We start from the raw sequence: 112,477 nt of genomic DNA on the forward strand, positions 1-112,477 counted from the left end.
GGAGTTCAGGGGTGGCCGGGGAGATCACCGGCTGGGCGATGTGGGTGAGGAGGTCGGCGTCGTAGGTCCAGCCGTCCTTGGTCCAGCGGACGGTGGCGTGCACGCGCGGGCGCGGTACGGCGTCCGGGATGTGTTCCGCGCCGGGGATGCCCTCGTGGGGTAAGCGCGTGCTGGCCCGGTCGTCGCGGGTGGCTTCGACGCGGAGCCAGTGGTCGATGCCGCGCGGGAGCTGATGGTGCGGCCGTTCCAGCCCCATGCGTACGGAGGTCCGGTCGTGACGGCGAGACGGTTGGCCGCTTCGCCGTGCGCGGCCTGCATCCGCTGTTGGGTGGTGTCATCGGGGGGCGAGTACATCGAGGACCCTCCTGAGTTCCGTGTCGGTCAGCGGGTCGTCCAGGGCCGATACGGCGGTGTTCCAGTGCTCCGGGGTGCTGGCCGAGACCAGCAGGACGTCCAGGCTCGGGCAGGAGCCGGCGGCGAGCAGGCAGGCCGCCGCCGGGGGTGCGCCGGGCCGGATCAACTCAACCAGTTCGGGCGTGATCAGGTGCAGGAGATCGCCGCCGTGCAGGGGTGCGGACCCGAAGGCGAGCAGTCCGGCCGAGCGGGCCTGAACCAGGGGCCCTCGGCCGTCGAGTGCGTGGGTGATGGGCTGGGCCATGACGAGGCTGACCGGCTGCTGCACTGCGGTCAGATGATGGCCGGGGCCGCCCGCTTCGCGGGCGAGGGCGAGGAGTTCCGGGACGGTGAAGGCGTCGTCGGTGAACCCGGACCAGGTCGCGACCCCGTACCCGCCGATCACGCCCGATCCGGCCATGCCTCGAGGACTTCGAAGGCGGCCCGGAGTTCGGCGTGCAGGAGGTCACGGTCGCCGTGACCGGCAGTTTCGGGGTTGTGGACGAAGACGATGTCGGCGTGGCCAAGTGCGGCGGCGGAGCGGCGGGTCTGCCAGTCGATGAAGTCCGGGGCGAGGCTATGCCGGCCATCGGCCTGCCCGGTGCGGAGCACTCCGGCCTCGACGGCGGCCTGGCCCTGGGCGCGGGTGTAGAAGCCGGTCTTCGTCGCCACCCGCACCGCGGGGAAGTCGTCGAGCACCGGGCGGAGCTGCGTATGGACGGTGCCGGCGCCGTAGTTCGGGGCGGTGTCGATCCACCCGGTCCCGCCCTCGCACGCGGTCCGCGCCGCCGTGGCGGCGGCGCGGACCCGGGGGGTGCCCAGGGCGGCTTCGGCCGTCACCGGCCGGCCCCGGACACTGCGGCGGCTTGGCCCTGTACGAGGACGGTGAGCAGGGCCGCGGTGTCGGCGACGGGCAGGCCCGCCTGTTGGGCGAGTTCGCCGAGCGTGGCCGGCTGGCCGGTCGCGAGCCGTGTGAGGAGGGGGCCAGCCGGGGCGGCGAAGTCCCACGCGGTCCCGGCCGCCGAGAGCGTCCACTCGCCCGTCTCGGGGTGTTGGTCGAGTCGGGCACGGGGGCAGGTCAGCCGGACGGTCAGGTCGGGGTCGGCGGGGACCTGGTCCAGGTGGGGCAGGGAGGCGTACGGCCGGCCGTGGTGGGTGGAGTCGAGCGAGCGGGCCCACCGGTCGGTGACGACCGGATCGTCCAGCACGGTCACGACGGCTTCGCGGAGCGCGGTTGCGTATGTGCTCTGGGCGGCCGGGGTGTCGAAGCGGGGGACGTCGGTGCGGAAGCGGACGTCGTCCCGGAGCTGGTCGATGACCCAGGTCATGAAGTCGGCGCCGGTCTGGGTGGTGAGGCCGAAGGTCAGGTGGAGGGAGGGGGCGCCCTGGTCGGCGGTGACCGCGTGCCACCAGCCGCGCGGCAGGTAGAGGGTGTCTCCCGGATTCAGGACGATGTCGGCGAGCGGCTCCCCGTCGGGGACCTGCGGGGTGTCGGTGTCGCGCCAGGTGGGGGCTGGGCGGGTGGGGCCGTAGATTCGCCACCGCTTCGCCCCCTCAGCCTGGCAGACCACGACGTCGTGGTCGTCCCAATGGGTCCCGAAGCCCTCGGTCGCGGTCCACGACGCGTACGCGTTCGCCTGCACCGGGGTCCGCAGGAACCGTTCCAGGCCTTCGGCTGCGGCCGTGGTCGGGCCATGGATTTCGTCGATCGAGTCGACGACCAGGGAGGCGCCCTCGCGGATCCGCGCGTGGAGTTCGGCGGGCTGGATGCGGTGCCAGACCGTGGCCCGGCGGGTGGTGACGGGGACCGCGTACCGGCACAGCGGCACCATCTCGCCGCCCTGCGAGAGGCGTAGCCGCGGCGGCTCCAGCCGGTGGGTGGCGATCACCTGGTTGAGGGTGGTCCATGAGATGAGGTCGGCGAAGTCGTCGGGCTTGCCTCGGACGACGAGGTGGGAGCGGAAATACGACTGGGCGAGGAAGGTGTCCCCGCCCAGCCCTTCCGCCCACGAAGGGGCGTCGAACATCAGATGGTCAGCTCCTGTCGGTTAGGTTCTGTCTCTCCGATCACGACCGGAGAGACAGACCGTCGACGTGGCGTGTGCTCAGTTCTTATGTGCGGTTACCAGAGCGAAGGAGAGGAATTCTCCACGGTCTGTGGTGAGCATGTCGATAACGGGCTGGTTCGCGCTCTGGCCGTCGGGATGGTGCTCAGCGCCGGCCCGGGCCCACAGCAGCCAGTCCTGCCAGGCGTCCTGCTGCAGCCGCGCGGATGTGACCTTCACCAACTCGGTGATGTCCCACTGGAAGCGCCACCATTCCGCCGTGTGCCAGGCGATCGCTTCCCAGCCGACCACTTCCTTGATGTGGGGCGGGATCATCCCGAGTTCACGGATCTCCCGTGTCATGGCGGGAGTCGCCATACCCAGCTGTCCCCCGGGCCGGAGGAAGCGCAGCAGATAGGGCAGGAAGTTATCCGCCGTACCGAAGTACTCGAAGGCGTCCACGCTGACGATCGCGTCGAAGCTCTGCTCCTCGAACGGCAGGGCGTGCGCCTCCGCTCGCACAGCCTCCACCTGGTCTCCGACACCCGCCTTGGCGAAGACCTGTGCCGCCTGTTCGGGGGCGATCCACAGGTCGGCCGCGACGACGTCGACTCCATACTCGCGGGCCAGGAATACCGACGTGGCACCCTTGCCGGAGCCGAGGTCGAGAACCCGCATGCCCGGGCGCAGGTCGAGATCGTGGGCGAGGTCTTCCAGCAGCCACAGCGGGTTCGGCCCCATGTCGAGGTCGAGCAACCAGGCGGGGTCGTACCGAGAGGAGCGTGGATAGCGGTCCGGACGTACGAGATCGTTCAAGGCAGTCACGAGCACGCACCCAAGCTGATCATGTGCCCGGCCGCAACCCGTTTTGGCCCTACTACGTCGGCTCTTGGTCCACATGGGAGGGTGCGGGCGGCAGTCGGATATGCCTCTGGTCACGAGCGTAGCCAGATCAGGAGTACTGCGGCGGTGACGGTGCCGAGGAAGACGTATCCGCGCTTGTCGTAGCGGGTCGCAACAGCTCTGAACTGCTTCAGCTTGTTGATCGCGCGCTCGACGGTGTTGCGCTTCTTGTAGCGGCCCCTGTCGAGCCCGGGAGGCCGTCCGCCGCGGGATCCTCTGCGCAGGCGGCCGGCTGCCTGGTCCCGCTTCTCAGGGATCACGTGTCGGATACCGCGCTCGCGCAGATAGGTGCGGGTTCTGCGGTTGCTGTATGCCTTGTCGGCGCCCACGCTGTCGGGCCTTCGGCGAGGCCGACCCGGGCCCAGCCGAGGGACCCGAATCTTGTCCATGACCGCTTCGAACTGAGTGCAGTCGGCCCGCTGCCCTGGTGTCACGACCAGCGACAGCGGCCGGCACTTGCCGTCCGCGCTCAGGTGCAGCTTCGTCGTCAGCCCGCCGCGCGAGCGACCGAGAGCCTCGCCTGCCGCACCGCCTCCTCCGAGAACGGCCGCAGATGCAAGTGCGCGCGCAGGTGAGCTGATCTTTCCGCGGCCCCCTTTGATGTGGCCGACAGGGTGGGCGGCGGTGCCGTTGGCGCTCCGGCGGCGTGCAGGTGGGCGCGGATCGAGGTGGAGTCGATGTTGATGTCCCAGTCGATGTCGCCCTTGGAGTCGGCAACGGCCTGGACGTGTCGGAGCAGCGTCTCCCAGGTGCCATCGGCCGACCAGAGCATGTGCCGTTTGTGGATGGTCTGCCAGGGACCGAAGCGTGCAGGCAACTCGCGCCACTGGCAGCCGGTACTGACCCGGTAGATGATCCCGTTGATCACCTGCCGATGGTCTCGCCACCTGCCGCATCGGTTGTTGCTCTTCGGTAGCAGCGGCTCCAAGACCGCCCACTCGCCGTCAGTCAGATCCCCCCTGCTGAGCATGACCAGAACAACGAGCGGCTGATCGAAGAGACACGACCTAGTCGTTGCTGTCGGATCGGCCGGTGCCGCCGCCGTCGGACTCCTGCTCGGCGCGCGAGCGGGCGGCGTTGATGCGGCGGGACGCGAGGAGCAGGCCGCTTCCCGGCTTCGGGTCGGGCGTGGTGCTCTCGGGCATGGAATTCCTCCTGCTGCCATGAGGCGGGCGGTGTTGCCTGCCTCGGGTGTGCGCCGGGGAAAGCCCCGGTGCGGTTACGCCCCGGAAGGGACGGACGTGGTGATCGCCGGCGCGAGCGTCGCGGGGCGGAAGTCGGGTGGGCCGGGCCGGTGCTCCGAAGGGGGGTGGGGCACCGGCCCGGCACGGGCCGCAGCAGCCAGGTGCGGCCCGTGGCTGCGCGGTGGATCAGTCCGCCCCGGGCGGGGGCAGGCTCACGGGGCGCGCCGCTCGGCCGGGGGGATCAGGGTGGAGCCCCTTATGGCGAGGCGGCGTTCGGTACGGTCCGCAAGGCGGATCCAGAGGTAGGCGTGATCGGCGTCGACGCCGTTCCAGCCGCTGCCGACCTGGACGACTTCGCCCTCGTAGGTGGCGGGGGTGCGGTCGTCGCCCGGGGAAGGGCTTCGGGGCCGCGCACCACGTCGCCCACCTGGTACGGCGCGGACACGGGGCCGGGGCGGCGTCCGGTGCGGCCTGCCACCGCGGTCATCCTTGTGCGCGGGCGGCGAGGGACAGCTTGAGGACCTGGGCCAGGTGCGGCCTTACGGCCTGGGCGGGAGGCAGGGGGAGTTCGTCGTCGGGGGCGGTGTCCCAGCGGATGCCGTACGAAGGGGGCATGGCCACCCAGCTGTCCGGTCCGGAGCGGACGTCGACCTGGGAGCAGTCGGCGAGGAGGCTGCCGGTGCCGGGTTCCACGAGCAGGGTCGCCGTGGTGTGTCCGGCGGTCAGGCACGGGATGTGGAGGTTCGTCGCGTCGGCGCGGAGCATGACGCCCATGCCGATGGCGTGCGCGACGACCAGGGCGTCGAAGCGGGTGCACGGCACGATGACTCCGGCGCCGGGGGCGGCTTCGAACGCTCCGGTGAGGTCACCGTGCTCCAGCGGCACGACGGTGTCCCCGACCGGGTGGGCCCCGGGGGTGATGCAGAGCGGCGCCGCGGGGTCGGTCTGGCAGGTGCAGCCGGAGCCGGTGCGCTGGCGGTGGCCGATCGCGACGGGCCAGCCGAGCCGCCGGTAGGCGGCGGCGCTCTCGATGGTGTCGCGGCCGTGCAGGACGTGCAGGATGTCGCCCATGTCGCCTCCCGTGCCCGGTTGGGAACCGTAGGTGATGGTCACGGCATGAGGGTCCCGCTGAAGACGAAGGGCGACCCACAGGATTTCTGTAGGCCGCCCAACTGGCATATGCGCCTTGATGTCAGGACACGAGTTCCATTCCGCGCACCAGCCCCGACAGGGCGACGGCCTGCGACGGAACGCCCCGTCGGACCATGTCCCCGACCGGCTCACGCGCCATCGGGTGCGCGTGGACGTAGTGCGGGGCGCGCTGCGCCGCCGATCGCAGGGTGACCACGGCGTCGCCGGAGCGGCCCATGCGGTGCATGGCCCGCGCCTCGTCGATCCGGTAGTGGGTGATGCGCTCCCGGCTCGGCATCGCGGCCACGTCGACGTCGTCGACGAACGACAGCCCGGTGTCGGGGGCATCGACTTCGACGCCGGCCTCGGTCGTGTGGACCAGGACGTTCGCCCGGGAGAACACGGTCTGCCACCGCAGATCGTGATGGCCTTCCGGAAGGCGCCCGGAGACCTCCAGCGCGCGGGCGGCCTGGCTCCAGGCCCCGTCGGCGTCGCCGGCGCGGGCGCAAGCGACGACCTGACGCAGCACCAGAGCGCCCTCCAGCACGAGGGCGTCGGTGTCCCCCGTCGCCGAGATCGTTCCGCGGTGCGGGTGCTGACGCCGTAGCGGGCGGCGATCGAGTCCGCGGTGACCGGCGGTGTCTGCCCGTTTCGCGCGGCGGCGAGGGCGGCGGCGATCTCGGGGAGGCGGGTGTCGGGCGGGGTCTGGCGCGGCGTGCGGTCCTTCGCGCCCAGGGTGCGGCCCTTGTACTGGGCGGGCCGGGTGGTACGGGCTTCGGCGGCGGCGCGGGTCCACCAGCGGCGGCCGTGCCGTTCGATGCCGGGATCCAGGTGTCCTCGGAAGGCGTCGGCGCGGACGGTGGAGGCGGTCAGGCCGGTGAGTTCGGACCCGAGGGCGATCGCCGCTCGGCCCCGGACCCACACCCTCATGCTCGAGGGGCACATGCCGGTCGAGCAGCACCGGCAGGTCCCGGCGGCGCGCGAAAGCGGCGACCTGGTCCGGGTGGGCATCGGGGAACTCGGGGTCACCGCCGAGGTAGACCAGCAGACTACGAAGGCGCCTGTCTCGGCGTCGCGGACGTCGTCGCGGACCAGGCGCTGGCCCTTTCCGGCGACCGGCCGTCGCTGGGGCTGCTGAACGCCGTCTACGGCAAGGCCCACGCGGCCGCGCTGCGCGGCGACCGGGCCGCCGCCCTGGCCTTGGACGAGCGCGGCCGGCGCATCTTCGATACGGTCGGCTCGTATGAGCAGACGTCCGACTACGCCGTCCCCTGGTGGCGGCTGAACGTCTTCCGCTCCCTGCTCCTGGCCCGCCTCGGTGACGAAAAGGCCGCGACCGAGGCGCAGGACCAGGCCCTGGCCGAACTCCCCGCAGCTCTGCCTCGCTTCGCCACCCACCTGGAACTCCACCGCGCGCTGATGCTCGCCCGCTCCGGCGACAAGGCGGGCGGCATCGCGCACGCCACCGCCGCGATGGACGCCCTGCCGCCGGAGAAGCACAGCCTGACCCTGCGGATGCTGGTCAACGAGATCCGGGCTGACCGGCCCCCGGCGCATCCGAGGGTGCGCCGGGACCGCCCGCGGCCGACCCGCGCAGCGGACCGGTCGCGGTGTCGCGGCGGTGCTCGTACTCCTGGCAGCGGGCCGGCGGATGCGGCCGGAAGACCCCGCCCAGGTTTGGAGGATCTTGTCGCATCGCGGGCGAGTCGCATACGTTGACCTGCATGTACAGGGGGATGGAGCTAGCGGGCCGCTACCGGCTCGAGAGCCGGTTGGGGCACGGCGGCATGGGCGAGGTGTGGGCGGCGTCCGATCTGAGGCTGCGCCGTACCGTCGCGATCAAGATGGTGCTCACCTCCCATCTGCGTGACGACCGGCTCGCTGCCCAGGTCCTGGCCCGTTTCCGCCGTGAGGGCGAAGCAGCCGCCCGGCTGAACCACCGCAACATCGCCGTCGTCCACGACCTGGGCGAGCACCAGGAGACGAGCGCCGACGGGCACGTGGAAGTCGCTCCGTTCCTCGTCATGGAGTTCCTGGAAGGGCGTGATCTCGCGACGGTCCTGCGCGAGGACCACCCCGGTGGGCTCCCCCTGGAGCAGGTAGTGGAGTACGGCGCCCAGGTGTGCGACGGGCTGGCCGCCGCCCACACGCGGAACATCGTCCACCGCGACATCAAGCCGGCCAACCTCATGCTGCTCGACGACGGCACCGTCAAGATCTGCGACTTCGGGATCGCCCAGGTCCAGGACGGCACGATCGGCCTGACCATGACCGGAGCGCTGCTCGGCAGCCCTCACTACATGGCTCCCGAGCAGCTCAGCGGACAGACACCGACGCACTCGTCCGACCTGTACGCCCTGGGCGTCAGCCTCTACGAGCTCCTCACCGGGCGCCCCCTGTTCACCGCGGACTCCGCGTACGCAGTCATCGCCATGCATCTGTCCACCACTCCCGAACCGCCCAGCACCCACCAGCCCGCAATCCCGCCCGACATCGACAACCTCATCACCTCCCTTATTGCCAAAGACCCCGCCGGCCGTCCCCTCACCGCCAAGGACGTCGCCGCACGTCTGCGCACCGCCCATCTCGCTCCCGGACCCACCCCCGTGCCGGCAGCGGAGGCATCGGAAACCGACGAGCAGCACCTCCAACGGGCCGCCGAAGCCGGAGACTTTGACGCCATGTTCAGCCTCGCGCGGCTGCTGGAGGACGCCGGCCTCATCGACGAGGCGGAAACCTGGTACCGGAAGGCCATCGACGCCGGAGACACCGGCGCCATGTACAACCTCGGACTGCTGCTGGCCAACACCGGCCGCACCAACGAGGCAGAAACCTGGTACCGAAAAGCCATCGACGCCGGAAACACCGGCGCCATGTACAACCTCGGACTGCTGCTGGCCGACACCGGCCGCACCAACGAGGCAGAAACCTGGTACCGAAAAGCCGCCGACACCGGACAGATCAACGCCATGCACGGCCTCGGACTGCTGCTGGCCGACACCGGCCGCACCAACGAGGCAGAAACCTGGTACCGAAAGGCCACCGACGGCGGAAGCAGCGGAGCCATGAACAACCTCGCCCTGCTCCTGCAAGACACTGGCCGCGAGAGCGAGGCAGAAGCCTGGTTCCAGCGCGCCGCCGACGCCGGACACACCGAAGCCATGGACAACCTCGCACTCCTGCTGCAGAACACTGGCCGCGAGACCGAGGCAGAAACCTGGTACCGAAAAGCCATCGACGCCGGAAACACCGGCGCCATGTACAGCCTCGGACTGCTGCTGGCCGACACCGGCCGCACCAACGAGGCAGAAACCTGGTACCGAAAAGCCGCCGACACCGGACAGATCAACGCCATGCACGGCCTCGGACTGCTGCTGGCCGACACCGGCCGCACCAACGAGGCAGAAACCTGGTACCGAAAGGCCACCGACGGCGGAAGCAGCGGAGCCATGAACAACCTCGCACTGCTCCTGCAAGACACTGGCCGCGAGAGCGAGGCAGAAGCCTGGTTCCAGCGCGCCGCCGACGCCGGACGCACCGAAGCCATGGACAACCTCGCACTCCTGCTGCAGAACACTGGCCGCGAGACCGAGGCAGAACCCTGGTACGAACGCGCCGCCAACGCCGGACACACCGAAGCCATGAACAGCCTCGCACTCCTGCTGCAGAACACTGGCCGCGAGACCGAGGCAGAACCCTGGTACGAACGCGCCGCCAACGCCGGACACACCAACGCCATGAACGACCTCGGAGCGCTGCTGCATAACACTGGCCGCGAGACCGAGGCGCAACCCTGGTTCCAGCGCGCCGCCCACGCCGGACACACCGAAGCCATGAACAACCTCGCACTCATGCTGCAGAACACTGGCCGCGAGACCGAGGCGCAACCCTGGTACGAACGCGCCGCCGCCGCCGGAAACACCGAAGCCATGAACAACCTCGGGGTGCTGCTGGTAGACACTGGCCGCGAGACCGAGGCGGAACCCTGGTACCAGCGCGCCGCCGACGCCGGAAACACCAAAGCCATGAACAACCTCGGGGTGCTGCTGGTAGACACTGGCCGCGAGACCGAGGCGGAACCCTGGTACCAGGGCGCCGCCGCCGCCGGACACAGCGAAGCCATGAACAACCTCGCACTGCTGCTGGTAGGCACTGGCCGCGAGACCGAGGCGGAACCCTGGTTCCAGCGCGCCGCCGACGCCGGAAACACCGACGCCATGAACAACCTCGCAGTGCTGCTGCGGAACACTGGCCGCGAGACTGAGGCAGAAGCCTGGTACCAGCGCGCCGCCAGCGCCCCGGACGGTGATATCCGGGCCTGACCGGCCCCCGGCGCATCCGAGGGTGTGCCGGGACCACCCGCAGCCGACGAGCCCCTACGCGCTTGCAGCCCTGCCGCGCGCGAGCTGCCCGCAGCGCAGGCCGCCGCCCGCGTGCCACTCCAGCACCGGGGGCGCCTCGCCGCCGTGTTCGTCGCACCACAGGACCGGGTCCAGGCCGCCGCAGCCATGCCGCGCGCACACCCGGCGGGTCCGGCCGGCTCCAGCCCGGACTGCTCGCCCGTCGACTCCCCAGCCGTCTCTGACGTGCTCATGCCAGACAACTCCTCACGTGAAAGTGCGGATCACGCCTCCGGCCGGAAACGTGATCCGCACTGTGGAACAGCGAGGGGTTAGCCCCGCAAGTCCCAGATCACGTTCACCCGGCGCCCAAGCCCGCCCCGTAGCGCGTGAGAGCGGTCAATCTCCGGCTGGCGCCGAACCCACCCCGAAACCGGGAACATCCACGGGCGTCACGTCCAGGCGCAGCCGCTTGAAGCGGAGCGGGTGGCGGAACACCCCGCCGCGGTCGACGGCGCGGTCCGCGCTGATCTCGGCGACCAGGTCGGGGCGGACCAGGGTCACGTCCAAGACGTCGCGGGAGCCCCAGGAAGCTGCGAACTGGACGCCTTCCCAGGGGTGTCCGGGCGCGGCCACGGTCAGGTGCTCGGCGACGTGGCGGCCCTGTTCCGGTCGGAGGGTGACCGTGCGGCCGACCGTGCGCAGCCGGCCTTCGTGGTCGTAGCATCCGAGCACGAGGAACTGCGGGCGGGCGAGAGTGCCGGAGATGGCGCCCACGACGGCTTCGGCGGTGTCACGTCGTTTGATCTTGGTCCAGGCGCGGCGGCCGCTCTGGTACGGCGCACCCATGGGCTTGGCCACCACGCCTTCGAGACCGGCGACGTCGGTCCAGGAGTCGAGCCAGTCCGCCGCCATCGCCACGTCTGTGGTCATCGGGCACAAGGTCCACGGGGAGGTCAGCGCGCGGGCGGCGAACAGTACTTCCAGGCGCCGCCTGCGCTCCGCGTACGGGAGTGCGGTCAGGTCGGTGCCATCGGCCTGAAGGACGTCGAAGGCGACGTACAGGGCCGGCCAGCGTGCCACCAGGGCCGGCGCGCTGCGGGCGCGGGCGGCGGCCCTGCGTTGCAGACCCTCGAAGGACAGGTGCCGGCCTCCACGTCCCAGGCAAGCACTTCGCCATCGAAGACCAGGCCGGCGGGCAGCTGGCCGGCGGCGGCCACCAGGTCGGGGAACGCCTCCTGGACCAGGGCGCCGCGGCGGGTCTGGAGCAGCACCCGCCCGCCCGGCTCGGAGGGGGTGAAGACGAGCAGCCGGTGACCGTCGTACTTCAGCTCATAGGCCAAGCCCGGGCCAGAACGGGGCGGGGCCGGGATCGTCTCGGCGGCCTGCGCCAGCATCGGCACGACCGGCGGCCGTAGCACCACGTCCCCGCACCTCCACACCATCCGCCAGCCCCCACCCCCAACCCTGGGGCGCGCCGGGCCGCACGGCCCGGCGGCGGGCGCCGTACGGCCGAGTGCAGCGGGTGACCGGGCAGCGTGGTGCAGGCGATCACTTGGCCAAGAAATCGAACGCGCTCTACTGGGAATGTGGGCTTCCGCACCATCCCAAGAGCACCCCGGGACCACCCCCGCGCCCGCGCCCGGCGGACCCCAGCCTGTGACCTGGGCGCCCAGCCAGACCGCCCCTGTTCGCGCTGCCACTGACGCCGGCGGCACGGCCGGCCTCCGCAGACCAGTGAAGTCACCAGGACACGAGGGCGTCGCGGCCCAACGGGCAGAACTCCCCGCAGGTCCGCCTTCTCGGGTCCTCATGGATTCGGCCATAGATGGTTGCTTCTCTGGCCTACGGCGGACGGTGCGGCGATGTTGTGGGGGATGCAATCTTGCGCTCGGTGCGCGAGGGCGGAGACAGGAGGGGGAACTCCAGTGAACGCGAGGAACTTCGTCCAGGTGGTGGGGCGCCGAGCCGCGTTGCGGTACGCGCTCGCTGGCTTCGCTGCCGCAGCCATGGCTGCCTGCTCGGGCAATGGTTCCACCAGCGTCAGGTTCCACACGCTGGGGGCTTTCATGAAGGGCAGCTGGAATTTCGAGGCAGAGAACGGCAAGGGGGCCCGGCTCGACGTGTACGAGGACGGGCGATACCTGGTGAGCGGCGGGGGCGCGGGTTCTGCGTGGTCGCAGGAAGGCAGTTGGTCCTTTGAGGGAGGTCAGCTCTCCGTGGTACTCAAGCGGCGCGCGCCGTACGTGGTCCACGACGTTCCCGAGGACGTGGAGGAGGCGCTCGGGGGCAGGTACACCCTGTCTGGGGGGCTCATCAGCGGTCAGGACTCCGGCTACTCGAAGATGCAGGTCAGCGGCGGGAAGGACAAAGTGGTGCTGACGTTCCCCGAGTACGAAGACGACGGGCCCCGCGTCGTTACCTGCACCCGGCTGGAGGCCCCAGAAGCACCATGAACTCAGCCGGACATGCGGGTCAGGGAGCCCACCCCCCTCACCAGGGTGGCCCCGCACCCCTCTGCTCCCAGGTGGGCATGACCCAGTCGGAATCGGAACAGGAACTGACCGGCCTACCACCGGGCCCGGAGGTCCGGCTGCGGCTACGGGTCGTCGCCCCGTCATACGAACCGGCCGATATCCCCGGAGCCGGCCGGCTCAGCCGGTACGTACTCCAAGCGTTCCGCCGGCCCAAAGTGACCGTGCTCCGACATCATCAGCGCCATGTCCACGACCTCCTACGGGGGCCACCCCCGTCACGTCCAGCGGCCGTCCAGGGGGCCTCCGACCAGTTCTACGTAGTCGCGGCCCGGCCTCGGGCCAGGCTCCGGGGCATCCGGCTCCGACCCGCACACCTGCCGGTCCCACCATGCAGCGGGCCTGCGGGCCTGCGGGCCTGCGGGCCAGGCCAGCGTCATCCGCAGACCACCCGATCCCGAACGGAACCGCTCGACCACCCGCACCCGGCTCAGCACCGCCAACGGCACCGTGCCCGGTGCCGTCAGCCGGCGGATCGCTGCCCCGAACTCCCCCTCGGTCAGGGCGGCGAGTTCGTCGGCGTCCTCGTCGGCGGACCAGCCGGACAGCTCGTCTTCCCCCTCGGCGTCGTCGGCGAGCACAGGGTGCGGGCCATCGAGCCGGAACCGGACCGTACGGCGCCCCGGGCAGACCACGGTCAGCGAAGCCGACGGCGGCATGCCGATGGGCACCTCGATCTTGTCGTGGGCGAGCAGCCACGCCACCACCGCCGGCCGGTCGAACTGCGGGTGCACCTCCGTGCCGCCGGCCGCGGCGTGGAAGTCGGGGTGCCTGCGGCGCCAGTTCACCACCGCGGCCCGACCCACCCGGGCCATCCGCGCCACATCCCCGAGCTGCACCCGGTCCCGACCCGCGATCACCGGGGCGAGGCCGGCAAGCAGGGAGCGGGCGCCCGCCGGGGCGGCGTACACCGCCCGCCAGTCCACCGAGGGCCGCACGACTTGGAATACCAGATCGGTGGATTCCTCCTACCGGTCCGAGCTGGGCACCCCGCTGCTGATCGAGGGTGGCGGCGGCCCGCGAACGGGGAGATACTGCCCGGTGGGGAGGGCGGTATGAGCTGGGTGGGACCCGATACGGCTGACGAGGTGAGCGTTCCTGACCTCGTCGGGTTGATCGTGACGGACGCGCGGAAAGTCGCGTGGGAGGCGGGTCTGGTCATCGCGGCCGCTGATCCGGACGGGCCGCCGGTGGGTGCCCTCACCTGGCCTGGTGTCTGGAGGGTCACCGCCCAGAGCCCCGCCCCCGGCTCGCGGATGCGCCGTATGGGCTCGTTGGTGATCGAGTTCTGCAAGGTGCCCGGAACCGACGACTGGGAATCACCTCCCTTGGCCTGAAGTCCGACCGGTCCCACATCTCGTCCCGGACGACTCCCGTCAGGTGGTGTCGAGCGGGCAGCTGCTGCGGCCGGCGCGCGGCCGTGCTGGTCGTCAGCAAAGAGCCCTGGCGGGGACCTTCACGACGACCCCTGGGCGAGGTGGTCCGTGACGCGCTGGAGTACGGACACCGCGCTCGCATACTCCTCCTCCGTGATGTCGCCGAGGAGCTCCGCGCGTACCCGGTCCATGTGTTCCTTCGCCGTCGCCAGGCCCTCGTGACCCTGCTCCGTGAGGGTCAGCCGGCCGTCCGTGCCGATGCCGAGCCAACCCCGGTGTACGAGGGCGTCGGAGGCGTGGACCATCACCTGGTTGCCCATGCCGTAGGGCACGGCCAAGGCGCGGATGTCCTCCCTGGTGAGGCCGTACTCGGCCCGGACGATGTTGTTGAGCGCCCACCACTGGGGCTGGGTCATGTCGATGCGCGCCAGGGTGGCCTGCGAGTGCCGCAGGATCGCCTCGGTGGCGCCCCAGGCGACCAGGGCGATGGGCCGGTGGCCGTGCGGGGTGGTGCCGTTCTGCGGGGTGCTTGTGGTCGTCATGATCGCCAAGCTAGGACCTCATGTGTGGTTGAGGTCAAGGCTGGTTCAATCCTGCATTCCGTGATTGTCTTCCGTTCAGCCGCGGGTGATTCGCAGGTGGGAGGAACTCGCCGTCCATCAAGGCGGGGCGGCACCAGGATGATGGTCAGGGCTTGAGCGGGAGCCAGGTGCCGTGGTCGCCGAGGTGCAGGACGGAGGTCAGGCCGGCGTCGTCGAAGGCCTGCTCAAGGTCTTGGCGGCCTTCGGTGAAGTGGGCCCAGCCGGTGTAGTGGGCGGGGATGTTGACGGGGGCGCCCAGAATCGCGGCGGCCGCAGCGGTGCGGACGCTGTCGAGGCTGAGAGCACGTTCGCGGAACCTCCCGGGGACGCGGGCCGCGCCGGCGTGCAGGACGGCGGCGTCGACTGCGGGGAAGCGGCGGGCTGTCCGGGTGAGCGCCCGTATGGAGGCGTTGTCGCCGCTGATGTAGACGGTGGGCAGGCCGTCTCCGGTGAGGACGAAGCCGATGACCTGGCAGTTGACCTCGCCGTCCGGGTCGCGTTCGCCGTCCTCGGGGCCGTGGACGGCCGGCACGGCGGTGACGGTCAGTTCGCCGCCGTCCGGGCGCCTGAGGGTGTGGCTGTCCCAGACTGCCAGACCCCGCGCGGGCGAGCCGAGGCGCTCGGCGCCGCTGGTCGTGGTGAGCAGCAGCGGGGCGGCGAGGGCGAAAGCGCGGCCACGGTCGTCGAGGTTGTCGGCGTGGTTGTCGTGGCTGACCAGGACCAGGTCCACGTCCGCGATCCGGTCCTCGCTGACGGCGGGGCCTTCGGTCTTGGTGAGGTGGCCGTGCCGGCCCGGGTCGTCGAAAGTCGGGTCGGTGACGATACGCAGCCCGCCGAGGTCGAGGACGGTCGTGGGGCCGCCGACCACCATGGCGGAGCCGTCGTGACGGGGCAGGAGAAACGGACGCGATTCCATGGTGCAGGGGCTCCTTGGCCGGTGCGGTTGAAAGAGGGGGCACCGTAGGGAACAGGGCGGCCCCGGCCTTTGATTCCCTCTCTGCTGGCGGCCGTTGGAAGAACGGTACGCGGGCCGGAGGCATTGCGGGGTTGGTGACGTGACGCGGCGTTCGGTGATGTCGGGACGTGCGACAGCGACCAAGCCTCGCCGCTTTTGAAGCCGGTCGGCGTCGGCGGCCGGGCACCGGCGGAGCTTGGTCGCGGGACCTGTTCGACCGGGCGGTGACCGCGATCAGCGACGAGGCCCGGCCCTCGTCGTCGGCATGGGCCCCGGGCCGGGCCGCCGTCCAGGTGGTGGCAGTCGATGTCGAGGGCGCTCGCCGGGGTGACGGTCGGCTCGTGCTAGTAGGGCCACCTGGTGCCGTCGGCGGTCGCTCAGCGCGCGGCGACCGCCGGGGCACCGGCCGCTTCGGCGAGGACTCGGCGGGGTGCTGCCCAACGCGTCGTGGGGGCGGGGGGAGGGGTGCGGGCAGGCGTCCGGGCCGTGCCGGGCGGGCAGGCGTCGGAGCAGCGTCGGCTGGACTTGGTCGTTCCCGTACGCTCACGCTCGCCAAGTCCCGTGTTCCACACCATCGCTGTAGCCCGCAGCAGACGGCGCACGTCCCCACGGGCATGCACCGCGGCCGGCAGCCGGGGGCACGCGCAGGGCTCGGTCAGGGCGCCGCCCACGTACCCGAAGACGGTGTGTTGGCGCATCGCCGCGTATTCCGCCGAGCCCCCGCTCCGCCCGGCCGTCGTTCCCTGCAGGCGTTCCGGCGGGGCCTGGCGGCGCTCGCGCAGTGTGTGGAGCGGGCAGCGGAGGTGGAGACGCGGGGGCCGTCAGGGACCGGGATGCCGGGCGGGGTGCCCTGTCCCTGCTCGCCGCGGGGATCGCGCCGTACGCGGCGACCCGGAGCAGGCGCAGCGTCGTGTCCGCGCGGCGCCGACGCCCGGCAGGGGCTGAAGGGACCGGCCACCCGACGTTGCACGTATCGCCCCGGCGGGCCGGTGACCTTCGGCCCGGCCTATCGCGTTGTCTCCGGCATGGATGGCGGTGTGCTGGACCTTTTGGATTCGCTGCTCGATGGGGTGCCCGAGCCGCGTCTGCAGCCGCTGGCCGAGGATGAGGCACGCGCGCTGATGGTTCTGCTCGGGGTGCTGGAGGTGGAGGCCCTGTCGGAGGACGTCCGTCGGGCTGCCGGAGACATGCGGCTTCGAATCGGGTCCCGGCTGGCCTGACAGCCCAGGCCTCCTGACCGTACGGCGGTTGTACTGCGACAACGAGATGTCCGGACGCCGTACGTTCGGCGAGCAGGTCGCGGGGCTGACGTCCAGGTACGGGGGACGGACTCCTGCTTCGCGACGGGTCCTGGCAGTCGTTGCGGTTGCGCTCGCCGGCCGCGCTGGTGCCCGTCTGGCAGCCGCCCTGCACATGAGGGTGAGCCGGACAACGCTCCTGCGGGCGATCATGGCCCTGCCCGATCCCACCTGGGCCGTCCCGAAAATCCTGGGGGTCGACGACTTCGCCACCCGCCGCGGGCATCACTACGGGACACTGCTCATTGACTGCGAGACTGGCCGGCCTCTCGACCTGCTGACCGGCCGGGACGCCGCCACCCTGGCGGGCCGGCTGCGCGAGCATCCCGGCGCCGAGATCATCAGCCGTTACCGGGCCGGTTCTTACCCCGATGGCGCCCGCACCAGTGCCCCGAACGCGGTTCAGGTGGCCGACCGGTTCCACCTCTGGCAAAACCTCGGCACCGCCGTCGAAGCCGGCATCCGGCTCCACGGCACATGCCTCAAGACAGCCGCCGCCAGCCCTGACGGCCCGACGAATGATGGCGACAGCGTGGATGCTACGAAAGCGATGTCGCCGATCGAGGCCCGCATCCGAGAGCGGCATGCGACCATCCGCGCCCTGCCGGCCCAAGAACACGGCATCCGCGAGATCGCCAGAGAACCGCACATCGGCGGACACCGTCCGCCGCAGTGCCCGCGCGGCAGTCCCCGGACAGCTGCTGACCGGTCGGCACCAGCCCCGGCCGAGCCAGCTCGACCTCTACAAGCCCTACCTGGACAAACGCTGGGCCGAAGGACACACCAACGCGATCCGGCTGCATGCCCAACTCCAAGCCCTCGGCTGTCGCGGGAGCTACCAGATCATCAGTGACCACCTGCGACCGAAACGCCGGCGCCGCATCCGCGTCGTCCCACCCCCGCCACCAGGAATCCGCCGGGGCACCGGCTGGATGATGCGACACCCCGAGCGCCTGGGCGAAGAGGAACATGAGCAGTACGCCGCTGTCCTCGCTCACTGCCCTGAGTTGAAGGCCCTTCACGCGCACGTCCGCGGTTTCGCGGAGATCCTTCAAAGCCGCTCCGGCCAGCACCTCAAAGACTGGATCACCGCCACCCGCACCACCGGTCTGGAGAAGGACTGGGACGCCGTCGCCCAGGGTCTGAGCACTCACAATTCGAGCAGCGATGACCAGATCGTGCAGGTCGAGTACCACTTCGGAGTCCGTTTTCCCCAGGACTACCGGGACTTCCTGAGCACTACAGGAAGTCTGAGCCGGTTCGTTCCTCCCGCTGACGACTCCCTGGTGATCGACGCGCTGGATGAGCTCATCGGCATCAACGAGGCCGGTGAATTCCAGAAGCGCTTCCCCGGCGCCGTCGTCATCGGGGGAGACGGAAGTCGCGAGCTGCTTGCCTACGACTTCCGCCAGGACACCCCGTCTCTGGTGACACTCGACGTCTCCGCGGAAGACTGGCCATCGGCCATCCACCAGGCAGCGTCCCTCTCCGCATTGCTGGATCAGTTCCCTGAAACCGGGTGGAAATGGGACGACACCAATCCCACGAACTCCTGACCACTGCCCTTACGGAATATATGCCAGAACACTTTGCACATGTTGATGGGTTCCGGCATCACTCTTCGTCCGTAGAGCGCAGGGGTATAGGCGAGAAGTATGAGCACGTGAAGCGGCGCGGGCTCGCGGTGATCGCGTGCGGGAGTAGTGCGGACCGTGGCAGGATGACGGCATGCTGATCCGAAAGGCCGATGTCATGAGATCGGACTCATCGCCACAATCGCAGAAGCCGTAAATTGATTCTGAAATGATCAGTAAGTGCAATATGCGAAACCCTGCGTCGTGGCACCCTCGAAACGTACGTCGACGGGTGCCTGTCGACCGATCGTATGGGGCGTGATACACCCTCTGCCAAGGACTGGCCCGATGTGAGGTCTTGGCCTTCAGGGAGGGGGGAAATATGCCGGGTGCTGTGAGCAGGAGTGTGGTCGACGGAGTCGGGATGACTCGGGTGGGTGACCGGTGGCGGGTGACGCGGCCTTGGCCCGCCGGGCTGCAGCCGTATCTGCACAGCTATGCCGGCTATTGGGAAGCCGTGGCCTCGCCGTTTCGGGTCCGCCTCGTGCCCACCGGCCGAGCCGTCCTGGTGATCAACCTGGGGCAGCCGTTCACCCAGGTCCGTCGACTCCGGGAAGCGAGCCCGTCAGGCGGAGCGATCGGTTCGCTGGTCGTGGGCCTCGATGACGGGCCCCGGCTGTGTGACCACCCCGGCGGCCAGGAGGCGATACGGCTGGAGCTGACGCCGCTCGGCGCCTATCGGCTACTCGGCGTACCGATGCGCGAGTTGACGAACCGGGCGGTCGAACTGCGTGACGTGCTCGGTCCCGAGGCCGACGAGCTGGCGGAGCGCATGGCGGCCACCGATGACTGGGCGACCCGCTTCGACCTTCTCGACTTCGTGTTACTGACCCGACTCGAGCGGGGCCCGGAGCCCGCGCCGGAGGTGAGCCACGCCTGGCGGCTGCTCGCCCGCGCGGACGGGGCGATCCCGGTCGCGCGGATCGCCGCCGAAGTGGGCTGGAGCCAGAGCTACTTGGTACGCCGCTTCACCGAACAGATCGGCCTGACACCCAAGGTGTCCGCCCGGATTTTGCGCTTCCATCACGCCGTACACCTCCTCGGGCACAAGGGTGCGAGTCCCTCCGAGGTGACGGCCTCCTGCGGCTTTTACGACCAGGCCCACCTCAATCGAGAGTTCCGTGCCCTGGCCGGGACCACCCCGGGCCAGGTGGCGGCGGCTCGCATCGCGGAGGGTGCCCTCGCCCAGTGAGTGGCGAGGTCATTTTTGTCCAAGCCAGGCCGTCCGCACGTCGTTAGGATCCCCGGCAGTGATCTTCGTCCCCGAAGGCAGTCCGCCAAGTTCGGAGGTATCCGGAATGACGTATCCGAACTCGCCGTATCCGAATGCGCCGGCGGGCCCCGAGTGGCGGCCCAGGCGCGGTATGCGATGGCAGCGCTACAAGGTGTCGCGCCCGGCCTCCCCGAAGGACCTGCTCGGGCTGTGGGGGGCGATCGCGGCCGTGGTGGGCCTCGCTGTGTTCCTCGGGTGGGCGCTCGACATGAAGGGCGGTGCGGTGATCGTCTTCGCGATCCCGCTCATATCGTCCTGGTACGACTCCCGGCGCATCCTGTTCTACTTCAGCCCGGCCAGAGTGCAGATCGGGAACGTGATCCTGCCGTGGCGCGATGTCACCCAGTTCGTCACGGCAACGCCCCCGAACGGTGAGCACGCCTTGATCGGGGTGCGGTTGCGGCAGGGCATGACCCTGCCGCCCGGATCGAACGTACCGCCGCCGCACCCGGCCATGCCGGCCCCGATGTATGTATCCGTTCCACGGGACAAGGTCGATGTGGCCAAGATGGTCTCCAAGGCCCGCAAATACGGCCCGCCGCACATCCAGATCGTGGTCGCCGATCCGTCCGGCGAACGCATCGCCTCCTGAGGCCCACTCCGCGCAGCCAACCCTGTGGGACCGGACCGGCTTGGATGGTTCACACCGGCGGCGGGGCCGCCTCGCACTCGCCTCTCGCCCGCCCGATGAGCACCTGGTCCGCCCTGAGTGAGGCCCTCGCCGACCTCCCACAGATGCGGCCCACCATCCTCCTGGCTCTGCAGCGCGCCGGACTCCTCCCGCCAACCCGGCCGCGCATCGTGCCCCGCTGGATGTCACGGACGACGGGCAGTTGCGCCGACTGCCTGCCTGGCCTGGACGAACGACGAACTACCTCCGCGGCACCGGCCTCCTCGTCCCGGACGCGAAATCCAACGCGCACCTCGTCGGCCCCCGCCGACTCGCCGACTCGCCGACCAGGCGCCGGCCCCGTTTCAGAATGCTGTCCACCGTTGGATCGACGTGCTCTGTGGCACGGGTCCCGGCCGAGTCGGCCCTTGGCCCCCTCCACCGTCCGCAGCTACGTCCGCAAGGCCGCCCCCTGCCTGCAGGCCTGGACGCCGCCGGCATCGACGACCTTCTCGCCCAGGCTGTAGTGCTCCGGCTCGACGAGCGCGACCAGGGTGAGCCAGCCGGCCACGTGCGGCAGGGCGATGAAGCCCGCCATCCCCGCGATCCGCCCCCACTCCGCCCGGCTCAGGGACCCTGCCAGGCGCCGCCACCGCGTCGGCGGCCGGTCGCCGTGGGCAGGGCAAGGCCTTACGGGCTCGTGGGCCGGACGTTGCCCCAGGCCAGGGCCTGCGGCCAGTTCGTCCGACTCGGTGGCCGTTCCCTCAGGCGGAGCGAGGGCCGCTCTTCAGCAGGCGATGACGGCGCGGGCCGGATGCGCGGGGCTGAGGAAGACTGCGTGTCCGGCGCCTTCCGGCGCGGGGTGAGTGGCCTGGGCCCAGCCCTGGCGCCGGTAGAACCGGATGGCCCGATGGGCGCGGACGGAGGTCAGCAGCCGGCACCGTCCCTCCGGCGCGACTTCGGTCATTGCCGGGAGCAGTCCGGTGCCCACGCCGCGGCCGCCCGCCGGCTCCGCCACGGCGAGCTCGGCGACCCCCGGCCCCCGCACAGTCAGGCGGCCGTGCGCTGCGGGCCCAGCGCGGCGGCGGCCTGCGGGTAGCAGCGCCCGGAAGGAACGGCTCGGGCGTCGTCCAGCCGACCGCCAGCCCCGCCACCTCCGGCCCGTCGAAGGCCAGAGCGGCCACGAAGCCGGGCCGGGCACAGCCGGGCCGGGCACAGTCGCCGGCGAGCCGGTCGAGGTAGGCCTCCGCCGCGGAGGGGGCCTGGTTCCATGGCGGGCCGGCGAACGCCTCCCCGTACACCCGCCGCACGTCCTGGCCCTGGGCCGGCAGCTCGGCGGCGTCCACCCGGCGAACCGCTATCACGCCAGGACCGCGGCGGGGCGCGCCGCGGGATGCAGGGCGGCGTACTCGAGCGGTGCGGAGGGGTCGATGGAGATGTCCAACTGGGCCGGGTCGGCTCCGGCTTGTACGAGGAGGTCACCGACGGCGGCGATCATCGCGCCGTTGTCGGTGCACAGGGTCAGCGGCGGCACCCGCAGCTCGACCCCGGCGGCCGCACACCGCTCCTCCGCCAGCGCCCGCACCCGCGAGTTCGCCGCGACCCCGCCCACGACCACGAGGGTGCCCACCTCGTACGCCCGGCAGGCGGCCAGCGCCTTGCGGGTCAGGACATCGGCGACGGCCTCCTGGAGGGACGCGGCGCCGTCGGCGACCGGGATCTCGTGGCCGTCGGCGCGGTGCCGCTCCGCCCAGCGGGCGGCGGCGCTCTTCAGGCCGGAGAAGGAGAAGGCGTACGGGTCGTCCTTCGGGCCCGCCAGAGGGCGGGGGAAGGCGACCGCGCACGGGTTGCCGGTGGCTGCGGCGCGGTCGATGGCCGGCCCGCCGGGGTAGGGCAGGCCGAAGACGCGGGCTACCTTGTCGAAGCACTCGCCGGCCGCGTCGTCCACGGTGTCGCCCAGGTGCCAGATCGGATCGCGCACCAGGTCCCGCACCAGGAGCAGCGAGGTGTGTCCGCCGGAGACGATCAAGACCATGCACGGGTTGGGCAGCGGACCGTGCTCCAGGGTGGCCGCGGCGACGTGTCCGGCCAGGTGGTGCACCCCGTACAACGGGACCCCCGCCGCGTACGCCAGCGTCTTCGCCCCCGCCAGCCCCACCTGCAGGGCGCCCGAGAGCCCGGGCCCGGTGGTGACCGCGACCGCATCGATCTGGGACAGCTTGAGGCCTGCCTGATCGAGCGCCTCGCGTACGACGGGATCGAACGCCTGCAGATGAGCGCGGGCGGCGATCTCCGGCACCACGCCGCCGAAGCGGGCGTGCTCGTCCATGCTCGACGCCACGACGTGCGCGAGCAGCCGACCGCCGGAGACGATCCCCGCTCCGGTCTCATCGCACGACGACTCGATCCCCAGTACCACCGGAGCACCCACGTCCGGCCCCTCTCGCACATAAGCTGCTGTTGCAATATCTGTGCAATAAGGTACTCGCTCGGCAGGGCTCGCCTTCCAGCGGAAGCACCCGAGCCGCCCAGAGGCCTACGAGGTGTGCCTGCTGCGGCTGGACTGGCCGCAGCCGGTGCCGGCTGTGGCCCGCTTCTTTGCCTCGTTCTTCTTCTGCCCGCGCGCGGCCCGGGCGGTGCTGGTCGCCTCTCGCCGGTGTCCTTGGGGTGCGGGCGCGCTCCACGCTCGCCCGCAGGGCTTCCATCAGGTCCACGACGCCGGTCGGGGCGGCTGGGGGCTCAGCCTTCTCGATGCTCTCGCCGGCGGCCTATGCCGCGATCCATTCCGAGGACGTCATCAACCACCACCGGTCCTTCATCGCCCGCCGCCGGGCGCTGCGACCCGGGGAGGAGTACCGCGAGCCCACCGCACAGGAGTGGGACTTCCTCGTCCACTTCGAGCTGCGGAAGGTCGCCCTCGGTGTCTGCGCACGCGACTTCGTCGGCACCCCTGCGTCCATGAACACACGCCTGCATCCGCTGCCCTGTCCTGCGGCCGATCCTGAGCAGATGGCCCGCTTGGAGGAGATCCATGCGAACCTGCTCGGCCGGCTCCAGGAGGCCAAGGAACAGGGGTGGCTCGGCGAGGTCGCCGCAATCGGGGCCAGCCTCGGCGCCGCCGAGCAGAAGCTCACCGCCATGCGCGACCTCCCGGTCCGGCACACCACCGCCCACCTGGGCATGCCCGATCTCCGTGGCGTCGTCGCGCGCATCGACTCCGAGCAGCGAAACGAGGATGCGAAGGGATAGTCCTGAGTACTACAACGAGGGGATGACCGTCTTCCTCTGTTCCGAGTGCGGCACCGCGATCACGCCGGAGCTGGCCGAGCTTGCCGCCGTCCCTGACGTCTCGGACGACGAGCGCGACCGGGACAAGGAGACACGCCGGGCATCTGCCACTGTTCCGCGGGGCCACTACGCGATCGATCCCGAGCCCTGGGGGCCTCCCTACGTCGTGCAGGACGATCAGGAGGTCTCGAAGCCGGCTCAGTCGCGCGGACCCGTGGTCTGTCGTGAAGAAGGCTTCGTCATCTCGGCCGGCAGCCGACGCACAGTGCTGGTGCACCCTGATGATGCCGCCGGCCTTCAGCCACTGCCCAACTGGGAGAACAGCAGTGGGTGCTGCGGACCGACAGGTGACGAGGGACTCAACCGGGCCTGCCCCTGCGGCGCTCCGGTCGCGACCCTCGCGGCCGACTGTTTCGGGCCCTTCGAGCTGCGCCTCGACCCCGTCCGGGCCTACGCGTTCTCTCAGTAGGACCGCGAAGCGTGCGCGGACGACGTGCACGACACGCCCGACGGAACCCGCCCACCCAATTCTTCACGACTACTTTCCGTGGTGAACGACGGCTCGCAGGCGGACCGGCCGCCGAGCTGGGCTAGTTCGGATAAGACCAGCTCGGCGAGCTTGGCCTGGCCTGGGCGACGCGTTCAGCGGCATGGCACGCACCGGTTCGTGCCGCCGAGGCCGATGGGACCCTCCCGTGTGCGGCTCCCCGTGCCGGTATCGGAGCGCGATGACACACCGACCCGTTTCCCCAACCGGCGTTCCCTGCTGTCGGCCCGGGGCCCTCGGCTCCCGCACGGTCCGGAGGCTGCCCGGCGGGAGCCGCACCACAACCGCTCCGCGCCGGCCAGGTCGACCGAGCGGGAGACGGTCCATCAGCTCGTAGGACATCGTCGACGGGCCTCCCTCGGGCTCGGATCGGTGCACGACCCCGAGCTACCAGGAGGCCCCGTCGCTCCAGACGGCTAACTCATCAGGGGCGAGCCCGTGAGCTGCCAGGTGATGGGGCCCTTGCCGTCGCCTTCGATGTCGTACACGGCAGTCGCGTCGCCGGACCACTGCCTCTTCGGGTCAAGCGTGGCCGACGGGGTCAGACAGACCAGGTCGCCGGTAGGTGCCGTGTTGATGTCGGTCGTGACGTCGCAGGTCTTGCTTGTGACCACGATGTCAGTGCCGCCCGGTACGCGGCTCTCCAGACGGGCCGTCACCTTGAATGAGGTGAAGCGCTTGCCGGTGAGGTCGGACTGGCCGTCGTTGATGAAATCCCAGTGGAGGCCGGCCCTTCCTCGGACCTTGTTGTCCGGGAGCGCCTCGATGCAGGTCGGTATGGACAGCTGAGCCTCTGGGATGGCGCCGGGCATCGCCTGGATCCGGCCGTTCGCGACTGTCGTGCAGGTCTGTGCCGCGCTTGCGGACTGCGAAACAGAGATGACTCCGGATAAGGCGACTACGGCCGCGCCGACCGCAGAGGCTCGAAAGAGGTTGTGGTTCATGACTGGGTCTCCCCCCGGGAAAGTGTGAAACGACGGCTGCACGGCCCACGAAGAGGCGGAATGCGTCCTTGCTGCTCCCCCGTCCGAAAAACGGCGGCATGAGTGGGTGGTCCGCAGCCCGTCAGGAAAGTTGATCTTAGGTCGTGGCGCTGCTCCTCGACAAACAAAAATCTCCCGGTGCCGCGGGCGACCTGGCCCTTGGCCGCCGCGTCGTCCCGCTCCCGGGGACCGCCGCGTTCCAAGTGAGGACGTCGTGCCGGCGCCCGGGCTACCGGCGGCGGCGGGGGAGGCGGGGGGTGCGGGTGGGTGGGGGTGGGGTGGCCAGGGCGAAGGTCACGGTGATGCGGGCGCCGCCCAGGGGGCCGGTGCCGATGTGCATCGAGCCGCCCGTGGCGCTCGCCGCCCGCTGTGCGATGTCCAGCCCCAGCCCCGTGGACCCGGTGCTGCTGCCGCGCGAGAGGGCCAGGTCCGGCTCGGGGATGCCCGGTCCGCCGTCCTCCACGACCAGCTCGACGGCCTGGGCCGTGCGCAGGACCTGGACGCCGAGCGGGGTCCCGGGCGCCGTGTGCCGGAAGACGTTGCCGATGAGCGCGTCCACCACGGCGGCGATGTCGTCGTCGGAGAGGCCGACGGCCGTGGGCTCCTGGGTGAGGTCCAGGGCGCAGGAGCGGTTCTGCTGCTCCGCCAGCACCGACCAGAAGGCGGTGCGGCGGCGCACGACCTCGGCGGCCTCGCAGCGCGGGGCGGAGGGCGGGCGGCCCGGGGCGGTTTCCGTCCCGAGCATGCCCTGGCCCATCGGGCCCACGGCGAGCGGGGTGCGTGCCGCCGCGATGATGGCCCGCAGCTCCGCCTCCAGTTCGGCGACGGCCGCCTCGACCCTGGCCGACTCCGGCGTACCGGCCATGCGTTCGGAGGCCAGGTGCAGGGCGGTCAGCGGGGTGCGCAGCCGGTGGGACAGGTCCGCGACCAGTTCCCGCTCGACGGCGAGCAGCTGCGTCATGCGGTGGGCCATCGCGTTGAAGGCGACGCCCGCGTCCCGTAGCTCCCTGGGGCCCATGGGGTCGACGCGGGTCTCCAGGTCACCCTGGCCGAGGGCGTGCGAGGCCTGCGCCAGCCGCCTGGAGGACCGTACGACCTTCGCGCCGAGGCGGTCGGCGACCAGCACCGAACCGGCGATCAGTCCCACGGCGAGGAAGGCCATGACCGCCCACGACTGTGCGACGCCGCGGGTCAGTTCCGCCTCGGGGACGAAGTTCTCGATCACCGCGACCCGGTCGTCGGCGAGCACCACCGGCTGCAGGCAGATCCAGCCGTCCGGGATCTCCTGGGAGATGGACTCCCGGCCCCGCTGGGCCCGTTCGAGCAGGGCCGCGGGCGCCCGGGACGGGCCGAGGGCGCCGTCGTACGGGAGATGGACGACCAGGCGCTCCTCGGCGTCCAGGCTCGCCGCCGACTCCCGCAGGGCGGCCGGATCCGTGGTGAGCGTGAGCACCGGCGCCAGGGCGGCCGCCTGCTGCTCGGCCGCGGTCACGCCCTGCTCCTTGACCAGCGACATCACGAGGGCGGCCAGGGGTATGAGGAAGGAGAGGGCGACCATGGAGGTCACGGCGAGCGCCACTCCGGCCAGCGAGCGCCTCACCTGGGGGCCACCAGCTTGATGCCGACGCCGCGCACCGTCAGCAGGTAGCGCGGAGCCGCCGCGCGCTCACCGAGTTTGCGGCGCAGGGACGACAGGTGCACGTCGACGGTCTGGTCGTCCACGTACGGCTCCCGCCACACCTCGGTCAGCAGCCGGCGCTTGGAGACGACCTGGCCGGTGTGGTGCGCCAGGAACGCCAGCAGGTCGAACTCCCGGCGCGTCAGCCGCAGCTCCCGGCCCGCCAGGTACGCGGTGCGCGCCCCCGGGTCCACCGCCAGCTCGCCGACGGTCGTGGGGCGCAGCGGGTCGGCCGCCGGCGCGGCCGGGGCCCCGGCCGCGGCGCCGGCTGCGGGCGGCACGTGGCTGGTGCGCCGCAGGACCGCCGAGAGGCGCGCGATGAGCTGTCCCCCGGAGAACGGCTTGACCAGGTAGTCGTCGGCGCCCGCGTTGAGCAGTTTGATGATCTCCGCCTCGTCGTCGCGGGCGGTGGCCACCAGCACGGGCACGGACGATATGCCCCGGATCATGCGCAGTGCGTCCCCGCCGTCCAGATCGGGCAGCCCCAGGTCGAGGACCACCGCGTCGACGGGTGTCTGGGTGACCTCGCGCAGCGCGCCGAACCCGTCGCCCACGCTGCGCACGGCGTACCCGTGCTCCGCCAGGACCTCGATCAGTGACTGGCGGATGCTGGGGTCGTCTTCCACGACCAGGACGCTCGGCATGCGGACACTCTAGGGGGCGTCGAACACCGGGCCGTCGCCGGTGATGCGCAGGCGTACGGGACGGTCGGCGACGGGGATGGTGCAGCCTTCCCGGGTGCTGCAGCTGGCGTAGCCGAGCAGGACCGTCGCCTCGCCGGTGCCATCGGCGCGGACGGGCAGGGTGGTGGTGACCGGGCCGTCGGGGTAGACGGGGACGGGGGCGTCGACGCCGGGCAGGCGGATCGGGTGCACCGCGGCGGTGGCGGCGAGCTCGCCCGCCGGCTTCAGGGATCCGGCGACGGCCACGGCGGTCGGCCGGCCCACGCCCTCGACGCCGGTGGCCGGCAGATCGGTGCTGTAGAGGTGGAAGCCCGGTTTCTCGGGGGTGAAGACGGCGGTCAGTGTGCCCTTGGAGGCCCGCCAGTCGGAGACCGACAGGGTGACGGTGACGCCGTTCTCGGAGAACCGGGTGGTGGGGACGGCGTCTGCGCTCCGGTCGGGTTGCTGTCCGCATCCGGCGAGCGCGGTCACGGCGGCGATGGCGGCCGCTGTGGCCGTGGTGGCCACTGCGGCCGTCATCCGGACCGTCCGGGGGTGCCGTACGTTTCGCGGGAAGGCGGAACCGTTCATGCGTGCCTCGTCATCTCTCTCGTCCATCTGTGCACGTACGTGCCGAGCGACGCGGTGACCGTGGCGGCGAGTACCCCCGGGGCCGGCCGTCACGGCGCCGGCTCCGGCCCGCGGTCCTGCGGCTGCGCCGGCTCCGGTGGCTGGTCCTGCGGTCGCTCCGGCTCCGACGCCACGCGGGCGAGCAGGGGCCGCAGTTCCTCGGCGGTGACCGCGCCCCCGATCCCGGCGGCGATGCGGCCGTGCCGGTCGATCACGAGGGTCGAGGGGATCGCCTGCGGGTCGAGCAGTCCGGGCGGGAAGCGGAGCAGCAGGTCGCCCTCCGGATCGTGGAGGCTGGAGAAGCCGAGGCCGTGCGTACGGACGAACGACTGCGCGGCCGCCCGGTCCCGGTCCCGGGTGTTGATCCCGAGGAACGCCACCCCCTGGCCCTTGGTCTGCCGGCTCAGGCGCTCCAGGTCGTCGGCCTCCGCCCGGCAGGGCCCGCACCGGGAACGCCATACGTTGACCACGACGACCTGGCCCCGGAACCCGGCGAGGCTGACCGGCTTCCCGTCCAGGTCGGCGCCGGCCAGCGTCGGCGCGTCCTGCCGGGTGCCGGGGGCCACGACGCCCGCCGCGGCGGCCGTGCGTACCCCGCCGGGGGCCGCCCGCCCCGCCGTACCGGGCGCGTCCGCGCGGCCGCCGTCGGCGTCGGCGTCGCCGTCCGTGGTGAGCCCGGCGAGGACGAGCGAGGCCGCCACCGCGAGTCCGGCCAGGGCCGGTACGGCGGCGGAGCGCAGGCGCGGTCGTCTCATGACGCCCATGTGCGCAGGAAGGAGTTGATGCCGTCCGAGGTCAGCGAGGGGTTGCCGGTGACGTGGGTGTCGGTGAGCACCTTGCCGGAGGAGGAGACCGCCACCAGGACGGGCATGGTGTAGGTCCCGCCGGAGGGGCTGTACGTGCGCAGCAGTGCCGAGTTGGCGGGGCTGCCGCCGCCGATGTCGATCTTGACGAGGTGGTAGTCGGCGCCCAGGATCGACGCCGTGGCCGGCTGGGCGAACACCTTGTCGGCGGCCTTGCAGTTGCCGCACCAGTTGGCGCCGAAGTCCAGCAGCACCGTCCGCCCGTCGGCCTTGGCCGCGCGCAGCGCCGCCTCGATCTGCTGCCGGGCGTCGGCGGAAGCGTCGTATCCGGGGCCGGGTATGCGCGCCGACGCGGGGGCGGTGGAGGCCTCGGGCTTGCCGCCGGCGGTGGACCCGCTCGGCGCGCGCGAGGGGGTGCGTGAGGGGGTGGGCGAGGACGCGGGCCGGGTGGCGGCGCTCGCGGAGGGGAAGGCCGTCGGGGACGGTGGGGCCGACGCGGTCGGGGACGCCCCGGCGGAGGCGGTCGCGGACGCCGTCTCCGACGGGAGGGACCGCGCGGACTGTCCGGCCGGTGCGGGCGCGGCGGATCCGGCGGGCGGGGACGACGGCCCGCAGGCGGTGGTCAGCCCCGCCGCGACCAGGGCCGCGGCGACGAGCGGGAGGCGCATCTTCAGGGGGGCGGCGCAGCGGACGGGTCGGAGCATGCGAGAACTCATGGCGAAGACACCCCAAGTCACGGTTCGGGTCGCGGGAAGGCCGAGAACGCCTTCCGGCGCGGTGAATCCGGCGGCCCGACGCCGCGCCGGGCGTCGCGTCCGGCACGTTCCGGCGCCGAGGGCCGCTCGGCTGACGCGAGCATAGGTCGGCTCGGCGCAGCCGGAACCCCCTCGGAGCGATCTTGAGGTTGCCCTAAGGAAGAGCTCACGTTCCGCTTCGCCGGAACCCGGAGGGAACGGACGTATCCTCCGGCGGTGGTGAGGGGGGATCCGGTCAGAAGGAGGTCTCGCGGACGCTGGCCTTCGCCGACGGGGTGATCGTGGCCGTGACGACCGACTGGTGGCCGTCGCCGCTGAACGTGACCGTGAGGGTGTCGTCCGCCGTCTGCGAGGTGGTGGCCTTGAAGCCGCGGCCGGGGATCGCGGAGATCAGGCACACGCCCCGACTGCCGTACCGCACGGTGACCTTGCCCCCCTGTGCGGGGATGCTGTGCAGGCCGGCGCCGCCCTGCCCGCAGTCGACGGTGTCCTTCGTGTCCGTGTTCCGCGGGGCCGCCGACGTGGCCTTGACGGGGGTCGGGGCCGCGGAGGACGGCTTCGGCGACGTGCTCGGGGAGGCGCTGACGGAGGGGCTCGGGGACGGCGCGGCCGGGGAGGAGCTCTCCGCCGTCCAGGCCGGGGGCGTGTCGATGACGGTCGGGGCAGACCGCGCGACCGGGGGCGTGTGCCGGGTCGTGCCGACCACGAACTGGACCGTGGCGAGCACGGCAGTCACGCTGGCGGCCGTGCACGACAGCCATATGAGCAGGTAACGCGGAATACGAGGCACCGCCCCATAGTGGCCGACGCGCGGGCGGCTCCGTCACCGCCTCCCCCTTCGTTCCGGTTCCGGTTCCGAGGGCCCGTTCCGGGTCCCGTTCCTCCGGCCGGTTCCGGGAACGCCGACGTCCTCCGTACCCCTTGACGGGGCGGAGGACGTGGCCGTTGGGGGGTGTGCGTACGGGGGCGTACGCGGAAGGAGGACCGGCTACCTCGGGCTGCCGAAGTTCTGCGTCCACCAGGGGCCGCCGTCGCCCTGGTGGACGCCTATGCCGATCTCCTTGAAGGAGCAGTTGAGGATGTTCGCCCGGTGGCCGGAGCTGTTCATCCACGCCTTCATGACCGCGGCGGCGTCGGCCTGGCCGCGGGCTATGTTCTCGCCGAGGCCGGACCAGGCGTAGCCGGCCGCCTCCACGCGGCTGGTCATGGTGGACCCGTCGGGACCGGTGTGCGACATGACGCCGCTGCGGGCCATCGTGTCGCTGTACGCGCGGGCGGCGTTGCTCAGCTTGGCGTTCGCGGTCAGCGGGCCGCACCCGGCGGCCGCCCGCTCCTTGTTGACCAGGGAGAGGACCGCGGACTCGGCGCCGGCGTCGACGGTCCCGCCGCCGGAGCCCGAGCCGCCGGAGCCTCCCGAGCCGCCCGAGCCGCCGTTCGAGCCGCCGGAGCCACGCGATCCGCCGGAGCCGCCGCTCGAGCCGCCGGAGCCGGAGCCCGAGCCGCCGCCCGTGGCCGCGGCGGGCTTGCCCGCGGGCTTGTCGGCCTGGGTCGGCGCCGAGCCGTCGCCGCCCGTGTCGCCTCCCGCCGCCGGCTTCGCAGGAGTGGGGGATCCCGAGGAGCCGGCGGCGGGCGCACCGGACGGGCTCGTGCTCGCCGAGGCCGAGGCCGAGGCGCTCGCGGTGGGCGCGGGGGCGTCGGTGGTGGCGGAGGCGGTGCCGACGCCGCCGGCCGCGCCCGAGGTCCCCGACCCGGTCTTCGTACCGGCCGTGTCGGCCCGCCGGTCCGTACGGGTGTCACCGCTGGAGTCGGCCACCGCCACCCCGACCGCAACCGCCGCGGCCGCCGCGGTGACCCCGAGCACGATGCGGGTGCGCACCGCCTTCCGCCGCCGCGCCTCGGTACGGGGCGACGTTTCGGGAGTTCGGTTGCGGCTCATGCCGGTAACACCTCACAAGAGAAGGGGACGAGGGGACTCCGCCGAGCTTAGGTCGGTGATCAGCCGAAATGGCAGCCGGGAAGGCCACTTCACGTTCCCTTAAGGAAGCCCGCAGGGAGGTCACAGGGAACTCATCGGTGAGACCTGGACAATCCCCGCAACCCGCCCCGGAAGCCTGACGGCCGCGTCGCCCTGCTCCCTCCCCAACGGGTATGTCCCACTGGGGGATCCGCGCCCGGTCACATCGAGGCCGTCGCACCTGAGCGGCGTTGTGGTCCCCTGCACCGGGGATGTCAGTGCCCTTTGGCAGCATGGCCCCATGAGCAAGGTTGTGAACTACAGCATGGCGAACCGCGGCGAGGTCATGCGCTTCGTGCCCGCACGGGACCTGACCGCCGACGAAGCACGACGCCTGGGTTCCATGCGGGACAGGGCACAGGCGCGTCAGGACAGTCTCGATCGCCAGGGCGTGGACTGGGGGCTGTCGGTCCCGGACGCGCTGGAGGAGCTGATCGCCGGTCGGGCCGACTCCTCCGCCGACTACGCCGGGTGCGCCTACTACGCGGCCCTCCAGATCATCATCGACCACAACGCCAGCGACAGCGCCACCCTGGCGAGTTACCGGAGTCCGGTCACCTTCTTCTCGGCTCTGGACGACGCGCTGCGCGCGGAAGGCGTCCCGGCAGACCTGCTGCCGTACCAGTACGTCTTCAGCGGCCCGCCCTCGGAGATCGCCTTCCACATTCCCCACCCCCTGGACGGCTCACCGGAAATCGGGTGCTGGCCGCTGGTGAAGGCAGGGCCCGCGGTGGATGCGTACCGGGCGGTGCTGGACCGAATAGACGCCGACCTCCGGTACGACCTGGAGGAGCTCATCAAGGCCCTTGACGGCTGGGCCTCGGAGTGGAAGGAGGGCCAGGGCGCCTGGTGGTGGGCCGAGGACGGCTCGATCTTCTTCTCGATCACCGGCTGACCGACTGAACCGGCTGACCGACGGAGCCAGCGCCCCCGGGCGGCCCGCATTCGGTGCCGGCCCGCGGGCCGACGGAGGGTGAGGGGCTGTGGTGTCGCAAGGTCAGGCTGCGGACGAGGACCGTTGGGCCAACTGGCCGGAGGCGTGGGCGGGCGCGGACTGCGACGTGCGCGCGGTCCTGGGCGCGATCCCGCGGGGGGCCAAGGACGGGTTCCGGTACGACGGGATCCCGTGGAAGCGGTTCCCGCACTTCTACGGGCCGGGCGATGAAGTCCCAGGTCTCCTCAGGATGCTTGCCCACGACGACGCCGAGAGCGCAGGCCGGGCGCTGCGGCGCCTGTGGACGACCGTGCACCACCAAGGCAGCACGATCGAGGTGGCAGCGCTGGCAGTGCCGTTCCTGCTCCGGATCGCCGCGACCGGGCACCCGGGCTCCGAGCGGAAACGTTGACCCTGGTCGCGGTGAGCGGACGCTGCCAGCACCTCGGCGACGGTACGCGTGAGGGCCTCCTCCGGGTCGCCGAGGACCCGCTCGTGATCGGCCCTGTGGACTGCCCGGTGGACTGGACGATCCAGGCCGCCCGCGACGCCATCACGAGCGACCTGCACCTGCCGCTGTCGCTGCTCCCCGACCCCGATCCGGACGTCCGCTCAGCGGCCGCCTTCGTCCTCGCACTGGCGACCGGTGGGGTGCCGCGCATCTCTTCCGCCCTGCACGACCGGCTGGTCGTCGAGGACGACCCGGCGGTCCAGGTCAGCCTGGTCCTGGCGATCGCGCAACTCGCCCGCGAACACCAGGACGGACCTGCTCGCGACTGGGTGCGGGACCTGTGGTCGGATCCCGGCCGGCCGCCCCATGTCCGCATCGGCGCCGGCCTGGCCTGGCTGTGCCTGGTCGACAGCCCCGCCCCCGACGAGCTCCACGCCCTCCTCACCGACCCCGGCAACCGCCGGCACCGTGACCTGTTCCAGCAGGTGCCCTGGATCGCGCCGGTCGACCGCGACGACGGGCTGCGCCGCTGCATCCACGACATGCTCACGCCGTAGATCCCCTGATGCGGTCCAGAAGGACCGGTTCGCCTTCGGGCGGCGGCATGGTGGCGAACCCGAGGGGCCGGGAAGCGGCGAGCGCCCCTCCGGGGAGGAGGGGCGCTCTGGGTACAGCCGGGTCGGGCAGGTGCGTCAGGTGCGCTGCACCAGGTGGTCGACCGAGAAGAGGAGGTGGTCCTCGCTGTACTGGAAACGGCCGGCGAGGGTCTCGTAGCGGGCGTACTGCTCCTCGGTGAGCGGCAGCCGCAGGAGTTCCACCGTGCGCAGGAGCAGGCGGAACCCGAGGTCGGGGTCGACCCGGGTGACGACCTGTTCCAGTGCCTCCATCACCGTGGCGCCTTCCAGGGGGCGGAAGGCGGGGCTGATCACCGTTCCCGCGGCGAGGGGCGTCAGCTCCCTGACCTCGCTCAGGACCACGTCGACCGCGTCACCCGCGTGGGTACCGGTGGCCGGAACCGCCGGCACGTAGGCGGGTGCGACCGCGGTGAGGTGCTCCTCGCACACGTCCGCGACCTGCTCCAGCCACTCCCGGCCGCCGACGCCGTGCGCGTCGATGCTGTGGCCGCGGTCGGTCGCCGCCAGCCACAGCACGGTGACGGTGTCGTCGGACAGGCCGGAGTCGAGCATCCGGCGGGTGTCCTCCAGGAGGACGGCCGCCTCGGAGCCCGGGGGCCGCTCGTAGCCGTCGCCCGTCACGGCATGCGCGACGGCCTCGTGCGGGGTGCGGTGGTGCCACCCCGCCGTGAACAGCCCGGCGAGCCGGGAGAGTCCGAAGTCCCCGTCGACACCCTGCCGGGAGCTGGTGCTGACCGGCGGCCAGGTGATGGCGAGGCCGTCGTGGACGACGGCCGGCGGGAAGCCGAACCGTGCGCCCAGTGCCTGCAGGCGGCGGTACCGCTCGTACGGAACGGGCACGGAGTGCGCCTTGAGCGCCCGCAGGGCCAGGCGCATGCCCACGTCGCCGTCGGCGCCGGTCACCACCTGCTCCAAGGCGTCGACGAGCTCCGGGGCCGTGGCCGTGGCGCGCAGTTCCGCCACGACCGCCTGGCACAGGTGCGCGTCCCGCACCGGCCGCACCGGCGGTGGAGCGTACGGGGGCTTGTCCCGCCGGAGCCGCGCCGCGGCCACCTCCGAGATCCGCTCCAGCCAGCCGCGGCAGGTCATGCCGTGGTCGGCCGGGTCGAAGGCATGGCCGGTGGAGGCCAGCCACACCGTGCGGAGGACTCGATCCGGGAGCTCGGACGCCAGCAGCCGGCGGGCGTCCTCCTCCAGTTCGACGGCTTCCCCACCCTCGGACCGGTCGGCCAGCTCCTCCGCGTACCCGAGGGCGGCGGCCGGGCCGGTACCGGAGCCCGCACGGGTGATGCGTTCGGTCAGGGCGGTCAGACCGAAGTCCCCGCCGTAGCCGAGTTCGTCGTACGCAGGACGTCCCCGGGTCATGGAGCCACCCCCGTGGGGAACGCGGTCATGATGGCGAATCCGCCGCGTCCGTTGTTGTGACCCTCCACCTTCATCAGCTTCAGCCTGACTTCGTTGCCGGCGTCGGTGATCGTCACGCCGTCCGGGTGGTACGTCTTGCCCAGGGACGGATATTGGGTCCAGCGCCCCGTGATGTCCAGGACCACATCGCCTTCCCTCGCCCTGGCGACCTTCTGTTCGAACTTCTTCCACTTCACCTTGTCGAAGACCCGCTGGCCGTTCTTCACGGTCATGAAGTAATCCGCAAGGACGCGGTCGATGGCCTGCTGGGCGATCTCCTGGCTGGTCCACACCGAGTTCGGCATGCCCTTCTTCCGGGCCAGGTCGAACGCCTCGGCCGGAGTCGGGTTCACGTGCTCCTTGAGCGCGTGCATCTCGCCCGAGTCCTTGTACTTCTTGAGGCTCGGCAGGAGCTCGTCGCCGAGGTTGATGCAGTTGTGCACGAGCACGTCCGACGCCCGTGCGCCTTCGGCGCGGACGTAGAAGGTGTGCAGGCCGCTGACCGTGAGGTCGTAGACCTGCCGGGACGCCGCGTCGGTGCCGCCGCGTACCCCGGCCACGACGATCCGCTCCCCGTTCGGGCGGAGCAGCCGGTCGCCCGGGCGCAGCTCGGAGGCCACGATCCATCCGCGCTTCTCGGCGTAGACCTTGTGGCCGGGGGTGGTGTCCAGGCTGCTGCCGTCGGCCAGGCCGATGGTGACCAGCCCGTCGGCCGCGTGCTGGAAGGTGTCGGTGACGGGCTCGGAGCGGACGGCACCGGTGACCGGGTCGCCGGCCAGTACCGCGTCACCCACGCGCAGGGAGCTGATCGGGCGGTGTGATCCGTCGGCCATGAGCACGGGTGTGGCGGCCGGGAAGCTGTTCGTCTTGCACGAGGTCAAGACGGATTCGGCCATGTTGGCCTCGTACTCGATGGCCGCCAGCGCCTGCGGGTTGATCCTCAGCGACCGCAGCCCCCGCAGGGCGTCGGCGATGCCGATTCCGGTGCGCATGGCGGCGTCGACGGCGGTGATGCCCTCGGCGATGGGCCTGAGTATCTTCCCCGAGAACAACAGGGCGACGTCCACGGCCGCCCAGGCGCATCCGCCCCAGCTGCCGCTCTCACCGCCGGGCCACTTCTGCGCGCACTTGATCCAGTGCCCGAAGAGGATGTCGATCGGGTCGACGCCCGACTGGTACTCGCCGATCGAGATGGTGTGCGTGATCTCCTGGGACAGCTCGTCCGTCGGATACTCGCCCAGGTACATGGTCTCCTCGGAAGGACACCTGCCGGTCGACGGGTCCGGGGCATCCGCGGTGCACAGGTACAGGTCGAGGAAGGCCTTGTACCTGATCTTGATGGTCATCGTGCAGTCGCCCTTGTAGAAGAGCGCGTCGATCCAGCCCTCGCAGCCGGCCGTCTTCTTCAGGGTCTGGGTGTCGCCGATCTGCTCGGTGCGGCTGATCAGGTAGAACATGCTGCCGATGGACGCACCGGTTCCGTCGAGGACCGTGCCGGTGTCGATCTGCTTCGCCTTGGCGGCCTTCTCCGCCCGGTCGGCGGCTTCCTGGGCTTCCCTGGCGTACTTGTCGGCGTCCTTCGCGGCCTGTTCGGCCTCGGCAGCGGCGACGCCGGCGCGGTCGGCGGCCTCGCGGGCGGCCTTCGCGTCCTGTTCGGCCCGGGTCGCCGCGGCGCGGGCCGCCGACGCGTCGAGGGCCGCCTGGTCGGCGGATGCGCGGGCCGCCTTGGCGTGGCCCTCGGAGCGTCCGGCTGCCTGGTCCGCGGCCACGGCGTCCGCTGCGGCCTGGCCGGCGAACTCGGTGCTGCGGGCCAGCGACGCGGTGGCCAGGGCTGCCGACTTCGCGGCGTCCGCCGAGTAGCCGAGGGCCTCCTTGGCGTAGGTACGGGCGTCCGAGGCGTGCTTGGCGGCGTTCGCGGCGTGCTGGTACGCGGCCTTCGTGTCGCCCTCTGCCTGGTCTGCGATGACCTTGGCCGAAGCGGCCTCCTCCTGCGCGTTCTTGGCGTGGGCGTCGGCGATGGCCTTCTGCTGTTCCGCGATGCTCTTCGACGCCTGCCCGCTCAGCACGACCAGCCCGGCGGCCGAGTCGGTGCTGACGTACGGCGAGCCGAGCTGGACGGCGTCGTTCGCCGGCTTGGCGACCTGGGCGGCCGACTTGCCCGCGTCCACCGCGGCCTGGGCGGTCACGTACGCGTAACCCGCCGCCTTGGCGGCCGCGGCCCGGGCCTTGCCGGCCTCCACGCTCGCCTTGCCCGCCTCGGTCTTGGCCGTCTTGGCCTGCGCGTCCGCCTCGTTGGCCTGGGACACGGCCGCCCGCGCGTCGAACGCGGCCCGCTCGGAGGCGGCGATCGCGTCGGCGGCCGCGCTGGTCGCGGTCCTCACCGCGGCGTCCGCCTTCAGCTTCGCCGCCTGGGCGGCGTCGGCGTCGGCGCGCGAGCGCTTGGCCGCCGCCTCGGCGCGGGTCGCGGCCGCATCGGCCTCGGAGGCGGCCTTCGTCGCCGCGTCGGCCTCGCCGCGCGCCTTGCCGGCCGCCGTCTCCGCCGCGGTCGCGTACGTGTCCGCCTGGTCGGCGGCCGCGCGTGCGGCGGTGGCCTCCGTGCCCGCGTCGAGCGAAGCGGCGTAGGCGGCCTTGGCGTCGGCCTTGGCACGTGCGGCGTCGGCCTTCTGCTCCGCTTCCCAGGCGTCGTCGCGCTTGGCCTTGGCGGTGTCGCGGGCCTTGACGGCGCCGTTCTTCCGCTCGACCGCGGTCGCCTCGGCGGCTTCGGCCTTGGTCCTGGCGTTGGCGGCCTTGGTCGCCTCCGCTTCCGCGTTCTTCTTGTGCTGGGCGGCCTCGCCCTGCTTGGCGGCCGCGGTCTCCTTCTCCTTCTTCGCCGTGGCCTCCTCGGCCTCGGCCGCGAGCCGCTTGGCGTGGGCGGCGGCGGCCGCCGCCTTGGCGTCGGCCTCCGCCTTCAGCGCGTCGCCGAGCTTCGCCTTCGCGGTGTCCGCTTCCTTCTTGGCGTTGTCCCGGTGGGACTTGGCCGAGTCGGCGGCGGCCTTCGCCTGGAGCTCGGCCGTGTGCGCGGCCTCCCGGCGGAACTCCGCCTTCGACTGCGCGGCCTGGGCCAGAGCGCGCTGCGCGATGGTGTCGCTGTCCGCGCCGGAGGCACGGGTGGCCGCCTCGGCGGTCTCGCCCGCCTTCACCATCGCGTCGAGCGCCGCCACCGAACCCTTGGTGACCTGCGCCTTCTGCTGTCCGACCAGCAGGCCGCGGCCCCGCGGCGCACCGGCGGCGTCAGCGACGGCGTAGGCGGCCTGCTCGGCCGTGTCACTGGCGGTGGCGGCCTTCTTCGCCGCGGCGGCCTGGGCCTTCAGGACGTCGAGCTGCTTCTTGGCGCCCGTCTGGGCGTCCGTGACGGCCTTCTTCGCCTTGTCGAACTGCGCCTTCGGCGGGACGGGACCGGTGTTGCCGGACGGCTTCACGTCGAACTGCTGCGGGCCCGACGCGTTGCAGTCCCACAGCCGCGCGTCCACGCTGTTGTCGAACTTCGGCAGGTCCACGCACTTGCCGGTGCCGACGCTCTTCAGGGCGGTGGTGGCGCGCAGGTTGTACTCCCAGGTCTGTGCCGGAGAGCTGTTGCACGTCGCGATCTGGATCCTGGTGCCGTTGGCGTTCTTGTTCGCCGCCACCTCGAGGCACTTGAACGACTTGGTGTTCCGCAGGTGCAGTCCGTGGTCGTCGCCGAAGAGCTGCCAGGTCTGCGCCGCGCCGCCGTTGCAGGTGTACACCTGTACGGGTGTGCCGTCGGCGGTGCCGCCGCCCTGTACGTCGAGGCACTTGCCGCTCGCGGCGTGCGCCTGGATCGTCGTCGGGCTCTCGCCGACGGCACCGACGCCGCCGGGGGACCAGTAGTCCTGGAAGCGGGTGGCGTGGTCGGCGACCCACGAGTGGCCCAGGAGTTCGCCCAGGGCCTTGGCCCCCGCGGTCAGGGACTGGGTGGCGTTCTTGTTCGCGGCCAGGATCTGGTTCCGCTGCGTCTGCTGGGAGGCGACCTCCTGCTGCCACTCGGCGGCGGCCGTCTCGGTGATCGCGCCCAGCACCTTGTCCGGATCCATCGGGTCACGCCAGGCGCAGGAGGCGAAGCGGGTCTTCATGTCCTCGACCGCGATGCGGTGCTCCGCCGTCCCCGCCTTGGGGGCCGTACGGGCGAACCCGCCGGACGCGAGGAACATGCGGGCGTTGTCCGCGCCCGTGGGCTCCGGCGACCAGTCGGTGAGGTACTTGTACGCGTCGCGTTCCGCGATCGCCCGGGTCCAGGCGTCCCCGGTGACCTGCTGGGGGTCGGGGTCCTTGCCGTAGAGGGGTCCGCCCAGGTTCTTCACGGCCGTGACGGCGGGCCCGGACGCCTTGGGCGTGGGGTCGTCGTAGAAGTCGCTCTCGGACGTCCAGAACCGGTCGGCGGTCCACTTGCTGAGCCCGGTCTGGGCGTAGAAGTCCTGCTTGCCGTCACCCGGAGAGCCGGGCGGCCAGTGGAAGTCGGCGTCGTTGATGCCGCCCGGGGTGGTCAGCCCCTCCAGGGGCTTCTTCCAGGTGTCCCGGAGGGAGTTGAGCGCCGTCAGGGCGCTGTCCGCCGCGTCCCGGTCCTTCTGGTAGGCGGTCGCGAGCGGGGTCTGCTGCCAGTGCTTGCGGTCGGCCAGGACGTGGAGCTTGTCCTGCGGCTGGTTGAGGCCGTCCTGGGCGACCTGCGCCATGGCCGGCCCGCCCAGGCGCAGGACGTCGGCCATCAGGCACTGGTCCTGCCGCCACTGCTCGGCGGCGGTGTCGTCGAGCCAGTCCTCGGAGCTGCCGGCCGCGGCGGCGCGCAGTGCGTTGGCGCGGTCGAGCACGTCGGGCTGGACGGCCGCGCTGCCGAGGAGGGCGAGGGCGACGAGAGTCGCTGCGGCGGGCGCCAGCAGTGCGGACGAGCTTCGGGGTCTGCGCCTTTGGGGGAACAACCCTGGTCTGGGGCTCAAGAGAGCATTCCTTCGTGTTCATGACGTACGAAGGCGGTGAGGGCGTTCCCGTCCGAGGAGGCGAAGGCAGAGCAGCATGAATCGGCCACCACCGTCCCGGTGCGGGGACGGTGGGAAGCGGGCACGGCGGACCTGTGCGGCGTGTCCGGTTGGCCGATGTTGCGGCATGACGAAACCACCCCTCCCCCCGTGGGCGGCACTGTTCCCCCGACCGCCGGCTGGTGGTGCGCGGCATGGCGAGGTGGTCAGCTCCGCCGGGCGCGCGGCGCTCACTATAGGCACACGTCAAGGCACGGGAGCAAGGGAGTTGGGGATCCGGCTCGGCGAGGGGCGGCGGTCGCCCGCCAGGCGGAGGCCGGGGCGCGCCGCCGGTCCTGGCGCCTGGCCGGGGCACGGCGGTGCGATGGGCGCGTTCGCGCCACCGGCCGGACCGGAGGTGCGGCGAGGCCGTCGTGGCGTCTGCGAGGCGCCAGGGGCTGTATTCGGCCAGGGGGAGCTTCTCGCCGACAGCCCGGCACCCTGGTGCGGGGACCGCGGTGGCGGCCCTCCGGCTCTGGGAGCCCGAGGGCTCGCCGAGGAGACCGCGGTGCCCCTTCTCTCGGTCCGGTCCCGGGCGTCGGCGGGGGTACGCTCGCCGTCGACCCGGTGCCGAAGGAAGTGGTGGTGCTCGTGACCCGGCCGCGTGTGGGTGTCGCCGTGCTGACCATGGGCGACCGGATGCCCGAGCTGCTGGCCCTGCTGGCTTCGGTGGCCGCGCAGGACGAAGGCGCCACCCGGGTCGTGGTCGTCGGCAACGGCACGCCGCTGCCCGGTCTCCCCGAGGGCGTGACCGGGGTGGAGCTGGCGGAGAACCTCGGAGTGTCCGGCGGCCGGAACGTCGCCTGGCACCGGCTGCGGGAGTTCGGGGACGTCGACGTCCTGGTGGACCTGGACGACGACGGCCTGCTCGTCGAGGCGGACGTGTTCCGGCGGATCGCCGACCTGTACGAGGCCGAGGCCCGGCTGGGCATCGTCTCCTTCCGGGTCTCGGACGAGACCGGCGCCACCCAGCGCCGCCACGTGCCCCGGCTGCGCGTCGGCGACCCGATGCGGCGGGGCCCGGTGACGACCTTCCTGGGCGGCGGCCACGCCCTGTCGATGCCGATGCTGGAGGAGACCGGGGGCTGGCCGGACGCCTTCTTCTTCACCCACGAGGAGACCGACCTGGCCTGGCGGGCGATCGACCGGGGCTGGGACGTCCTGTACGAGCCGCAGCTGGTCCTCCAGCACCCGAGGACGTCCCCGGCCCGGCACGCGGTCTATCACCGGATGACGGCCCGCAACCGGGTCTGGCTGGCCAAGCGACACCTGCCCGCCCCCCTCGTACCGGTCTACCTGGGTGTGTGGGTGGCCCTGACGGTGGCCCGTACGCGGTCCCTGGCCGGGCTGCGGGCCTGGTTCGGCGGGTTCGCCGAGGGCATTCGCACCTCCGGCGGCCCCCGGCGCCCCATGCGGTGGCGGACGGTGTGGCGCATGACCCGGCTGGGCCGGCCCCCGGTCGTCTAGACGACGGGGGTCTTCGGAAGCCAGTCCGGTGCGTACGAGGTGCCGACCTGGCTGTTGCCTCGGACGGCCTCCGGTCGCGCGCGGGCGGACTCGGGCGCGACTCCGGCTCGTCAGCGCAATAGCCTCAGCCTGTGCCCCACAGCCGCAGACAGACCGAGCAGCCTCACCCCGCCGAGCTCCCTCGCGCCCAAGCACTGCTGGACCGTACGAACTGGGCGTCGCTGGCCACAGCCTGCGGGACCGGCGAGGCCCTGCCGGCGGCGCTGGCCCTCCTCACCGACCCCGACCCGGTCATCAGGAGGTCCGCTCTCCAGGATGCGCTGGAACCCGTGACTCATCAGAACAGCATCTACGGGGCCACAGTCCCCGTGGCGCTCTACGTCGCGGCGATCCTCGGCCATCCGGCCATCTCGGCGGGCGACGGCAACCCCGGCGTCGAGACGCAGAACCGCCCGATGCTCGTGCAGTTGCTCGGCTGGCTCGGCGACACCGCCTACGACGCCGACGATCGGTGCGTGGCCGCCGCCGGACGCTTCTGCGATGAGGAGGACGAGGAGATGCGTGCGTTCCGGGACGCACGTCCGGCGATCTTCTCCGCCGTTCAGGCCTTCCTCGATCATGACGACGCCGACGTGCGCCACACCGCTCTGGTCGCTGCCATCCCCCTCACGGAGCACCCCCTCCTCACCCGCCACCAGGCAGATCTGGCCGGCCACGCCCGCCGCCTCCTGGACACCAGCACCGACCGGCGCCACCGAGACCGTGTCCTGGACGCGCTGAAGACCTGGGGCCACGACACCACCGGGCTGGAAAACGCATCCGACACCGCGGCCCGCGAGCACCACGCCCGTCTCAGAGCCGCCCGCGCTTCCTGGAACGGCAGCTGGACAGGCGGCGGATACAGCGACGACCCGCCGTTCTGACTGGTCCGTGCCCGCAGAGCCACGCAGCCGGCGCTTCGACGGCGAGCACGGTCATCGGACCACCGCCGCGAGAAGGGCCACTGGCCCGGTCTGCTCAAGCCGGGCGCGGTGCGCCCGGCGGCGCGCGGCGTGCACGCTCCTGCGGGCCAGGCAGAGCTCGCCGGCCGGGACGTGGCACGTGGGGCAGGCCTCGGCGAACGGGCCGTGCCTGAACCGCCGGTGCGTCTCGTACGCGGCGTCGAGCATGGCGTCGAAGCCGGTGAGCGGGCGGGCGACGTTGGCTATCGGGCCCGTGAGGGTGGCAGTCATGGTGGGGCATCTCCTACGTCGAAACGGCTGATCCTCTTACGGTTCCCCGGTTCCCGCAGCTCAGACGAGGCGCTCGGCGTTCCCCAGTCCCCGGTCCCCGGGTACGGACGCGGGCGGCCGAGGACACGGCAGTTGCGTGTGGTGCTCGCACTGCAAGGCCCCAGTGCCCGGGGAGGGCTGTGTCAACCGTGACAAGTGTCATCGGTCTCCGGTGAATCCCGAACGGGGATCCGTCACTTCTGTCACTGAGCCCGGCGCGTACGGCCCCGGAGACTGGGAGCCGGCCCGTGTCGGGGTCCGCGTCGTAAGGAGGAGTCCCCGTGGCCCATGGTGAGGTCTGTCCCGCTGCGCAGCTGGAACTCGTGCCCCGCAGGACGGTACGGGGATGGCTGCGGGACATGCTGCGCGACCTGTTCGGGTGGGTCGCCCGCAGGCCGCTGAGGCTGCCGGAGGGGCATGAGGCGGTTCCGCATTCCGCCGACGTGCGGATGGCGGTCTGGGCCGTCACCGTGGTCGACCTCATCAGTGGTGTCGTGGTCGATGCGATGGTCCCGCCCGCCTACCGGCTGCTGCACCTGGTGTGGGTCGTGGCCGTTCTGGTGCTCTCGCTCGGGTCCTGCGCGATGACGGTCCGCGCCCCGCACGTCATCGACGGGACGGTCCTGCGCCTGCGCACCGGGCCGCTGCGGGAACTGGTCGTCCCCCTGCACGCGGTGGCGGCGGTGCGCAGCGCGCACGGCGCCCATACCGGCCACGGGCTCCGCCGGGTACTGGACGACGGTGAGGCGGTGGCCTGCTCCGTGAGCAGTGCCACCACCCTGGTGCTGGACCTCGTACATCCCCTTCCGGTGCCGTTCCGCAGGGGCGGCGCCGTGCCGGCCCGGCGCGTCTACTTCGCGGCCGATCAACCGTCGGCGGCGGCCCGGCTCATCACCCGGGCTGCCGCCGCGGCGAAACCCTGACTCGCTGGCGGCGCCCGCGCGTCTGGGGGCGGTGAGCCGCCCGGTCGCCGCTTGTTTGCCTAGGGCCCCTAGGTTATAACTAGGAGCCCTAGGAACGGTGGAGGGCGCATGGGGCGGGCAGGGTTGACGGTTGAGCGGGTGACGGTCGCGGGGGCCGAACTGGCCGACGAGGTCGGGTTCGAGCAGGTGACCATGTCGCAGGTGGCGCGGCGGCTCGGTGTGAAGGACGCGAGCCTCTACGGCCACGTCCGCAGCCTGGAGGATCTGCGCGGGCGGATCGCGCTGCTCGCGGCGGACGAGAAGACCATCCTGATCGCGGAGGCCACCGCCGGGCGGGCGGGCAGGGACGCCCTGGTCGCGTTCGCCGACGCCTGGCGCGAGTACGCCCACCGCCATCCGGGCCGTTACGCGGCGACCCAGGCACCGGTCCGGATCGACCCGGTGCTGGCCGCGCAGGCGCCCGGGCCACGGCGCGCGGTCGAGCTGACGTACGGCGTGCTGCGCGGCTACGGGCTCACCGAGCCCGACCTGACCGACGCGGTCCGGTTGTTGCGCAGCACGTTCCACGGGTTCGTGGCCCTGGAGGCCGCGGGCGGGTTCGGGCACGAGCGTTCGCCGCAGCACTCCTGGGTCCGCGCCCTCGACGCCCTGCACGCCCTCCTGGAGCACTGGCCCCCGTCCCGAGAAGGAGACTCCGCATGACCGCCCCGAGCACCGGCAGCCTGCGCGTGAACGGCGCCACCCTGCACTACGAAGTCCGCGGCCGCGGCCCGCTCCTGCTGCTGGTCCCCGGAGGGGCGGGCGGCGCGGCCTCCTTCGACGGCATCGCCGACGGCCTCGCCGCCGACCACACCGTAGCGACCTACGACCCGCGCGGCATGTCCGGCAGCACCCTGGACGACCCCGCGGCCGAGCAGCGCGTGGCCGAGCACGCGGACGACGCGCTGCGGCTCCTGGACCTGCTGTCGCCCGATGCGCCCGCCCGGGTGTTCGGCGCCAGCTCCGGCGCGATCACGGCCCTGCACCTGCTCACCACCTCTCCCCACCGCGTGGAACGGCTCGTGGCCCACGAACCGCCGCTGGTGGAGGTCCTTCCGGACGCCCCCGAACACCGTGCGCTCCTCGCCCGGGTGCAGGAGACGTTCCAGACCGAGGGGCTCATGCCGGCGATGGCCGTGTTCGCCGCTGGCCTGAGGGGGGACGGCGACACCGCCGGGCCGGAGGCCGGGGTCGAACTTCCGCCCCAGGCGGCCGCCCGGGCCGAGCGGACGATGGCCAACCTGCCGTACTTCCTCGGCCGCATCGTGCCCGGCTTCATGTCGTACGCCCCGGACGTCCGCCGCCTGGAGGCGCTGTCGGACCGGCTCGTGCTCGCCGGCGGCCGGGACTCGGTCGGCGAACTGCCGTACCGGCCGGCCGCCCTCCTGGCCGAGCGCCTCGGTACGGAACTCCTTCACTTCCCCGGCGGGCACACGGGATCGACCACGCACCCCGCCGGGTTCGGCGAACTCCTGCGGAAGGCGTTCCGCCCGTAGACCGGATCCGGGGCCCCTCCCCCGGGCTCAGGCCTCCGCCTCCCCCACCGGCTCCCCCGGGCCGGCCGACATGACCAGCTGGGTGATGTCGAAGCCGTCCGGGGTCCGGACGTCGATGCGGTAGAGGCCGGGGGCCGGGGCGGTCGCCGTCGCCGTGGCGGTGCCGTCCTCCCAGGCCAGGGTGAGGGGGGTGGGGCGGGCGGGGGCTTCGAGGTCGGTGAGGTGGCAGGTCAGGCCGCTCAGGGTGTCGACGTCGGTCAGGCGGAGCTTCCACGGCCGGCCCGCCTCGACCAGGTCGGGGGCGCTCAGACCGCAGCCGGCTTCGCCCTGCGGCGGGCCGGGGTTGATGTCGTCGCGGACGATCTCGGTGACGGCCTCCAGCGCGGTCTGCGCCTTCGCGACGTCGCCGTGCTGGAGCGGGAGGTGGGTGACGACGTCGGTGAGGACCGCCGACTCCTTGTAGACGGTTCCGTCGCCGTGGACCCGGAAGTACCGGACGCGGTCGTGCCGGTCGCGGATGAACGTGCCGTCGGAGTTCTGCCGCGCGCCGTCGAGGTGCGCCTCCACCGTGCCGCCGCTGATGGTGAGGCTCTGCCAGGTCGGCTGGTTGACGCCGACGACCGAACGGTGCCCGGGCAGGGTGATGTTCCGCTGGCCGTGGTGGAAGCGGGCCGCGTCCCGTGCCAGTTCCGCGCTGCCGCCGATGGCGGCGACGTCGCCCGGGGTGAGGTGGCGTACGTCGTCCCCCGCGCGCAGGCTGCGGTACTGCGGCAGCAGGTCGTGCAGACCGGGCATGGTGGCGCAGATCGCCCGGAGCTTGCGGTGCGGCAGCGGTACGGGGGCGCCCCGGCCGGTGGCGAGGATGACGGCGGCCTTGACCGAGCCCTGGAAGGGCGTGCCGAGGGTGATGACGCCCCGGGTGTCGGCCTGGAGGTCGCTGTCGTAGCCGGGGTCGAGCGCGGCCCGGGTGACGAGCCCGCCCATGGAGTGGGCGACGAAGACGAGCCGTCCCTCCCGCTGGTCGGTGCGGTGGCGGCGGGCCCGGGCGTGGGCCGGGTGGCGGCGCCACGCGGTCAGGTGGAGGCGGGCGGCGTCGGCCAGGAGGCGGCCGTTGGCGGCGACGGGCAGGCGCCAGTCGTAGGGGAACTCCAGGATCGCGGCGTCGTCGGCGACGCTGGTGCGGATCGTGTCGACCAGGTCGGTGTACGGCTCGCTGCCGGCGAGGTAGGGGGTCCAGGCGGAGTGCTTCAGCAGGCCCGTCGCCTCGATCCGGCCGGTCTTGCCCGCCAGCTCGTCCTCGGTCATGGCCAGGGACTTCAGGCCCGAGGGCGTGGTCCAGGCCTTCAGCAGCCAGGAGACGCCGCCGATGCCCCAGAGGTGCCTGCCGGTGGCCGTGTCGCGCAGGGTGCTGCCCATGATGCCCGGTACGACGACCACCGCGTCCTGGGTGACGTGGTCGGGTAACTCGTCGGCGGGGAGGGGGTGCTGGGGCTGGTGCCGGTGCCGGTGCTCGTTCATGGGAGTGAAGAATAGGGAGCGTGGACGGGCATCGGGGCGAGATCGGCTTAGCGGACGCGGTGGAGGCGGCCGCACCGCCGGCGGTGGCGCAAGCCGCGCCGGTGGCGGAGGCGGCTGCGCCGGTGGCGGAGGCGGCTGCGCCGGTGGCGGTGCCAGCGCCGCCTGTGGTGGCGGAGGTGGCGGAGGCGGCCGCGCCGCCTGGTGTGCTCGCGCCGCCCGTGGTGACCGCGCCACCCGTCGGCAGCCTGTTCGTGCTGCCGATGGAGGACGGGACGGAGGCGCTGCGCCAGGTCCTCGGTGCCCAGTTGGAGGCGGTGTCCCTGTGGTGGGAGCGGCCGCCCCCGCACGGGCCCGGCTTCGTCAGGATCGCGCCCGGCGAGCCGGTGGCCGGCCGTCATGACGTCGAGCGCTTCCTCGCGGCGTCGGGGATCAGGGACGCGGAGCCGGACGTACCGCTGGTGCTGTACGTGACGGGGCACGGCCTCACCTCGGCCGCAGCCAAGCACTTCGCGGTGCTGCGGGACACCGACACCCACCGGCTCCTGGCCACGGGGCTGCGTACGACGGAGATCGTGATCGCCGCGCTCGACTCGCACGCCCGGGACGTCCTGGTGATCGTGAACATGTGCGAGTCCGCCGACATGGCCGGGGAGCTGCTGGAACTCACCCGGGACCTGGACACCGCGCGCACCACGCACGCCACGCTGAACGTGCTGACCACCGCGGCGCCCAAGATGCAGGTGAGGGGCGGGGAGTTCGCGCTCGTCCTGCGCCGGGCGCACGAGTGGCTGCGTACGGCCGGCGGGATCACCCGCCGCTACCTGACGATGGACGAGTTCAGCCGCGCCCTCTACCAGGCGGCGCAGGCGGTCGGCGCGGAACTCGGCCGGAGCCTGTCCCTCGACTGCCGTCCGCTGATGGGCGGCAAGCTGCACGTTCCGACCCCGGCCCTGCCGAACCCGGGCTTCCGGCCGGAGCGGGCAGCCGTGGAGGAGAGCCGGCAGGAGGTGGCGGCGTCCCTGGAGGACCTGGGGTACTGGCTGGAGAAGGCCAGCGGCCGCACCGGCGCCGAGGACACCGGCTGGTACTTCTCGGGCCGCAGGCGCCTGAACGCCTCGGTGGTCTCCTTCCTGACGGGCCCGCCGGGGATCCTGGTCGTCACCGGCATCACCGCGAGCGGCAAGTCGGCGATCCTGGGCCGCGCGGTGACCTTGAGCGACGCGACGTTCAGGGCGTCGGCCCTGTTCGCGGCCGCCGTCGGCCACTGCCCGCCGGAGACCGTCCCGGACCGGGGCGCCGTGACCATCGCGGTCACCGCGCACCACCGGGAGCCGCTCGGGCTGCTGAAGGCCGTCGCGCAGAAGCTGGGCGTGGCCCCGGACCCGTCGGGCCGGGACCAGCTGAGCCGCTGGCAGCTGGGGCTGCGCCGGTACCTCGGCTCGCCCGGCCCCATGGTGACGGTCGTCGTCGACTCCCTGGACGAGGCGACCGACCCGGCGGCGGCGCTGCACCAGGTGCTGGTGCCGCTGGCGGGGCACCTGTCGGGCGCCGTGCCGTCCGCCGTGCGGTCTCCTGTGCGGCGCGGGGTACGGCTGGTCGTCGCCGTCCGCAGCAGCGACGGCGCCGGCGAGGGACAGGACCTGCTGGGGCAGCTGCGGGAGGCGCTGCCCGGCGCGGCCGTGCTGCGTACCGACGACGAGGACATGGGTGCGGACGTCGAGGGGTACGTACGGGCCCTCCTGGACGGGGAGTCCGCCTGGGCGGGGCACGACCTGGCCGGGGTGTCGCGGGCGGTGGCCGGGGCGGTGGGGCGGTCCTTCCTCGACGCCCGCGTGGCGGCCGGGCAGCTGCGCGCCGCGGGGCCGCGGCTGGCGGCGGACGCCGACTGGCTCGCGCGGCTGGGGGCGGAGGGTACGGCGGGACTGCTGAAGGACGACCTGGCGAGGTCGGCGGAGGACGGCCTGGGGGCGGACGAGGCGCTGGCGCTGCTGCGCGCGACGGCGTTCGCGCAGGGGCGCGGCATCGCCTGGGGCGAGGTGTGGCCGGCTGTGGCGTCCGCGGTCCGGGGGTCCCCCGTCGAGGACGCCGACGCGAAGATCCGGGTGCTGCTGGAAGGGCGCCTGGCTGGGTATCTCACCCGTGACGTGGAAGAGGACCAGCGGGTGTACCGGCCGGCGCACGAGCGGCTGGCCGCTGTCCTGCGCGCCTGGCCTGGGGGCGGGGCGGAGGCCTGGTGGGGGGACGGAAATGACGGATGGTCAGGATGAGCCTGCCGATGGTGGTCCTGGGGCTGGAGGAACCAGCGGGACCGGCCCTACGGACGCGGCCCGCGCACCGGGGCACGACGGCGGGGAAGACTCCGCACACGGCTACGCCGACGGCCGCGGGCGCGGCAACGCGGACGGCAGCGCGGACGGCGCCGACGGCTGCGGGGACCGCTGGGCGGACAGCCGCAGGGACGGCACCGCAGACAGCCGCGCGGACAGCGGCGCGGGTAGCCGGAGGGACGGCTACGCCGACGGCCACACCAACAGCTGTGGGGACAGCTGGACCGACAGCCGCGCGGACCGCAGCCGTAACAGTTGCGCGCGGGGCCGCAGGGACAGCTACGGGGACGGCAGCGCCAACAGCCGCGGTGGCGGCTGCGGGGAAAGCACTGGTGACAACCGCGCGGACGGCGGCGCGAACGGCAGCGCGGGCAGCCGCGGGGACGGCTACGCCGAAGGCTGCGGGGACAGCCGCGGGGACACCTGCGGGGGCGGCTGCGGGAACGGCTGCGGGAACGGCTGCGGGGGCGGCTTCACCGACGGCAGCGGGGACGGCCGCACCGACGACCACGAGGACGGCAGCACCGACGACCACGGGGACAGCTACGCGGACAGCCGCGGGGACGGCCCCGTCGGCGGCGCCGGCGATGGGGATGTCGCCGTGCATGCCCGGATCGCTCGGGCGTTGGCCGAGTTGGCGGCGCCGCACACCGGCGGTGCTGACGGGAGTTCCGGTGTCACCGCGCCGCACCCCTACGTGCGCCGGTACCTCGCGCGCCACGCCCGCCTGGGCGGCGTGCTGGACGACGCGCACGTGCCGCCCGGTGTCCTGCCGTGGCTGACCGGCAGCCCGGTCCGCGGCCTGCTGGGCCCCGGCCGGGGCCGGGAGGGCCGGCTCTGGCTGGAGGCGTGGGCGGCGGTGGAGCCGTACCTGCACCGGGCGGACCACCCCTCGCGCCTGGCCAGCCTGCAGCTGGCGTACACGGCGCTGCGCCACCCCGGCCTGCCGCGCCCGCGCACCCCCGAGGACGGGGCGGGACCGCTGGCCGTGCTGTGGTCCCGGTGGGCCCCGCCCGTCAACGTCCTGGCCGCCCTCGACACCGCGGTGCGCTCCCTGACCGCGGTGCCGGGGCCCGACGGACGTCCCGCCCTCGCCGCGGGCGACGACGACGGCGGCATCGAACTGGTCGACGCGCTCGACGGCACGGCCGTCCGCGAGCGGATCGGCGCCCATGCGGGATCCGTACGCCACCTGCTCCTCGCGCCGCGCCCCGCCCAGTCCCCGCTGCTCGTGTCCGGCAGCACGGACGGCACCCTGCGCCTGTGGGACCCCGCGACCGGCCGCCTCGTCGACCAGGTGTACCGGCCCGGCGGGAGGTGGATCGCCGACGTGTGCGCGTACCGCGAAAGCGGGCACGAGCTCGCGGTGGTCTGCGTCAACGGGGACGGGAAGGTGGTGTGGTGGAACGAGCGGATGGGCCCGCAGGACCTGCTGACCCTGCCGGGGGACACGCCGCGTACGGCGACCACCGCGCTGGCGGCGTTGGAGGACCCGCCCGGACGGCCGCTGCTGGCGATCGCCGACGGGGCGTCGCTGGTGTTCCGGGATCCCGCGGCCGCGGCGGAGGTGGCGCGCTTCGAATTCCCGGGCGACGTACGGGCGCTGGCGGCGACCACGCGGCCCGGGACGGTCGCGGCCGGCCACGCGGACGGCTGCGTCACCGTCTGGGGCCCGGCCGGACAGCGCGCCACCCTCACCGGCGCCGGCGGCCCGGTGGGCAGCCTGGCCGCCCTCGCCCTCGGGGAACGCCACCTCCTCGCGGCCGGGGCGGGCAGCCGGATCGCCGTATGGGACGTCTCCCGGTGGGACACCGCCGCGAAGGAGCCGCCGGCGCTGCTCGGCGGGCACACCGCCGCCGTGACGGCGCTGGCCTCCCCCGAGGCGGGGCTCCTCGCCTCCGCTTCCACCGACGGCACGCTGCGCCTGTGGAACCGGGAGGTTCTGGAGCGGGCCCTGGCCACCGCCCGGACGCCCGCCGAGCCGGCGCCGACGGGCGGGGCGCTACTCCTGCCGGAGCCGGGTCAGCCGCACGGCCCGTCCTGGTTCGCGCTCAGCGGCGGCCGCGGCGACGTCGAGGTCCGGGACATCGCCACGGGGGCGGCGGTCGCCCGGCTCGACACCGGCCGGCCGGTGTCCGCGTTGGCCTGGGCCCACCGCAGGGAGGGCGGCGTCCTGGTGTCGGCCGGCTGTGACGACCACGGCATCCGGCTGTGGGACGCGGCCACCCGGCAGGCGTTGCCGGACGTCCTGGAGGGGCATTTCCTGCCCGTGCGCGCCCTGGCCGCCTGCACCACGGCGGACGGCCGGCACCTGCTGCTGAGCGGCGGGGACGACGAGACGGTCCGGCTGTGGGATCTGGACCGCCCGGGTCCGCTGCGGGAGTGGACCGGTCACGGCCTGCGCGTCCTGGCGGTGGCGGCCGCCTCGTGCGAAGGCGGCGGGGAGTGGTTCGCCTCGGCCGGCTCCGACGGGACCGTACGGCTGTGGGACGCGGAACGCGGTGCCGCGCTGGGCGCGCCCCTGCGCTGCGACCAGGGCCTGCTGCACGCCGTCGCCCTCAACCCCCGCCCGCTGGGCGGTGTTCCGCCGCATCTGGCCAGCGGCGGCGACACGGGCACGGTGCGGCTGTGGGACCTGCGCGAGCGCCGCCCGCTGGGCGAGCCGCTGACCGGGCACACGGCGGCGGTGCACGCCCTGGCGCTGTGGAACGCGGAGGGCCACGGCAGCTTCGTCGCCTCCGGCGCGGCCGACGGGACCATCCGGGTCTGGGACGCCGCGACCGGGCGGTGCCGGCTGCTGCTCGCGGCGGGCAGCCCCGTACGCGCCCTCGCCGCGCACCCGGCTTCGGCCGGCGGGCGCGTCGTGCTCTCCTTCGCCGGGGACGCGGGGGCCGCCGCGGTGGAGATCGACCTCGGCCGGTGCGGGGCGGGCGGAGCCTGATCACCTCCGCATGCGCCCCCCGCGTTCCCTCGTGCGCCCCCGGTGGCCACCGCAACCCGGTCGCTTCGGTCGTGGCCGAGCATGAAAATGATCGTTCGGCATGTGTCACGGATCAGTAGTACGCCGCACGGCGCGCGCCGACCGCTCATGAACGCCCCTCATGGGCACCACCGTCACGAGACCGGCTCTCCCCGCGGCCGGGCCGCCCCGCCGGCCCGGCCGCCGCACGAGCCACGAGCATCACCGGCCCGAGCCCCGCGCGGGGGCGGCCGGAGCAAGGAGAGCGGCCGCATGAACCGGGACACCGCACAGCTGGACGTCGTCCTCGTCCCCGCACCGGAGCAGGGCGTCTGGCGCCTGGGAAAGGCCAAGAACCCGGTCACGTACGAACAGATCAGCCAGGAGGACGCGTCCCGCACGGGCGGAAACCGCTGGAGCCTGGTCAGCTACGGAACCCTGTACTGCGCCTCCGAACACGACGGGTGTTTCGCGGAGGCGTTAGCCCCCTTCCGCGTGCACCCCCGGATGCGGGAGGTCATCGGGGACGACTGGAAGGAGCCGTACTACATCACCCCCGGCAAGATCCCGCGCGACTGGACCACGCGCCACATCCTGGTCCGCCTGCGGCCTCCCCGGGAGGCCCGCTTCCTCGACGTGGACGACGAGCGGACCCTCGAGACCCTCTCCCGCGAACTCAAGGACGAACTGGCGGAGCAGGGGGTGGACAGGCTCACCACGGAGCACGTCCAGGGCTTCAACCGCCGGATCACCCGGCTGGTTTCGGCGTGGGCCATCACCCGGCGCACCGGCCCGACGGAGCAGGAGCGCCTCATCCACGGGATCGCCTACCGGTCCCGCTTCGGGATGCGCCAGTGCTGGGCCGTCTTCAACGACGTGGAGCTGAAGCAGGAGGAGAACAGCCTGATCTTCCCCGAGTCGGAGGCGCTGCGGCGGGTGGCCGAGGAGTACGGCCTGACGATGCTGTGAGCGGTTGGGCTGGGTCCCGATTCCGCCCGGACCGGAAACCCCCTGGAAGCCCACCTGGAAACCCCCCGGAAAATCACCCCTCCCGCGTGGTCCGAAAGGACGAAAACAACTCGTCCCCTGCCCGCCCCGAGCCACCGGCCGTTCCCCCCAGCCGGTGGTGTCTGGGCAGGTCAGGGGGTAAGTAGCAGTTGAAACAGGTCAGTTGACACTCCGTCGACAACGCGGCGGATTCTGCCTAAGCGGTGGAGTTGGGAGGTGATAATGGGTAACCTAACCACTACATCGACCAACTTGGAGCATGTGGGGGATCTCATGACCAACACCGGTTGCGCCGTCCGGGCGTTCTTACCCGTCGGCCTCGGGCCGTGCGTCATCGCGCCGTGCGTCGTCGCGCCACCGCCGCCCGTCCCAGGCGCCGCGCTCCCAGGTCTCCCCCGCCATCCCCGTGCCGGATCCCCGCGGACCGGAATACGTCGATGCTGAGCGGTGTCCGCTAGCCGGCACGCCCCATCCCCGCCCGCCCCGGTGACACGCTTCCCGGCGGGACGGGAACGCACCACGAAGCGTTCGCAGCTCGCCGAGACCGAGCGTCCCCTTCCGTCTGCCCTCGCGGCAGTGCGCGACAGCCGGGTCCGGCGGGCACACACCTACACCCGTCGCCTGAACACGTGACCCGCCACCGGACGGGCGCGCAGTCCAGGGCAACGAGGGAGACCCGACCATGCCTTCTGACACCTCCATGCCCCCTGTCGCCCTCGCGAAGAGCGCCGCCAGCGCCGAGCGGGCGCACGTCACCACCGTGCGCATGCACATCAGCGAGATCGCCCGCTTCCTCCAGGACAACCTGGGGCAGCGCCTGACCGCGCGGATCGCCAACATCAGCGATGCGAAGCAGGTCGGCAAATGGGCGTCGGGCGACACCACGCCCCGGCACGAGTCCGAGGAGCGGCTGCGCGCGGCCCTGCAGGTCTTCCAGCTCATCCAGGACGCCGAAAGCCTCTACACGGCGCGTGCGTGGATGATCGGAATGAACCCGCAGCTGGAGGACGAGGCTCCGGCGCAGTGCATCGCCGACGGCCGGATGCGCGACGTCATGGTGGCGGCCCGCGCCTACGTCGACGGCGGCTGAAGGACGGGAACGGCGTTGCGGCCGCGCGGCCGTCCTCGTACTCCTCCCCCACTCGTCAAGGGATTGACCCGTGGCGCATGTTCGAGGGCACTACCGCAAGGACGGCACCTACGTACGTCCCCATCGCCGGCGCATCGGAATCCCAACGGCTGCGACCGCTGGCGGCGGGGGCTTGCTGCTGCTGTTCCCCATCCTGGCCGTGCTCGGCGGCGGGGGTGGCGGTGCCACCCAGGCGCCGAACCCCTCGGCCCCGGCCACCACTGCGGCCACACCGGGCGGGCTGCCCCGATAGCCAGTACGCATGCACGGCGCCCGGCCGACGGTCGGGCCCCCGGCTGCGGGGCGCGGGGCCGTGCGTCCGGGAGCAGAGGACTCTGAAACCGGCCAACCCACAATATTGACGCCATTTCCCCCCAGTTCGGCCACGCGCTCGCCGCCTTCGGGCTACACAAGGGCAAGGGGCCGGACACTTCGCTCTGCTGCCCCGGGAGCGCTGGGACGGGGGGCTGGGCACGTGCTCACGATCAACGTGGCGGTACTGCTGGCGGTCATCGTTGTCTTTCGGCTGCGCCGCCGCACCGAAGCGCGGAGCCGGCGCGACGAGAAGATGACCGTGGTCATCGTTCTGGCCCTGGGCATCATCCTGGCCCCCACCGACCTCGGCCAGGGCATCGCGCGTGTCCTCGGCCAGCTCGTCACCACCGCCTCCCAGGCCGGCCAGTGACCGGCTCCGGCCGTCTGCGGGAAGCCGGTCCGGGCAGGGGCCGATGAGCGGCCGCCGCCGGCCCGTCCGGCGGGCCGTTCGCCGGTCCGTGCGCCGGTCCGTTCGCCGGTCCCGGCGACGCGGGAACCGGGGCCTGGAGCAGCCGGCTCTCCTCGTCCTCTCTGCCGTGGTCCTGCTCGGCCTGGCGAGCGCCGTTCTGCGGTGGCTGGCAGCCCATCCCGGGACCGTCACCGCCTTCCTCCTGGCCGCCACCGCTGCGGCCGCGGCCTGGGCCTGGCGCCGCAAGGAGGCCGCGCGGTGGGAGCGGGTCCGGGCCCGCGGTCTGCGTTACGCCCTCGGGCAGCTCGACGGCCTGCACCACCGGGCGTTCGAGTTCGCGGTACGGGACCTGATGCGCCGCGACGGCTGTGCGGACGCGCGGCAGGTCGGCGGTCGCGGCGACAACGGTGCCGACGTCAAGGCCACGGACCCGTTCGGGCGCCGCTGGGTCATCCAGTGCAAGCACCGCAAGGACGGCTGGTCGGGAAGGCCCGTCGGCACCACTGACCTCCACGTCCTCAACGGCACCGGCAGGCAGGTCCACCGGGGCGACGTCCTGGTCATGCTCACCAACGGACGCATCACCGCCGACGCCGCCCACTTCGCGAAGTCCCAGCGGCTCCACCTGGTGGACCGCCACCTCCTGGCCGAATGGGCCGCCGGCTCCCGCCCCTTGTGGGACCTCTTACGGGCCCTCCCCTCCGGCGACGGGAAACCTACGCCATCACCGCGCGAGTAGACGGCCGGCAGCTGAAACCCCGGCGGTGGCGCCGGCTGTGCCGAGGCCGTACGGCTCATGGCGTCGGGAGGGCTCCTGCTCCCCGGAGAACTTCGGCGGTGGCGGGGTGGGGTCCGTCATCCGCCCACTCCAACGGGGTCCTGCCGGTGCCGTGGTCCTCACGGAGGTTGGGGTCGGCGCCATGTGCCAACAGCTGTCGGACCGTTTCGGTGTACCCCCAGCACGAGGCCGCGCACAGGGGTGTGCCCTCCGAGCCGGGGCCGGCGCTTTCCGTGTCGGGGGAAGCGCCGGCCGCCATCAGCAGGCGGGCTATCGAGGCCTCGCCCTGCACGGATGCCAGGTACAGCGGTGTCGTGCCGTCGCTGTTCCTTCTCTCCGGGCACGCTCCGCTGCGCAACAGCGCCTTCGTGGTCCTGGCGTCACCCGCCAGGACGGCCTGGAAGAGACGGCGGGAGAGCTTCTTCTGCTGGCGCCTTTTCACAACCGGCGAGGCTAGCGATCACGGACGTGCCCGTGCCACTCATATCCGTCAGGCCACAGTAGGTTCGGCGTGCCGTCGTCGTTCATGTGCGCCCGCTGCCGGATTTCGTTCCAGCTGAACGGGATCTGCGGCACGACCCGGTGCCGCCGCCCGCACGGACAGGGCGCCAGCACCCACGCGCACCCACCGCACAGCTCGATCCAGCCGTGCCCGGTCGAGCTCAGCACCCGCGGTCCCTCATCCCCGCAAGCCGGGCAGCCGGGCAGCTCGACACCGTCCAGAAGCGCGTTCTGCCGGCGGACGTACTCGGACAGCCGCAGCGACGGATGGCGAATCGGGTCGTAGTACCAGAAGCGGTCCGGGTCCTGGCCGTCCCACCCGCGCCACACCCACCACGGCCGCGGGTCCGGTGCGGCCCGCCGCCCAGCCCGCTTCTCCGCTCGGCGTTGCGCGGTGTACTCCTCCGCCCTCGCGAGCCACAGCACCCGCGCTTCGTGGAGTTCCTCCACCGCCCGCACCAGCGCGTCCGGGTCCGCCTCCAGCCGCCGGGGGATCGCGGCGCTGAGCGTGAGGTGGTGGTACGTCGCCCGGAAGCCGTACGGCGCGAAGTGGGTGATGCAGATCCGCAGCGCGTTGTGCCGGCGGAGCAGAGGGAGGCGGCCATCGTGCACACGCGCTCGGTGGGTCAGGAAACTGGTCACGCCCGTGCCCGTGGGGACGGAGCGTGGCCGAAGGAAGCGCAGCCGGTGGCGGTGGCGGCGGCGTCTTCGGTCACCCGGAAGCCGCCGGCGGTGAACAGGTCAGGCATGGTGAGCAGCCCCTGCCGGGATCAGGCGCCGAGCGGCCACTGCGCCGGTTCGGCGTTGAAGCCCTGGAAGACCTCGACCGCGGCCGGCTTCTGCCCGGCCGGGATGAGGAACGCGGTGCAGATCTTCTCCGACTGGCCCGGGCCGAGGGTCTTGGTGCTCTGCGTCGGCGGGCAGTTGGGCCACTTCGCGGTGCCCATCATGACGATCAGGGCACGGGTCCTCAGACCCGCCTCCGTCCTGATCATCAGGCCGCCGTCCATGTCGCCGAGCTCCATGGGCGTGCCGCTCTTGTGGGTGAGCGTCGACCAGACGAAGACGGGGATCTGCGGGCCGTCCTTCTCGTCCTTCTCCAGGCCGGAGTTCTCCATGTCCGCCTCGGTGCCGGTGTGCACCTCCAGCGGTGTCACGGTGTACTTGGCGTCCTTCGACGTCGTCTTCTGGCTCTCCTGCACCGGGCCGGCCTCGCCCAGGCGGTACGCCTTCTTGGCTGCCGCTCCGGCGCGCTGCGACGGCGAGGTGCTGCCCTTCGCCGGCCCCAGACCATTGCACCCGGTCAGAAGGGCGGCCACGGTCACAGCCCCCATCGACGCCGAAGCAGCGCGCGTCCACGTACGCATTCCCAACTCGCCTTTCCCCGGGCCGGGGCGACACCCGCCACGACCCGCACCTCTACGTTCGAGCGATCATCCTCTCAGAGGTGTGCATGCCAACCCACGGCCGCACCCCCTGGCAGGGTGCGGTTCCTGGATGAGCAGGCGCCCCTGGACACGGTGCGGGTGGCGACCGACGGGCGTGCTGTGGTCGACATAGCGCGCGAGGTCGTGGGCGCTACCGGATGGCTGGGCAGCGTCTCGGGGTAGGTTCTCGCCGCTCAGGGGCGATTCGGGACGAGGATGGACGTCGGTACCGGGCCGAGACGTGTCGGCGGCTCACCCCGCGTGGACGTCCTCGCAGCCCGTGGTCTCCGCGTCCTCGGCGTCGCCGGCCAGGGCCTGCTGCCAGTGGTCCCGTTCTCCGGCGATGCCCCGCTGCGCCGGCTGGGCGTACCAGGCCCACGCCTCGGTGCCCGCGGAGCCCGTCGTCGAGCCCGACTGGACCGCGACGACGTACCGGCGACCGGGTTCGAGGACGGCGTACCGGTCGGGGTCCTCCGTGGCGTAGCGGCCCGGGGTGCCGCCGTTCTTCACGCCCTGGGTGATGTGCAGGACGTCGCCGAACCGTCCTTTGAAGGCCTCCAGGGTCTTCACGCGGGTGGTCAGGTAGGCGCTTCCGCCGTCCTCCCGGTAGCGGGTGTTCTCGACGGCCTCGACCACGGCCACGCCCTTGGACTTCGCCGCGACGACGTCGTCGCGGCTCAGGTCCGGGCCGCACACGGAGTGCACGGGCCGGGTTTCGTGGGCGCCGAGGGTGGACCAGGCCGCCGCGGCGGCGAGGGCGCCGGCCGCGAGGCATCCGCCGACCCATGCTTTGACGATCACATCAGCCCCACAGCTTCTTGTAGTTGGCCTTGTCGACGGCGGTCGGCACGTCGGGGTACGGGGCGGCTTCGGGCCACATCACGGACTGCACGGCGCTCTTGCCGCTGTCCGACTTGTGGCAGAGCCCGAGCGCGTGTCCGAGCTCGTGGGCGGCGACCATCCGGCGGGTGGCGGCGTCGTAGGTGTCCATGCGGGCCTTGTTGAAGCGGATCACGTCCGTCGCCGCGGGGCCGGGGTGGCGGGCCCACTGTCCGGCCGCGGGGTTCCGGCCGTCGGAGAAGTCCTCGTAGTGCAGGTCGTTGACGGTGGTCGCGGAGTCCGGCGCGATCTTGATCTTGGCGCCGGAGTACGACCAGGCCCGGTTCGCGTGCTGGTACTCCGCCTTGTACTTCGTCCCGGCGGTCCACCGGATCTCGCCCTCGTCGACCGAGCTGTCCCCCCGGGTCTCGGTCGCGTCGTGGCCGGACTTCGCGAGGCACGGCGCCGCGGTGGCGGCGCGTGCCGGCACCGGGGCGACGAGCAGCACGGTGGCGCAGGCCGCGAGGCCCGCTGCGAGGTTGCGCATCCCATCAACGGTAGAGCAGCCGGAGCCGAGGACGATCGTTTCAGCGCGGCGGAGCCGGCCGGACCGGGAGCCTGGGCGGACGGGACGTAGGAGGGAGGGCCTACGGGCCGGCCGGGGCGGGGTCGGACTCGTTCAGCTCGGCGATCAGGGCGTTGCGGCCGGCCAGCATCTCCGTGAGGATCCTGCGCGCGGCGCGCAGCAGGTCGGCGACGTCACCACCGGCGAGGGCGTAGGTGACGGTCGAGCCCTCCCGGGTGGAGACGACGATGCCCGAGCGACGCAGGACACCGAGCTGTTGCGAGAGGTTGGACGCCTCGACGTCGATCTGAGCCAGCAGGTCCCGTACGGGCATCGGGCCGTCCTGGAGGAGCTCCAGCACGCGGATGCGGACCGGGTGACCGAGCATCCGGAAGAACTCCGCCTTGACCTGGTACAGCGGGACCTGCATTCCCACGACGCTCCTGCTCCTCCTCGGACGGACTCCGGGCCGGGTGGGGATCACCACCTCGCCCATCGTCGCGTCCCGCCGGCCCACGCGGAACCGAAGTTGACCAGATTTACATGTTCCGAGTTGAAGAACCCTTCAACTCATGGGCATGCGCGGGCCCGGCGGACACCGCGACTAGACCTCCAGATCGCCTTCGATCCGGCTGAGCTGGTGGCGGGCCATCGCCAGGTTCGACCTGCCGCGGTCCAGGACCAGGTAGAGGAAGAGACCGCCGCCGGAGCGGCTGCGCCGGATCCGGATCAGGTGGTACTGGCTGCCGAGCGTGATCAGGACGTCCTCGATCTCGTCCTGGATCCCGAGCATCTCCATCGTGCGCAGCTTGGCCCGGATGACGTCGGTGTTCCCGGCGGCCGCCACCATCAGGTCCAGGTCCTTGCCCCCGCCGAGCGTGCCCAGGGCCATCCCGCTTGAGTAGTCCACCAGAGCTACGCCCAGGGCCCCTTCGATCGAGGTCATCGCTTCCTTGAGCGACACTTCCACGTTCGCCATGGCTGTCCTCCGTCGGTGTCATGTGCCGTACCCGGCACGGATCTTCCGCATCGGACGCTACCGATCGCGCGACGCCGTACGGCGGGTTCGCCGGATTTGGCGCGATCCCGACCCGACCCGTCCCTCGGCTCCGCCGATCCGCCGTGCCTGCTCCTGCTGCACGTCGGCGTCCACGTCGGCGTCCGTGGTGGGCCTCCTCAGGCGCGTGAGGCGTCCGCGGTCGGCGTCCCGACTTTTGTCCGCGGACAAAGGTCGGGGCGCCGACCGGCCCCGTGCCCGGTCAGACCGTGCTGCGTTCCGAGCGGGTGGAGAGGCGTCCGGCTGCTTCCCGTCGGGCCAGCCGCTTGTGCTCCCGGGCCGCCCACCGCCGGACCCGTTCGGGCTCCAGCGGGGTGCCGTGGCCGACGTGGAGGCGGGAGGGGTTGAGGGCCAGCATCGTGCGCAGGCTGGCCAGGTTGCCCAGCGGGTCGTCGTGGAACGGAGGGTTGGCCGGTCTTCCCGGGAGGAGGCCGAAGAAGGAGTTGGCGACCAGATCGCCGGCGACGAGGTCTCCTTGGTCGGTGAGGACGGAGATCGAGCCGGGCGTGTGTCCGGGAGTGGGCATGATCCGCGCCGCGATCCCGAAGTCCTCCAGGTCCGTCTCGCCCCGTACGAGTACGTCGGGCTCGAAGGCCTCGACCTTCATGTGCAGGTTCCTGTTCCTGGCCATGAGCCGGCCCATCGGGCCGGTGGGCAGGTACGGTTCGCGGGCCCGGCCGCTGCGGAAGGGCTCGAGGTCGGCGCTGTGTCCCGCCAGCGGTGCCCCCGTCAGGCGGTGCAGTTCGGCCGCCGATCCGAAGTGGTCGATGTGGCCGTGGGTGATGACGATCAGCGATATGTCCGCCGGGTCCACACCGTGCGCCGCGACCTGCTCGTAGATCCGTCGGCCGCTGCCGGGGGTACCCGCGTCGACGATGACGGGGCGGCGGCCCAGCAGCAGGTACGCGTTGATGTTGTGCCGGCCCATGACCGGGATCGGGATGACTTTGGTGGGGGACACTGCTTTCTCCCTGGTGTGCGTCGTGGTGTGCCGTGCGGGCATGACCGGGTTCCGCCGGGCGGCTGTGCGCGGGCGGTACGGGAAGGCGGGGTCGGCCGGGCCGTCCCGCCAGGTGGGGTCCGAAGAGGTACGGCCTAGCGGAAGCGGCGCCGGTAGGCGGCGGGGGTGGTCCCCAGGCGGCGCCGGAAGGAACGGTGCAGGCTCTCGACGGAGCCGAGTCCGCTGAGGGCGGCGATGTCCGGCAGGCCGAGTTCGCTGTCCTGGAGCAGCTGGCGGGCGGACTCCAGCCGGGCGGACTCGACGTACGCGGCGGGGGTGGTGCCGGTGCGCCGGCGGAACAGCCGGGAGAAGTGGCGCACGCTCAGGTGCAGCCGTGCGGCGAGCGCGTCCGCGGACAGGTCTTCGGTGAGGTGCTCCCCCATCCACACGCGCAGCTCGTCGATCCGGTCGCCGCTTTCGGCCGGCACCGCCAGCGGGACGCTGAACTGGCTCTGGCCGCCCGCGCGCTTCACGTACATGACCATGACGCGGGCGGTGGCCAGGGCGAGCTCGCTGCCGTGGTCCTCGGTGACCATCGCCAGCGCCATGTCCATCCCCGACGTGATACCCGCACAGGTCCACAGCCGGCCGGCCCGGATGAAGATCGGGTCGGGATCGACGGTGACGCGGGGGTGGTCGGCGGCCAGCCGCGCGGCCGTGAGCCAGTGGGTCGTGGCGGTCAGGCCGTCCAGCAGACCCGCCGCGGCGAGCAGGTGCGCGCCCGCGCAGATGGAGCCGGTCCGGGGGATCCCCGGCACGGCTTCTCGGAGCCAGTCGATGATCCGCTTGTCGAGCACCGGCTCGACACCGTGGCCGTCCACGTGGATGGCACCCGACACGAGCAAGGTGTCCACCTTGCCGTCCACCTCGTCCAGCGTCAGGTCGGCGGTCAGCCGGACTCCGCTGGAGGTGGTGACCGGGCCGCCGTCGGCGGTCGCGATCTGGACGGCGTAGCCGGGCCTGCCGGTGCCGGTGCCGGTGCCGGCGACGCGCGTGGCGACCGAGAACACCTCGGCGGGGCCCGTGATGTCGAGCAGTTCGACGCCGGGGAAGGCGGCGATGACGACCCTGTGCGGTGGGAGCATGTGCCGATCCTCTCGGCCCGTCGTGGTGGCCGCAATGACCAGGTTCTGTCAGATCCGGCCATGCGGCGGGGGCACGGCACGGCGCCCGACTTTTGTCCGCGGACAAAAGTCGGCCTACGGACGCCGGCTCCTGTCCGTGAACACGGGGTCCGCCCGCGGCAGCAACCTTTGTCCGCGGACAAGGTTTCCGGCCCGACGCCCACGGCCCTCGACCTTTGTCCGCGGACAAAGGTCCGCCCACGGTCCCCGACTCTTGCTCGCGGACAAGGGCCGCTCGCGGCCTACGGCGCCTCGACCTTTGTCCGCGGACAAAGGTCCGCCCACGGTCCCCGACTCTTGCTCGCGGACAAGGGCCGCTCGCGGCCTACGGCGCCTCGACTTTTGTCCGCGGACAAAGGTCCGCCCCCGACGGCACACGGCCCCCGACTTTTGTCCGCGGACAAAGGTCCGCCCGCGGGCCCGACTTTTGTCCGCGGACAAAAGTCCGTCACCGCGCGGTATCCGGCGTGGCATGTTCCGGCGGATGAGGAGCCGTCACTACGCTCGGCTCATGGAAGACAGGTTCGATCACACTCCTGCGGTGTGGACCGCACGGCAGCTGCGCTCCGCCCTCGCCGATGTCCCTGACGACACCCCCATCAGCATCGGCGTAGCCGGCGCTCCGGGGGACTTCGACGAGTACGACGAGTTCGTCCTCGTGGGCGCCGAGCCCGTCGAAGTCGACCCCGGCGACGGCGAGGCGTCCGGCGTGCCGCAGGTCGAGTTCACCCTCTTCGCCGACGCCAAGGCCGGGCTCTACTACCTGGACATGGAATGACCTCAAGCCGGTCCGCGAGCACCGCCACGGCCTTCGCATCACCCTGAGGCCCCGGCCGTCCTGCCGGGTCAGGCGGGCTCGGCGGTCCACGGCCAGGCGGCCTCGCGGCCGGCCTCGATGAGGCCGACCATCCGGAACGCGGCGTCCGTGAGGCCGCCGAAGGTGTGGCGGTGGGGGCCCGCGGGCCCGTGGGCGGGTCGGTAGCCCGCGAGGTTCCAGGTGTAGACCGGGATGCCGGCCGGGACCGGTTCGGCCGGCTGGCGGGGGCCGAACGGGGCGGCCTGCTCGTCGGTGACGATCAGCACCCGGTCGTGCTGCCGGTAGTGCGCCCGCACTGCCTCCGTGGTGCGCGTGCCTCCAAGACACTGGAACCGCTTCAGCACCTCCAGCACCGACTCCCCCGGCTCGAACCGCACCCGTCGGCTGCTCCAGCCGAACTCCACCAGGTCCGCCTGTTCGGCGCGCATGGCCAGCGCCGTGCCGAAGACGGCCGCCGCGTCCGCCCGGGTCAGCCGGGACCGTTCGGAGACGGTGTCCCAGAACATGGAGTCGGACCGGTCCACCAGGATCAGGGTGCGGCCGGACAGGGCCGGTACGTTGGCCAGGGAGTGGCCGAGGGCCCGTTCCAGCGGCGTCGCCCAGCGCGGTGACGGCGCGTGCTGGTGGGCCGCGAGGTAGCGGAAGGGGAACTGCCGGGACCGGCGGACCTCGGCGGCGTCCGAAAGGCGTGCCGCGACCCGGGCCGCAGCCTCGTCCGAGACTCCCGCCTCGTCGAAGTTCCGCAGGTTCCGCAGGAGCGCCATCGGTCCCATCGCGGGAATCACGGCTTCCCAGACGGCGGCGTCCATCGGGCCGTGGAGCCAGCCCGCCACGGCTTCCCAGGTCATGCCGGCCGCGGCCAGCCGCTCGGAGCCGCCCGGCCCCGTCACCACCGCCCGCCGGTCGTCCGCAGCCGTCTCCATCAGCGCCCGGTGCGCGGTCAGGAGCGGGTCGGACGCCGGCGGTACCGCCTGCTCCGGGTGGTGGCGGCGGTCCAAGGCGTGCCGGAAGAGCGCGCCCTGCCAGGGCTTCTCCGGGTCGGGGGAGGCGTGTACCAGGTTGAGCACGTCGCCGAAACGGAAGCCCCGGGACGCGGTGTCGTACTTGAGCAGGGACCGGGACGTGTACAGCCGGCGTACGCCGTCGGCGATGCCGCGCTTCACGGGCTGCGGCACGTTGCGCCCGTACGCCGAGATCCAGTGGGCGAGCAGCTCGCCCGGTTCGTCAGCGCGCTGGAGCACCGAGTCGATCACGGAGCGGTTGGAGGGGCCTGCGGACACCCCGGCCTTCCGTCGCGCCCGTACGTACGCGGCGGCGCCCACGAGGGACGCCGTACGCATGTTGCCCTCGCCGCGGAGCCACTGCAGGAGCCCGGCCGTCCACACGGGGTCCTGGACGGCGAGTTCGCCGACGAGCCGGGCGTAGCGGCCGTCCCGCTCCTCACCGCTCTCGTAGAAGGTCCGCTGGGAGACGAAGTTGCCGACGGCGAGGAGGTAGAGCTCCTCGCGGGGCTCCCGGACGAAGGCCGGGCCGCCTTCGAAGGTGCGGAAGCCGGGCGGGGCGGTGCCGTGGCGGAGCGGGGGAGGGGAGAGGGAGCGGGCGGCCGCCGAGACGTGCGGGGCCACGAGCATCTCGGACCAGACCTTGGAGACGCGTGGGGTGTGACGAGGCAGCGAATCCCCCCGGATTCAATGGATGGGGCGGCCCCGGTCGGGAGATCCCTCCGGGCCGAACGCCCGCGCCTGCCGAGATCAAGAGAGGCGGCGGCGTCACTTGGTTGTCAGAGGAAGTAGCCGCAGCCGAGCGCATCGGAGGCGCGGTCGCCCTGCCAACGTACAAGGGGCCCCGGGCCGCAGGCCAACGATTAACGCGGGCTCGCGACGGCCCGACTTTTGTCCGCGGACAAAAGTCGGGGCCCCGCTCCGGTGGATCGGAGGCCTCTGGAGGCAGCGGCCCGGACGGTGCCGGGCGGAAACACTCCGCGGGAGCCGGCGGCGCGGGGTGAGACGCCGCGGGCGTGGCCCGCCGAGCTGCGGGAGACGGTCGGTGACATCGACGCCTGGCGGCGGCGCGTCCACGCCTCGGTCCGCAACGAGCGGGCTCGCGACGAACGCGGCCCTGAAGACGGGCGGCTGCCCCGGCATCAGCACCGTCCGAGGTCGCGGTGCGCCTGCGCCTCATCGACCACGCCGACGCGGTCGCACGCTGGGCGACCGCTGCTTTCCGGGCGGTGGAGGCAGGCCGCACGCCTGACCCGTACGACACGGCCCGGCCGAAAGCTTCGGCGGTCGGCCCGGCGCGGGGGTACCTATGGCGACGGCCCCGACTTTTGTCCGCGGACAAAAGTCGGGGCCGTCGCCGTGGGGGAGCAGTGGTCAGCGGTTGCCCGTTCTGCCGTTGCTGTCGATCAGGAGCATGGTGAGCTCCGCGCGCTGCTTCGGCGGCATGTTCTGACGGATCGCCTCGAAGACGGCTTGGGGGTCGCTCCATGCGAGCGGGCTCGTCTCCGTGCTCTTCGCCTGCTCCGGGATCGCCCTCTCCGGCTCGGGCTCCGGCATCCTCGGTGCCTCCTGCGGCGGGGGAGCGGGGCTCACTTCGGCCGGTTCGGCGGCGGCCGGAGCGGGGGGTTCCGCGGCGGCCGTCGGCGGGGACTCCGGGGCCCGACTTTTGTCCGCGGACAAAAGTCGGGGCTGCGGATCGGCGTGCTCCGCGCCGCCGACGGCGACGGCCGTGCGGGGCGCCTCCGCCGGAACCGGTACCGGCACCGGCACCGGGGGCTGCTCCTGCGCCTCGCGCAGGATCTCCCGCTGCACCGCCTTGACCTGGGCCTCCTGCGCCTTGTTCTCCTTGAGGAGGTCCAGCAGGGAAGCCGCATCCGCGCCCGGCCGGTCCTTCGCCGCCCGCGCCAGCAGCCGGCCGTCCCGCTCGGGCAGCTCCCCGGCGCTCAGCATGCTCTGGATCTCGTCCGGCAGTTCCAGCAGCACCAGCTGGTTGGTGACCCAGGACGGCGATTTGCCCAGCCGCTCCGCCGCGCGCGACTTCGCCCCGTGCTCCCGGCCCTGCTCCGCGCAGATCTCGACGAGCTGCTGCACCCCGCGCGCCCGCTCGATGACGTCGAAGTCCTCGCGCTCGAGGTTCTCCGCCAGAAGGTGGTCGATGAAGTCGGTGCGGGAGGCCGCGAGGTCGTCGCGTACGACGAAGTCGAGGGACTCCAGCCCCACGTGCAGGGCGCTGCGGAAGCGGCGCTCGCCGTTGATGAGGACGTACGAGGCCGCACCGATCCGGCTCTCGTGGTCGGGCCACAGCGCCAGGTACGCGCTCCGGCTGACGACGACACAGGCGGAGAGCTGGGCTTGGCGCAGCTCCTCACCGAAGCGGGTCTTGTCCTCGTCCGTGCCGAAGTTGCGGCGCGGGTTGAGGGGGGTGGGGGAGACCTGGTCGAGGGGGACGCGGATGAGCTCGTACTCGGGCACGTCGCCCTGCGCGATGGCCTTGGCCCGCCCGCGCTCGCTGCGGCCGCCGGTGCGGCGGGCGTTGCTGAAGGCCGCGCCGGTGCCGAGGAGGTCGCTCTTGCTCATGCCGCGATCCTCCGGGCGATCTCGCGCATGGCCTCGGACTGCTCGCAGTCGGGCGCGTAGTGCAGCAGGGGCAGCTTGACCCGGACGGCTTCGCGCTGCTCCTTGAGGTCGGCGATGACGGTGATGACCGGCGGGTCGCCGAACTCCTTCCAGCTGTTGAGGGAGGAGGTGACGACGTAGCCCTTGCGGCTGTCGTAGAGGTTCACGACGAAGCCGAGCTGCGCGATGTCGATGTCGAGGTCGTCGATGAGGTCCTCGAGCTGCTCGCTGAGCATGTCGTAGGCGTCGGCGGACGTGTCCTCGGCCTGGACCGGGACGATGAGGCCGGAGGTCTTCGGGGCCTCGCCCTCGCGGGTGCGGGCGTAGTAGAGAGCGGTGTCCATGGTGTAGCCGAGGCTGGGAGGGCAGTCGACGACGATGTAGTCGAACTCCTTCTCCAGCTCCTCCAGCGCCTTTTCCAGTGCCGTTTCCTTGGTGCGCACGTGGCGGGTGGTGGCCAGGCGGGCGTCGAGGAGGAACGCGTCCTTGCAGGACGGCAGGAGGAAGAGACGGCCGGCGAAGACGCCGTGCTCGATGGGTACGAGGAGGTCGCGGATGCGGCCTTCGATCTCTCCCAGCATGTGCTTGGCGAGGCTCGGTTCCTTGATGCCGAGCATGTCGGCGCCGAGGTGGCGGGTGAGGTGGCCCTGGGGGTCGAAGTCGATGACGCAGACCCGGGCACCGGTCTCGGCGAGGGCCTGGGAGAGGCCGTTGCTGATGGCGCTCTTGCCGACGCCGCCCTTCTGGTTGCAGACCACGATCCGGCGGGCACCCTCGTGGGACGGCCGGCGGCGGCCCGTGGGGGAGGGGTGGGTGTCGAGCCAGAGGCGGATCGACTGGGCGACACCCTGGTTGTACGGGATCTCCCGCGTGCGGCAGTCGTCCTTGAACTCCCCGTACAGGCCGGTGGGGAGGTAGGTGGAGAAGGAGGAGGCGCCGGAGGTGTCCACGGGGGTCGCGGCCGAAGCGTCGGCGCGCCAGGCGTGGATGCCCTCGGTGACGGCGTCCTGGATGTCCACGCCCAACTGGGCGGCACGGACCTTGAGTTCCTGCCTCAGGGACGCCGGCAGTTTGGCAACTACCTTTTCCCTGACTTCCGGATCGTATGGGGCGGTCATGCGGGTACCTTACTAACCTTCTTGCGGGAAGGCGAAGAGGCACACCGAACGATGTCGCCCGTATGTGTGACCTGTCGCGTTGGAGCCGCACCTGGGACTGGTCGGCGAAGACGGAGTTCCGGTTGTACGTGGACGCCCCGGGTGGGCCGTGCCGTCGGCCAGGTCGCCGAAGCCCTGCTGCACGGCGCTGGTGAGGAATGGGATGGCGGCGGAAGGAGGCATGGACCTAGCGTCCCGTGCATGACATCTCCCGACCACGACACCGTGGACAAGCCCGGCGTGGCCATCCGCTGCCAGGACAACCCCTCCGTGGGTGTGACGTTCTGCGACCGGTTCAGCTTCGACGCGGACTCCGTGCACTATGCCGTCGAGCTACGGGCCCCCGGCCTGACAGCTCGTGCCGACGAGGTGGTCGCCTGGCTGTGGGACAGCGATCTCAGGGTGTTCCTCGAAGAGCTCGCTGCCGACTACCAAGGGTGGGACGGTGAGCGAAGCTGGCAGACCAACGACCGGGACCTGGCGGTGTCGGCTGTCTTCCGGTCCGGCGGCTACGTCGGGCTGACCTGGGCCTTGCGGCCGTGGCCGCAAGCGGCCGGCGGCTGGGGCGCTTCTGTGACCACCTGGCTGGAGGCCGGAGAACAGATGGCTTCCCTGTCGGCCGACATCCGGGAGTTCCTCACCACGGACCAACCGTGACATCCGGCATGCGCCTCGCCCGGATGCCGTCGCGATCCGGGTGGCTGGGCGTCGGAGGCCGGTCCTCTGCGGGCCCGCGGGCACGGCGATGCGGGGGCGGCCGGGCCCAGATCCTGCCGACCGCTTGCGGGGCGAGCCGGCCGCTGGAGGGCAGCCGCTTCGTGTACGCATCCGCCCTCACCCTGACGGCGACCCGACCTCACACCTGCGACGCCGGCCGACGCCCTAAGGCAGGCCCACCAGCCCCCAGCCGCGGCGCGCTGCCTCGGTGGTCACGTCGCCCCATTCACGCAGGAGCGCTGTGAAGTCCTCGAAGGTGTCCGGGCGTCCTGCCCAGCCCTCGCATTCGGCGGCGAACGGTCCGCGCAGCTCCTCGAGGCGGGTTTCCACCTGCGTCCAGGCGCGAGCCTTGTCAGGCAGGGTCTCAGGAGGGCATACCAAGAGGAGTGAGGGGTGCCAGCGGTCGGTGGCGGGCGGGAAGAATCCTCTGCCGCCGGTCAGCGCGGGGTCGTCGGCCGGGTCCGCGTCCCAGATCAGACCGCCGAGGAAGGTGTCCGTCGCCTGACGCAAGGACGTGTCGAGGAGGGGCCGGATGTCGGCCCACGCATCCCCCGCGCGGGAGTGCGGACGATAGGCGCCCGTCGTGGTGAAGAAGTCGTACGTGGCGCACCATGCGGACTCGCGGTCCGGGAGCCACGTCCAGCCGCCGCGCGGCCTGCCGAGGTAGTCCTCGTCGTCAAGCTCCGGTGGCCAAACGGCATCGTGCAGCGCCTCGACCCGCTTCTCGACGGGTATGGCACTCAGATGTTTCCAGTCCGCCATGAACAGCATGAGATCCAAACCCATGGCGGCAGCATAGGCAGGGCAGCACTGCATGCCGACTGGATTCTCACGTCGCCCTCGCGCCCCAGCGCCAGGCCACCGGTCGTGCTCAGCCGCCAGCTGGCGTACTCAAGTGCCGTGGGACGCCTGCACCCTCTGCCGAAAAGCCCTGTACGGCTCGCTGACAGCCTCCCGTTGCCGAGAAGGTCGCGGGACACCGGGGGAGTGGAGATCGGCCCTCTGGGGGGCCGTTCTGGCGGTCGGTTTTTGTCCGGATCGCCGGAAATCACAGGGGCCGCCCCGGGGCCGTGGGTGGCGGAGAGGGCAGGATTCGAACCTGCGTGGATTCCGTGGAACCCGAACGACCAGTGGCCGGTCCCCGATCAACCGCTCCGGGCACCTCTCCCTCGTGACCGGCCAACCACCCGCCCGGTCACGACATCCAGACTCCGCCACACCCCCTGACCCCGCGCTGACGAGCTGTCGGGGCAAGGGGTTCTTGTCCGTGGCCGGCTGCGGGCCGTGAATCCCAGGGGCCAGCCCCTGGACCCCGCCAGCGCCTGGGCCGCGCTGGACCGGCCGTGGCATGGGGGGCTACTCGCCCCCCAGACCCCCTCGCCAGGCGCTCGGGCGCCCTGGACCCGCTCCCCCTCACGCCCTGCCCCCGCTCCCTGACGGTCGCGGGGGCACCCCTCGGGCGCTGGGCGCCCTCACTGGGCATGAGGGCCGGGCGGGCAAGAGGGCCATGCCGGACGGGGCAGAGGTGGGGGGCTGCCGGTCGGTTTGCCGCCTGCGCGCCGCCGTGGTGACGGTGTGTCGGCTGAGGTGGTGGTCGGTGCAGTCCAGGGTGCGCCGAGTCGGCAGTGCGAGAACCCCCGACAGGGCGACAGGGACCGGAGCCGAAAAAGAGGGGTCCCGGGGTGATGTGCTCCGCCGTCGGCCGCCGCTCTTTTAGTAAGAGGGCGCCGCGCAAACAAGCCTCTGACCTGCGGTTTTGGGAAAGTCAATGTGCTCCCCAGGACACATTGGAGGCGTCGTTGTGTGTACCTGGCGGACACATAACGCCGGAAAATCAAGCAGGTGTTGACTTTTGAGCGGAGACGGCACGGCTCGGAACACCGCAGGTCAGCGCGTCGTGATAGCCGACTCCTTCGACGCGTCCCCGTCGATGGCCCCTACATGAATGTGCCGCCATGCCGACAACAAGAATCAAGCCGCCGTGGAGTTCCGGGGCCTGTGTGCGGAAAAACTCCACGCCCCGTTGAGTTTCGGCGCAGTGTTCGAACAGGAGGGGCGGAGGAGGCGGCCTCCGGCGCGTCGAGGCGTCAAAAGACAAGCACACGTTGATTTTTGGATAGTCTCGGACCGCCTGAGTAACGAGGAGGTCCTGTGACATCTGATCCGCCCGCCCGTCGACGGCGCGGGCCCCGGCCGGTACCCGCTCCCAGCGCCGCGGGCAACGAAGCCGAGTACGGGGACATCCTCGCGGTCCTCGGGCGGCAGCTCGGAGAGAAGGTCGCCGAGACGGCCGACCCCGCAGGCCGCCGTCGCCTCACGGGAGTCCACTTCGAGTACGCCGCCGACCCGCGAGCCGTGCACGACATGGCCGGGGGTTCCGGGTACAGCCTGGCCAGCAACTGGTTCACGCAGCTGCTGGCCCAGTTGGCCGTCGCGAACAGCATCACCAAGTCCCAGCTCTGCGTGTTCCTCTTCGTGGCCGGCGGGCAGGTGCCGGGGACCGGCGTCACCCCGTACACGCAGCAGGAGATCACCGACGGACTGAACAAGATCGCCGCCCAGAAGGGCGGCAAGATGATCACGCGCTCCACGGTCAACCGCGCCGTCCAGGCTCTGTGCGGCTACAACTGGGTGGAGAAGGCCGGCAGGGGCCGGATCCAGCTCAACGTGCGGCTGTGGTTCCACGGCAACAGCACGGCCCAGCACGACGTACTCGCCGAGATCGCCGACCGGCACGAGCACGACGTCGAGGCGTTCCCCTACGCTGTGGGCCCGCAAGGTGCGCATCAGGAGGAACTCGACCTCGACTTCGGGTCGGCAGCCGACTACCGCGGAAGGAAACGCACCGGGTGATAGTGCTGCCAGGCCCGTCCTCCATCACGGCCCACCGCCACCGCTCACGAGGAAGGCTGTCCCATGGCTAACGTCATGTCTCCGATCGTCGCGGAGCGCATCTGGGCGCTGCCGCTGTCCGGGTCCGCCGTCAAGTTCCTCCAGTACCTGGTCGCCCGGAGCGACTTCGGGGGAGCGCTGGCGGTCCGGCAGAAGGACATGGCGGCCGAGTACGGGGTGACGCCCCAGGCCGTCAGCGGGCTCATGGCGCCGCTGTGCGAGCTGAACATCGTGCTCAGGCCCCGCAGCGAGGAACGCAACGGCAACTCCTACCGGCTCCACCCGCTCGCGGCGAAGTACGAGAGCCCCGAGAGCATGGAGGCGGCGTTCCGCGCGGCCCTCGTCCGCATCCAGGAGGGCGACCTGCCGAACCTGAAGCTGCCGACGTACCACCAGGCCCCGCCCAGCCCGACGACGGGCCGCCCGAAGCTCCAGGTGGCCTGAACGGGCTGCAGAGCCCCCGCCCTCGGCGCCCTGCCCCCGGCCTCGCCGGACAAGACGAAAGGCCCTCCACCATGTGGAGGGCCTTTCGCGCCTGAGTAACTCGTGCGGCCACTATATCCGCCACGGCCCGGCTGGGGACGGCTGGACCTGACATCACACCGGACCGGTGTCCCCGACGGCTTCGACGGCTTCGGTCCCTTGCCCGTGGCGGTAGGGACTGAAGGCGGGGCTCGTTGCGCGGGCCCTCCGAAGAGGGTCCGTAGCGGCCCGGAGTGCTCCCCCGGTTCGGTCCCTCAGTCACTCGGTCCCTGAGTCCCTTTGCGTTTCCGCAGGTCAGAGCGGGTTCACGATCGAGGACAGGGACTGAAGGGACTCAGAATCCGCTCTTCCAGCCTTTACGTGCGTGCGTGTATGCGCGGGCGCGAGGAGTACCAGTGCCATATTCTCGTTATAACTGGAAAGTTGAGTCCCTTCAGTCCCTTCAAAACGGCGGGAAACCGGCTGACCTGCAGGTTTGTCAGTGACCGAAGGGACCAGGGACCGAAGAGGGACTGACGGCCGTTCCGTCCCTGTTCCGGGGGTGGGAGGGGGCCAGGAGGGAGGGGGCTCCAGGGTCCCCGCTGCGTTCGGTCCCTGCCTCCACGACGCGCAGGATCCGGCGATCCGAGTGGAATCAGACATTCCGGCTGCGTCGCCACCGCCGCCCAGAGGGACTCAAGGGACTGAAGAATCACAACAGTCACAGCAGCCTGCACCGCTTCGGCGTGTCGCTGCGCTAGGCTCCGGCATTGTGAAAGTTTGGTCCCTTCAGTCCCTGTCCAGAGCAGGGGCCGAAGCCCCGACCAGCACACACAGCCCTACCGAGCCCAGCCGCACCGCCGAGGAAGAACCACGTGCCAGCCCCCAGCGCAACGCCGCCACCGGCGGCAGCCGTCGGCACCGCGCACGGTCTCGAAGTGGCGCTCTGGCTGGCCGCCAAGGGCATGCCCGTCCACCCCCTCGCCCCCGGGGCCAAGACCCCCGCCGCGAACTGCACCCGGTGCCGGGAACAGCACCACGCTCCCTCGGACTGCCCCTGCACGGCCGAGGGACGCTGGTGCCACGGCTTCCACGCCGCCACCACGGACGCCGACGTCATCAGGGACTGGTGGCGCCAGGAGCCGGAGTTCGGCGTCGGCGTCTCCTGCGGGCCGGCCGGTCTCGTCGTCATCGACGTCGACACCCACCCGGCCCCCCTGCCCGGACGCGGACGGCTGCTGCCCGGCATCCCCATCGACGACCGCGTCGACCTGACCGGGCTGAGCTCCGGCTACGACACCCTCGCCCTCCTGGCCGCGCTGCGCCGACGCCCCGATCCCGCCCGGGACAGCGGCACGCTGCGCGTACGCACCCCCAGCGGAGGCATGCACATCTGGTACCGCGCCCCTCTGGGCAGCCCGGCGATCCGCTCCTCCAGCGGCAGCGGCAGCCGTGCCGCCCTCGCCTGGCAGGTCGACGTCCGGGCCACCGGCGGCTACATCGTCGCGCCCGGCACCCGCACGGCCCACGGCACGTACGAGGCCCTGCCCGGCCCCCGGACCCCCGCGCCCCTACCGCTGTGGCTCAACGCCGAACTCGCCCGCACCGGCCACCACCCCGCCCTTCCGGAGCCGGAGCGGGCTCCCGCGCCTCCGCGTGCGCGCACCGGGCCGACGACCGCAGGCGACGATGCCCACCGCATCCTGAGCCCCCTCCTCGACGAAGTCCGGGACTGCGCCCAGGCGCCCTCCGGCACCGCGTTCAGCGAGAAGCTCAACCGGGCGGCCTTCACGGCCGGAGGCCTCGCGGCCGCGGGCCACATCACGCTGCCCGAATGCACCGGCCTCCTCACCGACGCCGCGAACGCGGCCCGCCCGGGCCAGCCGCGCCGCAACCAACTCGTCATCGACTCCGGGCTCCGCGCCGGCAGCCACCGCCCTATCCACCCCAAGGGACGCTCATGAGCAGCGCAGGAAGCACCGGCTTCGACGCGCACGCCGCCGCGGAGCAGCTCGCGGTCTTCGCGGCCGAGACCCCCGCGACCCCCCAGGTGCCGGCCCAGCAGGCCGCCCCGCCCGCGACCGGAGCCCGCGCGGGTGACTTCGTACAGTCCGGCCTGCTCGTCAACCTCACCGACCGGGGCAACGCCAAGCTCTTCGCCCACCTCCACCACCACCGCTTCCGCCACGTCGAGGGCCTCGGGTGGTACGTGTGGGACGAGTACCGGTGGAAGCGCACGGGCGGCGAGAAGGCGGCGATCTGGGCGGCCGGCGACATGGCCGAGGAGATGCCGCTGCACGACCCCCGGGGCCACTTCACCGACCGCGAGCTCGCCCAGCACCGCAAGCGCGCCATGTCGACCTCCGGGGTCAAGGCCATGCTGGCGCAGGCCAAGGCCTCCCCGGAGCTGGCGCTGGACCCCGACACCCTCGACGGTGACAAGTACGCCCTGTGCACCCCCGCCGGCGTCGTCGACCTGCGCACCGGCGAGCTCCGCAAGCCGGACCCGCTCAGGGACCTGCACTCGCGCGCGACCTTCCTCGCGCCCGAGGCCAGCCCCACGCCCCGCTTCGCCCGCTTCCTGAGGGAGACCTTCGGCGACGACGACAAGGGCAAGGAGATGATCACCTTCGTCCATCTCCTGCTCGGCTACTCCATCACCGGCGACGTCGGCGGCCAGGTCCTGCCCTTCCTCTACGGCATCGGCGCCAACGGCAAGTCCGCCCTCATGGACATCGTCATCAAGATCCTCGGCGACTACGCGGACGTGGCGCCGCCCGGCTTCCTGATGGAACGCGGCAAGTTCAACGAGCACTCCACCGAGCTGACCGAACTCCACGGCCGCCGCCTGTTCGTGTGCAGCGAGCTCAAGCCGCACGACAAGTTCGACGAGGCCCGCGTCAAGCTCCTCACCGGCGGCGACCGGCTCAAGGCCCGCCGCATGCGGCAGGACTACTTCAGCTTCGAGCCCACCCACAAGCTGTGGCTGCTCGGCAACCACCGCCCCGAAGTCGGCACCGGCGGGCACGCCTTCTGGCGCCGCATCCGGCTGATCCCGTTCGACAAGGTCGTCCCCGACCACCGCAAGATCGACAACCTGGCCGAGGAACTCGTCAACCACGAAGGCGCCGGCATCCTCCACTGGATGATCCAGGGCGCCATGGCCTACCTCAGGACCAAGCCGTCCCTCACCGGACCCACCGTCGTGCGCACCGCGACCCAGGCCTACGCCACCACCGAGGACCACATCGGGCGCTTCCTCGCCGAATGCTGCACCAGCGGCGACGGCTCGGAGGAGCCCCGCGACTTCAAGGTGGAGCAGGGCGCCCTCTACCGCGCCTACAGCACCTGGTGCCAGGAGGGCGAGGGCCTGCGACCGGCCACCACGCGCGCCTTCGCCACCCGCATCCGTGCCGAGGTCGGCATCTCCTCACCGAGCGAGATGCTCCGCTCCAACGGCCAGAAGTTCTACCCCGGACTCGCTCTGCTCGCCGACGAGCCGGGATGACGACGCCCCGGCGAACGGGGCAGCCCGGGGGTGAACCGCCCGGGCCTACTGTCCGCCACCGCATCCAGCCGCCTACCATGGACACGCAACGAATGAGCCAGCCGCAGGACGCCGCGCCGCACACCGCCATAGCCCGTGCCCGGCGCCCGGAAGCGTGGTCGGTCCGGACCGCGCAACAGGTACGTCAGACCGAGAGGGGACCAAGGCCATGAGCTCGCTACTGCAAGCAAGCGATCTCACCCACGAGGACAAGGTGGTGTGGCTGGAAGACCCCGCTCAGCTCGACTACGTACGCCAGGCCCTCGACAAGACCCCGCGCCGGCGCGGCAAGCCCCGCTACTACCGGGACGGCCGCATGGTCGGCTTCGCCGAGCTCTGCGACAGCGCGGAGGCCGACCCCGACAGCGGGCTGCAGAAGCGCAGGGTCTTCTACCTGCTGCCGCACGACCGCGACGCGGAGCCGGACGGCCTGTACCGGGCCGGTGCTCCCGGCGAGGCGGTGGATCCCCGCACGGTCGAGCCGGGGCACGTGGGGATGAAGACGGAACGCTCCCAGCGCGGAGTGGCGGGCGCCGCCACGCGCACCGTCGCCTGACGCGAACGCCTTTCGAAAACCCGGTCCCTCCGGTCCCTGGGCGGGCCCTGCCGACGCTCTGACCTGCACCGGCTGTCAGGGCCGACGGCGGGGCTGACCGGGCCGCAGGGCATGGCGGTGGAGCCGGCGTCGATGGCGACGCCGGCCCCGGTGCTGCTGCCGCGGGCTACGGGGCGGTGGCCGCCGCGGGTATCGGGCGGAGCACGGTGCGCATCCGTGCGCCGTCGAACTCCACCGCCTCGCCGGGCAGGACCAGCAGTCCGCCCTCCGCGTCCTGGCAGGCCGCGCCGATCCGCCGGATCTGGACCGCCGGGCCGCGCGCACCGGCCATGAACACGGTCGGGTCGATCTCCCAGCCGTGCCCGGCCAGCCACTGCTCCAGCGCCGCGGCCTCCAGGCCGGTCGCTTCCCGCGGCCACTCGTACGTGTTGTCCATGTCCGTCCCCCTCCGGTGCGGCCGGATGCCCGGCACCGTGTCGATCCTCGCACCCGCCACCGACAACCGGCCGGGCGCCGGCCCGGCCGCGGCCGTCTCAGAGGAGGAGCGGGACGGTCTCGGCGGGGGAGGGGGGCTCGGGCGGGGTGCCGTCCCCGAACGGGCGCCCGCCCAGCGCCTCCCGGCCGTGCGGTGCGAGCCAGCCCGACGGGTCGGGGCCGAGGGGAACGATCCCGGACGGGTTGATGTGGCTGTGGACGACGTAGAAGTGCTTCTTGATGTGGTCGAAGTCGACGGTGTCCCCGAAGCCGGGCGTCTGGAACAGGTCCCGCGCGTACGCCCACAGCACCGGCATCTCGGAGAGCTTGCTCCGGTTGCACTTGAAGTGGCCGTGGTAGACGGCGTCGAAGCGCACGAGCGAGGTGAACAGCCGCACGTCCGCTTCGGTGATCGTCTCGCCGACGAGGTAACGGGACCGCTCCAGCCGCTCGGAGAACCGGTCCAGGCGGGCGAAGAGGCGCTCGTACGCCGCGGCGTACGCCTCCTGCGACTTGGCGAACCCGACGCGGTAGACGCCGTCGTTCACGTCCGCGTAGATCTCCTCGTTGACCGCGTCGATTTCCGGCCGCAGCGCGGCCGGGTACAGGTCCGGTGCCCCGTCGCGGTGGTACGCCGTCCACTCCAGCGACATGTCGACGGTGATCTGCGCGTAGTCGTTGGTGACCACCGCGCCCGTCGGCACGTCCACGATCGCGGGCACGGTGATGCCCCGGTCGTAGTCGGGGTCGCGGGCGAAGTACGCCTCCTGGAGCCGCTCTATGCCCAGCACCGGGTCGCGGCCGTGCGGGTCGAGGTCGAAGGTCCAGCTGCGGACGTCGTGCGTCGGCCCGGCGACGGCCATGGGCAGGGCCTTCTCCAGGCCGAGGAGCCGCCGGACGATGATCGCGCGGTGGGCCCAGGGGCAGGCGCGGCTCACCACGAGACGGTAGCGGCCGGGCTCCACCGGGAAGCCGTCGCGTCCGTCGGCGGTGATCCGGGTGGTGATGTAGCGGCTGTCGCGCTTGTACCCCTTCTCGGGGCGTACGTTGCTCATTCCAGGGCCCTACCCAGGAACGGCGGTGACGAGCGGCCGCTCCACCGGGGCTCCGCCGCCGCTCGTCCCGGCCCCCGCTTTCCGGCGGCTCCGGAGCACGGGGGCCGGGATCACCGGCTTCGTACCGGCGCCGGCGCTGCGGAGTGCAGCAGCTCCAGCCGGCGCCGTACGGCTTCCACGGCGCCCGGGCGCGCCCCGGGGACGCGGCGCCGCAAGGAGACCAGGTCCGGGCCGAGTTCGCGGGCCCGGCGGGGGTCCGGGAGCTGCTGCCACTGGTGGTGGGCGCGGTCGACCGCACCCACCACCGCCGCGTCGTCCGGGGCCTGATGGCGGGCCAGGCGCGCCGTGGCCGCCGCCATCCACAGCTCGCAGCTGCCGGCCGGATCGCCGGCGACGTGGGCGAGGTCGGCGCGCACCTCCAGCCAGTGGACTGCCTCGGCCGACCCCGGACCGTGGGTCCCCAGCGCCCAGTGCTCCCACCGGGCGGCGAGCGCGGCGGCCTCGCCGTGCCGTCCCGCGTGCGCGGCGGCAAGGATCGCCGGCAGCGGATCCTCAGGAGGTTCCGGGGGAGCCGGCTCGGTGCGGGGCAGGGCCGGGGCAGCGGTGGCGTCCACGGCGAGCAGGAGCGCCCCGGCGTGGCCGGCTTGGGCGGCGGCCTTCGCGTGCAGCTCCGGCAGCGGCGGGTTCAGGCCGCTGCGCCAGGTGGTCGCCACGGCCTGGAGGTAGGCCGGTTCGGCGGCGCGGTGACGGGCGGGCGGCGGGGTCACGCGGCCGTAGAGGGACGTGCCGTGGCCGAGGGTGAGGCCGTGCGCGAGGATCCGCTGCCAGGCGTCGGGGGCGGCGATCAGGTCGACGATCACTCGTGTGGTGTCCGGGCGGCGCGGTTTGAGCTCGCTCACCAGCCACGTCCAGGGGAGCGCGGTGTAGCGCAGGGCCGCCGGGGTCGTCCGCGCCAGGGCGAGGTGGAGCTGGTGCTGCCTGGTGTCGAGGTGGAGTTGCCCGGCGAGGATGAGGGTCAGGGGGCCGGGAGCGGCGGCGGCCGCGCGTATGCGGGTGAGGACGGTCTGCTGGTCGGTCGGGTCGGCCAGTTCGACGATGGTGCCGGACGGCGTCCGGGTCAGGGCGCTGGGTGGCACGGCGGCGAGGGTGGGCAGCACCCTGGTGGCGTCGATGAGCCGCCCTCTGCCCGTCGGTGCGGCCGCGAGCAGCAGCGCGGTGCCCATCATGTCGTCCCCTGTGATCACGGCAGCACGGTACGCCCTCACGGCCCCGGCCGGGGGCGTGAGGGCGATGCTCGCTGCCGGTCACGGCATCAGCGGGCCCGTAGCGGGTCGGTCAGCCACCCCTGCGGCAGGTATTCCGCGAGGGCGTCGGCGACGGCCGCCGGATCCGCGGGCCAGGCGGGAGGCGGGTTCAGCGGCCGGCGCGGCAACGGCACGGGCTGGGTGCCGCCGAGCCTGCGGCTCACGTCCTCACGCAGCTTCGGCAGCATCGCGTACAGCCTGTCGCCGGGGCAGGCGGTGCTGTTGAAGTCCCGGTGCCCGTAGATCTCGGAGGCCGGCACGTCGTACTGGCGGCAGATGCGGGCGCACAGGTCGGCCAGGGCGGAGAACTGCGCCGCGGGGGGCGCCTCCGTCATGTAGGTGCCCTCGTTCTCGATGCCGATGGCCACGCTGTTCTGGCCCACGCAGTGGGCGCCCCGTACCAGCCGGTCCCCGGCGTCCAGCGCGGCCAGACTGCCGTGGCGGCCCTCCAGGGCGAACGCGCCGCGGCTGACGGTGAAGTGCTGACCGGTGTCGATCCAGCCCTGCATGTCCATGTGGTACGTCTGGATGGCACGGGCCAGCCGGTGGGCCCGCTCCCGCGAGTAGTCGGTGACGTTGGCCGTGGCCGTGTGGTGGACGATGATCCGCTCGGGCCGCTCGTCGAGGAGCACGACCGGCTCGGACGCCTCCCGCGCCCCCCAGCCGTCGCAATCGGTGATCTCGGGCACCGTGGAGCCGTCCCGGCCCCTGAACACCCCTCCGCCGCCGGCGGATCCGACCGCGGCGGCGGCAGTGGTGGCGGGCAGGACGGTGGCGGCTCCGAGTGCGAACGCGGCGGAGACCAGGTGCCGGCGGGAGAACCGGGCGGAGGGGGTGGACGTCATGGACCAGCCTGTTCCGGTGAGGGACGGGCGTCCATGAAACGGGGCCGGGCGGCGCGGGGCACGCAGGCGCTCCGGGAGCGCGGGCCGTTGGCTCTCTTTGGCCCTGCCGTCGCGCGCCCGGGGCGGGACCGCTGCGCGAAGGTCACGCCGTCCCCCCGGAAGGGACCGAATCGCGACGGCCCCGGCGGGCCGGGACGAGGTCGTGGCGGATGAAGTACTCGGTGCCGAGGACCACTTCCCTCTCCGGGGCCGGCAAGCCGCCCAGCAGGGCCGGGAGCGAGCGGCTGCGCACCGCCTCCGAGCGGTGCGCCCGGATCGCGGCCCACTTCCGGTCGGCCCAGGGACGGACGTCCACCGCCGCGCCGACCAGGGCGGCCGGGACGGTGTGCAGGCGCTTGCCGACGCTCGCGACGAGGCCGGCCAGGATCGCGGTCGCGGGGTCCGGGTCCGGGTGCGCGGACAGGTACAGGGCGCCGGGCCGCCACGGCGGCCCGGCCACGGGGTGGAGGTCCGGGCGTCCGGCCGCGTGGGCGGCGAGCAGCGTGACGCGGTGGGTGTGCACGTGGTCGGGATGGCCGGAGGAGCCGTGGGCGTCGTGGCTGACGACGATGTCCGGGCGGAAGTCGCGGATGTGGGCGACGACGCGTTCCACGGCTTCCCCCAGGGGCGCGTCGCAGAACCGGGGCTGCCCGGGAGCGGAGTCCGGGACCCGGTGGTCGGCGTATCCGAGCATGCGGGGCTCCGCGGCCACCCCGAGAAGCGCGAGGCCGTCGGCGAGTTCGGCGGCGCGATGGCTGTCGCGGGCCCAGGTGGCCGTGACGACGGCGGTGCGGGCGCCGGCTGCCGCGTGCCGGGCGAGGATCCCCCCGGCCGCGAGGGACTCGTCGTCGGGGTGGGCGTAGACCGCGAGGACGCTCGGTGCGGGCACGGACGGCTCCGTTCTGCCGGGAGGCGGGGATCTCGGGTGGTGACGGGACGGCCGGTGGCGGGTGTCGGGGACCTGGGGCAGCCAGACGGCGCTGCCGTGGTGGCTCTGGTCGGCGCGGCCCGCGGTGCTCGGCGTTGGGTTCTCCGGGAGGGATCGTCGATTCCGGTCGGAGAGCCGGGTCTTTTCGGGAACATCGTCGCCTCCGCGTGCACCCCGTAGGGTGACTCCGCATGATCGAACACAAGACCGAGATCAGCGAGGGCCTGGTTCGCGACCTGCTGCGGGATCAGCATCCCGACTTGGCCGCGCTGCCCATCCGCGAGGTGGCGGGCGGCTGGGGCAACCAGATGTGGCGCCTCGGGGACGAGTTGGCGGTCCGCATGCAGCGGATGGACACCGACCCGGATCCGCAGCTCAAAGAGCGCCGGTGGCTGCCGATGCTGGCCCCGGGCCTGCCGCTGCCCATCCCGGTCCCGGTGCGGGACGGTGCGCCGTCCGAGCGCTTCCCGAAGATCTGGACCGTCATGACGTGGGTCGAGGGCACGCCGCTGGACCACGGCTCGATCACCCGCGGCGACCACGCGGCCGACACCCTGGCGGCCTTCCTCAAGGCCCTGCACGTGGAGGCGCCCGCCGAGGCGCCGGACGCCTCGGACCGCCGCCGTCACCCCAAGGAGTGCGTGGAGGGCTTCGAGCGCGTCCTGGGGGCCGTGGACCTCGGCCACTTCGCCCAGGACGACATCCGGGCCGTGTGGGACGACGCGGCCGCGGCTCCGGGGTGGCGGGGCCCGCGCGTGTGGGTGCACGGCGACCTGCACCCCGCGAACGTCGTCGTCGCGGAGGGGACGCTGACGGGCGTCGTCGACTTCGGCGACGTCTTCGCCGGCGACCCGGCCTGGGACCTCGCGGCCGCCTGGGTGCTGCTCCCCGCGGGCGGCGCCTCCCGCTTCTTCGACAGCTATGGGCAGGCGGACGAGGCGGCGGTACGCCGGGCGCGTGGGCTGGCCGCGATGAAGAGCCTGTTCCTGATGCTGATGGGGCAGAACGGGGAGCGCGGCCTGCCGGGCGGCAAACCGCACTGGGGGCCCGCAGGCCGGTCGGCGCTCGAACGCGTCCTGAAGGGGCACTGACGTCCGCACCGGTCGACCGACGCGGGACTCGATGGTCCGGCACAGGCAGCCGCCGGTGCGGGCGGGCGGTCACGTCCAGCCGAGCTCGGTGTAGAGGCGGCCCGCGCGGATGCCCTCGATCGCCGTCCGCGCGTACGGGACGATCCGCTCGGGCAGTGCGTCCACCGGCCACCAGTCCCAGGAGACGCACCGGTCGGGCTCCCGTACCTCAGGCGTTCCCGTCCACCGGTGCGCGCGGAAGACGAGCCCCATGCGGGGCTGCCCGCCGGCGTGGTCCACGGTGTGGACGACGTGGACGAGTTCCACGCCGGCCCGGTCGATGACGAGGCCGGTCTCCTCCCGCGCCTCCCGGACCAGGCAGGCGACGGCCGATTCCTGCTCGCAGTGGCCGGCCGGGAAGTGGTGGGCGGAGGGCGCGAACGCGGAGTCGGGGTGACGGAGCCCCAGCAGGACCTTGCCGTTCTCCTCCAGGTACAGGTGGACGCCCACCACGTGGGGGCGGGCCCGGCCGCCCGGCCGGGCCCGGGCCGGCAGGGGGACGCGGGCGGGGGACCGGGCCTGGTGGAGGGCGATGACGTCCTTCGTCCACGGGCACATCGTCAGGAAGGGGACGGTGGCCGCGTCGAAGTGCCGGAACATGATGCCCTCCGGGCAGGGGAGTGCGTCCGCGTCGCCGTCCCAGGAGCCGAGGTAGACCCGGATCCGCCCCTTGGCACCGCCCGGGCCCACGCTGTCGACGACCGTGAACTCCTCCAGCGGCACCGCCAGCCCGGTCTCCTCCCACAGCTCCCGGGCGACCGCCTCCCGGGCCGGCTCCTCTCCCTCGCGGTCCCCGCCCGGGATCGACCACGTGCCCGGGTCGCAGATCTCCTTGTTGGCGTCGCGCAGGTGCAGCAGGTACCGGCCGCTGCTGTCGACCAGCAGCGCGGCGGTGCCGCGGGGTTCGTCGTACGGGGGCATCACGGGCTCCTCGGGGAAGGGGGTGCAAGGGAGGCCGGTTGTGCCGGCATGGCGGTCAGGCGGGATACGGGCGAGCGCCACAGCACCACCACCGGAACCAGGAGCAGCAGCGTTCCCGCGGCCAGCGCGGCCCGGACTCCGTACGCGGCGGCCAGACCCCCGGCGGCCAGGGCGGCGAAGGGCCGGCTCCCGGTGACGAGCCAGGTGGAGGTCTGCTGGGCCCGCGACTGGAGTCCGGGCGGGCAGATCTGCTGGCGCAGGGAACGCTGGGTGGTGCCGGCCACGGCCGCCGCGCCCAGCTGCGCCGCCCCCGCGAGCGCCACCGCGGCCAGCCACGGCGCCCCCGGGCGCGCGAGCAGCAGCGGCACGCCGGTCACCGGGTACGCGGCGAAGCCGGCCAGCAGCACCCGGCCGGGCCCGTACGCGGCGACGATCCGGGGCGCGGCCAGCGAGCCGGCCAGGGCCCCGGCTCCGGAGGCGCCCATGACGATGCCCAGGCCCGTCGCGCCGGCGTCCAGGGCGGTCAGCAGGTGGAACGCGAAGAACGTGGCGACCATCCCCGTGGCGAAGCCCGTGACGGCCAGCGACGCCACCAGGGCGCGGACGACCGGCGTACGGGCCGTGTAGCGCAGCCCCTCCCGGATCTCGGCCAGGATCCCGGGCCGGGGCCCGGTGTTCGGTACGGGCGCCCCGGCGACCGGGATCCGGCTCGAGTACCAGGCGCTGACCAGGTACGAAGCCGCGTCCAGCCAGAACGCGCGGGCGGCCCCGGCCACGGCGACCACCGCGGTGCCCAGGTACGTCCCCGCGGTGTCGGCCGCGCCGAACAGCGCCCCGACGCCCGCGTTGGCCCGGTGCAGCAGCGGTGCCCCGACCAGCTGGGGCACCATCGCGATGGCGGCCGCCTGGTGCACCACCGCCACCGCCCCCAGCACCACCGCGACCCCGTACAGCAACGGGACCGACAGGGTGCCGGCCACGGCCGCGGCGGGAATGACCGCCACCACCGTCGCGCCCGCGAGGTCGCCGGCCACCATCAGCGTCCGCTTGGGGTGCCGGTCGACCAGCGCCCCGGTCGGCAGCGCCAGGACGAAGACGGGGAGCTGGGCCAGGAAGGCGAGCAGCGCGACCTGCCCCGGCCCCGCGTGCAGTTCGAGGACGGCCAGCGCGGGCAGCGCCACGAGGTGCACCGACGTACCGAGCAGGTTGACGGACTCCCCCCGCAGGTAGGGCCCGAGGGCGGGGTGCCTCCACAAGGGGCCCTCGCGGCCGGGGGTGGTCGTGGGCGTCGGTGTCGGGACGGTCACGCGTGCTCCCCGCTGGGCAGGCGGTCGTGGCGGCCGGCCCGCTGGGACGGGAGGGAGTCGGTGAAGGCGGTCGCCTGGACGAGGTAGGCGTCGCGGAAGTCCCCGGTTCCGGTCCGCTCGTCCATGAGTTCCTCGAAGGTGCCGGATTCGGCCAGCCGGCCGTCCTTGAGGACGTGGATCAGGTCGGCGTGGCGGACCGCGTGCAGCCGGTGGGTGATCAGCACGATCGTCTGCCCGCCGGTGGCCCGCTCGCGGATCCGGTCGAAGACCTTCTGCTCCGCCATCGGGTCGAGGGCGCTGGTGGGTTCGTCCACGATGAGGATCGCGGCGTCGCGGTAGTGGGCGCGGGCGATGCCGATGCGCTGCCACTGGCCGCCGGAGATCTGGTGACCGCCGCGGTAGCCGCGGCCCAGCAGCGTCGTCAGGCCGCGGGGGAGCCCGGCGAGGACCTCGTCGGCGCCGGAGAAGGCGGCCGCGGCCCGTACGGCGTCGTCGTCGATGTCCGCGCCGGGCCGGCCGATGCCGATGTTCACCCGGGCGGTGAAGGGCCAGTTGTAGAAGTTCTGGGACATCAGGGCGACCCGTTCGAAGATCTGCCGGCGGCACGCGCCGCGGGCGTCGACGTCGTCCCACCACACGGTGCCGCCGCCCTCGTCCGGCAGGTACAGCCCCGACAGCAGCTTGACCAGGGTGGACTTGCCGGAGCCGTTCTCCCCGACGAGCGCCACGATCTTCCCCATGGGGAAGGTGAGGGAGACCTCGCGCAGGGCCGGCTCGGGAGCCTCCCCGGAGCCGCCGCTGCCGGGATAGGTAAACGTCACCTTCTCGAACCGCACTTCCCGCACCCGCTCCGGGAGGGCGGCGCCGCCGGCCGGGATGGCGCGGGCCTCCGCCTCCGCGCAGAGGTGCTTGAAGTCGGCGACGAAGAGGCTCTCCTGGTACAGCTCGGTGACCTGGAGGACCAGGCTGTCCAGGCTGGCCGCGCCGGTACGGATGGCCAGGACCGCCGTCCCGGCCACCGCGAGGTCCATCCGGCCGGCCCACAGCAGCAGCCCCAGCGCCCCGTAGGTGGCCAGGGCAGCGAGCCCGCCGGCGGCGTCGGCGGCGAGGCCGGTCCGGGCGGCCCGGCGGGCCAGCCGGGTCTGCTCGCGTTCGTTGGTCTCGGCCATGCCGCGGAAGTGCGTGAGCAGGAACGGGCCGACGTCGTGCACGCGTACCTCGGCGGCGGCCTGCTGCTGGGTGAGGAGCTGGCCCAGCAGGTGCCCGGCCCGGGCGTGCTGGAGGAAGGAGTGGAAGGAGACGTAGCGCTGGCGGCTGATGACGAGGGCCCCCCAGGCGCTGGGCAGGGTCATCAGCACCAGCAGGGGCAGCAGCAGCGGATGCAGGACGGTCAGCACGCCGGCCGCGGCGATCAGGGAGACCGCCGAGTTCAGGACGCTGGTGCAGTAGCGGATCATGCGGCGGGCCGAGTCGGCGCCGTACCGGGCGGCGTCCATCAGCCGGTGGAACTCGTCGTCCTCGATCGCGGTCAGCTCCACCCGGTGCCCGAGGTCCAGGTACTGCTCGGTGGCCAGCCGCTGGACCTTCGGCTCCAGCGCCCCCGTCGCGGCCGTGGAGGCCGACCGCAGCAGCGACCCGACCACCCCGGTCACGGCCGTGAGGAGCAGTGCGGGCACCGCCGCGGTGAGCCGGGCGGTGGTGGGGCCGGAGGCCATGAGGTGGCCGAGGACCGCGTTGACCGCGACCAGCCCGGCGGCCTGGGCGGTGCCGCGGCCCAGCTCGGCGGCCAGCACGGTCCGCAGGGCCGGCGCGTCGGCCAGGCGGGCGAGGCGCAAGGCGGTGCCCACCATGGCGGGCAGGTCCCGGGCCATCGTCCACAGCCCGAGCCCCAGCCAGGCCCCCTCGTGCTTGTCCCACCCGATGTCGTACGCCAGCGGCCCGCCGAACAGCAGCCGCTCCGACTCCGACACCCCCGCGGCGACGGCCGCGGACTCCGGTTCCCCGCTCATGCGGCCCTCCCCGTACCCGGCCGCGAGCGGCGGCAGCCCGGGCGCGCGGGGCCGTCAACACGGCGCCCGGCGCTTTCGGGCCGGCAGGACGCGGGGCGGGGATGTTCGAATGCGGTGGGGTCTGCGGGGCGGGCGGGCGCGGGCTTCACGGCATCCTCCGGATGGGCGTACGACTGGCACAGGTGCTCTAAGAACGGCTCCCGGACGGGTCCGTCACGGCCCCTCCGAGGGCGTTTCGTGAACGAATGTTCTGGAGGTCGGCGCCGGTCTTGCGGGGCCTGATCCGGCGGGGTTCAAACTCGCTCGAACAGGGCCGGGTCACCCGCCCGGGGGATTGCTGGCCCGGGCCGTGGGCGACCGCCGCGCGCGGCGCGGGCGGGGCCCGCCGGTACGACCGGTGCCGGCGCGGTTCCGTACGCTGGCAGCATGCGGATGCGTCCCACCCTGAGCTGGACCCCCACCGGGAGCCTGCCGCCGCCCACCACCGATCTGGGCCCGGTGGCCGACGCGCTCGGCGCCGGCGGCGTGCTGGTGCTCACCGGGGCGGGCATCTCCACGGAGTCGGGCATTCCCGCCTACCGCGGCGAGGGCGGGAGCCTGACCCGGCACACGCCGATGACCTACCAGGACTTCACCGCCAGTGCTCAGGCGCGCCGCCGGTACTGGGCGCGCAGCCACCTGGGCTGGCGCACGTTCGGCCGGGCCCGGCCGAACGCCGGGCACGAGGCGGTGGCGGCGTTCGGCCGGCACGGGCTGCTCACCGGGTTGATCACCCAGAACGTCGACGGGCTCCACCAGGCGGCCGGCAGTGACGGCGCGGTGGAGCTCCACGGGAGCCTCGCCCGGGTCGTCTGCCTGTCGTGCGGTGCCGCCGGCCCGCGCAGCGAACTCGCCCGGCGGCTGGAGGAGGCCAACGCGGGCTTCGCGCCGGTGGCCGCGGCCATGAACCCGGACGGCGACGCGGACCTCACGGACCAGCAGGTCGGGGACTTCCGCGTGGTGCCCTGCGCGCTCTGCGGCGGCATCCTCAAACCGGACGTGGTGTTCTTCGGCGAACCCGTCCCCCCGAGCCGGGTCGAGCACTGCCGCGAACTGGTCGGTGCGGCCACGTCCCTGCTGGTCCTGGGCTCCTCGCTGACGGTGATGTCCGGGCTCCGCTTCGTCCGCCAGGCGGCCCGGGCCGGCAAGCCGGTCCTGATCGTCAACCAGGACCCGACCCGCGGCGACGAGCAGGCCGCCGCCCGGGTCGCCCTCCCCCTGGGGGCGGCCCTCACCGCGGTGGCGGCCCGGCTGGACGTCCCCGTGACGGGCCGGGCGACGCCCTCGTAGCGGCGGCGCGCCCGCCGCGGAGCCGCGCTCCCGCACCGCGGACGGGTGAGCCGTGGCCACCGGGCCGCCCGCCGCCCGCGATGGCCCCCGCCTCCCGGCCGCCCGCCGCCCGCGGCGAACCCCCCCGCCTCCCGGCCCAAGATCGCCGAGCGGTAGGCTCGACCCGCAACACGACGCGAACAGGAGCTTCAGTGGCGCGAGTTGCGGTGATCGGCGGGGGTATCAGCGGGCTGGGAACGGCCCTCATGCTGGGGCGGCGGGGCCATGCGGTCACGCTGTTCGAGCAGGACGGGCGAGAGGTCGCGGAGGCCCCGGAGGGCCTCGACCGGGACTTCTTCCACTGGGACCGGCCCCGCGTCCCGCAAGCCGTACAGCCCCACTCCTTCCTGGCGCCCGTCCGCACGGTGCTGCGCGACGAGATCCCCGACGTGTACGCCGACCTGCTGGCGCGCGGGGCCCGCGAGTACCACGAGTTCGACTGGTTCGCCGAGCACCCGCCGCACCGGGACGGCGATGAGGAACTGGTGACCCTGCGCACCCGCCGCATCGTGCTGGAGGCCGCCCTGGCCGCCGCCGTCCGGCGGGAGCCCGCGGTCGACGTACGGCGGGGCAGCCGGGTGAGCGGCCTCCGCATCACGCAGGGCCGCCCTCCCCGGGTCACCGGCGTGCACGCGGAGGGGCGGGAGCACCCCGCGGACCTCGTCGTCGACGCGTCCGGCCGCCGCTCGCCGGTGCCCGCCTGGCTGACCGCGGCCGGCTGCCGCCCGCCCGTCGTCGACAGCCACCGCACGGGGCTCGCGTACTTCTGCCGCTGGTACCGGCTGCGGGCCGACGGCCCGCGCGACCCGGGACGGGTCAAGACCGGCTCGTCCGCACCGTTCGCCCTCGCCGGCGTCTTCCCCTCCGACAACGACGCCTTCGCCCTGCACCTGGTGCTCTCCACGGGCGATCCGACCCGCGGTGCGCTCACCGACCCCGCCGTGTTCGAGGCCGCCGCCCGCCGCTTCCCCGCCGCCTCCGCCTGGCTCGGCCTGGACCCCGAACCCCGGTCGCCCGTCCTGGCGATGGCCGGCCTGGACAACCGCTGGACCTCCCTCACCGACGCCGAAGGCCCCGTCGTCACCGGCCTGGTCAACGCCGGGGACAGCCTCGTCCACACCAACCCCACCCTGGGCCACGGCGCCGCCCTCGGCCTGCGCGCCGCCCGGCACCTCGCCACCCATGCCGACCGCATAACCGCCGACCCCATGGCCTACCACACCTGGACGGCCCAGGCCCTGCGCCCCTGGTACGACGCCCAGGTGACGGCCGACCGCGCCAACGAGCAGCGCCTCGCCGAGAGCACGCCCCTCTCCGACCGGCGGGCCGCCGCGGTGGGCGCCTGCGCCTTCGACGACCCGGTCGTCATGCGGGCCCGGGCCCAGGTGCGCCACCTCGTACGCCGGCCCCCCGAGGCCTACGGCACCGACGAGGTGGACCGCCACGTCACCGCCTGGCTGGCCGCCCGCCCGGACTTCACCCCCGCGCACGACGGCCCGACGCGGGCCGAGTGGGACGCCCTCATCCCCGCCTGAGCGCTGCCCCGCGCGCGCCGCTCTCCCGGCCGGACGGGTGGTCGAGGACGGCCAGGACGCGCAGCGCGTCCGAGAGGCGGACCAGCTGCGCGTCGTCGCCGGCGAGCATGTCCTCCAGGCTGGGGTCCGCCTCCTGGCCGGGGCGGGTGCCGCGCAGGGCGGCGAACGCCGCGGCCACCAGGGCGACGTGGCGCGCCGCGTCCGGCTTCAGCGCGCCGGGGCGCGCGTCCCCGCGCCCGCCCTGCTCCGCCCCGCGGTCCAGGCGCGGCGCGATCAGCCGCAGGCCGTCGCGGATGTCGCAGGTCCGGCGTAACTGGCGCTTGCCGAGCGAGGACCACCAGGGGATGCGTACCAGCTCGTACGGGGTCACCGCGCGCATGGTCAGCCACAACGGGCGCAGCCGCCGGTACCGGGACCAGCGGCGCCACAGGCTCGTCACGCCCTGGCTCGCGGAGGGCAGGGCCAGGCCGACGCACTGGAGGAGGGAGGCCAGGGAGGACACCGTCGGGGCGACGGTGGTGCTGACGCCGTCCCAGTCGTGGCCGGTCCACCGCGCCCCGATGGCCAGGAACTTGCACGCGACGTACCCCAGGCTCAGGACCGAGCCGGTCACGATGAGCAGCAGCCCGCTGCGCAGCAGGCCCGGCACCTCACGGGCCCAGCGCCAGCACAGGCGGGCCAGGACCAGGTTCGCCAGCCCGTACGACAGCACGCACAGGACGACCATCTCCCGCAGGTACGGGGTGGTGGCGTAGTAGGTGTCGAAGTCCCGCAGGCGTTCGTCGGACGCGTCCCCGAGGGCGAACAGGGCGGACTGCGCCGCGATCACCGCCCCGTACACGCCCACGCACCAGCGCGTGGCGCACCGGCGCCGCTCCTCCGGGCCGCCGCGCCAGATGATGGTGAGGTTGACGAGCGCCGCGCTGGCGGCGGTGACGATGCCGTACACCAGCGGAACCGAGAAGTTCGGGACGCCCGTGAGCGCGTTCACCTGCGAGATCGTCGGCGGCGCGGCGAAGAAGAAGACGGCGGCCCCCAGCGGCAGGAGCAGCGACACCGAGCGGACGAGGGGATCGCGCCAGTGCCGGAGGAGCGCGGGCGCCCTCAGGGCGAAGGCCGCGCACAGGACGCCGACGAGGAGGTAGAAGTACACGGAGGTCATGCGTGCTCCCTCTCCGGGGCCGGCCCGACCGCGGCCCCGGTGGGGATCCGGGCCAGCGCCTGCGAGATCCGTACGAGATCGCGCGGTTCACGCGGGTCCGCCTGGAGGCCCCGCGAGGAGGCGATCACCTGGCGCTCGGGGTCGGCGCGCAGCGCCTCGACCGCGGCGACGACCATGACCGCGTCCGCGTCCGCCGACGCGTCCTCGTCGGCGGCACCGTTGGCCAGCGCCGTGGCGCGGGCGCGTGCGCGCAGGGCGAGGTCGAAGTAGGGGTTCAGGGTGAGCAGGCCGTCGTGGATGCCCGATTCGCGGTGCAGGCGGCGGACGCCCGCGGTGGAGAGCAGGGGCACCCTCACCGAGGAGGCGGTCGGCGTCAGCTCGCGGAGCAGCCGTGACAGGGTGCCCAGCCGGCGGTAGCGGGTCCACTCCCGCCAGGGTTCCTTGAAGCGCTGGACGAAGAGGGGGACGCCGAAGCCGAGGAGGACGAAGGTGAAGGAGGCCGTACCGAAGGGCCGTGCCGCGTGGGTGCTGAGGTGGTCCCAGTCCACGCCGGCCCAGCGGGCGCCCACGGCGGCGAACTTGCACACGTCGAAGCCGAGGGCGAGGGTGTACCCGGCGATCAGGAGGCCCAGGCCCGCACGGAGTTCCCCGGAGACTTCGCGCAGCCAGCGCCAGCACAGGGACGCCATGACCACCGCCGCGGCCGAGTGGCCCACCAGGTAGAGCACGGTCATCTCGCGGATGTACGGCGTGTGGGCGTAGTAGGTGTCCAGGTCCTCCAGCCGCTCGACGGGCGCCTCGCCGAGGGCGAACAGCACGAACATCGCCGCGCCCAGGACGGCGTAGGTCCCCCCGCACCAGCGGGTGGCCCGCCGGATGCGGGCCGGCGGGCCGCCGCGCCAGTTGATGATCAGTACGATGCCGGAGCCGCAGCAGGCCATCAGGATCGAGTACAGCAGGGGCGCGGCGAAGTTCGGCACGCCCGTCGTCTCGTTGACCTTGACGATCATCGAGGTCGACCCGAAGTAGAAGACCCCGGTGGACGTCAGCAGGAACACCACCACGGCCCGCAGGAGGGGATCGCGGGCGTTCCTGCGCAGGCGGGGGAGCCGGACGAGGACGGCCACCGTTCCCAGCGCCGCCAGGACGAAGAAGGCGAGGTCGGACACCGGTCAGCCCCGTATGCCGTGCTGGCCGAGCGCGGCCGCGATGCGGCCGGAGGTCGTGGCACGGTCGAGCACGTCCGGACCGGGGGCCGCCAGCAGGTGCCGTACGGCGTGCGCGAGTTCCAGGCCGTAGCGCTCCGCGGCCTGCTCCTCGCCGGCGTGCTTCCTGGCGGCGGAGCGGTCCTGCTTCAGGAGCGCGGGGCTGTGGCGGCCGGCGACGGCCAGGGCCGACGCGACCGCCTCCTGTAAGCCGGCGTCGTGGCGCAGCAGACGCGCGGCCGCGGAGCCGTCGGTGACGTGCTGGTGGCAGTGCCCGAGCTCCAGGTGGCGCAGCTCGTGCCCGGTGATGACGATCTGGTGTTCCGCCACCGTCCGCTGTTCCACGACGACGAGGTCCCGCTCCCCGAGGTTCAGGGCGAGACCGCTGGCGGTGCCCGGCGGGAAGGAGGTGGCGCGGAACTCGATCCTGCGCCCCCGGCGCCGCCCCATGGCCTCGCAGAGCGCGCGGCAGATCAGCTCGGCCGGCACCGGCGAATCCAGGTGGCCGATCCCCTCCACGAGAGCACCCACCGACTGCCGTATGTCCCGTTGCTTGAACACGTGTCTCCCCCATCCCCCTGTTCCGCCGGGGGCAGGAGTCCGTGCCCCCGCGGATTCCACACGGCCGGCCCGCGCGGCCTCTGCCCGCGCACCGCCCTCCGCCCTCCGCGCCGCGAGCGGCGAAGGGCACCACCCCCCGAGTGCCCGGGCGCGTACCGCGCGGCGCGCCTCGGCGCGCATCGCCGGCCGGTTCATGGTCCCCCCTCGGCGTCCGCCCCACCCGTCTTCGGGGGCGTCGAGCCGTTCGAGCGGCCTGGTACGCCCCGCGCCGGGCAGCCGGGAGGCGTGCGGCGCGAAGCCGCCGGCGCCGTGGCGCGCGTACGGACCCGGCCGGCCGGGTCCGTACGCACACCCTCCCGGAACAGCGCCGTCCCGACGACTGCCGGCGCGCAGGACGCGGCGCCGCCACCTCGGCCCAGTACAACGCCGATGCTGCCACAGGGGCGGCGGCTGCTCCACGGATCTTCGGCCAAACTGCCCCGGGGTGGCAGGAAGTCGGCCCCGCTCGGCGACACGCCTCCCGCTTACGGAAGCTGCTCCGGGCGGTCGGTGACGCCCCGGCCGACGACGGCCACCGACGTCACCTCGCTGCCGGCCCTGCCCCAGGTGCCGTCCTTCAGGAGGACGGTGCGCTCCCCCATGAACCCCAGGCTCCCCTCGTCGAAGATCCACTCGGTCCGCTCGCCGTCGTGCACCCTGGCCACCGCGACGCCGGTCCGCCCCGCCGCGTCCGTCGCCCCGGGAACGAGTACGACGCCCGGGATGCGGGCCGCGACGCGGTAGAGGGCCGCGCTGAGACCGGGCGGGGTTCCGCCCCTCTTCAGGATGTCGCCGATCATGACGAAGGCCTCCTGGTCGGGGCCGGTGGTCGACCCGGAGCCCGGGCCGTGGTTCAGCCGCGCGTCGGCGTAGATCACCTTCCGCAGCCGGTCGGGGTCGGTCGGCAGGGTCTCCAGGAAGCGGTACGTGGGGCCGTTGAGGGTCGGCTTCCCTTCCGGCGGGTGGGTGCCGGTGCCCCGTGCCGTGCGCGTGGTCGTGGCGGCGGTGCCGTCGACCGAGACCCAGACCTCGGCCGACTGGTCGATGCGGGACGCCTCCATCCCGCCCCCGGCGACTTCGGACAGGGCCGTGGAGTGGCCGACCGTCTTCGTGTAGAGGAACTGCCCGTCGCGCACGGACGGCGCCGGCGCCTGGGCCGCGGCCCAGGCCACCCGGTCCAGGAACCGCACGGCCGCCGGCTCGGGGCGGGCGGCCCGCGGGTGTTCCGCGGGGCCGCTGCCCGACAGGACGAAGGCGCCGACCACGGCGCATGCGGCGGCCGCCGCCGCCAGGGAGAGGAACAGGGGGCGCCCGGCCCGGCCGGCGGCGGGGCGCCCTTCCGCGGCTTCGCGCATCAGGTGGCCCCTGATCAGGTGCTGGTTGCGGAAGGGCAGTTCCGCGTCGGAGAGCCCCGGCAGGTGCCGGAGGACCTCGTCGCGTGCGGACGGTTCGACGCGTGCGTCGTCGGCGGCGTTCACAGGTTCTCCTCCTGTGCGGTACGGCGTGCGGAGGCGGGCCCGTCGAGCGGCTCGCCGAGGGGTCTCCGGAGCGGTTCGCCGAGCGGTTCCCGCAGTGGTTCCCCGAGAGGTCCTCCGAGCGGTTCCCGCAGTGGTTCCCCGAGAGGTCCTCGAAGCGGCTCCCCGAGCGGTTCCCGGGCGAGCTCCGCGGTGGTGAGCGTGCGGAGCCGCCGGCGTGCCCGCGACAGCCGGGAGCGGGCCGTGGCCTCCGGGACGCCGCACGCCTTCGCGACCTCGGCCTGGCTGAGGCCGGACCAGACGGACAGGACGATGACCTCGCGGTCCGTGCGCCGCAGCCGGTCCAGGGCCGCGAGCGCCGCCCGGGACCTGGCCGTGTCCGTGATGCGGGAGACCACCGCGTCCGCCAGGTCCGGGACGGCCTCCGACCGGGGGAGGCGGGCCATCGCCTCCCTGTGCCGGCGCGCGGCCCTGCGGGTGTTGCGCATGACGTTGGTGGCCACCCCGAGCAGCCACGCCCGGTGGCTCGTGACGTCGTCGAGGGTCTGGCGGAGCCGCCAGGCCTCGAGGAAGGTGAGGGAGACGACGTCCTCCGCCCCGGTGCGGTCGGACGTCATGCGGACGGCGTGCGCGTACACGGCCCCGGCGTGCGCATCGTAGATTTCCGCGAACAGTTGCTGGTCCACACCGGGTAGTGTCCGCTCGGCCCGGACCGTTGCATGTGACGCCCGACACACCGCCGGCCGCTACGGCTCAGAACCCGTCGTCGTGCAGGCGCCGCCCGAGGTCGGTGGCCCAGTCCAGGGCCCATGCCCGCAGGTCCGCCGTCTCGCGCTCCGTGAGGCCGTAGGCGGCGAACTCCTCGTCGTCGGCCCAGTCCGCGCCGACGAGGCGGTCGCGGAGGTCGGCCAGGCGGAACTCGTCGCGGCCGTGGCGTTCGCCGAGGCGTTCGAGTTCGTGGAGGGTGCGGTGCCGGGAGGCGGCGTGGACGTCGATGAGGTCGCGTACGGCCCCGCGGTCGGCCAGCGCGCGGACCTTGGTGCCGATGACGGAGTCGAGGGCGAGGACGGGCCCGTACGCGGTCTGGGCCGGGGGCGTCCAGAAGTGCTCCTTGAGGACGTCGACTTCGCACCGCCCGCCGGTGTCCGGGTCGGTGACCATGAGGCGGGCGGAGAGCGCGTCCACGTCGATGACCTCCACCCGCCAGCCGCGCTCCGTCAGCCCGCCCTCCAGCCCCGCGACGATCTCGGCCATCGGGGCCGGGTTCTCGGTGGCGACGTCGAGGTCCTGGCTGAGGCGGTCGACCAGGCCGTGGGCCTGGACCGCGTACCCGCCGGTGATGACGAGGGGGTAGGGCGCGCCGATGTCGAGCACGGCGGCGAGCAGCCGACGGTGCAGATCGCTGAGGTTCACGGGGTCACGCCGCGGCGGATCCGGCGGGCGCCAGCTCGGGGAAGGCCTCCTCCCAGACCTGCCGGACGTGCCGGCTGACCAGGGTGCGCAGGACGGGCCACTGGGCGAGGAGCAGGTCCCGGTTGAGGAGCTTGACCAGGTCCTCGTGCTGCCCCTCGGCGAGGACCGTGCGGTAGAGGCCCATGCGCAGGCGCGGGCGGTCCAGGTCGTAGGACCGCAGCCCGGACCAGGCCACGTGCAGGGGGAGGTCGATCACGCCGTGCTCGGGTCCGGCGAGCTCCTCGAGGGCGGCGGGCAGCCGGCCCGCGTACCGGGCGTGCAGGACCTCGGCCGCCGACGGGCCGGGAGGAGAGGAGTGCGGCGTGACCATGCCCCCGATTATCCCGCGTCCCGCCCGCCCCCGGTACCGCAGACGCGTCACACCGCCCAGTGGCACGCCGTCGCCCCGCTCCGCCCGGCCGGCTCTGCCGTACGACCGGCTACGGGGCCTCGTACGGCCGAGAGCTGCTCGAGACCGCGACGTAGGCCAGGCCGTCGTACGCCTCGGCCAGGATCACCGGCGTCAGGTGGAAACGGTAGGTCCAGCGAGGCACCAGCGCGCCGAAGGTCCGCGTCGGGTGGGGGTCGTGCAGCCACTGGCGCACGGCCGGCGGCGCGTCGGCCGTCCGGCGGAGGTCCACGAGGTGGTCGCCCGGGTGCGCGGCGGCCAGCTGGGTTTCCAGTGCGGCAGCGCGGGCCGGGCCAGTCCGGTGGGAGGCGACGGCCCTGGGACGCGGCCGTGCCCATGGGCCCGGCCAGATCCGGCCGGCCCGGAACGAGCCCCGGCCGAAGAGCAGGCCCAGGGCGTAATAGGCGCCGCCGTGCCGGGCGCGGAGGTGGCCTCCCAGTGCCGGTGCGGTCCGACCGCTCGGGGCGGCGGTGATGTGGCCGTTGTGTGCCCACAGGGCGACCCGGGCCGACGGATCGGCGAGGAGCCCGCTCACGGCGTCGGCCATGTACCGGTCGCGGGCGGCGGAAGCGGTCCGCCGGCCCTCCCGGTGCCACCGGGGGAGGGTCACCACGTCGGCGGCGTGGCGGAGGATGCGCGCGTGGCGCAGGGCGTCGGCTTCCCCCGGGGCGTTCGCCACGAGGAAGTCCAGCAACCTCTCGGCGTCGTGGACCAGACGCTGCTCGGGATCGGGGCGCGATCCCGGTTGTGCGCGGGCGAGTACGCGGAGCGGGGAGAGGTACGCGGCCACGCGTGCGGCTCCCAGACGCTGCAACGAGGCGTCGAGCACGGCGAGGGAGCCGCCGCACTGCTGCGGGTCGACGCCTGCGAAGCGCACCTTGTGGGCCTCGGACCGGCCCCGGTTGTAGGCCCGCATCCACTCGATCACCGCGAGCACCTCCCGGGTGCGCCACGTCCAGAACCCGAGCCCGGCCAGAGCCTTCGCGCCGTCACCGACGCCGTGACGTACGTAGGCGTCGACCGCCGGCGCCGCCGACGCGCTCGCCTCCATGGCCAGGACCGAGAAGCCGAGCTCTGTCACCAGGAACTCGAGCAGGCGGTGCTTCAGCCGGAAGAACTCGCTCGTTCCGTGCGTGGCCTCCCCCAGGCCCACGATCCGTACGCCGTCGAGAACGCTCTTCAGCGGCTGGAGGTCGGTGGTGGACGTGCCCGCGTCCAGGCTGTGCAGCGGTAACGCGCTCCGGGCCAGCCAGCCGCGCACCTCGCCGGCCGCGGGCTCGTGATGCGTCGTCGGCATGGTGGTGGAGGCTACCCCCGCGGGGCTGGTCCGGCGAGGGTCATCGACGCTCTGCGCAGCGGGGGTTGTGCGTACGAAGCACGCGTGGCCGGGGGCAGGCGGACCCGTCGGATCAGTGGGCCCAGGGAAGTCGTACGGCCTCGATCTGCGGGTCGCCGAGGAGGGCTTCGACAAGGGGGGCCGGGCCGGCGACCTTCGTGGCCCACAGGTCGTAGTCCGTGCACAGGACCCAGGACCGGTCGTGCGCCCAGAGGTTGGACGGGGTCCACCACCCTTCGTCGGGGTGGTCGTACAGGGCCTTGGCGTCTCCGAGCCGACCGGCCCGCACGTGCAGGGTGTCGAAGGCCTCGGCCCCTTGGCCCAGCGGGGTGTAGTAGGCGAGGCAGCGAGTGTCCGGCCCCTGAGGGCTGTGCTCGGTGAGGATCTCGATCAGCCGGTCCCAGTCGAGACGGTCCATGCTGCCCTCGGGCGCCCCGGTGATGCCGACCGGCCAGCCGCCCTGATCGCGGAGCGAAGGGAAGGACGTGTAGCAGGGCAGGCAGCCCTCGGCGGCCACGGGATCCCCGGTCCGCCGGGCGAGCTCTGCCCAGCGCAGGCGGCGCCAGCGCGGTCCGGGGTGCTCGCCCCTGGAGGGGGCGAAGGTGTCCGAGGGATCCTCGAACACCTCCGCGGGGTCGAGGCCCGGGATGATCTCGCGGCCGTCGCTCTTGCTGTTCAGGAAGGCCCGCCGGTACTCCGCGTACGACATGTCGAAGGGGCCGAGTTCGTGTTCGTACAGGGAGTGGAGCACCCAGGCCGCGTCGGGCATCGCGGGCGGCATGAACCCGGTGAGCCCGTCGTCGTCGGCCAGCTCCCGCAGCCAGTCGGTCTCCCCGGACGCGGCGAGGGGCCAGCGGGCGGTCGCCAGAGCTGCTGGGGTCTCGAACATCAGCGCAGGATACGCGCACGGCAGGAACCCCGGCCGGCGCCCTACGCCTCCCCCGGAGAAATGCGCGCGCGCCCGGGCCGACGGCCTGGTTATGGTGCCTCGTTCCGAACACGCCAGGGAGGCCCCACCATGAGCAGCACCACGTCGTCCTTGCCCGAGCGGATCGAGCTGTCGGGGGAGGGGCTCGTGCTCCGCGACTGGACGGAGCAGGACCTGGCAGCGATGCCGGGGCTGTTCGACCACCCCGACATCGCGTACTGGACGCCGATCGTCTCGCCCTTCGACGAAGCCGCCGCCCGCGCCCGGCTGGACCGGGACCGGCAGCTGCGCAGGGAGGGCACGACCATCCTGCTCGCCATCACCGTCGACGGCGGCGCTCCGCTCGGCGAGGTCATGCTGAGGCGCGCCCCGGAGGGCATGGAGATCGGCTACGCGGTCGGCCCGGCCCACCGGGGCCAGGGGCTGGCAGTTCGGGCGGTGCGGCTGATGGCGGCGTACGCGTTCGAACACCTGGGAGCGGAGCGGGTCATCCTGGAGCTGGAGGCCGAGAACGCCGCCAGTGTCGCCGTGGCCGGCAAGGCCGGCTTCAGGCTGCTCGACGTGGCGCTGATCACGGGGGAGGAGAAGGGGAGGCCCTTCGCCCTGCAAACCTGGGGCCTCGACCGCCCTTGACGCCGCCCTGCCTCGGCCGTGCCGAACGCGCAGCGGGAGCCGGCGCGGGCCGCGGCGGTACGCCCCGTGACGCGTCCCGCGGTGAGGAGGAGAACCGGTGAAGGGCAGGACGGCCGCGGTCACGGTGGGGCTGGTGGCCGTGGCGGCCGCGGGGCTGGGGATCGCGGCGGGCTGGGTACCGGAGCCGAGGGACAACCGCCCCGTCACACCGCGGTGGCTGGAGGGGGTGGGGGGCGAGCAGGCAGCCGCTCGGCTGCGCGTGGCCGTACCGGCGGACGCCCGGGACGTGAAGGGCGCGGGCGCGGACGGTTGGGACGCCGACACCTACCTCCTGTCCTTCACCGTGCCGCACGCCGAGGCCGAAGCGATCGCCGCCGACCTCCGCCTCGACCGGCCGCTGAAACCCCACCCCCCGCTGCCCCCGGCGCAGAACCCGCCCCCGGTGTCGTTCGAGCACCTGGGCCTGCCCGGCCCCGACACCGTGCCGAACGCGCGCACGGGCAGCGTGTGCCCGCCGTGCATCGGAGACGAGCGCAGGTCGAAGTTCCAGACCATCGGCATCACCCTCCAGGACCTGGGGGACGGGCTCACCCGGGTCTACCTCGGGGGGCAGTGACACCCGCGACGCCACACTGGGCGGGCGCCTGCGCGAAGGCGCCCGGCGCGGTACGTGCACTGCCGTGGCAGGATGGCCTCATGTTGATCCGAAAGGGCGATGCCGCGTAGGCGTCCCAAGGCCGTCCGTGCAGGGCGGTGGCGGCCACGATGGCAGGATCCGGTCCTGAAGGTCCCCGGTGTCTCCGCGCGGACCCGTGCAGCGATCCGCCGGGTCGAAGACCAGGAGTTGTGGCCCAACGCGGTCGCCGAGGCACTCTCGCGTTTCGAGTGGGCCTTCAAGCAGCCCGGACGCTACCTGGAGGCCTCCGCGTTCGATTCTCCCGGGGTGGGAGATGCCCGTGACGACCTGGAGTGGGCGATGCTGTACCTTCCGCCCGGAGCCAAGCGGGACTTGGGCCGATGGATCACGCGTATCGATGAGGAACTGGAGCGCCGCACCTTGCCGGATCCCCACGCCAACGCGTGGGCGACGACGCGCTGGTGGTGGACGAGAACGCGTGATCTCTGACGGGCCCCGAGGCCGCCCCCCTCCTTGGAATCGACGAAGCCGTCACCTGCCCCTCAGTCCTCCAGGAAGCGCCGACGCCACCATCCGCATGCGCCCCACGGGCGGGCCAGCAGGAGGTGAGGGCTGAGGGGGGCGGTCCGGCGGTCGAATTCGGCATCGAGCCGGCCGACGATCCTGCCGAGGTCTTCCCGTGCCCCGCGGGGAAGCCACAGCAGCACGTCCTCCAGGCGGTCCCGCGCCATCAGGGGGTCACAGCAGTCGCAGCCCATCACCGGATCCGGCAGCACGCGTCCCGGCTGACGGAGATACCACCGGCACTCGGCCAGGGCCGCGGCCACAGCGCCCGGCCACAGCCGGTCCTCCTCCAACTTCCGGACCGCTACGCGAGTCGCCGCGGACACACCACGGATCCGGCGGACCGGAACACCTCTTCGGGGCCGCCAACGCTGCGCGCGCAGCCCCTTCGGACGCCTACGCGGCATCGGCCTTTCGGATCAGCATGCCGTCATCCTGCCACGGGCGTCCGCCCGGCGGTCCACGGCGGTGGCGAGCGCCGATCCCGTACCGCACGGGCGCCCGCCACGCCCGGCTCGATACCCTGGCCGGGGGCCTACCGGGAGGACCCGTGAGCAGCGGCCCGACCTGCGCCTGTATCCGGAGCGGGGCCTGCGCGTCGAGACGTACGGGAACGGGAACGGGAATGCCCGCCCGGACGGTGTCCTCGCGCCCAAGGGGTACTTCGCCGGGGAGGGGGAGTGGGCGGGCGCGGAGGGGATCGTTATGGTCCTGGAGGTGACCTCGTACGACGCGAAGACCGACCAGCGCGACCGCCAGGACAAGCCGCGCGCCGACGCGGAGTGCGAGATCCCGGTCTACCTGCTGATCGACCGGGACAACGGCTCGCTCGTCCTGCACGCCGATCCCGTCAACGGCAGGTACCACACCCAGACGTTCTTCTTCGGCGACACGGTACGGATCCCCGCGCCGGTGGACATCACCCTGGACGACACCGACATCCTGAAGAACCGCGTCCGCTGACCACCCGTCGGGGCGGTCGGAGCTGCCCCGCCCGCCCCTGCGGGGGCTGTTGTCAGAGGGGTGTGTCAGAGTCGGCGCATGCTCGAGATCGTGGTGAAGACGGAGAACGGGGAGCGGCACGTCCGTGTGTCCGCCGAGGAGCTGGCCGGGCTGGTCCGGCGGATCGGTGGCGACGGTGACCGGTTCCTGGTGGTCCAGCGGATACCCGACCTGCCGGACGTTTTCGCCCAGGTCTGGCACGAGGCCGGTGACGACTACACGCTGGAGTACCGCGACGGCGCCGCCGACCGGCACTTCCAGCTGATGACCGACGGGCTCCAGGACGTGATCGCGGCGATGACCGGCTGGGCCCGCCAGGAGGCCGGCTGGGGTGACGGTCTCGCCTGGTCGCCGCTGGACATGGGCCCCGACCGCGAGGTGCCGCCGCTCGAACTCGCCGAGGACGAGCGCGCGGAGCTGGAGGAGCGCGTCCGCCTGGTGCTGGCCGGTGGGTACGCCACCCGCGCCGAACTGGCCGAGCTCGCCGAGGACTACCTCGTCACCCAGGACCGCAGGCCCGTCTCGCGAGAGCAGGCGCAGGCGCTGGCCGACCGGTTGTGGCTGGAGCGGGTCGCCGAGCAGGCCGCGTGGCAGGGTGAGACCGACCCCGAGCGGCTCACCCGCGCGTTCGCCGCCCTGGGGGATGCCGGGATCACCGCCCGCGAGAACTTCACCTGCTGCCGTGGCTGCGGCCAGTCCGAGATCGGCGGCGAAGGCGGGCCCGATGCCCGCGGCTTCGTCTACTTCCACACCCAGTGCACGGACTCCGCCGCGGCCGGCGGCGGACTGACGCTCCTCTACGGCGGCTTCGACGGCTCGTCGGAGACCACCGCAGCCATCGGCCGCGAGGTCGTGGCCGCCCTCGAAGCGGCCGGCCTCCCCACCGAGTGGGACCACGACCCCGGCCGCGCCATCACCGTCACCCCCCTGGACTGGCGCCGCCGCCTGATCGGCTGAGGACCGCCGCCCCAGCACTGACGCCCCCTCCTCGACAGCGCCCGCGGCGGGAAGCGGGAACACCCTTCACGTCAGCCGTTGGCGGGGCTCAGCAGCGTGGCGGCTGCGGCGACGAAGGCCACGGTCGCTTCCTTGGCCGCATGCCGCCGGGCGTCCAGCCCGGAGCGGTCGGTGGCCTGGCGCAGCGCGTACGTGGCATCTGCGGCCTGCTGTGCGGGGCCGGCCAGCTCGGGGACCAGGACCTGAAGGCGGATGTGGGGCGCCGTGATCGCGGCTCGGGTGTCGTGGGACCTCGTCTGGGCCTCCAACTGGTGCTCAGTGCCTGCCTCGGCCAGGGCCAGGCGCTCCCGGTGGAAGATCGCCGAGCGGTGGGCGTCCAGGGCGGCCGCGAGGTCGGTGACGGCGCTGAGCTGGTCCTGGCGGTGGCTGTCGGCGCGCTGCTCGGCGCGTGCGGTGTGTGCCGAACGGTGCTGGAGGAGCCCGGCGGTCAGGGCACCGGCGAGGGTGCCGAGTACGGCGACGATCGAAGGCCATAGGGACATCGGGGGTCAGGTCCTCTCGGGTGGTCGGTTTCGGTAGTGAGGCCGACAGCGAGGCCGACAGCGAGGCACGCGGCGGTGACGTCGGTGCTTCGGCTGCGCCTTGGGCGCTTCGGACCCGCCCTGGCGGTCAGTCTTTGCGGCTTGGGCCAGAGACATGAGTCCGGGACCATGATCACCTGCTCCGAGCCGACCAGCACACGAGACGGCCGGAAACTCGCCTGGACCAGCCGGCCGGGCAGGACCGGTCCGCCGCCCACGTCCTCTTCGCTGTACACCCTGGCGAACAAGGAGGTACCCGGCCGCACGCTGTTCGGCTCCGACGCCCCACTACGGCGACCCGTTCGGCGGGCTGCGCCCCGCTCGTGGTTCCGCTACCGCAGGTGGCGCGTGAAGAAGGTGCCCACCTCGCGCCGTACGCCGGCGAGCGTCCCCGCCGGGTCGCCGGTGCCGACGAGCGCGGCCCGCGCCGTCGCCGACACGAGGCCGGCGATCTGGAGCTGCGGGACGAGCGAGCCGTAGTCGGTGAACGCCCAGTGGCTCGCGCCGGTGAGCAGTGCGCGGCGGCCGGGAAGGTCCCCCCATGAGGACTCGACACCGGCGGCGCCCTCGAAGCCGTCGGTGCGCACCAGCAGCAGCGGCCGTCCGAAGCCGGCCGGTGTCGGGTACAGGGCGAGGTGGCCCTCCAGGTTCGCCACCGCGCCGACCCGGCGGTCGTCGCGGGCCGCGTACACGGCCGCCGTGCCGCCCGCGGAGTGCCCGTACAACCCGATCCGGGTCCGGTCCATGACCGGGGCGAGCGGCAGGCCGCCGAGCCGGTCCAGGACGAAGCGGAGGTCCGCGATCCGGGTGTCCGTCATCGTCCGGAAGGTCGCCGGCTCCGGCGGCCCGGTCAGGACGGTCGTCCGCATCCCGGTCGGCAGCTCCACCTGGGAGGCGTCACCGGGGTGGTCGACGAGGACGACCACCCGGCCGTGGCTCGCCAGGTCCTCGGCCAGGCTCGTGCCGAGCGTGCGGGAGTCGCCGCCGCCCGGGGAGTACACCAGGACCGGCCGCCGCCCGGGCAGCGGCGGCGCGCCCGCGTACCCGTGGGTGAGGACCGCGCCCCAGTCCACCGCACCCGGCTGCGGCAGGCCCGGGTGGACGCACGGCGCGTACGCGGCGAACAGCCGGGCCTCGGCCGGGGTGAGCTGCGGCGCGCGGGAGCAGCCGCGCACCGATCGGGCCGGGTACAGGACGGTCAGCATCAGCTCCCGTACGCCGCCCACCCACGGGTCGCTGCGGGCCGGGTCCGTCAGATGCACCGTCCGCATCCCCACGGGGTACGGGCCGGCGGGCGCGGGCAGCCGGAGGAACGGGCCGCCGCCGCGGGCGGACGCGGCCGTGGGCAGCAGGGCGGCGGCACTCCCGCATAGGGTGCCCTTCAGAAGAGTGCGCCGAGAGGTCATGCGCCGCGAGGTCATGCGTCGAGAGGTCATGCGGACATCCTCGGGGCGGGGGCGGCTCGGCGCGAAGGTTCAGGTCCTGGCCGAAAGGCTGGCCCCGGGCGGGGAGTTGTGCTGTGGGCGTGCTGCGGATCCACTTCACCGCGCAGGACTTCGCCCGGACCCGTTTCCCACCCCGCCCGGCGCCGCTCCAGGAGCTGCACGCCGCCCTGGCGACGGCCGTGGCCCCGCGGGGCGGGCCGCTGTTCGCCCCGTGGCGCGGCCGTGTCCTGCGCGCCCTCCCGGCCGCCGCCGGCCCGCTCGCCGACCTGGTCCCGGCGGGCCGCCCGCCCTCCTTCCTCGACGTCCTCGGCGACACCCTGGCCGACGGCTTCCAGCAGATCCGCGCGACCCGCCCCGGCCTCGTCCGCGCCGAGCTGGAGCGGGTCCACGCCGCGGGGCCCGCGCCCCGCTGGCTCCGCGGTCTGCACGCGGGTGACGAGACGGCCTGGCGCACCGTGCAACGGGCCCAGCAGGCCGCGTACGAGACGGTCCTCGCCCCGGTCTGGCCCGTCGTCCAGGACCTGCACCGCGAGGAGTTCACCCGCTACGCCCTGGCCGTCGCCGAACACGGCCTGGCCGCCGCGCTGACCGGCCTGGCCCCGGGCAGCCGGCTCCACGAGGGCGTGTGGGAGTGGCCCGGCGCGGCGCCGGCCCGCGACGTACGCCTCGACGGCCGCGGCCTGGTCCTGCTGCCGACCTTCCACCACCCGGCGGGCCCGCTCCTACAGGACGCCCCGGGGCGTCCCGCGGTCCTGACGTACCCGGCCGGCCCCGGGATCCCGCCCGCCGCGCAACGCCCGGCCGTCTCCGCGGCGGCCTCGGCCGCCGTCCTGGGCCGCACCCGGCTCGACGCCCTGCGCCTCCTCGCCGAGCCGCACACCACGACGTCCCTGGCCCGAGCCCTCCACGTCAGCAACGCGACGGCTTCCGCCCATGCGGCGGCGCTCAGATCGGCCGGCCTGGCGACGACGACCCGCACGGGCCGCTCGGTCACCCACCGGCGCACGGCCCTCGGCACCCTGGTCGCGGGTGGCGGGCCGCCGTGAGGGGCCCGGCCCGGCCCCTTGGGCCCGGTCTCAGCCGGTGTGCAGGACCCGCAGGCGACCTGGTTCCGCCGGGTCGCGGTCGACGACCTGGACGGGCGCCCAGGCCCACTGCCACACGCTGATGCCTGCCGTACGGGAGAACCGGATCTCCCCGCGGGTGCCCTCGACCGCGACGCGCTGCCAGGCGTCGGCGGGGAGCGCCCGGTCCGCACCGTGGGAGCGCAGCACCTCGGCGAGGACGACGACCGTGTCGTAGCCCTCGAAGGCGACGAACGACGGCGCCTCGCCCAGCCGCGCGCGCAGGGCCGCCCCGACCCGTGTACCGAGCGGGCCGAGGTGCTCGGGCAGGTAGCGCAGGAACGGGACCGCGGCGCCGTCGCCGTCCAGCAGCTCCGCCCAGTCGCCGAACTCCGGCTGTCCGGCCGGAGCGCCGAGCAGGACCTCGGCGAGGCGCTGGTCGCGGCGGACCGCCCGGACGACCGGGACGGCCGGCTCCGGGAAGCCGGCCAGCAGCAGGAGGGCCGTCGCGCGGTGGGCGACGAGCTCGTCGCACACGGCCGCCGGGGTGAGGGCGCCCAGGTCGAGGGGGATGACGGTGGCGCCGCGCGGGGTGAGGTGGTCGCGCAGCACGCGGGTTCCCGAGGCCCAGTACACACTCGGCTCCGCCGCCACGGCGACGCGGCGGTGACCCGCGCCGAGGAGGAAGTCGGCGTAGACCCGCCAGCCGTGGGACTGCGCCGGCGCGAGGCGCGCCACCCACTGCGCCGGCTGTTCGGTGAGCGCGTCGAGGACCGCCGACGAGCACAGGAACGGCAGCCCGAGGGCGTCGGCCCGGGCGGCAGCGGCGCGGGCGACGACGCTGTGGTACTCCCCGGCCACGGCGGCCACGCCCAGGCCGGCCAGCTCGTCCACGGCCGCCGCGGCCCGCCCGGGATCGGCCGCGGTGTCCCGTACGAGCAGTTCGAGGGGTGCTCCGGCGATCCCGCCCGCGTCGTTGACCTCGCGAACGGCCAGCTCGAGGCCGGCGAGCAGGTGCCGGCCCGCCTCGGCCCAGCCGGGCCGGGTCAGCGGGACGAGGGCGCCGATCAGGACGGGCCGCGGCCCGCCGGGCGGCGCCGCCCGGCGGTGCGCGTCCGTCTCGTCCCGCCTGGGCGGGCGTACCTCAGGGCTCATGCGGCACATTGCATCCGCCGCGGCCGCCCGGGGGCAACCGGATATCGGCGCACCGAGCGGGCGGACCGGGCCGACGGGCGACGGCCCGGCCCCGAGAGGGGCCGGGCCGGGCCGTGATGACCACCGGTCAGGCGGTGCAGCGGAGCATCGTCAGCGGGCGGTTCGCGGCGTAGTCCGCCCAGAACTCCTCGCCGTACTTCTCCAGGCCCGCCTCCGAGACCTCCAGCCGCACCCACTCGATCCCGGTGAACCCGGCCGCCTTCAGGGTCTGCTCGAAGGTCTCCTTCGACGGCGTGGTGGCCTCGAACGAGACCGGCGGGTCCAGCAGGGCGGTGAGCCGGATCCCGCTGCCGATCTCGTTGTCCTTGCCGGTCGACTCCAGCAGGAACCCGTACTTCTCCAGCGACGGGCCGCCGAAGTCGTAGTCGGGGTTCTGCATGAACAGGAAGAACGAGCCGCCGGAGACGAGGCTGCGCCGGATGTTGCGCATCATCTCCTCGATCTCGGCCACGTCGCTCGCGTAGTTGAAAGCCTGCACGGCCACGGCCACGTCGAACGGCTGGTCGAAGGTGCGCAGGCTGGCCGTGTCGCTGACCTCGTACTCGACGCCGAGGGGCTCGGCCTGCTCGATCGCGTTGGCCGCGTCGATCATCGCGCCGGAGATGTCGAAGCCGAAGACGCGGGACGCGCCGCGGCGCTTGAGCTCGCGGCTGTAGAAGCCGGTGCCGCAGGCGACGTCGAGTACGGACTTGCCGCTGACGTCGCCGACCAGGGCGAGGAAGCCCGGTACCTCGGCGTAGCGGATGATGGGCAGGGTCTTGAAGCCTTCGAACGCTTCGCCGATGCCGTCGTACAGCTGACCACTCATCGCGGTGTTTCCCCCGTGGGTTGGTGGCGTCGGCTCCCAGAACGAGCCGCGGCCCTCGGCGGAAAGTCTGCTCCGTCCCCTCTCGGGCTCCGTACTGGCGGAAAGCACGAACCTGTCGGGGGTGCCGGCGAGGTGCGTACAAACAAACCCGGGGAGTCGGCCCCGCTTCCGGCCTGCCCCGAGCGGTTCTTGACGGAGCGTCACCGCGCGGCGTCGCCCGTTCCGCCTGACCAGTACGTACACCAGCGCTGCCGCCGCCTGCAGGACGGCGATGCCGGTGAGGTACCAGGGGGCGGTGGCGACCGTGGCCAGAGCGGCGAGCGCGGAACCGGCAGCGGCGGCGGAGATCTTCAGGCCCGCCCCGATGGTGAACACCTGCGTCCGCGCTCGCGGCGGGGAGTGGTCCGCGCGGATGCGGAGCGTCGCGGTCAGGACGAGGCCGTCGCACGCGCCCGCCGCGGCGAAACAGGCTGCCGCGACCGGGACCGCGGGAGCCGCCGCCGCGGCCGCGAGCCCGACGCCGGTGCCGAGCAGACCGCCGGCGGCCAGCAGCTGGGGCCCCACCGTGCGCCGCAGCCGGGTGATCCCGAGCGTTCCGGCCAGGGCGCCGACCGAGAACGCGGTCATCAGCAGGCCGCCGGCTCCCGCGTTGCCCAGGCCCGTGGCGAGGAGGACGCTCGTCGTGGTCAGCGCACCGACACCGGTGAACGCCAGGCAGGTGGCAGCGGTGACGGCGCGCAGTTCCCTTTCCCGCCACACTGCCAGCACGCCGTCGGCCAGGTCCCGGCCGAGCCGCTCCGGGGCGCGCGGCGCGCTGTCGGCACCGGCACGCAGCGGAAGCAGCGGCGTCAGGACGCAGGCGCACCCGGCCGCCGCCGACAGGACGAGGACCGCCGTCGCGGGGGAGAGGGCCGAGGCGACGAGCCCGGCGCTCGCGGGGCCGGCGACGGCGGCGGCGTTGTAGACCACGGCGTCCCAGGAGTAGGCGCGGTCCCGCTCCCGGCCCGCGGGGAGCAGTCGCGTGATCAGGCTGGAGAGCCCGCCGGAGACGACCGGGCCGCAGCAGCCCCCGGCCGCCGTCAGGGCGAGGACCAGGGGAAGGGGCAGGCGTCCGAGGGTGAGCGCCGTGGCGGCGATCGCCAGGGCGAAGCCGCCGAACGCGCCGGCGTGGAAGAGCCGCGGCCGGCGCGCGCGTGCTGCCGCGGCACCGGCCAGCGGGGCGGCGAGGACGTGCGGAGCCATCCAGGCCGTCAGCACGAGCGCGCCCTGCGCCGCACTGCCCGTGCGGTCCACGGAGAGCAGGACCACCGCCACGGCCATGCCCTCGTCGGCCAGCCGCGCGCAGAACGCGATGACCAGGTACCGCAGGATCCTCGACCGCCCGGGCATCCACCCCTCCAGCGTGTAACGGGATAACGCATGAAGCCGTTACGATGGAGAGTACCGTCTTGCGCGGCAGCGGCCGTCGGACGTCAACTTGGACGGGACGGGACGGGATGGGACGGGACGGGGACGAAGGAGCGCAGCCGTGAGACCCCAGGGCTTCCAGGCCGCCGAGCGCCTGATCGACCTCGCCAATGCCGTGCGGGCCCACTCCGGCCTGCCCCGCGACGTGGCGGTGCCGCTCCTGGAACGCCATGGCGAGGGCCCGCAGGACCTGACCGAAGAGGCGCTCTCCGACGCGGATCTCCGGGATCTGGGGGACGCCGCTCTCCGGATGGCCGACATTCTCACCGAGGGCGACACCGACCGGGCAGCCGCCGCCCTCAACGAGACGCTGGCCGCCCACGCCGCCGCTCCCCGGCTGTCCCGGCACGACGGCCACCCCTGGCACCTCCACGTCGACCACGGCGACGCCGGATGGGCCGACTGGTTCCTGGCTTCCAGTGCTCTGGCCCTCGCACAGATCCTCACCGAACACGGGCGCGCCACCTGGGGCGAATGCGCCGCCGGGAACTGCCGCACCCTCTACCTCGGCACCGGCCCCGGCAGCCCGCGCCGCTACTGCTCGACCACCTGCGCGTCCCGCGCCCGAGTCGCGGAACACCGCCGCCGCAAGCAGGCATCCGCCTCGCCGCACGCCTGACGACGGGTCAGTGGCTGCGGGGTGCGTACATGATCACGGCCATCCCGGCGAGGCACACCAGGGCGCCGATCACGTCGTAGCGGTCGGGGCGGTAGCCGTCGGCGACCATGCCCCAGGCGATCGACCCGGCCACGAAGATCCCCCCGTACGCGGCGAGGATGCGGCCGAAGTGGTCATCGGCCTGGAAGGTCGCCACGACGCCGTACAGGCCCAGCGCGATGACGCCGGCGCCGATCCAGATCCATCCCTTGTGCTCGCGGACGCCCTGCCACACCAGCCAGGCCCCGCCGATCTCGAAGAGGGCGGCGACGGTGAACAGGGCGACGGAGCGAGCGACGGTCATACCGGCCGACCCTACCGGCGGCCGGCGGGTGTGATCGCGCCCGGACCCGTACCGGTATCCGGGGAAGCGTGCGGCCTCTGACATCGTGGGAGCCGTGCGAGCAGAAGGAACGACACCGGGCGGCCTCACGTTCCTGGGGGAGGCGGCATGCCGCTACCAGGCGGGGGAGGTGTGGCCGGAGGACCTGCCGATGATCGCGGCCGAGGCACTCGCGGCCGGGCTGGACACCCCGACGCTGTGCGAACTCGCCGGCCGGCCTCGCCACGACGACGCCCGCGACCTGCGCGACGCGTTCGAGCAAGCCCTTTCCGAGTCGGGGATCCGGTTGCCGGGCCGGGACCGGGCCCGGTGCCACGCCCTGCGCCGGGCGGCGGCGAGGCTCCTCGACGGTGACGTGACGGCCGCCGACCTGGCGACGGGCGACTGGGCGGAAACGGCGGCCGAGACCGCGGCGGAGCAGTCGTTCGTGGCGCTGCTCCCGCCCTGCGCGTGCTGCATCGCGTACACGTTGGGGCTCGACCAGGCGGCGTGGGAGGCCCGGCTGCGGGCCGCCGCCCTCGCCCTGACGTCGTCCCCGCCGACCGCCCCCGGGTGCTGAACCGTTCCTGCGGAGCGGCGTCCGCGCGACCGCGCCCGGCGGGCTCGCCTAACAGGCCACCGCCGTCCTGCGGGAGTTCGGACCCGTGCGTGCCGGGTCACCGGCGGCCGACTTCGCCGTGGTCGACCTCAAGGACGCCGAGGGACGGGTCGTCACCGGGCATCACGCCGACGTCCTCACCCACGTCGGCCCCGACGAGCCCCACGAGCCGTCGCAGATCGCCGTCGGGCTGTGGGGGCGGTCCAAGCGCCATCGTGACGGCACCGCACTGCGCGTCGTCCACGTCGAGGACAAGCGGGCCCCGGCGGACCGGGCGTGAGCCGCGCCCCCGTCAGCGCCGGGCGTTGAGCCGGGCGGCCTGGCGCGTCAGGTGGTCGCGCTCGGCGAGGTTCGGGGCCTTGTGGGCCGCCTCGGCGTACAGCCGTGCCGCCGTCTCCAGGTCGCCGTCGCGTTCGTGGAGGTACGCGGCCACCGCGGCGTGGCGGGGCAGCGAGGCGTCCAGGCCCGCGAGCGCCGCCAGCCCGGCGCGCGGCCCCTCGGCCTCACCGACGGCGACCGCGCGGTTGAGCCGTACGACGGGGCTGTCGGTCAGGCGCGCGAGCTCGTCGTACCACTCGGCGATCTGCGCCCAGTCCGTCTCGCCGGCGGTGGGCGCGTCGGCGTGCAGGGCCGCGATGGCGGCCTGGGCCTGGAACTCGCCCAGCCGGTCGCGGGCGAGGGCCCCCTGGAGGATCCCGACGCCCTCGGTGATCAGCGCCGTGTCCCACCGGCCGCGGTCCTGCTCGGCGAGCGGCACCAGGCTGCCGTCGGGCGCGGTCCGGGCGGCGCGCCGGGCGTGGTGGAGCAGCATGAGGGCGAGCAGCCCGGCCGCCTCGGGGTGGTCGACGGCGGCCGCGAGCTGCCGGGTGAGCCGGATGGCCTCGGCGGCGAGGTCGACGTCACCGGAGTAGCCCTCGTTGAAGACCAGGTAGAGGACGCGCAGCACGGTGGCGACGTCGCCGGGCCGGTCGAGGCGCACGCCGGAGACGGTGCGCTTGGCACGGCTGATGCGCTGCGCCATGGTCGCCTCGGGGACCAGGTAGGCCTGGGCGATCTGACGCGTGGTGAGCCCGCCGACGGCGCGCAGGGTGAGCGCGACCGCCGACGCCGGGGTCAGCGACGGGTGGGCGCACAGGAAGTAGAGCTGGAGGGTGTCGTCCACCGCGGACGCCGGCCCGGGCGCGGGCTCCTCCTCGACGCGGCCCTCACGCCGGTGGCGGGCGGCGTCGGCGCGCGTGGCGTCGAGGAACCTGCGCCAGGCCACGGTGACGAGCCAGCCCCTGGCATCGCGCGGCGGGGCGTCCGGCCAGACCCGCAGCGCCTCGATCAGCGCGTCCTGTACGGCGTCCTCGGCCGCCGCGAAGTCGGCTCCGCGGCGGACGAGGACGGTGAGCACGCCGGGGGTGAGGCTCCTGAGCAGGCCCTCGTCCATCGGTGACGTCACTCCGTGATGGTGGGCGGCGCGGTCAGGAACGGGCGCACCTCCAGCCACTCGTGGATCGGCTTGCCGCCGGCCCCGGGCGCGGCCGACAGTTCCCCGGCCAGCTCGACGGCGCGTTCGTAGCCGTCGACGTCGATGATCATCCAGCCGGCGATGAGGTCCTTGGTCTCGGCGAACGGTCCGTCGGTGACCGGCGGGCGGCCCTCGCCGTCGTAGCGGACCCACGCCCCCTCGGGGGCGAGCGCCTGGCCGTCGACGAACTCGCCGGTCTTCTCCAGCCGGGCCGCGAAGTCGTTCATGTACTGGATGTGGTCCGAGATCTCCTGCGGGCTCCACTGGTCCATCGGCACGTCGTTGACCGCCGCCGGAGCGCCGCGGTAGTGCTTCAGCAGCAGGTACTTGGCCATGGTGGTTCTCCTCGGTGCAGTGCGCCCATTGTGGCGCGTTCACCCCGGGGACGGAGCCGGACGCGGGTTCTCGACATCGCCGCCCGATATTTTTTTCCGGGCTCGCCGGGACGGGGGGACGGCCCGGGCCGCCCGCCCCTTGTGCCGGTTGTCAGAGCCGTGGCCCAGGATGAACGGCATGATCCAGACGCTTCCGCTGGCCCTGCCCGGCACCCTGGTGGACCACCACCGCATCGACCTGACCGCGCTCTACTCCAAGGGCTGGGGCCTGCACTTCTTCGACGCCGCCTGCTCGCCGGGCGGCGAGGTCTACGCCCTGTACGGCGTCTACCGCCACAACCACGGGGTCGCCGACGACGAGCAGGACCCGCGGAAGGCGAACTTCGGGTACCGGATCATCAACCGGTACTCGGCGGAAGGCGAGGTCCTGGCCAGTGCCGCGTTCCCTACGGGCGGTGCGGCGGAGGGGGGCTCGACCGTGGCCGACGGCGGGGACATCGGCCTGTGCGTCCTGCCCGACGGGGTGCTCGCCCTCACCGCGACCCCCAACAGGACCACCCTCGTCGCACCCGACCTGAGCCGCGTCCTGGCCGTCTACGACTCGAAGGACGGGCGCCCCTTCAAGGAGTTCACGCCGGGCGAGGGCAACCCCTTCGCCGGCTCCCTCAGCGTCACGCCCTCGGGCCGGCTGCTGTGCACCGTCGCCGAGTACGGCGTGTGGAGGTACGGCAACGTCATCACCAACCTCGTCGGCGTGGCCGACGGCGCCCTGACCGCCGACTCCAAGCCGGCCATCAAAGTCCTCGCCTCGCTCGACCCCGAACCGGCACACCAGAGCGCCGTCGACCTCCAACCGCACGCCACCCACCGCGGCGCCCCCGTCGGCATGACGAACCGGCCCCGCCCGGCACTGTCCGAGCTCGTCGCCGCAGAGGACCACCCCTCCGACTGGTGCCGCTCCCGCCTCGGCCGTCCCGTACCGCTCTCCGACAGCCTCTTCGTCGTCCCCTTCCACGCCCGGACGTACCGGAGCGGCAGCCGGGGCCAGCCCTTCGTCTTCGCCCTCGTCGACGACCGGGGCGAGATGACCGGACGGCTCCACGGCCTCCACGCGTGGCGCGACTCGCCCTTCACCGGCATGTGCTTCGACCTCGCCGCCGACCCGTACCGC

General features: G+C 73.0%; 109 protein-coding genes and 4 pseudogenes (1 of these 113 cut by a window edge). 44 read left to right on the plus strand and 69 right to left on the minus strand.

The genetic code is table 11. The features are described 5' to 3' along the window. From ACZ501_RS26480 to ACZ501_RS26520, 9 genes and pseudogenes are all read right to left on the minus strand, one after another. A pseudogene (locus tag ACZ501_RS26480) lies at window positions 1-256 on the minus strand (hypothetical protein); the annotation flags it as partial. A gap of 78 nt (window positions 257-334) precedes the next feature. Then, the gene (locus ACZ501_RS26485; RefSeq protein WP_468798724.1) at window positions 335-814 is read right to left on the minus strand and encodes an aldo-keto reductase family protein; all 480 of its coding nucleotides are present in this window, start codon (window positions 812-814) and stop codon (window positions 335-337) included. Continuing rightward, window positions 796-1,233 carry a hypothetical protein gene (locus ACZ501_RS26490; RefSeq protein WP_468798727.1) on the minus strand — a complete coding sequence of 146 codons (438 nt, stop codon included), beginning with the start codon at window positions 1,231-1,233 and terminating at the stop codon, window positions 796-798. Before ACZ501_RS26490 ends, ACZ501_RS26485 begins: the two co-directional genes overlap by 19 nt. Next, a complete protein-coding gene (locus ACZ501_RS26495; protein WP_468798730.1) occupies window positions 1,230-2,420 on the minus strand; it encodes a cupin domain-containing protein in 1,191 nt (396 codons plus the stop codon). The genes ACZ501_RS26490 and ACZ501_RS26495 overlap by 4 nt, the downstream gene beginning before the upstream one ends. A 78-nt stretch (window positions 2,421-2,498) precedes the next feature. Next, on the minus strand, window positions 2,499-3,194 hold the full coding sequence (locus ACZ501_RS26500; protein ID WP_245692734.1) for an SAM-dependent methyltransferase: 696 nt from the start codon (window positions 3,192-3,194) through the stop codon (window positions 2,499-2,501). A gap of 179 nt (window positions 3,195-3,373) precedes the next feature. Next, window positions 3,374-4,311 (minus strand): annotated as a pseudogene (locus tag ACZ501_RS26505) (IS5 family transposase). A gap of 37 nt (window positions 4,312-4,348) precedes the next feature. Continuing rightward, window positions 4,349-4,486 carry a hypothetical protein gene (locus ACZ501_RS26510; RefSeq protein ID WP_351037008.1) on the minus strand — a complete coding sequence of 46 codons (138 nt, stop codon included), beginning with the start codon at window positions 4,484-4,486 and terminating at the stop codon, window positions 4,349-4,351. 522 nt (window positions 4,487-5,008) lie between these two features. Next, window positions 5,009-5,638, minus strand: a complete 630-nt coding sequence (locus ACZ501_RS26515) for a hypothetical protein (protein WP_468798732.1) — start codon at window positions 5,636-5,638, stop codon at window positions 5,009-5,011. 79 nt (window positions 5,639-5,717) lie between these two features. After that, entirely contained in the window at window positions 5,718-6,203 is a 486-nt protein-coding gene (locus tag ACZ501_RS26520) for a hypothetical protein (protein ID WP_468798735.1), read from the minus strand. 260 nt (window positions 6,204-6,463) lie between these two features. Between ACZ501_RS26520 and ACZ501_RS26525 the strand changes: the two genes are divergently transcribed. Then, window positions 6,464-7,375, plus strand: a complete 912-nt coding sequence (locus tag ACZ501_RS26525) for a hypothetical protein (protein ID WP_468798738.1) — start codon at window positions 6,464-6,466, stop codon at window positions 7,373-7,375. 5 nt (window positions 7,376-7,380) lie between these two features. Beyond that, window positions 7,381-9,978: a serine/threonine-protein kinase gene (locus ACZ501_RS26530; RefSeq protein ID WP_468798741.1), complete on the plus strand. Its 2,598-nt coding sequence runs from the start codon at window positions 7,381-7,383 to the stop codon at window positions 9,976-9,978. A 54-nt stretch (window positions 9,979-10,032) separates the two neighbouring features. On the opposite strand, the gene ACZ501_RS26535 is transcribed toward ACZ501_RS26530, so the two are convergent. The 3 genes and pseudogenes from ACZ501_RS26535 to ACZ501_RS26545 form a co-directional block, all read right to left on the minus strand. Next, the gene (locus ACZ501_RS26535) at window positions 10,033-10,179 is read right to left on the minus strand and encodes a hypothetical protein (protein WP_468798744.1); all 147 of its coding nucleotides are present in this window, start codon (window positions 10,177-10,179) and stop codon (window positions 10,033-10,035) included. A 216-nt stretch (window positions 10,180-10,395) separates the two neighbouring features. After that, the gene (locus ACZ501_RS26540; RefSeq protein WP_468799210.1) at window positions 10,396-10,845 is read right to left on the minus strand and encodes an ATP dependent DNA ligase; all 450 of its coding nucleotides are present in this window, start codon (window positions 10,843-10,845) and stop codon (window positions 10,396-10,398) included. A gap of 12 nt (window positions 10,846-10,857) precedes the next feature. Next, window positions 10,858-11,822: pseudogene (locus ACZ501_RS26545) on the minus strand (ATP-dependent DNA ligase); the annotation flags it as partial. Window positions 11,823-11,924: 102 nt separating this feature from the next. Between ACZ501_RS26545 and ACZ501_RS26550 the strand changes: the two are divergent. Continuing rightward, on the plus strand, window positions 11,925-12,452 hold the full coding sequence (locus ACZ501_RS26550; RefSeq protein WP_468798746.1) for a hypothetical protein: 528 nt from the start codon (window positions 11,925-11,927) through the stop codon (window positions 12,450-12,452). A 296-nt stretch (window positions 12,453-12,748) separates the two neighbouring features. Here ACZ501_RS26550 and ACZ501_RS26555 read toward each other — a convergent pair whose 3' ends face one another. Continuing rightward, window positions 12,749-13,468, minus strand: coding sequence for a hypothetical protein (locus tag ACZ501_RS26555; RefSeq protein ID WP_468798749.1), 720 nt, complete (start codon window positions 13,466-13,468; stop codon window positions 12,749-12,751). 117 nt (window positions 13,469-13,585) lie between these two features. Here ACZ501_RS26555 and ACZ501_RS26560 point away from each other — a divergent pair, with 117 nt between their 5' ends. Beyond that, window positions 13,586-13,867 (plus strand): PASTA domain-containing protein, encoded by a 282-nt coding sequence (locus ACZ501_RS26560; protein WP_361596629.1) that lies wholly within the window; start codon window positions 13,586-13,588, stop codon window positions 13,865-13,867. A gap of 119 nt (window positions 13,868-13,986) precedes the next feature. Here ACZ501_RS26560 and ACZ501_RS26565 read toward each other — a convergent pair whose 3' ends face one another. Next, the gene (locus ACZ501_RS26565) at window positions 13,987-14,448 is read right to left on the minus strand and encodes a MarR family winged helix-turn-helix transcriptional regulator (RefSeq protein WP_361596632.1); all 462 of its coding nucleotides are present in this window, start codon (window positions 14,446-14,448) and stop codon (window positions 13,987-13,989) included. Between the two features lie 145 nt (window positions 14,449-14,593). Next, complete coding sequence (locus ACZ501_RS26570; protein WP_361596635.1) at window positions 14,594-15,403, minus strand: MBL fold metallo-hydrolase; 810 nt, start codon at window positions 15,401-15,403, stop codon at window positions 14,594-14,596. A 1,028-nt stretch (window positions 15,404-16,431) separates the two neighbouring features. Here ACZ501_RS26570 and ACZ501_RS26575 point away from each other — a divergent pair. The 5 genes from ACZ501_RS26575 (at window position 16,432) to ACZ501_RS26595 (ending at window position 20,239) form a co-directional block, all read left to right on the plus strand. Then, a complete protein-coding gene (locus tag ACZ501_RS26575) occupies window positions 16,432-16,662 on the plus strand; it encodes a hypothetical protein (RefSeq protein WP_361596638.1) in 231 nt (76 codons plus the stop codon). Between the two features lie 229 nt (window positions 16,663-16,891). Beyond that, window positions 16,892-17,593 (plus strand): ISL3 family transposase, encoded by a 702-nt coding sequence (locus tag ACZ501_RS26580; RefSeq protein WP_468798752.1) that lies wholly within the window; start codon window positions 16,892-16,894, stop codon window positions 17,591-17,593. A gap of 82 nt (window positions 17,594-17,675) precedes the next feature. Continuing rightward, window positions 17,676-18,296 (plus strand): SMI1/KNR4 family protein, encoded by a 621-nt coding sequence (locus ACZ501_RS26585; RefSeq protein WP_468798755.1) that lies wholly within the window; start codon window positions 17,676-17,678, stop codon window positions 18,294-18,296. Between the two features lie 442 nt (window positions 18,297-18,738). Next, complete coding sequence (locus ACZ501_RS26590; protein ID WP_468798758.1) at window positions 18,739-19,566, plus strand: helix-turn-helix domain-containing protein; 828 nt, start codon at window positions 18,739-18,741, stop codon at window positions 19,564-19,566. 106 nt (window positions 19,567-19,672) lie between these two features. Beyond that, the gene (locus ACZ501_RS26595) at window positions 19,673-20,239 is read left to right on the plus strand and encodes a hypothetical protein (RefSeq protein ID WP_468798761.1); all 567 of its coding nucleotides are present in this window, start codon (window positions 19,673-19,675) and stop codon (window positions 20,237-20,239) included. Window positions 20,240-20,708: 469 nt separating this feature from the next. Here the strand turns inward: ACZ501_RS26595 and ACZ501_RS26600 are convergent, their stop codons facing one another. The 3 genes from ACZ501_RS26600 to tsaD all read right to left on the minus strand — a co-directional run bounded on the left by ACZ501_RS26600 (window position 20,709) and on the right by tsaD (window position 22,676). Beyond that, complete coding sequence (locus ACZ501_RS26600) at window positions 20,709-20,855, minus strand: hypothetical protein (RefSeq protein ID WP_468798764.1); 147 nt, start codon at window positions 20,853-20,855, stop codon at window positions 20,709-20,711. Between the two features lie 189 nt (window positions 20,856-21,044). Then, a complete protein-coding gene (locus ACZ501_RS26605; RefSeq protein WP_468798767.1) occupies window positions 21,045-21,473 on the minus strand; it encodes a GNAT family N-acetyltransferase in 429 nt (142 codons plus the stop codon). A 144-nt stretch (window positions 21,474-21,617) separates the two neighbouring features. Next, the gene (tsaD, locus tag ACZ501_RS26610) at window positions 21,618-22,676 is read right to left on the minus strand and encodes a tRNA (adenosine(37)-N6)-threonylcarbamoyltransferase complex transferase subunit TsaD (protein WP_468799212.1); all 1,059 of its coding nucleotides are present in this window, start codon (window positions 22,674-22,676) and stop codon (window positions 21,618-21,620) included. Between the two features lie 332 nt (window positions 22,677-23,008). Here tsaD and ACZ501_RS26615 point away from each other — a divergent pair, with 332 nt between their 5' ends. Together ACZ501_RS26615 and ACZ501_RS26620 are read left to right on the plus strand one after the other, a co-directional pair. Continuing rightward, window positions 23,009-23,506: an integrase gene (locus ACZ501_RS26615; RefSeq protein WP_468798770.1), complete on the plus strand. Its 498-nt coding sequence runs from the start codon at window positions 23,009-23,011 to the stop codon at window positions 23,504-23,506. A gap of 22 nt (window positions 23,507-23,528) precedes the next feature. Beyond that, window positions 23,529-24,014: a hypothetical protein gene (locus ACZ501_RS26620; protein WP_468798773.1), complete on the plus strand. Its 486-nt coding sequence runs from the start codon at window positions 23,529-23,531 to the stop codon at window positions 24,012-24,014. A gap of 494 nt (window positions 24,015-24,508) precedes the next feature. On the opposite strand, the gene ACZ501_RS26625 is transcribed toward ACZ501_RS26620, so the two are convergent. From ACZ501_RS26625 to ACZ501_RS26660, 8 genes are all read right to left on the minus strand, one after another. Then, window positions 24,509-25,036 (minus strand): hypothetical protein, encoded by a 528-nt coding sequence (locus ACZ501_RS26625; protein ID WP_468798776.1) that lies wholly within the window; start codon window positions 25,034-25,036, stop codon window positions 24,509-24,511. A 268-nt stretch (window positions 25,037-25,304) separates the two neighbouring features. Continuing rightward, window positions 25,305-26,675: a sensor histidine kinase gene (locus tag ACZ501_RS26630; protein ID WP_468798779.1), complete on the minus strand. Its 1,371-nt coding sequence runs from the start codon at window positions 26,673-26,675 to the stop codon at window positions 25,305-25,307. Then, entirely contained in the window at window positions 26,672-27,397 is a 726-nt protein-coding gene (locus tag ACZ501_RS26635) for a response regulator transcription factor (RefSeq protein WP_468798782.1), read from the minus strand. The genes ACZ501_RS26630 and ACZ501_RS26635 overlap by 4 nt, the downstream gene beginning before the upstream one ends. 9 nt (window positions 27,398-27,406) lie before the next feature. Beyond that, window positions 27,407-27,955, minus strand: a complete 549-nt coding sequence (locus tag ACZ501_RS26640; protein WP_468798785.1) for a hypothetical protein — start codon at window positions 27,953-27,955, stop codon at window positions 27,407-27,409. Window positions 27,956-28,095: 140 nt separating this feature from the next. After that, window positions 28,096-28,800 (minus strand): TlpA family protein disulfide reductase, encoded by a 705-nt coding sequence (locus ACZ501_RS26645; RefSeq protein ID WP_468798788.1) that lies wholly within the window; start codon window positions 28,798-28,800, stop codon window positions 28,096-28,098. Further along, window positions 28,797-29,552 carry a thioredoxin family protein gene (locus ACZ501_RS26650; RefSeq protein ID WP_468798790.1) on the minus strand — a complete coding sequence of 252 codons (756 nt, stop codon included), beginning with the start codon at window positions 29,550-29,552 and terminating at the stop codon, window positions 28,797-28,799. The genes ACZ501_RS26645 and ACZ501_RS26650 overlap by 4 nt, the downstream gene beginning before the upstream one ends. A gap of 286 nt (window positions 29,553-29,838) precedes the next feature. Then, entirely contained in the window at window positions 29,839-30,330 is a 492-nt protein-coding gene (locus ACZ501_RS26655; protein WP_362462498.1) for a hypothetical protein, read from the minus strand. 261 nt (window positions 30,331-30,591) lie between these two features. Continuing rightward, window positions 30,592-31,539: a CAP domain-containing protein gene (locus ACZ501_RS26660; RefSeq protein WP_468798792.1), complete on the minus strand. Its 948-nt coding sequence runs from the start codon at window positions 31,537-31,539 to the stop codon at window positions 30,592-30,594. Window positions 31,540-31,858: 319 nt separating this feature from the next. On the opposite strand from ACZ501_RS26660, the gene ACZ501_RS26665 reads away from it, so the two are divergent. From ACZ501_RS26665 to ACZ501_RS26675, 3 genes are all read left to right on the plus strand, one after another. Continuing rightward, entirely contained in the window at window positions 31,859-32,512 is a 654-nt protein-coding gene (locus tag ACZ501_RS26665) for a DUF7691 family protein (RefSeq protein WP_468798794.1), read from the plus strand. A gap of 91 nt (window positions 32,513-32,603) precedes the next feature. Continuing rightward, window positions 32,604-32,963: a hypothetical protein gene (locus ACZ501_RS26670; RefSeq protein WP_468798796.1), complete on the plus strand. Its 360-nt coding sequence runs from the start codon at window positions 32,604-32,606 to the stop codon at window positions 32,961-32,963. 11 nt (window positions 32,964-32,974) lie between these two features. Continuing rightward, entirely contained in the window at window positions 32,975-33,559 is a 585-nt protein-coding gene (locus tag ACZ501_RS26675) for a HEAT repeat domain-containing protein (protein WP_468798797.1), read from the plus strand. 135 nt (window positions 33,560-33,694) lie between these two features. Here ACZ501_RS26675 and ACZ501_RS26680 read toward each other — a convergent pair whose 3' ends face one another. Both ACZ501_RS26680 and ACZ501_RS26685 read right to left on the minus strand, forming a co-directional pair. Further along, window positions 33,695-35,002 carry a hypothetical protein gene (locus ACZ501_RS26680; protein WP_468798799.1) on the minus strand — a complete coding sequence of 436 codons (1,308 nt, stop codon included), beginning with the start codon at window positions 35,000-35,002 and terminating at the stop codon, window positions 33,695-33,697. Then, window positions 34,999-39,801 (minus strand): RICIN domain-containing protein, encoded by a 4,803-nt coding sequence (locus tag ACZ501_RS26685; RefSeq protein WP_468799214.1) that lies wholly within the window; start codon window positions 39,799-39,801, stop codon window positions 34,999-35,001. The genes ACZ501_RS26680 and ACZ501_RS26685 overlap by 4 nt, the downstream gene beginning before the upstream one ends. An 897-nt stretch (window positions 39,802-40,698) precedes the next feature. Here ACZ501_RS26685 and ACZ501_RS26690 point away from each other — a divergent pair. After that, window positions 40,699-41,574, plus strand: a complete 876-nt coding sequence (locus ACZ501_RS26690; protein WP_468799216.1) for a glycosyltransferase family 2 protein — start codon at window positions 40,699-40,701, stop codon at window positions 41,572-41,574. Between the two features lie 131 nt (window positions 41,575-41,705). Then, window positions 41,706-42,497, plus strand: coding sequence for a hypothetical protein (locus ACZ501_RS26695; protein ID WP_468798800.1), 792 nt, complete (start codon window positions 41,706-41,708; stop codon window positions 42,495-42,497). Between the two features lie 51 nt (window positions 42,498-42,548). On the opposite strand, the gene ACZ501_RS26700 is transcribed toward ACZ501_RS26695, so the two are convergent. Beyond that, a complete protein-coding gene (locus tag ACZ501_RS26700) occupies window positions 42,549-42,806 on the minus strand; it encodes a zinc finger domain-containing protein (RefSeq protein ID WP_468798802.1) in 258 nt (85 codons plus the stop codon). A gap of 320 nt (window positions 42,807-43,126) precedes the next feature. On the opposite strand from ACZ501_RS26700, the gene ACZ501_RS26705 reads away from it, so the two are divergent. The 3 genes from ACZ501_RS26705 (at window position 43,127) to ACZ501_RS26715 (ending at window position 45,303) form a co-directional block, all read left to right on the plus strand. Continuing rightward, window positions 43,127-43,768, plus strand: coding sequence for a hypothetical protein (locus tag ACZ501_RS26705; RefSeq protein ID WP_468798804.1), 642 nt, complete (start codon window positions 43,127-43,129; stop codon window positions 43,766-43,768). A gap of 108 nt (window positions 43,769-43,876) precedes the next feature. Further along, entirely contained in the window at window positions 43,877-44,470 is a 594-nt protein-coding gene (locus tag ACZ501_RS26710; protein WP_468798806.1) for a TetR/AcrR family transcriptional regulator, read from the plus strand. After that, window positions 44,467-45,303 carry an alpha/beta fold hydrolase gene (locus ACZ501_RS26715; protein ID WP_468798808.1) on the plus strand — a complete coding sequence of 279 codons (837 nt, stop codon included), beginning with the start codon at window positions 44,467-44,469 and terminating at the stop codon, window positions 45,301-45,303. Before ACZ501_RS26710 ends, ACZ501_RS26715 begins: the two co-directional genes overlap by 4 nt. Before the next feature lie 27 nt (window positions 45,304-45,330). Here the strand turns inward: ACZ501_RS26715 and ACZ501_RS26720 are convergent, their stop codons facing one another. Next, a complete protein-coding gene (locus ACZ501_RS26720) occupies window positions 45,331-46,821 on the minus strand; it encodes a lipase/acyltransferase domain-containing protein (RefSeq protein ID WP_468798810.1) in 1,491 nt (496 codons plus the stop codon). Between the two features lie 20 nt (window positions 46,822-46,841). Between ACZ501_RS26720 and ACZ501_RS26725 the strand changes: the two genes are divergently transcribed. The 6 genes from ACZ501_RS26725 (at window position 46,842) to ACZ501_RS26750 (ending at window position 55,707) form a co-directional block, all read left to right on the plus strand. Beyond that, window positions 46,842-49,088 carry a hypothetical protein gene (locus ACZ501_RS26725; protein WP_468798812.1) on the plus strand — a complete coding sequence of 749 codons (2,247 nt, stop codon included), beginning with the start codon at window positions 46,842-46,844 and terminating at the stop codon, window positions 49,086-49,088. Then, a complete protein-coding gene (locus tag ACZ501_RS26730; RefSeq protein ID WP_468798814.1) occupies window positions 49,069-52,089 on the plus strand; it encodes a hypothetical protein in 3,021 nt (1,006 codons plus the stop codon). Before ACZ501_RS26725 ends, ACZ501_RS26730 begins: the two co-directional genes overlap by 20 nt. Before the next feature lie 291 nt (window positions 52,090-52,380). Beyond that, a complete protein-coding gene (locus ACZ501_RS26735; protein ID WP_361596721.1) occupies window positions 52,381-53,076 on the plus strand; it encodes an RES domain-containing protein in 696 nt (231 codons plus the stop codon). Window positions 53,077-53,797: 721 nt separating this feature from the next. Then, a complete protein-coding gene (locus tag ACZ501_RS26740; protein WP_361596724.1) occupies window positions 53,798-54,205 on the plus strand; it encodes an XRE family transcriptional regulator in 408 nt (135 codons plus the stop codon). A 514-nt stretch (window positions 54,206-54,719) separates the two neighbouring features. Continuing rightward, window positions 54,720-54,929 carry a hypothetical protein gene (locus tag ACZ501_RS26745; RefSeq protein ID WP_361596727.1) on the plus strand — a complete coding sequence of 70 codons (210 nt, stop codon included), beginning with the start codon at window positions 54,720-54,722 and terminating at the stop codon, window positions 54,927-54,929. Between the two features lie 43 nt (window positions 54,930-54,972). Then, window positions 54,973-55,707, plus strand: a complete 735-nt coding sequence (locus ACZ501_RS26750; protein WP_468798815.1) for a restriction endonuclease — start codon at window positions 54,973-54,975, stop codon at window positions 55,705-55,707. Window positions 55,708-55,762: 55 nt separating this feature from the next. On the opposite strand, the gene ACZ501_RS26755 is transcribed toward ACZ501_RS26750, so the two are convergent. The 9 genes from ACZ501_RS26755 to ACZ501_RS26795 form a co-directional block, all read right to left on the minus strand. Beyond that, the gene (locus ACZ501_RS26755; RefSeq protein WP_361596733.1) at window positions 55,763-56,188 is read right to left on the minus strand and encodes an ankyrin repeat domain-containing protein; all 426 of its coding nucleotides are present in this window, start codon (window positions 56,186-56,188) and stop codon (window positions 55,763-55,765) included. 11 nt (window positions 56,189-56,199) lie between these two features. Continuing rightward, a complete protein-coding gene (locus ACZ501_RS26760; protein WP_361596736.1) occupies window positions 56,200-56,859 on the minus strand; it encodes a hypothetical protein in 660 nt (219 codons plus the stop codon). Window positions 56,860-57,017: 158 nt separating this feature from the next. Continuing rightward, window positions 57,018-57,566 carry a hypothetical protein gene (locus ACZ501_RS26765; RefSeq protein ID WP_361596739.1) on the minus strand — a complete coding sequence of 183 codons (549 nt, stop codon included), beginning with the start codon at window positions 57,564-57,566 and terminating at the stop codon, window positions 57,018-57,020. Between the two features lie 360 nt (window positions 57,567-57,926). Then, entirely contained in the window at window positions 57,927-58,475 is a 549-nt protein-coding gene (locus tag ACZ501_RS26770; RefSeq protein WP_361596742.1) for a hypothetical protein, read from the minus strand. A gap of 1 nt (window position 58,476) precedes the next feature. Then, window positions 58,477-59,040 carry a matrixin family metalloprotease gene (locus tag ACZ501_RS26775; protein WP_468798817.1) on the minus strand — a complete coding sequence of 188 codons (564 nt, stop codon included), beginning with the start codon at window positions 59,038-59,040 and terminating at the stop codon, window positions 58,477-58,479. A 100-nt stretch (window positions 59,041-59,140) separates the two neighbouring features. Continuing rightward, window positions 59,141-59,488, minus strand: coding sequence for an ArsR/SmtB family transcription factor (locus ACZ501_RS26780; protein ID WP_362461396.1), 348 nt, complete (start codon window positions 59,486-59,488; stop codon window positions 59,141-59,143). A 174-nt stretch (window positions 59,489-59,662) separates the two neighbouring features. After that, on the minus strand, window positions 59,663-60,037 hold the full coding sequence (locus ACZ501_RS26785) for a hypothetical protein (RefSeq protein WP_361596748.1): 375 nt from the start codon (window positions 60,035-60,037) through the stop codon (window positions 59,663-59,665). Between the two features lie 280 nt (window positions 60,038-60,317). After that, window positions 60,318-61,076, minus strand: a complete 759-nt coding sequence (locus ACZ501_RS26790) for an MBL fold metallo-hydrolase (protein ID WP_468798819.1) — start codon at window positions 61,074-61,076, stop codon at window positions 60,318-60,320. A 134-nt stretch (window positions 61,077-61,210) separates the two neighbouring features. Next, entirely contained in the window at window positions 61,211-62,200 is a 990-nt protein-coding gene (locus ACZ501_RS26795) for a GlxA family transcriptional regulator (protein WP_468798821.1), read from the minus strand. A gap of 550 nt (window positions 62,201-62,750) precedes the next feature. Between ACZ501_RS26795 and ACZ501_RS26800 the strand changes: the two genes are divergently transcribed. Further along, window positions 62,751-63,017 (plus strand): DUF6225 family protein, encoded by a 267-nt coding sequence (locus ACZ501_RS26800; RefSeq protein WP_361610938.1) that lies wholly within the window; start codon window positions 62,751-62,753, stop codon window positions 63,015-63,017. A gap of 68 nt (window positions 63,018-63,085) precedes the next feature. On the opposite strand, the gene ACZ501_RS26805 is transcribed toward ACZ501_RS26800, so the two are convergent. From ACZ501_RS26805 to ACZ501_RS26815, 3 genes are all read right to left on the minus strand, one after another. Then, window positions 63,086-64,687, minus strand: coding sequence for a TROVE domain-containing protein (locus ACZ501_RS26805; protein WP_468798823.1), 1,602 nt, complete (start codon window positions 64,685-64,687; stop codon window positions 63,086-63,088). Between the two features lie 744 nt (window positions 64,688-65,431). Continuing rightward, complete coding sequence (locus ACZ501_RS26810; protein ID WP_468798825.1) at window positions 65,432-66,634, minus strand: ParB/RepB/Spo0J family partition protein; 1,203 nt, start codon at window positions 66,632-66,634, stop codon at window positions 65,432-65,434. Next, complete coding sequence (locus tag ACZ501_RS26815) at window positions 66,631-67,791, minus strand: ParA family protein (RefSeq protein WP_361608571.1); 1,161 nt, start codon at window positions 67,789-67,791, stop codon at window positions 66,631-66,633. Before ACZ501_RS26815 ends, ACZ501_RS26810 begins: the two co-directional genes overlap by 4 nt. A 240-nt stretch (window positions 67,792-68,031) precedes the next feature. On the opposite strand from ACZ501_RS26815, the gene ACZ501_RS26820 reads away from it, so the two are divergent. Then, window positions 68,032-68,487, plus strand: a complete 456-nt coding sequence (locus ACZ501_RS26820; protein ID WP_468798827.1) for a DUF6228 family protein — start codon at window positions 68,032-68,034, stop codon at window positions 68,485-68,487. Window positions 68,488-68,712: 225 nt separating this feature from the next. Here ACZ501_RS26820 and ACZ501_RS26825 read toward each other — a convergent pair whose 3' ends face one another. Both ACZ501_RS26825 and ACZ501_RS26830 read right to left on the minus strand, forming a co-directional pair. Beyond that, window positions 68,713-69,333 carry a hypothetical protein gene (locus tag ACZ501_RS26825; protein WP_468798829.1) on the minus strand — a complete coding sequence of 207 codons (621 nt, stop codon included), beginning with the start codon at window positions 69,331-69,333 and terminating at the stop codon, window positions 68,713-68,715. 289 nt (window positions 69,334-69,622) lie between these two features. After that, window positions 69,623-69,715, minus strand: a pseudogene (locus ACZ501_RS26830). Window positions 69,716-70,698: 983 nt separating this feature from the next. On the opposite strand from ACZ501_RS26830, the gene ACZ501_RS26835 reads away from it, so the two are divergent. The 5 genes from ACZ501_RS26835 (at window position 70,699) to ACZ501_RS26855 (ending at window position 76,004) form a co-directional block, all read left to right on the plus strand. Continuing rightward, window positions 70,699-71,400 carry a hypothetical protein gene (locus tag ACZ501_RS26835; RefSeq protein ID WP_361608566.1) on the plus strand — a complete coding sequence of 234 codons (702 nt, stop codon included), beginning with the start codon at window positions 70,699-70,701 and terminating at the stop codon, window positions 71,398-71,400. Window positions 71,401-71,463: 63 nt separating this feature from the next. After that, window positions 71,464-71,883, plus strand: a complete 420-nt coding sequence (locus tag ACZ501_RS26840; protein ID WP_361608564.1) for a hypothetical protein — start codon at window positions 71,464-71,466, stop codon at window positions 71,881-71,883. Between the two features lie 956 nt (window positions 71,884-72,839). Next, window positions 72,840-73,865, plus strand: a complete 1,026-nt coding sequence (locus ACZ501_RS26845) for a bifunctional DNA primase/polymerase (RefSeq protein ID WP_361608574.1) — start codon at window positions 72,840-72,842, stop codon at window positions 73,863-73,865. Beyond that, the gene (locus ACZ501_RS26850; protein ID WP_468798831.1) at window positions 73,862-75,409 is read left to right on the plus strand and encodes a DNA primase family protein; all 1,548 of its coding nucleotides are present in this window, start codon (window positions 73,862-73,864) and stop codon (window positions 75,407-75,409) included. The genes ACZ501_RS26845 and ACZ501_RS26850 overlap by 4 nt, the downstream gene beginning before the upstream one ends. 208 nt (window positions 75,410-75,617) lie before the next feature. Further along, the gene (locus tag ACZ501_RS26855; protein WP_361608560.1) at window positions 75,618-76,004 is read left to right on the plus strand and encodes a DUF6009 family protein; all 387 of its coding nucleotides are present in this window, start codon (window positions 75,618-75,620) and stop codon (window positions 76,002-76,004) included. 166 nt (window positions 76,005-76,170) lie between these two features. Here the strand turns inward: ACZ501_RS26855 and ACZ501_RS26860 are convergent, their stop codons facing one another. The 5 genes from ACZ501_RS26860 to ACZ501_RS26880 all read right to left on the minus strand — a co-directional run bounded on the left by ACZ501_RS26860 (window position 76,171) and on the right by ACZ501_RS26880 (window position 80,610). After that, complete coding sequence (locus ACZ501_RS26860) at window positions 76,171-76,440, minus strand: hypothetical protein (RefSeq protein ID WP_361608558.1); 270 nt, start codon at window positions 76,438-76,440, stop codon at window positions 76,171-76,173. 97 nt (window positions 76,441-76,537) lie between these two features. Continuing rightward, on the minus strand, window positions 76,538-77,533 hold the full coding sequence (locus tag ACZ501_RS26865; protein ID WP_362461328.1) for a glutathione S-transferase family protein: 996 nt from the start codon (window positions 77,531-77,533) through the stop codon (window positions 76,538-76,540). A gap of 110 nt (window positions 77,534-77,643) precedes the next feature. After that, window positions 77,644-78,777, minus strand: coding sequence for a hypothetical protein (locus ACZ501_RS26870; protein ID WP_468798833.1), 1,134 nt, complete (start codon window positions 78,775-78,777; stop codon window positions 77,644-77,646). A 68-nt stretch (window positions 78,778-78,845) separates the two neighbouring features. Continuing rightward, window positions 78,846-79,682 (minus strand): peptidoglycan recognition protein family protein, encoded by an 837-nt coding sequence (locus ACZ501_RS26875; protein ID WP_361596251.1) that lies wholly within the window; start codon window positions 79,680-79,682, stop codon window positions 78,846-78,848. 142 nt (window positions 79,683-79,824) lie between these two features. Further along, a complete protein-coding gene (locus tag ACZ501_RS26880) occupies window positions 79,825-80,610 on the minus strand; it encodes a PIG-L deacetylase family protein (RefSeq protein WP_468798835.1) in 786 nt (261 codons plus the stop codon). Between the two features lie 230 nt (window positions 80,611-80,840). Here ACZ501_RS26880 and ACZ501_RS26885 point away from each other — a divergent pair, with 230 nt between their 5' ends. Beyond that, window positions 80,841-81,740: an aminoglycoside phosphotransferase family protein gene (locus ACZ501_RS26885; RefSeq protein WP_468798837.1), complete on the plus strand. Its 900-nt coding sequence runs from the start codon at window positions 80,841-80,843 to the stop codon at window positions 81,738-81,740. 69 nt (window positions 81,741-81,809) lie between these two features. Here ACZ501_RS26885 and ACZ501_RS26890 read toward each other — a convergent pair whose 3' ends face one another. Genes ACZ501_RS26890 through ACZ501_RS26900 form a run of 3 tightly spaced genes read right to left on the minus strand, consistent with a single transcriptional unit; the run spans window position 81,810 to window position 86,016 of the window. Beyond that, window positions 81,810-82,700, minus strand: coding sequence for an NUDIX hydrolase (locus ACZ501_RS26890; protein WP_468798839.1), 891 nt, complete (start codon window positions 82,698-82,700; stop codon window positions 81,810-81,812). Continuing rightward, complete coding sequence (locus ACZ501_RS26895; RefSeq protein WP_468798841.1) at window positions 82,700-84,007, minus strand: MFS transporter; 1,308 nt, start codon at window positions 84,005-84,007, stop codon at window positions 82,700-82,702. The genes ACZ501_RS26890 and ACZ501_RS26895 overlap by 1 nt, the downstream gene beginning before the upstream one ends. Then, window positions 84,004-86,016: an ATP-binding cassette domain-containing protein gene (locus ACZ501_RS26900; protein ID WP_468798843.1), complete on the minus strand. Its 2,013-nt coding sequence runs from the start codon at window positions 86,014-86,016 to the stop codon at window positions 84,004-84,006. Before ACZ501_RS26900 ends, ACZ501_RS26895 begins: the two co-directional genes overlap by 4 nt. A 426-nt stretch (window positions 86,017-86,442) precedes the next feature. Here ACZ501_RS26900 and ACZ501_RS26905 point away from each other — a divergent pair, with 426 nt between their 5' ends. Further along, window positions 86,443-87,345, plus strand: a complete 903-nt coding sequence (locus tag ACZ501_RS26905) for an NAD-dependent protein deacetylase (protein ID WP_361596233.1) — start codon at window positions 86,443-86,445, stop codon at window positions 87,343-87,345. A 191-nt stretch (window positions 87,346-87,536) separates the two neighbouring features. Beyond that, window positions 87,537-88,919, plus strand: coding sequence for an FAD-dependent oxidoreductase (locus ACZ501_RS26910; protein ID WP_468798845.1), 1,383 nt, complete (start codon window positions 87,537-87,539; stop codon window positions 88,917-88,919). Here the strand turns inward: ACZ501_RS26910 and ACZ501_RS26915 are convergent. The 9 genes from ACZ501_RS26915 to ACZ501_RS26955 all read right to left on the minus strand — a co-directional run bounded on the left by ACZ501_RS26915 (window position 88,906) and on the right by ACZ501_RS26955 (window position 97,447). After that, on the minus strand, window positions 88,906-90,081 hold the full coding sequence (locus ACZ501_RS26915; protein ID WP_468798847.1) for an MAB_1171c family putative transporter: 1,176 nt from the start codon (window positions 90,079-90,081) through the stop codon (window positions 88,906-88,908). The two genes, ACZ501_RS26910 and ACZ501_RS26915, sit on opposite strands and share 14 nt — an antisense overlap. After that, complete coding sequence (locus ACZ501_RS26920; RefSeq protein ID WP_468798849.1) at window positions 90,078-91,250, minus strand: MAB_1171c family putative transporter; 1,173 nt, start codon at window positions 91,248-91,250, stop codon at window positions 90,078-90,080. The genes ACZ501_RS26915 and ACZ501_RS26920 overlap by 4 nt, the downstream gene beginning before the upstream one ends. A gap of 3 nt (window positions 91,251-91,253) precedes the next feature. Then, window positions 91,254-91,847, minus strand: a complete 594-nt coding sequence (locus tag ACZ501_RS26925) for a toxin-antitoxin system, toxin component (protein ID WP_361596221.1) — start codon at window positions 91,845-91,847, stop codon at window positions 91,254-91,256. A gap of 524 nt (window positions 91,848-92,371) precedes the next feature. Beyond that, a complete protein-coding gene (locus ACZ501_RS26930) occupies window positions 92,372-93,364 on the minus strand; it encodes a CU044_5270 family protein (protein WP_468798851.1) in 993 nt (330 codons plus the stop codon). Beyond that, complete coding sequence (locus tag ACZ501_RS26935; protein WP_468798853.1) at window positions 93,361-94,047, minus strand: RNA polymerase sigma factor; 687 nt, start codon at window positions 94,045-94,047, stop codon at window positions 93,361-93,363. The genes ACZ501_RS26930 and ACZ501_RS26935 overlap by 4 nt, the downstream gene beginning before the upstream one ends. Window positions 94,048-94,114: 67 nt before the next feature. Continuing rightward, entirely contained in the window at window positions 94,115-94,774 is a 660-nt protein-coding gene (locus tag ACZ501_RS26940) for a nucleotidyl transferase AbiEii/AbiGii toxin family protein (protein ID WP_468798855.1), read from the minus strand. 4 nt (window positions 94,775-94,778) lie between these two features. Next, window positions 94,779-95,144, minus strand: coding sequence for a hypothetical protein (locus ACZ501_RS26945; protein ID WP_362461290.1), 366 nt, complete (start codon window positions 95,142-95,144; stop codon window positions 94,779-94,781). A gap of 109 nt (window positions 95,145-95,253) precedes the next feature. Beyond that, complete coding sequence (locus ACZ501_RS26950) at window positions 95,254-96,519, minus strand: erythromycin esterase family protein (protein WP_468798857.1); 1,266 nt, start codon at window positions 96,517-96,519, stop codon at window positions 95,254-95,256. 112 nt (window positions 96,520-96,631) lie between these two features. After that, window positions 96,632-97,447, minus strand: coding sequence for a hypothetical protein (locus tag ACZ501_RS26955; protein ID WP_468798859.1), 816 nt, complete (start codon window positions 97,445-97,447; stop codon window positions 96,632-96,634). Between the two features lie 129 nt (window positions 97,448-97,576). On the opposite strand from ACZ501_RS26955, the gene ACZ501_RS26960 reads away from it, so the two are divergent. Both ACZ501_RS26960 and ACZ501_RS26965 read left to right on the plus strand, forming a co-directional pair. Next, on the plus strand, window positions 97,577-98,119 hold the full coding sequence (locus tag ACZ501_RS26960) for a GNAT family N-acetyltransferase (RefSeq protein WP_468798861.1): 543 nt from the start codon (window positions 97,577-97,579) through the stop codon (window positions 98,117-98,119). A 97-nt stretch (window positions 98,120-98,216) separates the two neighbouring features. Next, window positions 98,217-98,735, plus strand: a complete 519-nt coding sequence (locus ACZ501_RS26965; protein WP_468798863.1) for a hypothetical protein — start codon at window positions 98,217-98,219, stop codon at window positions 98,733-98,735. A 563-nt stretch (window positions 98,736-99,298) separates the two neighbouring features. On the opposite strand, the gene ACZ501_RS26970 is transcribed toward ACZ501_RS26965, so the two are convergent. Next, complete coding sequence (locus ACZ501_RS26970) at window positions 99,299-99,532, minus strand: hypothetical protein (protein ID WP_468798865.1); 234 nt, start codon at window positions 99,530-99,532, stop codon at window positions 99,299-99,301. 256 nt (window positions 99,533-99,788) lie between these two features. Between ACZ501_RS26970 and ACZ501_RS26975 the strand changes: the two genes are divergently transcribed. Further along, window positions 99,789-100,283 carry a Uma2 family endonuclease gene (locus ACZ501_RS26975; RefSeq protein ID WP_468798867.1) on the plus strand — a complete coding sequence of 165 codons (495 nt, stop codon included), beginning with the start codon at window positions 99,789-99,791 and terminating at the stop codon, window positions 100,281-100,283. 78 nt (window positions 100,284-100,361) lie between these two features. Further along, window positions 100,362-101,279 carry a DUF6891 domain-containing protein gene (locus ACZ501_RS26980; protein WP_468798869.1) on the plus strand — a complete coding sequence of 306 codons (918 nt, stop codon included), beginning with the start codon at window positions 100,362-100,364 and terminating at the stop codon, window positions 101,277-101,279. Window positions 101,280-101,350: 71 nt separating this feature from the next. Here ACZ501_RS26980 and ACZ501_RS26985 read toward each other — a convergent pair whose 3' ends face one another. Together ACZ501_RS26985 and ACZ501_RS26990 are read right to left on the minus strand one after the other, a co-directional pair. Continuing rightward, complete coding sequence (locus tag ACZ501_RS26985; RefSeq protein ID WP_468798871.1) at window positions 101,351-101,821, minus strand: hypothetical protein; 471 nt, start codon at window positions 101,819-101,821, stop codon at window positions 101,351-101,353. Between the two features lie 371 nt (window positions 101,822-102,192). Beyond that, window positions 102,193-103,296, minus strand: coding sequence for an alpha/beta hydrolase family protein (locus tag ACZ501_RS26990; RefSeq protein WP_468798873.1), 1,104 nt, complete (start codon window positions 103,294-103,296; stop codon window positions 102,193-102,195). An 89-nt stretch (window positions 103,297-103,385) separates the two neighbouring features. On the opposite strand from ACZ501_RS26990, the gene ACZ501_RS26995 reads away from it, so the two are divergent. Further along, a complete protein-coding gene (locus ACZ501_RS26995; RefSeq protein WP_468798875.1) occupies window positions 103,386-104,351 on the plus strand; it encodes an ArsR family transcriptional regulator in 966 nt (321 codons plus the stop codon). Between the two features lie 30 nt (window positions 104,352-104,381). Here the strand turns inward: ACZ501_RS26995 and ACZ501_RS27000 are convergent, their stop codons facing one another. Continuing rightward, entirely contained in the window at window positions 104,382-105,533 is a 1,152-nt protein-coding gene (locus ACZ501_RS27000; RefSeq protein ID WP_468798877.1) for an ABC transporter substrate-binding protein, read from the minus strand. 118 nt (window positions 105,534-105,651) lie between these two features. Then, entirely contained in the window at window positions 105,652-107,781 is a 2,130-nt protein-coding gene (locus ACZ501_RS27005; RefSeq protein ID WP_468798879.1) for an MFS transporter, read from the minus strand. 139 nt (window positions 107,782-107,920) lie between these two features. On the opposite strand from ACZ501_RS27005, the gene ACZ501_RS27010 reads away from it, so the two are divergent. Beyond that, window positions 107,921-108,478 carry a CGNR zinc finger domain-containing protein gene (locus ACZ501_RS27010; RefSeq protein WP_468798881.1) on the plus strand — a complete coding sequence of 186 codons (558 nt, stop codon included), beginning with the start codon at window positions 107,921-107,923 and terminating at the stop codon, window positions 108,476-108,478. 7 nt (window positions 108,479-108,485) lie between these two features. Here the strand turns inward: ACZ501_RS27010 and ACZ501_RS27015 are convergent, their stop codons facing one another. Continuing rightward, window positions 108,486-108,821: a YnfA family protein gene (locus ACZ501_RS27015; protein WP_361596170.1), complete on the minus strand. Its 336-nt coding sequence runs from the start codon at window positions 108,819-108,821 to the stop codon at window positions 108,486-108,488. A 94-nt stretch (window positions 108,822-108,915) separates the two neighbouring features. Between ACZ501_RS27015 and ACZ501_RS27020 the strand changes: the two genes are divergently transcribed. Together ACZ501_RS27020 and ACZ501_RS27025 are read left to right on the plus strand one after the other, a co-directional pair. After that, entirely contained in the window at window positions 108,916-109,419 is a 504-nt protein-coding gene (locus ACZ501_RS27020) for a hypothetical protein (RefSeq protein ID WP_468798883.1), read from the plus strand. Between the two features lie 85 nt (window positions 109,420-109,504). Continuing rightward, the gene (locus ACZ501_RS27025; protein WP_468798885.1) at window positions 109,505-109,738 is read left to right on the plus strand and encodes a hypothetical protein; all 234 of its coding nucleotides are present in this window, start codon (window positions 109,505-109,507) and stop codon (window positions 109,736-109,738) included. A gap of 12 nt (window positions 109,739-109,750) precedes the next feature. On the opposite strand, the gene ACZ501_RS27030 is transcribed toward ACZ501_RS27025, so the two are convergent. Both ACZ501_RS27030 and ACZ501_RS27035 read right to left on the minus strand, forming a co-directional pair. Beyond that, a complete protein-coding gene (locus ACZ501_RS27030; protein WP_468799218.1) occupies window positions 109,751-110,890 on the minus strand; it encodes an RNA polymerase sigma factor in 1,140 nt (379 codons plus the stop codon). Between the two features lie 8 nt (window positions 110,891-110,898). After that, complete coding sequence (locus ACZ501_RS27035; protein ID WP_361596161.1) at window positions 110,899-111,306, minus strand: YciI family protein; 408 nt, start codon at window positions 111,304-111,306, stop codon at window positions 110,899-110,901. Window positions 111,307-111,484: 178 nt separating this feature from the next. Here ACZ501_RS27035 and ACZ501_RS27040 point away from each other — a divergent pair, with 178 nt between their 5' ends. Further along, a protein-coding gene (locus ACZ501_RS27040) for a hypothetical protein (RefSeq protein WP_468798887.1) crosses the window boundary here: on the plus strand, window positions 111,485-112,477 show its 5' portion. The gene runs 330 nt beyond the window's last position; the window shows 993 of its 1,323 coding nt (coding positions 1-993); its start codon is at window positions 111,485-111,487; its stop codon lies off the right edge, out of view.

This window comes from Streptomyces sp. NPDC034085 (genome assembly GCF_055575555.1).

Bases quoted from the DNA above. Each gene is read 5' to 3' on its own strand.
- ACZ501_RS26485 (WP_468798724.1), bottom strand. From the start codon at position 814: ATGGCCGGATCGGGCGTGATCGGCGGGTACGGGGTCGCGACCTGGTCC.
- ACZ501_RS26495 (WP_468798730.1), bottom strand. From the start codon at position 2,420: ATGTTCGACGCCCCTTCGTGGGCGGAAGGGCTGGGCGGGGACACCTTC.
- ACZ501_RS26510 (WP_351037008.1), bottom strand. From the start codon at position 4,486: ATGCCCGAGAGCACCACGCCCGACCCGAAGCCGGGAAGCGGCCTGCTC.
- ACZ501_RS26530 (WP_468798741.1), top strand. From the start codon at position 7,381: ATGTACAGGGGGATGGAGCTAGCGGGCCGCTACCGGCTCGAGAGCCGG.
- ACZ501_RS26540 (WP_468799210.1), bottom strand. From the start codon at position 10,845: ATGGGTGCGCCGTACCAGAGCGGCCGCCGCGCCTGGACCAAGATCAAA.
- ACZ501_RS26560 (WP_361596629.1), top strand. From the start codon at position 13,586: ATGAGCTGGGTGGGACCCGATACGGCTGACGAGGTGAGCGTTCCTGAC.
- ACZ501_RS26565 (WP_361596632.1), bottom strand. From the start codon at position 14,448: ATGACGACCACAAGCACCCCGCAGAACGGCACCACCCCGCACGGCCAC.
- ACZ501_RS26570 (WP_361596635.1), bottom strand. From the start codon at position 15,403: ATGGAATCGCGTCCGTTTCTCCTGCCCCGTCACGACGGCTCCGCCATG.
- ACZ501_RS26580 (WP_468798752.1), top strand. From the start codon at position 16,892: ATGGCCCTGCCCGATCCCACCTGGGCCGTCCCGAAAATCCTGGGGGTC.
- ACZ501_RS26585 (WP_468798755.1), top strand. From the start codon at position 17,676: ATGCGACACCCCGAGCGCCTGGGCGAAGAGGAACATGAGCAGTACGCC.
- ACZ501_RS26590 (WP_468798758.1), top strand. From the start codon at position 18,739: ATGACTCGGGTGGGTGACCGGTGGCGGGTGACGCGGCCTTGGCCCGCC.
- ACZ501_RS26595 (WP_468798761.1), top strand. From the start codon at position 19,673: ATGACGTATCCGAACTCGCCGTATCCGAATGCGCCGGCGGGCCCCGAG.
- ACZ501_RS26600 (WP_468798764.1), bottom strand. From the start codon at position 20,855: ATGGCGGGCTTCATCGCCCTGCCGCACGTGGCCGGCTGGCTCACCCTG.
- ACZ501_RS26615 (WP_468798770.1), top strand. From the start codon at position 23,009: ATGCTCTCGCCGGCGGCCTATGCCGCGATCCATTCCGAGGACGTCATC.
- ACZ501_RS26620 (WP_468798773.1), top strand. From the start codon at position 23,529: ATGACCGTCTTCCTCTGTTCCGAGTGCGGCACCGCGATCACGCCGGAG.
- ACZ501_RS26625 (WP_468798776.1), bottom strand. From the start codon at position 25,036: ATGAACCACAACCTCTTTCGAGCCTCTGCGGTCGGCGCGGCCGTAGTC.
- ACZ501_RS26635 (WP_468798782.1), bottom strand. From the start codon at position 27,397: ATGCCGAGCGTCCTGGTCGTGGAAGACGACCCCAGCATCCGCCAGTCA.
- ACZ501_RS26640 (WP_468798785.1), bottom strand. From the start codon at position 27,955: ATGACGGCCGCAGTGGCCACCACGGCCACAGCGGCCGCCATCGCCGCC.
- ACZ501_RS26645 (WP_468798788.1), bottom strand. From the start codon at position 28,800: ATGAGACGACCGCGCCTGCGCTCCGCCGCCGTACCGGCCCTGGCCGGA.
- ACZ501_RS26650 (WP_468798790.1), bottom strand. From the start codon at position 29,552: ATGCTCCGACCCGTCCGCTGCGCCGCCCCCCTGAAGATGCGCCTCCCG.
- ACZ501_RS26660 (WP_468798792.1), bottom strand. From the start codon at position 31,539: ATGAGCCGCAACCGAACTCCCGAAACGTCGCCCCGTACCGAGGCGCGG.
- ACZ501_RS26665 (WP_468798794.1), top strand. From the start codon at position 31,859: ATGAGCAAGGTTGTGAACTACAGCATGGCGAACCGCGGCGAGGTCATG.
- ACZ501_RS26680 (WP_468798799.1), bottom strand. From the start codon at position 35,002: ATGACCCGGGGACGTCCTGCGTACGACGAACTCGGCTACGGCGGGGAC.
- ACZ501_RS26685 (WP_468799214.1), bottom strand. From the start codon at position 39,801: ATGGCCGACGTCCTGCGCCTGGGCGGGCCGGCCATGGCGCAGGTCGCC.
- ACZ501_RS26700 (WP_468798802.1), bottom strand. From the start codon at position 42,806: ATGACTGCCACCCTCACGGGCCCGATAGCCAACGTCGCCCGCCCGCTC.
- ACZ501_RS26710 (WP_468798806.1), top strand. From the start codon at position 43,877: ATGGGGCGGGCAGGGTTGACGGTTGAGCGGGTGACGGTCGCGGGGGCC.
- ACZ501_RS26715 (WP_468798808.1), top strand. From the start codon at position 44,467: ATGACCGCCCCGAGCACCGGCAGCCTGCGCGTGAACGGCGCCACCCTG.
- ACZ501_RS26720 (WP_468798810.1), bottom strand. From the start codon at position 46,821: ATGAACGAGCACCGGCACCGGCACCAGCCCCAGCACCCCCTCCCCGCC.
- ACZ501_RS26730 (WP_468798814.1), top strand. From the start codon at position 49,069: ATGACGGATGGTCAGGATGAGCCTGCCGATGGTGGTCCTGGGGCTGGA.
- ACZ501_RS26735 (WP_361596721.1), top strand. From the start codon at position 52,381: ATGAACCGGGACACCGCACAGCTGGACGTCGTCCTCGTCCCCGCACCG.
- ACZ501_RS26740 (WP_361596724.1), top strand. From the start codon at position 53,798: ATGCCTTCTGACACCTCCATGCCCCCTGTCGCCCTCGCGAAGAGCGCC.
- ACZ501_RS26750 (WP_468798815.1), top strand. From the start codon at position 54,973: ATGAGCGGCCGCCGCCGGCCCGTCCGGCGGGCCGTTCGCCGGTCCGTG.
- ACZ501_RS26775 (WP_468798817.1), bottom strand. From the start codon at position 59,040: ATGCGCAACCTCGCAGCGGGCCTCGCGGCCTGCGCCACCGTGCTGCTC.
- ACZ501_RS26780 (WP_362461396.1), bottom strand. From the start codon at position 59,488: ATGCAGGTCCCGCTGTACCAGGTCAAGGCGGAGTTCTTCCGGATGCTC.
- ACZ501_RS26785 (WP_361596748.1), bottom strand. From the start codon at position 60,037: ATGGCGAACGTGGAAGTGTCGCTCAAGGAAGCGATGACCTCGATCGAA.
- ACZ501_RS26795 (WP_468798821.1), bottom strand. From the start codon at position 62,200: ATGCTCCCACCGCACAGGGTCGTCATCGCCGCCTTCCCCGGCGTCGAA.
- ACZ501_RS26800 (WP_361610938.1), top strand. From the start codon at position 62,751: ATGGAAGACAGGTTCGATCACACTCCTGCGGTGTGGACCGCACGGCAG.
- ACZ501_RS26805 (WP_468798823.1), bottom strand. From the start codon at position 64,687: ATGCTCGTGGCCCCGCACGTCTCGGCGGCCGCCCGCTCCCTCTCCCCT.
- ACZ501_RS26810 (WP_468798825.1), bottom strand. From the start codon at position 66,634: ATGAGCAAGAGCGACCTCCTCGGCACCGGCGCGGCCTTCAGCAACGCC.
- ACZ501_RS26815 (WP_361608571.1), bottom strand. From the start codon at position 67,791: ATGACCGCCCCATACGATCCGGAAGTCAGGGAAAAGGTAGTTGCCAAA.
- ACZ501_RS26820 (WP_468798827.1), top strand. From the start codon at position 68,032: ATGACATCTCCCGACCACGACACCGTGGACAAGCCCGGCGTGGCCATC.
- ACZ501_RS26825 (WP_468798829.1), bottom strand. From the start codon at position 69,333: ATGGGTTTGGATCTCATGCTGTTCATGGCGGACTGGAAACATCTGAGT.
- ACZ501_RS26840 (WP_361608564.1), top strand. From the start codon at position 71,464: ATGGCTAACGTCATGTCTCCGATCGTCGCGGAGCGCATCTGGGCGCTG.
- ACZ501_RS26850 (WP_468798831.1), top strand. From the start codon at position 73,862: ATGAGCAGCGCAGGAAGCACCGGCTTCGACGCGCACGCCGCCGCGGAG.
- ACZ501_RS26855 (WP_361608560.1), top strand. From the start codon at position 75,618: ATGAGCTCGCTACTGCAAGCAAGCGATCTCACCCACGAGGACAAGGTG.
- ACZ501_RS26860 (WP_361608558.1), bottom strand. From the start codon at position 76,440: ATGGACAACACGTACGAGTGGCCGCGGGAAGCGACCGGCCTGGAGGCC.
- ACZ501_RS26865 (WP_362461328.1), bottom strand. From the start codon at position 77,533: ATGAGCAACGTACGCCCCGAGAAGGGGTACAAGCGCGACAGCCGCTAC.
- ACZ501_RS26875 (WP_361596251.1), bottom strand. From the start codon at position 79,682: ATGACGTCCACCCCCTCCGCCCGGTTCTCCCGCCGGCACCTGGTCTCC.
- ACZ501_RS26885 (WP_468798837.1), top strand. From the start codon at position 80,841: ATGATCGAACACAAGACCGAGATCAGCGAGGGCCTGGTTCGCGACCTG.
- ACZ501_RS26890 (WP_468798839.1), bottom strand. From the start codon at position 82,700: ATGCCCCCGTACGACGAACCCCGCGGCACCGCCGCGCTGCTGGTCGAC.
- ACZ501_RS26900 (WP_468798843.1), bottom strand. From the start codon at position 86,016: ATGAGCGGGGAACCGGAGTCCGCGGCCGTCGCCGCGGGGGTGTCGGAG.
- ACZ501_RS26905 (WP_361596233.1), top strand. From the start codon at position 86,443: ATGCGGATGCGTCCCACCCTGAGCTGGACCCCCACCGGGAGCCTGCCG.
- ACZ501_RS26915 (WP_468798847.1), bottom strand. From the start codon at position 90,081: ATGACCTCCGTGTACTTCTACCTCCTCGTCGGCGTCCTGTGCGCGGCC.
- ACZ501_RS26945 (WP_362461290.1), bottom strand. From the start codon at position 95,144: ATGGTCACGCCGCACTCCTCTCCTCCCGGCCCGTCGGCGGCCGAGGTC.
- ACZ501_RS26950 (WP_468798857.1), bottom strand. From the start codon at position 96,519: ATGCCGACGACGCATCACGAGCCCGCGGCCGGCGAGGTGCGCGGCTGG.
- ACZ501_RS26955 (WP_468798859.1), bottom strand. From the start codon at position 97,447: ATGTTCGAGACCCCAGCAGCTCTGGCGACCGCCCGCTGGCCCCTCGCC.
- ACZ501_RS26960 (WP_468798861.1), top strand. From the start codon at position 97,577: ATGAGCAGCACCACGTCGTCCTTGCCCGAGCGGATCGAGCTGTCGGGG.
- ACZ501_RS26980 (WP_468798869.1), top strand. From the start codon at position 100,362: ATGCTCGAGATCGTGGTGAAGACGGAGAACGGGGAGCGGCACGTCCGT.
- ACZ501_RS26985 (WP_468798871.1), bottom strand. From the start codon at position 101,821: ATGTCCCTATGGCCTTCGATCGTCGCCGTACTCGGCACCCTCGCCGGT.
- ACZ501_RS26990 (WP_468798873.1), bottom strand. From the start codon at position 103,296: ATGACCTCTCGACGCATGACCTCGCGGCGCATGACCTCTCGGCGCACT.
- ACZ501_RS27000 (WP_468798877.1), bottom strand. From the start codon at position 105,533: ATGTGCCGCATGAGCCCTGAGGTACGCCCGCCCAGGCGGGACGAGACG.
- ACZ501_RS27005 (WP_468798879.1), bottom strand. From the start codon at position 107,781: ATGCCCGGGCGGTCGAGGATCCTGCGGTACCTGGTCATCGCGTTCTGC.
- ACZ501_RS27015 (WP_361596170.1), bottom strand. From the start codon at position 108,821: ATGACCGTCGCTCGCTCCGTCGCCCTGTTCACCGTCGCCGCCCTCTTC.
- ACZ501_RS27030 (WP_468799218.1), bottom strand. From the start codon at position 110,890: ATGGACGAGGGCCTGCTCAGGAGCCTCACCCCCGGCGTGCTCACCGTC.
- ACZ501_RS27035 (WP_361596161.1), bottom strand. From the start codon at position 111,306: ATGGCCAAGTACCTGCTGCTGAAGCACTACCGCGGCGCTCCGGCGGCG.